Annotated in this window: 97 protein-coding genes and 1 riboswitch (1 of these 98 running past the window's edge); of the genes, 55 read left to right on the forward strand and 42 right to left on the reverse strand. The window is 47.7% G+C overall.

The genetic code is table 11. The features are described from left to right. On the reverse strand, positions 1 to 723 hold a 723-nt coding region (locus tag CWB99_RS09480), incomplete at its 3' end, for an IS110 family transposase (RefSeq protein ID WP_138686204.1). A 295-nt stretch (positions 724 to 1018) separates the two neighbouring features. On the opposite strand from CWB99_RS09480, the gene CWB99_RS09485 reads away from it, so the two are divergent. Continuing rightward, a complete protein-coding gene (locus CWB99_RS09485) occupies positions 1019 to 1645 on the forward strand; it encodes a DUF2306 domain-containing protein (RefSeq protein WP_138552906.1) in 627 nt (208 codons plus the stop codon). 77 nt (positions 1646 to 1722) lie between these two features. On the opposite strand, the gene CWB99_RS09490 is transcribed toward CWB99_RS09485, so the two are convergent. The 8 genes from CWB99_RS09490 to CWB99_RS09525 form a co-directional block, all read right to left on the reverse strand. After that, the gene (locus CWB99_RS09490; protein ID WP_138552905.1) at positions 1723 to 4086 is read right to left on the reverse strand and encodes a TonB-dependent receptor plug domain-containing protein; all 2364 of its coding nucleotides are present in this window, start codon (positions 4084 to 4086) and stop codon (positions 1723 to 1725) included. 173 nt (positions 4087 to 4259) lie between these two features. Next, on the reverse strand, positions 4260 to 6089 hold the full coding sequence (locus CWB99_RS09495) for a Rossmann-like domain-containing protein (protein ID WP_138552904.1): 1830 nt from the start codon (positions 6087 to 6089) through the stop codon (positions 4260 to 4262). Continuing rightward, a complete protein-coding gene (locus tag CWB99_RS09500) occupies positions 6079 to 7263 on the reverse strand; it encodes a radical SAM protein (RefSeq protein ID WP_138552903.1) in 1185 nt (394 codons plus the stop codon). Before CWB99_RS09500 ends, CWB99_RS09495 begins: the two co-directional genes overlap by 11 nt. An 11-nt stretch (positions 7264 to 7274) precedes the next feature. Continuing rightward, positions 7275 to 7961: a hypothetical protein gene (locus tag CWB99_RS09505; protein WP_138552902.1), complete on the reverse strand. Its 687-nt coding sequence runs from the start codon at positions 7959 to 7961 to the stop codon at positions 7275 to 7277. Between the two features lie 61 nt (positions 7962 to 8022). Then, positions 8023 to 8307 (reverse strand): hypothetical protein, encoded by a 285-nt coding sequence (locus tag CWB99_RS09510; protein ID WP_138552901.1) that lies wholly within the window; start codon positions 8305 to 8307, stop codon positions 8023 to 8025. Between the two features lie 20 nt (positions 8308 to 8327). Next, complete coding sequence (locus tag CWB99_RS09515) at positions 8328 to 11225, reverse strand: SAM-dependent methyltransferase (RefSeq protein ID WP_138552900.1); 2898 nt, start codon at positions 11223 to 11225, stop codon at positions 8328 to 8330. 229 nt (positions 11226 to 11454) lie between these two features. Then, positions 11455 to 11655 carry a hypothetical protein gene (locus CWB99_RS09520; protein ID WP_138552899.1) on the reverse strand — a complete coding sequence of 67 codons (201 nt, stop codon included), beginning with the start codon at positions 11653 to 11655 and terminating at the stop codon, positions 11455 to 11457. A 207-nt stretch (positions 11656 to 11862) separates the two neighbouring features. Further along, on the reverse strand, positions 11863 to 12387 hold the full coding sequence (locus tag CWB99_RS09525) for an acyloxyacyl hydrolase (protein WP_138552898.1): 525 nt from the start codon (positions 12385 to 12387) through the stop codon (positions 11863 to 11865). Between the two features lie 247 nt (positions 12388 to 12634). Here CWB99_RS09525 and CWB99_RS09530 point away from each other — a divergent pair, with 247 nt between their 5' ends. The 3 genes from CWB99_RS09530 (at position 12635) to htpG (ending at position 16197) form a co-directional block, all read left to right on the forward strand. Beyond that, positions 12635 to 13234: an MlaC/ttg2D family ABC transporter substrate-binding protein gene (locus tag CWB99_RS09530; RefSeq protein ID WP_432760829.1), complete on the forward strand. Its 600-nt coding sequence runs from the start codon at positions 12635 to 12637 to the stop codon at positions 13232 to 13234. A gap of 272 nt (positions 13235 to 13506) precedes the next feature. Then, positions 13507 to 14106 carry a recombination mediator RecR gene (gene recR / locus CWB99_RS09535; RefSeq protein ID WP_138552896.1) on the forward strand — a complete coding sequence of 200 codons (600 nt, stop codon included), beginning with the start codon at positions 13507 to 13509 and terminating at the stop codon, positions 14104 to 14106. Between the two features lie 174 nt (positions 14107 to 14280). After that, positions 14281 to 16197 (forward strand): molecular chaperone HtpG, encoded by a 1917-nt coding sequence (gene htpG, locus CWB99_RS09540; RefSeq protein ID WP_138552895.1) that lies wholly within the window; start codon positions 14281 to 14283, stop codon positions 16195 to 16197. Positions 16198 to 16265: 68 nt separating this feature from the next. Here the strand turns inward: htpG and CWB99_RS09545 are convergent, their stop codons facing one another. After that, positions 16266 to 16745 carry a hypothetical protein gene (locus CWB99_RS09545; protein ID WP_138552894.1) on the reverse strand — a complete coding sequence of 160 codons (480 nt, stop codon included), beginning with the start codon at positions 16743 to 16745 and terminating at the stop codon, positions 16266 to 16268. A gap of 663 nt (positions 16746 to 17408) precedes the next feature. On the opposite strand from CWB99_RS09545, the gene CWB99_RS09550 reads away from it, so the two are divergent. The 3 genes from CWB99_RS09550 to CWB99_RS09560 all read left to right on the forward strand — a co-directional run bounded on the left by CWB99_RS09550 (position 17409) and on the right by CWB99_RS09560 (position 23275). Beyond that, a complete protein-coding gene (locus CWB99_RS09550; protein WP_138552893.1) occupies positions 17409 to 20138 on the forward strand; it encodes a TonB-dependent receptor in 2730 nt (909 codons plus the stop codon). A 67-nt stretch (positions 20139 to 20205) separates the two neighbouring features. Next, complete coding sequence (locus tag CWB99_RS09555) at positions 20206 to 21729, forward strand: tryptophan halogenase family protein (RefSeq protein ID WP_138552892.1); 1524 nt, start codon at positions 20206 to 20208, stop codon at positions 21727 to 21729. Between the two features lie 13 nt (positions 21730 to 21742). Further along, positions 21743 to 23275 (forward strand): tryptophan halogenase family protein, encoded by a 1533-nt coding sequence (locus CWB99_RS09560; RefSeq protein WP_138552891.1) that lies wholly within the window; start codon positions 21743 to 21745, stop codon positions 23273 to 23275. Here the strand turns inward: CWB99_RS09560 and CWB99_RS09565 are convergent. Continuing rightward, positions 23272 to 23964 carry a DUF6445 family protein gene (locus CWB99_RS09565; protein ID WP_138552890.1) on the reverse strand — a complete coding sequence of 231 codons (693 nt, stop codon included), beginning with the start codon at positions 23962 to 23964 and terminating at the stop codon, positions 23272 to 23274. The genes CWB99_RS09560 and CWB99_RS09565 overlap by 4 nt on opposite strands. Positions 23965 to 24324: 360 nt before the next feature. Here CWB99_RS09565 and CWB99_RS09570 point away from each other — a divergent pair, with 360 nt between their 5' ends. From CWB99_RS09570 to CWB99_RS09615, 10 genes are all read left to right on the forward strand, one after another. Beyond that, positions 24325 to 25035 carry a SapC family protein gene (locus CWB99_RS09570; protein WP_138552889.1) on the forward strand — a complete coding sequence of 237 codons (711 nt, stop codon included), beginning with the start codon at positions 24325 to 24327 and terminating at the stop codon, positions 25033 to 25035. A 123-nt stretch (positions 25036 to 25158) separates the two neighbouring features. Next, on the forward strand, positions 25159 to 26199 hold the full coding sequence (locus tag CWB99_RS09575; RefSeq protein ID WP_138552888.1) for an isoaspartyl peptidase/L-asparaginase family protein: 1041 nt from the start codon (positions 25159 to 25161) through the stop codon (positions 26197 to 26199). Between the two features lie 97 nt (positions 26200 to 26296). Beyond that, the gene (locus CWB99_RS09580; RefSeq protein WP_054016805.1) at positions 26297 to 26725 is read left to right on the forward strand and encodes a CBS domain-containing protein; all 429 of its coding nucleotides are present in this window, start codon (positions 26297 to 26299) and stop codon (positions 26723 to 26725) included. Between the two features lie 192 nt (positions 26726 to 26917). Beyond that, positions 26918 to 30802: an ATP-dependent RNA helicase HrpA gene (hrpA, locus tag CWB99_RS09585; protein WP_138552887.1), complete on the forward strand. Its 3885-nt coding sequence runs from the start codon at positions 26918 to 26920 to the stop codon at positions 30800 to 30802. 87 nt (positions 30803 to 30889) lie between these two features. Next, the gene (locus CWB99_RS09590) at positions 30890 to 31288 is read left to right on the forward strand and encodes a response regulator (protein ID WP_010381687.1); all 399 of its coding nucleotides are present in this window, start codon (positions 30890 to 30892) and stop codon (positions 31286 to 31288) included. A gap of 42 nt (positions 31289 to 31330) precedes the next feature. Next, positions 31331 to 31624: a PilZ domain-containing protein gene (locus tag CWB99_RS09595; RefSeq protein WP_138552886.1), complete on the forward strand. Its 294-nt coding sequence runs from the start codon at positions 31331 to 31333 to the stop codon at positions 31622 to 31624. A 190-nt stretch (positions 31625 to 31814) separates the two neighbouring features. Then, positions 31815 to 33425, forward strand: a complete 1611-nt coding sequence (locus CWB99_RS09600) for an ATP-binding protein (RefSeq protein WP_138552885.1) — start codon at positions 31815 to 31817, stop codon at positions 33423 to 33425. A 73-nt stretch (positions 33426 to 33498) separates the two neighbouring features. Next, the gene (locus CWB99_RS09605) at positions 33499 to 34167 is read left to right on the forward strand and encodes a response regulator (RefSeq protein WP_138552884.1); all 669 of its coding nucleotides are present in this window, start codon (positions 33499 to 33501) and stop codon (positions 34165 to 34167) included. A 10-nt stretch (positions 34168 to 34177) separates the two neighbouring features. Continuing rightward, positions 34178 to 35047, forward strand: coding sequence for a kinase (locus CWB99_RS09610; RefSeq protein WP_212748508.1), 870 nt, complete (start codon positions 34178 to 34180; stop codon positions 35045 to 35047). Between the two features lie 211 nt (positions 35048 to 35258). Beyond that, positions 35259 to 35690, forward strand: coding sequence for a cupin domain-containing protein (locus tag CWB99_RS09615; RefSeq protein ID WP_138551358.1), 432 nt, complete (start codon positions 35259 to 35261; stop codon positions 35688 to 35690). Positions 35691 to 35734: 44 nt separating this feature from the next. Here the strand turns inward: CWB99_RS09615 and CWB99_RS09620 are convergent, their stop codons facing one another. Then, the gene (locus CWB99_RS09620; protein WP_138551357.1) at positions 35735 to 36796 is read right to left on the reverse strand and encodes a DUF6765 family protein; all 1062 of its coding nucleotides are present in this window, start codon (positions 36794 to 36796) and stop codon (positions 35735 to 35737) included. A 146-nt stretch (positions 36797 to 36942) separates the two neighbouring features. Between CWB99_RS09620 and tmk the strand changes: the two genes are divergently transcribed. The 8 genes from tmk to CWB99_RS09660 all read left to right on the forward strand — a co-directional run bounded on the left by tmk (position 36943) and on the right by CWB99_RS09660 (position 47558). Beyond that, the gene (gene tmk / locus CWB99_RS09625; RefSeq protein ID WP_138551356.1) at positions 36943 to 37596 is read left to right on the forward strand and encodes a dTMP kinase; all 654 of its coding nucleotides are present in this window, start codon (positions 36943 to 36945) and stop codon (positions 37594 to 37596) included. Positions 37597 to 37609: 13 nt separating this feature from the next. Next, complete coding sequence (holB, locus tag CWB99_RS09630; protein WP_138551355.1) at positions 37610 to 38515, forward strand: DNA polymerase III subunit delta'; 906 nt, start codon at positions 37610 to 37612, stop codon at positions 38513 to 38515. 8 nt (positions 38516 to 38523) lie between these two features. Beyond that, the gene (locus CWB99_RS09635) at positions 38524 to 38850 is read left to right on the forward strand and encodes a PilZ domain-containing protein (RefSeq protein ID WP_138551354.1); all 327 of its coding nucleotides are present in this window, start codon (positions 38524 to 38526) and stop codon (positions 38848 to 38850) included. Between the two features lie 8 nt (positions 38851 to 38858). Next, positions 38859 to 39647, forward strand: a complete 789-nt coding sequence (locus tag CWB99_RS09640; protein WP_138551353.1) for a TatD family hydrolase — start codon at positions 38859 to 38861, stop codon at positions 39645 to 39647. After that, positions 39637 to 41505: an alkaline phosphatase D family protein gene (locus CWB99_RS09645; RefSeq protein WP_138551352.1), complete on the forward strand. Its 1869-nt coding sequence runs from the start codon at positions 39637 to 39639 to the stop codon at positions 41503 to 41505. The genes CWB99_RS09640 and CWB99_RS09645 overlap by 11 nt, the downstream gene beginning before the upstream one ends. Before the next feature lie 78 nt (positions 41506 to 41583). After that, positions 41584 to 45270 carry a two-component regulator propeller domain-containing protein gene (locus CWB99_RS09650; protein WP_138551351.1) on the forward strand — a complete coding sequence of 1229 codons (3687 nt, stop codon included), beginning with the start codon at positions 41584 to 41586 and terminating at the stop codon, positions 45268 to 45270. A 372-nt stretch (positions 45271 to 45642) separates the two neighbouring features. Continuing rightward, positions 45643 to 45936, forward strand: coding sequence for a hypothetical protein (locus tag CWB99_RS09655; protein WP_138551350.1), 294 nt, complete (start codon positions 45643 to 45645; stop codon positions 45934 to 45936). Continuing rightward, positions 45933 to 47558 carry a PepSY-associated TM helix domain-containing protein gene (locus CWB99_RS09660; protein ID WP_138551349.1) on the forward strand — a complete coding sequence of 542 codons (1626 nt, stop codon included), beginning with the start codon at positions 45933 to 45935 and terminating at the stop codon, positions 47556 to 47558. Before CWB99_RS09655 ends, CWB99_RS09660 begins: the two co-directional genes overlap by 4 nt. On the opposite strand, the gene CWB99_RS09665 is transcribed toward CWB99_RS09660, so the two are convergent. Further along, positions 47536 to 47808 carry a hypothetical protein gene (locus tag CWB99_RS09665; protein ID WP_138551348.1) on the reverse strand — a complete coding sequence of 91 codons (273 nt, stop codon included), beginning with the start codon at positions 47806 to 47808 and terminating at the stop codon, positions 47536 to 47538. The genes CWB99_RS09660 and CWB99_RS09665 overlap by 23 nt on opposite strands. A gap of 162 nt (positions 47809 to 47970) precedes the next feature. Here CWB99_RS09665 and CWB99_RS09670 point away from each other — a divergent pair, with 162 nt between their 5' ends. Together CWB99_RS09670 and CWB99_RS09675 are read left to right on the forward strand one after the other, a co-directional pair. Then, on the forward strand, positions 47971 to 50223 hold the full coding sequence (locus CWB99_RS09670; RefSeq protein ID WP_171045301.1) for a TonB-dependent receptor: 2253 nt from the start codon (positions 47971 to 47973) through the stop codon (positions 50221 to 50223). Between the two features lie 472 nt (positions 50224 to 50695). Then, complete coding sequence (locus tag CWB99_RS09675; RefSeq protein ID WP_138551346.1) at positions 50696 to 51250, forward strand: NADAR family protein; 555 nt, start codon at positions 50696 to 50698, stop codon at positions 51248 to 51250. A gap of 68 nt (positions 51251 to 51318) precedes the next feature. Here CWB99_RS09675 and metG read toward each other — a convergent pair whose 3' ends face one another. Continuing rightward, a complete protein-coding gene (gene metG, locus CWB99_RS09680; protein WP_138551345.1) occupies positions 51319 to 53355 on the reverse strand; it encodes a methionine--tRNA ligase in 2037 nt (678 codons plus the stop codon). A gap of 240 nt (positions 53356 to 53595) precedes the next feature. On the opposite strand from metG, the gene CWB99_RS09685 reads away from it, so the two are divergent. The 3 genes from CWB99_RS09685 to CWB99_RS09695 all read left to right on the forward strand — a co-directional run bounded on the left by CWB99_RS09685 (position 53596) and on the right by CWB99_RS09695 (position 58066). Further along, on the forward strand, positions 53596 to 54678 hold the full coding sequence (locus tag CWB99_RS09685) for an Mrp/NBP35 family ATP-binding protein (protein ID WP_138551344.1): 1083 nt from the start codon (positions 53596 to 53598) through the stop codon (positions 54676 to 54678). 3 nt (positions 54679 to 54681) lie between these two features. Further along, positions 54682 to 55269, forward strand: a complete 588-nt coding sequence (gene dcd, locus CWB99_RS09690) for a dCTP deaminase (protein WP_138551343.1) — start codon at positions 54682 to 54684, stop codon at positions 55267 to 55269. A gap of 286 nt (positions 55270 to 55555) precedes the next feature. Continuing rightward, entirely contained in the window at positions 55556 to 58066 is a 2511-nt protein-coding gene (locus tag CWB99_RS09695) for a putative bifunctional diguanylate cyclase/phosphodiesterase (protein WP_138551342.1), read from the forward strand. On the opposite strand, the gene CWB99_RS09700 is transcribed toward CWB99_RS09695, so the two are convergent. Both CWB99_RS09700 and CWB99_RS09705 read right to left on the reverse strand, forming a co-directional pair. Then, positions 58017 to 58832, reverse strand: coding sequence for a CLCA_X family protein (locus CWB99_RS09700; protein WP_249331809.1), 816 nt, complete (start codon positions 58830 to 58832; stop codon positions 58017 to 58019). The genes CWB99_RS09695 and CWB99_RS09700 overlap by 50 nt on opposite strands. After that, positions 58822 to 59430 carry a tRNA-uridine aminocarboxypropyltransferase gene (locus CWB99_RS09705; RefSeq protein ID WP_138551340.1) on the reverse strand — a complete coding sequence of 203 codons (609 nt, stop codon included), beginning with the start codon at positions 59428 to 59430 and terminating at the stop codon, positions 58822 to 58824. Before CWB99_RS09705 ends, CWB99_RS09700 begins: the two co-directional genes overlap by 11 nt. A 127-nt stretch (positions 59431 to 59557) precedes the next feature. Here CWB99_RS09705 and CWB99_RS09710 point away from each other — a divergent pair, with 127 nt between their 5' ends. Continuing rightward, a complete protein-coding gene (locus CWB99_RS09710; RefSeq protein ID WP_138551339.1) occupies positions 59558 to 59902 on the forward strand; it encodes an Hpt domain-containing protein in 345 nt (114 codons plus the stop codon). Positions 59903 to 60099: 197 nt separating this feature from the next. Next, positions 60100 to 61317, forward strand: a complete 1218-nt coding sequence (locus CWB99_RS09715; protein ID WP_138551338.1) for a pyridoxal phosphate-dependent aminotransferase — start codon at positions 60100 to 60102, stop codon at positions 61315 to 61317. Positions 61318 to 61335: 18 nt separating this feature from the next. Here the strand turns inward: CWB99_RS09715 and CWB99_RS09720 are convergent, their stop codons facing one another. From CWB99_RS09720 to CWB99_RS09750, 7 genes are all read right to left on the reverse strand, one after another. Continuing rightward, positions 61336 to 62016: a M15 family metallopeptidase gene (locus tag CWB99_RS09720; protein WP_138551337.1), complete on the reverse strand. Its 681-nt coding sequence runs from the start codon at positions 62014 to 62016 to the stop codon at positions 61336 to 61338. Next, a complete protein-coding gene (gene dapE, locus CWB99_RS09725) occupies positions 62013 to 63152 on the reverse strand; it encodes a succinyl-diaminopimelate desuccinylase (protein WP_138551336.1) in 1140 nt (379 codons plus the stop codon). Before dapE ends, CWB99_RS09720 begins: the two co-directional genes overlap by 4 nt. After that, a complete protein-coding gene (locus CWB99_RS09730; RefSeq protein ID WP_138551335.1) occupies positions 63149 to 63499 on the reverse strand; it encodes an ArsC family reductase in 351 nt (116 codons plus the stop codon). Before CWB99_RS09730 ends, dapE begins: the two co-directional genes overlap by 4 nt. After that, positions 63496 to 64002: a PTS glucose transporter subunit IIA gene (locus CWB99_RS09735; RefSeq protein WP_138551334.1), complete on the reverse strand. Its 507-nt coding sequence runs from the start codon at positions 64000 to 64002 to the stop codon at positions 63496 to 63498. Before CWB99_RS09735 ends, CWB99_RS09730 begins: the two co-directional genes overlap by 4 nt. Further along, positions 64002 to 64382 carry an ACT domain-containing protein gene (locus tag CWB99_RS09740; protein WP_138546801.1) on the reverse strand — a complete coding sequence of 127 codons (381 nt, stop codon included), beginning with the start codon at positions 64380 to 64382 and terminating at the stop codon, positions 64002 to 64004. The genes CWB99_RS09735 and CWB99_RS09740 overlap by 1 nt, the downstream gene beginning before the upstream one ends. A 146-nt stretch (positions 64383 to 64528) precedes the next feature. Further along, positions 64529 to 66676 (reverse strand): phosphate acetyltransferase, encoded by a 2148-nt coding sequence (pta, locus tag CWB99_RS09745; RefSeq protein ID WP_138551333.1) that lies wholly within the window; start codon positions 66674 to 66676, stop codon positions 64529 to 64531. A 3-nt stretch (positions 66677 to 66679) separates the two neighbouring features. After that, positions 66680 to 67879, reverse strand: a complete 1200-nt coding sequence (locus tag CWB99_RS09750; protein WP_138551332.1) for an acetate kinase — start codon at positions 67877 to 67879, stop codon at positions 66680 to 66682. Between the two features lie 325 nt (positions 67880 to 68204). Here CWB99_RS09750 and yfbV point away from each other — a divergent pair, with 325 nt between their 5' ends. Then, positions 68205 to 68648, forward strand: a complete 444-nt coding sequence (yfbV, locus tag CWB99_RS09755) for a terminus macrodomain insulation protein YfbV (protein ID WP_138551364.1) — start codon at positions 68205 to 68207, stop codon at positions 68646 to 68648. Positions 68649 to 68697: 49 nt separating this feature from the next. Here the strand turns inward: yfbV and rlmA are convergent, their stop codons facing one another. From rlmA to xthA, 3 genes are read right to left on the reverse strand one after another with little or no spacing between them, the layout of a single operon-like run. Then, positions 68698 to 69501 carry a 23S rRNA (guanine(745)-N(1))-methyltransferase gene (gene rlmA / locus CWB99_RS09760; protein WP_138551331.1) on the reverse strand — a complete coding sequence of 268 codons (804 nt, stop codon included), beginning with the start codon at positions 69499 to 69501 and terminating at the stop codon, positions 68698 to 68700. Further along, positions 69498 to 70124: an energy-coupling factor ABC transporter permease gene (locus tag CWB99_RS09765; protein ID WP_138551330.1), complete on the reverse strand. Its 627-nt coding sequence runs from the start codon at positions 70122 to 70124 to the stop codon at positions 69498 to 69500. The genes rlmA and CWB99_RS09765 overlap by 4 nt, the downstream gene beginning before the upstream one ends. 5 nt (positions 70125 to 70129) lie before the next feature. Next, positions 70130 to 70939, reverse strand: coding sequence for an exodeoxyribonuclease III (gene xthA / locus CWB99_RS09770; protein WP_138551329.1), 810 nt, complete (start codon positions 70937 to 70939; stop codon positions 70130 to 70132). Between the two features lie 295 nt (positions 70940 to 71234). Here xthA and CWB99_RS09775 point away from each other — a divergent pair, with 295 nt between their 5' ends. Beyond that, on the forward strand, positions 71235 to 71666 hold the full coding sequence (locus CWB99_RS09775; RefSeq protein ID WP_138551328.1) for an exonuclease III: 432 nt from the start codon (positions 71235 to 71237) through the stop codon (positions 71664 to 71666). Between the two features lie 232 nt (positions 71667 to 71898). Next, positions 71899 to 74565, forward strand: a complete 2667-nt coding sequence (locus CWB99_RS09780; protein WP_138551327.1) for a TonB-dependent receptor plug domain-containing protein — start codon at positions 71899 to 71901, stop codon at positions 74563 to 74565. Positions 74566 to 74703: 138 nt separating this feature from the next. On the opposite strand, the gene CWB99_RS09785 is transcribed toward CWB99_RS09780, so the two are convergent. Genes CWB99_RS09785 through CWB99_RS09805 form a run of 5 tightly spaced genes read right to left on the reverse strand, consistent with a single transcriptional unit; the run spans position 74704 to position 82216 of the window. Continuing rightward, the gene (locus CWB99_RS09785) at positions 74704 to 75483 is read right to left on the reverse strand and encodes a peptidylprolyl isomerase (RefSeq protein ID WP_138551326.1); all 780 of its coding nucleotides are present in this window, start codon (positions 75481 to 75483) and stop codon (positions 74704 to 74706) included. A 47-nt stretch (positions 75484 to 75530) separates the two neighbouring features. Then, positions 75531 to 76211, reverse strand: coding sequence for a respiratory nitrate reductase subunit gamma (narI, locus tag CWB99_RS09790; RefSeq protein WP_138551325.1), 681 nt, complete (start codon positions 76209 to 76211; stop codon positions 75531 to 75533). A 10-nt stretch (positions 76212 to 76221) separates the two neighbouring features. After that, complete coding sequence (narJ, locus tag CWB99_RS09795) at positions 76222 to 76935, reverse strand: nitrate reductase molybdenum cofactor assembly chaperone (RefSeq protein ID WP_138551324.1); 714 nt, start codon at positions 76933 to 76935, stop codon at positions 76222 to 76224. A 5-nt stretch (positions 76936 to 76940) separates the two neighbouring features. Continuing rightward, positions 76941 to 78476: a nitrate reductase subunit beta gene (gene narH / locus CWB99_RS09800; protein WP_138551323.1), complete on the reverse strand. Its 1536-nt coding sequence runs from the start codon at positions 78474 to 78476 to the stop codon at positions 76941 to 76943. A gap of 14 nt (positions 78477 to 78490) precedes the next feature. Further along, a complete protein-coding gene (locus CWB99_RS09805; protein ID WP_138551322.1) occupies positions 78491 to 82216 on the reverse strand; it encodes a nitrate reductase subunit alpha in 3726 nt (1241 codons plus the stop codon). Between the two features lie 209 nt (positions 82217 to 82425). Here CWB99_RS09805 and CWB99_RS09810 point away from each other — a divergent pair, with 209 nt between their 5' ends. The 11 genes from CWB99_RS09810 (at position 82426) to CWB99_RS09860 (ending at position 92300) form a co-directional block, all read left to right on the forward strand. Further along, positions 82426 to 84306: a histidine kinase gene (locus CWB99_RS09810; protein WP_138551321.1), complete on the forward strand. Its 1881-nt coding sequence runs from the start codon at positions 82426 to 82428 to the stop codon at positions 84304 to 84306. A 210-nt stretch (positions 84307 to 84516) separates the two neighbouring features. Beyond that, complete coding sequence (gene ipdC, locus CWB99_RS09815) at positions 84517 to 86163, forward strand: indolepyruvate/phenylpyruvate decarboxylase (protein ID WP_138551320.1); 1647 nt, start codon at positions 84517 to 84519, stop codon at positions 86161 to 86163. Positions 86164 to 86234: 71 nt separating this feature from the next. Next, a riboswitch (molybdenum cofactor riboswitch) is annotated at positions 86235 to 86365 on the forward strand. Beyond that, positions 86353 to 87324 (forward strand): GTP 3',8-cyclase MoaA, encoded by a 972-nt coding sequence (moaA, locus tag CWB99_RS09820; protein WP_138551319.1) that lies wholly within the window; start codon positions 86353 to 86355, stop codon positions 87322 to 87324. Its footprint overlaps the riboswitch before it by 13 nt. 1 nt (position 87325) lies before the next feature. Beyond that, positions 87326 to 87892, forward strand: coding sequence for a molybdenum cofactor guanylyltransferase (gene mobA / locus CWB99_RS09825; protein WP_138551318.1), 567 nt, complete (start codon positions 87326 to 87328; stop codon positions 87890 to 87892). Further along, on the forward strand, positions 87880 to 88431 hold the full coding sequence (gene moaB / locus CWB99_RS09830; protein WP_138551317.1) for a molybdenum cofactor biosynthesis protein B: 552 nt from the start codon (positions 87880 to 87882) through the stop codon (positions 88429 to 88431). The genes mobA and moaB overlap by 13 nt, the downstream gene beginning before the upstream one ends. Further along, positions 88431 to 88925, forward strand: coding sequence for a cyclic pyranopterin monophosphate synthase MoaC (gene moaC, locus CWB99_RS09835; RefSeq protein ID WP_138551316.1), 495 nt, complete (start codon positions 88431 to 88433; stop codon positions 88923 to 88925). Before moaB ends, moaC begins: the two co-directional genes overlap by 1 nt. Then, positions 88918 to 89163: a molybdopterin converting factor subunit 1 gene (gene moaD, locus CWB99_RS09840; RefSeq protein WP_138551315.1), complete on the forward strand. Its 246-nt coding sequence runs from the start codon at positions 88918 to 88920 to the stop codon at positions 89161 to 89163. The genes moaC and moaD overlap by 8 nt, the downstream gene beginning before the upstream one ends. Beyond that, the gene (locus tag CWB99_RS09845) at positions 89163 to 89615 is read left to right on the forward strand and encodes a molybdenum cofactor biosynthesis protein MoaE (RefSeq protein ID WP_349304472.1); all 453 of its coding nucleotides are present in this window, start codon (positions 89163 to 89165) and stop codon (positions 89613 to 89615) included. Before moaD ends, CWB99_RS09845 begins: the two co-directional genes overlap by 1 nt. 15 nt (positions 89616 to 89630) lie before the next feature. Further along, positions 89631 to 90374 (forward strand): molybdate ABC transporter substrate-binding protein, encoded by a 744-nt coding sequence (modA, locus tag CWB99_RS09850; RefSeq protein ID WP_138551314.1) that lies wholly within the window; start codon positions 89631 to 89633, stop codon positions 90372 to 90374. Between the two features lie 4 nt (positions 90375 to 90378). After that, positions 90379 to 91080 carry a molybdate ABC transporter permease subunit gene (modB, locus tag CWB99_RS09855; protein WP_138551313.1) on the forward strand — a complete coding sequence of 234 codons (702 nt, stop codon included), beginning with the start codon at positions 90379 to 90381 and terminating at the stop codon, positions 91078 to 91080. A gap of 2 nt (positions 91081 to 91082) precedes the next feature. Beyond that, entirely contained in the window at positions 91083 to 92300 is a 1218-nt protein-coding gene (locus CWB99_RS09860) for an ATP-binding cassette domain-containing protein (protein WP_138551312.1), read from the forward strand. On the opposite strand, the gene CWB99_RS09865 is transcribed toward CWB99_RS09860, so the two are convergent. Genes CWB99_RS09865 through narL form a run of 3 tightly spaced genes read right to left on the reverse strand, consistent with a single transcriptional unit; the run spans position 92292 to position 94497 of the window. After that, positions 92292 to 92537 carry a hypothetical protein gene (locus tag CWB99_RS09865; RefSeq protein WP_249364788.1) on the reverse strand — a complete coding sequence of 82 codons (246 nt, stop codon included), beginning with the start codon at positions 92535 to 92537 and terminating at the stop codon, positions 92292 to 92294. The two genes, CWB99_RS09860 and CWB99_RS09865, sit on opposite strands and share 9 nt — an antisense overlap. Before the next feature lie 44 nt (positions 92538 to 92581). Continuing rightward, positions 92582 to 93841, reverse strand: a complete 1260-nt coding sequence (gene moeA / locus CWB99_RS09870) for a molybdopterin molybdotransferase MoeA (protein ID WP_171045302.1) — start codon at positions 93839 to 93841, stop codon at positions 92582 to 92584. A 2-nt stretch (positions 93842 to 93843) separates the two neighbouring features. Continuing rightward, entirely contained in the window at positions 93844 to 94497 is a 654-nt protein-coding gene (gene narL, locus CWB99_RS09875) for a two-component system response regulator NarL (protein ID WP_138551309.1), read from the reverse strand. A gap of 274 nt (positions 94498 to 94771) precedes the next feature. On the opposite strand from narL, the gene CWB99_RS09880 reads away from it, so the two are divergent. Next, on the forward strand, positions 94772 to 96385 hold the full coding sequence (locus CWB99_RS09880) for an MFS transporter (RefSeq protein WP_138551308.1): 1614 nt from the start codon (positions 94772 to 94774) through the stop codon (positions 96383 to 96385). Positions 96386 to 96456: 71 nt separating this feature from the next. Then, positions 96457 to 96828, forward strand: coding sequence for a ribonucleotide reductase subunit alpha (locus tag CWB99_RS09885; RefSeq protein WP_138551307.1), 372 nt, complete (start codon positions 96457 to 96459; stop codon positions 96826 to 96828). A 118-nt stretch (positions 96829 to 96946) separates the two neighbouring features. On the opposite strand, the gene CWB99_RS09890 is transcribed toward CWB99_RS09885, so the two are convergent. Beyond that, a complete protein-coding gene (locus CWB99_RS09890) occupies positions 96947 to 98671 on the reverse strand; it encodes a bifunctional protein-serine/threonine kinase/phosphatase (RefSeq protein WP_138551306.1) in 1725 nt (574 codons plus the stop codon). Positions 98672 to 98987: 316 nt separating this feature from the next. On the opposite strand from CWB99_RS09890, the gene CWB99_RS09895 reads away from it, so the two are divergent. The 3 genes from CWB99_RS09895 (at position 98988) to CWB99_RS09905 (ending at position 102046) form a co-directional block, all read left to right on the forward strand. Next, positions 98988 to 100256, forward strand: a complete 1269-nt coding sequence (locus CWB99_RS09895; protein ID WP_138551305.1) for an MFS transporter — start codon at positions 98988 to 98990, stop codon at positions 100254 to 100256. Beyond that, complete coding sequence (locus CWB99_RS09900) at positions 100253 to 101455, forward strand: NnrS family protein (RefSeq protein ID WP_212748509.1); 1203 nt, start codon at positions 100253 to 100255, stop codon at positions 101453 to 101455. Before CWB99_RS09895 ends, CWB99_RS09900 begins: the two co-directional genes overlap by 4 nt. Positions 101456 to 101605: 150 nt before the next feature. Continuing rightward, on the forward strand, positions 101606 to 102046 hold the full coding sequence (locus CWB99_RS09905) for a putative zinc-binding protein (protein WP_171045303.1): 441 nt from the start codon (positions 101606 to 101608) through the stop codon (positions 102044 to 102046). Here the strand turns inward: CWB99_RS09905 and CWB99_RS09910 are convergent. Beyond that, positions 102043 to 102789 (reverse strand): HesA/MoeB/ThiF family protein, encoded by a 747-nt coding sequence (locus CWB99_RS09910; protein ID WP_138551303.1) that lies wholly within the window; start codon positions 102787 to 102789, stop codon positions 102043 to 102045. The genes CWB99_RS09905 and CWB99_RS09910 overlap by 4 nt on opposite strands. 199 nt (positions 102790 to 102988) lie before the next feature. Here CWB99_RS09910 and CWB99_RS09915 point away from each other — a divergent pair, with 199 nt between their 5' ends. Both CWB99_RS09915 and CWB99_RS09920 read left to right on the forward strand, forming a co-directional pair. Further along, positions 102989 to 104179 (forward strand): alginate export family protein, encoded by a 1191-nt coding sequence (locus CWB99_RS09915; RefSeq protein WP_138551302.1) that lies wholly within the window; start codon positions 102989 to 102991, stop codon positions 104177 to 104179. A 314-nt stretch (positions 104180 to 104493) separates the two neighbouring features. Next, entirely contained in the window at positions 104494 to 105972 is a 1479-nt protein-coding gene (locus tag CWB99_RS09920) for a NarK family nitrate/nitrite MFS transporter (RefSeq protein ID WP_171045304.1), read from the forward strand. A 65-nt stretch (positions 105973 to 106037) separates the two neighbouring features. Here CWB99_RS09920 and mog read toward each other — a convergent pair whose 3' ends face one another. Further along, positions 106038 to 106565 (reverse strand): molybdopterin adenylyltransferase, encoded by a 528-nt coding sequence (gene mog, locus CWB99_RS09925; RefSeq protein ID WP_138551301.1) that lies wholly within the window; start codon positions 106563 to 106565, stop codon positions 106038 to 106040. Positions 106566 to 106808: 243 nt separating this feature from the next. On the opposite strand from mog, the gene nrdG reads away from it, so the two are divergent. Both nrdG and nrdD read left to right on the forward strand, forming a co-directional pair. Beyond that, a complete protein-coding gene (gene nrdG / locus CWB99_RS09930; protein ID WP_249331812.1) occupies positions 106809 to 107258 on the forward strand; it encodes an anaerobic ribonucleoside-triphosphate reductase activating protein in 450 nt (149 codons plus the stop codon). Positions 107259 to 107261: 3 nt separating this feature from the next. Next, positions 107262 to 109073, forward strand: coding sequence for an anaerobic ribonucleoside-triphosphate reductase (gene nrdD / locus CWB99_RS09935; protein WP_138551300.1), 1812 nt, complete (start codon positions 107262 to 107264; stop codon positions 109071 to 109073). A gap of 69 nt (positions 109074 to 109142) precedes the next feature. Here nrdD and CWB99_RS09940 read toward each other — a convergent pair whose 3' ends face one another. The 5 genes from CWB99_RS09940 to CWB99_RS09960 form a co-directional block, all read right to left on the reverse strand. After that, complete coding sequence (locus CWB99_RS09940; protein WP_138551299.1) at positions 109143 to 109802, reverse strand: hemerythrin domain-containing protein; 660 nt, start codon at positions 109800 to 109802, stop codon at positions 109143 to 109145. A gap of 308 nt (positions 109803 to 110110) precedes the next feature. Beyond that, a complete protein-coding gene (locus CWB99_RS09945) occupies positions 110111 to 110692 on the reverse strand; it encodes a DUF4136 domain-containing protein (protein ID WP_138551298.1) in 582 nt (193 codons plus the stop codon). A gap of 107 nt (positions 110693 to 110799) precedes the next feature. Then, positions 110800 to 113577, reverse strand: a complete 2778-nt coding sequence (locus CWB99_RS09950) for an ATPase (protein WP_138551297.1) — start codon at positions 113575 to 113577, stop codon at positions 110800 to 110802. Continuing rightward, the gene (locus CWB99_RS09955) at positions 113574 to 114125 is read right to left on the reverse strand and encodes a condensin complex protein MksE (RefSeq protein ID WP_138551296.1); all 552 of its coding nucleotides are present in this window, start codon (positions 114123 to 114125) and stop codon (positions 113574 to 113576) included. Before CWB99_RS09955 ends, CWB99_RS09950 begins: the two co-directional genes overlap by 4 nt. A gap of 8 nt (positions 114126 to 114133) precedes the next feature. Beyond that, positions 114134 to 115343 carry the 3' portion of a hypothetical protein gene (locus tag CWB99_RS09960; protein WP_138551295.1) on the reverse strand. The gene runs 47 nt beyond the window's last position, so only the last 1210 of its 1257 coding nucleotides appear in the window; its start codon lies beyond the right edge, outside the window; the stop codon is at positions 114134 to 114136.

Here is a 115343-nt window from a genome sequence, read left to right on the forward strand (position 1 = left end):
CTCTTTGGCACTGTTAAATGCTTGGCCTTTATCTATGCTGGCACTAAAAGCAGACGCGATGATAGGGCCAACACCTGGCAGGGATTGCATGATTTCAGCAGCCGGACTGCGCTGGTTTGTATCTCGAAACAGAGAATCGAGTTGTCTTAACTGACGTTCAAAGACTCTCAGCTCGGCGCAAGTTTCATGTATAAGCAACAGAATAACCGGTTGCTGTTGTTGGTCGAGCAAAGTCTGAATGTGGCTGTAAAAAGCGCGATAACTTTTAGGTGTTTCAATGCCAAATTCAAGCAAAAAACTCCGGGTCTGGTTCAGGCATGCGGTACGCGCCTTAATTAACCTTTCTCTCATCCGGTGCAGTAATAAGACGGCTTGCTGCGATTCTGATTTCACAGGCACAAAGCGAATGTAAGGCCGCTGACTGGCTTCATAAATGGCCAGACAATCATTTTTATCGTTTTTATTCCCTCTGACAAAAGGGGTAACATGCTGCGCAGGTACCAAATGTGCTTTATGACCTGCTTTGATACACACTCTTCCCCAGTAGTGTGCGCAGCTACAGGCCTCCATAACCACTTTACAAGGCGGCATATTTTGAATGGTTTCTTTCAACTTCTGACGATTAACCCGGCGTGAGAAACAAGGCTTGCCGTGTTTATCCACACCGAGTAATTGAAAAACGTTTTTAGCCAGATCAATGGATAATGTGCTAACTTGATTCATGATGGATGCTCCTGTTAACTGTATATATCACTCTCAGTTTGGCGCATTGACGCCGATTTAGGAGCGTCCATCTCATCACCCACCCAAAAATGGTGCACTTCAATTTAGAACATAGGCCGAGTAGGGCTGTGAATTTACAGGTCGATGTTTCCTGTCTCCTGAAAATTTATATCTGTTGTGACAATATTTGAACATTTGCTTATAGTATAGTTTCGCTGAGGTTAAATTTGACTGTTTCTTGTTGCGACCTCATTCATGTCGCACCATTTTTTTGAGACCAGGTTAAGGAAGACGTATGAGTAAAAAAATCCTGTGGGGTCTAATGACGCTTTCTGCAACACTTGTCGCTTTTTATGCTCTAGGGTTGCTAACAGTACCGAGTATTAGGCCGCCTTTTGTACAAAATCTGTTTTCGAAATTTCCTAATATTACATCAATTCATTTTGCAGGTGGTGCAGTTGCTATAGTCACTGGCGCGTTGCAATTTAGTACTTCTCTCAGGCGCAAGTATTTATCTCTACATAAAACCATCGGTCGTTTCTATGTAGGCTCAATCATTTTTAGCGGTATTGCTAGTCTTGTGTTAGCTATCAACTCTGTTGGAGGAGGGTATGTGCAGTGGGGGTTTGGACTCATGGCGGTATTTTGGTTGGTGACAACCATAAAGGCTTACCACCTAATTCGCCAGGGCGATGTGAAATCGCATGAAAGATGGATGATGCGAAGTTACTCAGTAACCTTGGCCGGAGTAACTTTAAGGCTTTATTTAGGACTAAGTGTTGTCTTAGGTGTAAAATTTTTAGATGCATACCCTGTTTTGGCCTGGCTTTGCTGGGTTCCAAATTTATTGATAACAGAATGGTATCTTAGACATAAAGCGAAGGCCGAAACTTTCCCTGAGAAGTTAGGTGTTGGTTCCTAGCACAACTTAGTCTGAACGCTAAATATGCCGTGACCTTGTTACCCGTTTTTGCTGCTAACTAATTTGGTAGCTCATAACTAAAACTGCATACTCACCGATAGCATAAAACTGCGCTTTGGCTGAGGGATGAGTGAGTTGGCCCAGCCCTGTGAGCGCTGCTCAAAATCATCACCACTGGCTGCGGCTTCTGCCCCCGAGTGGTAATAGATTTCATCAAAGATATTTTTTACTTTCAGTGCGACTTCGAACGATTCGAACCGGTAAATGATATTGGCGTCTACCGTTAAATAGGCGTCATTTTCTCTGTCTTTAGCACGCAAAGTGTTTCTCAAATACAAAGGTTTACTTGAGACCCAGTTGGCCCTGACGTTCACATTGAGTGCCTCATTGACAGGCACATTGAGCCCGGCGCTGATCTTGTGTGGCGCGATATCTCCAAGATCGACATCCATATCCTGACAGGGGTTGTAGGTGAGTGTGTTATTGATTGCGATATCCCGGCAATTTTCGATCCCTTCACCGACCCACAGGCCCAGAGCGTGGTCGTAGCTGACGCTGCTTTTGGTTTTCGTGTGGGTGTAATACAGATAACCAGAGATATTGGCTGCACCCGTTATAAAATTACTGAATTCAAACTTACCGCGATATTCCAGTCCGTAGGTGCTGCGCTTTCCTGCATTTTCCGCTTCTTCTTTTACTACATCGTCGTATCTGGCTGTAAACAAAGACAAGTCATGCAGCCAGTTGTCTTGCTGATACATATAAATGAGTTCAACGTTTTCCGCCTTTTCAGGTTTCAGATCCGGATTGGCAGAGCGACCGCTCCAGCCACCCCAAAGTTGTATGGGGGCAGGTTCCTGAAAAGCCGTGCCATAGAGCATTTTGATGGTTGATTTGTCTGACAAAAAATAAATAGCAGAGGCCCTGGGATTGGTGGTACTGCCATATAAGCTGTTTTTGTCGTACCTTATGCCAGCATTGACTCGCCAGTCATTGATATTCCAGATGGCCTGAATGTAGGCGCCCCGATCAGTCAGGCTAGCCAGGTTTTCGTCTGGCATGCGGCTGAGAGTGTCTGGCTGGATATTAATGGTGTCGTCTGTATTAAGTGCAACGCCATCTCCCGCGGTTTCGGGTGTATCTGAGGAGCAAAAAGTTTCGGCAAAGTAACCGCAGGCATCGTACGCCTTAGTCAACTCTTTGTCCTCAAATTTAATGCCACCGCTGATCTTTAGCTGCTCAGAGTAATCGAATTCATAATCTTGTTTAAACAGCCAGCTTTTATTGCTGGTTCGCCAGTGTGAAATGGTTAAGGTTGAGACCACATCCGGACCCGTCAGGGCAGTGGAGCCAGGGAAGGATTCAACCCAATAACCCCCATTGCCACTTTTTCTGCTCAGCAGCAGGGTATTTACCTGTACTTTATCTTTTAAAGTGCCTGCATGGCGCAGGTAATATTGCTCGGAGTTGCGATACCACTGCGCTGCAGGCTGTGCTCTGTCGTGAGGGTATTGCGGCCCCCAACCATGGCGCATGTCCCATTCTATGACCCCTAACGTCAGGTTTTTGAACCCGATATCGGCCAAAATACCCCATTCTCGTTGTGGGTCGTGGTAGGCACCAAAATCATTGTATTTAGAACTATGAGGACAGCCATCGGCTTCACAATTGGCAGACAACGCGGTGTCATAAATAACAGGTCCCCAGATATCCCGGTTGCTCAATAATTCGTTGCTGACAAAGCCCCAGGGGGCCAAATCGTCTATGTCGGCTTCATCACTTGAGTAGTATTTAGCTGACAGGTTATAGGTCAGCTCGTTGTGGCTGCCACCCGCGGCGATATCAATGCTCTGCGTATCATAGCTGCCCGACTGAACATTCACGTTAAAAAAGTCATCACCCTGGTGAGATTCTTTGGCGTCGGACGTAACCAGGTTAATGATCCCTAAGAATGCATTGGGGCCATATACCGCGCCAACGGGGCCATATAATACTTCGATCCGCGCTATATTCGATAGCGGATAATTTTTTGACAAAGTAGCCTCATGATACCACAGGTGATTGTCGACTATGCCATTGACCAGCATCAGTGTACGTTGGGTGAGGGGAGTACGATAGCCGCGCTGATAGGTGATTACACCACCATTGCCATTGGTGACTGTGCTATCAAACCCAGGCAGATCCAGGATCACTTCATCAATACTTGTATATCCGCGCTGCCTTATATCGGCTGCGGTAATGATCACCATAGCAGCAGGGGCGTCACGTAATGTTTCTTCGATGCCGGAGGCCGATGATACAGTCAGGTCGAGCAAGTCTTCCAGACTAAGTTCCATCAAGGTGTCGAGTTCATCTCCTAGTGCAACCCCAGATGAACCGAATAGAAGCACGGAAGAAAACAAGAGGACTGCTGAAGTGTGGCCAGGTTTTTTCTTAGTCATAAGTTTGCCTTAGCCCTACAAGCTGTAGCGCTCCGATGACTTGTTACCCGAGCAAAATGCTGAATTACCATAGCCAATGCAAAACTTATTCTAGTCTTTGGAGATTAGAATAAACTCCTTGTTTGTCAAGGTTTCAGGAGTTCATGGCTTCTCTTCTCGGCGGACCAACACACTTATTCTGCCTGCATATAAAGCTTAGGCAGGTTGCCTTCTAAGCATTTCACGAATGCACTGTAATCAGTCAGTGCAAGTTGATGCAGGCCTCTGGGTTTAGCTGATGTGCTAACCAGTCTGACGCCTAGATCGAACAGTTCAGCGGGGTGAATGGTCGCACTCTGTCCCTGAACAATAATGTGATCACATCCTTCAGCTGCACTAAGCAAGTGCCCCATAGTCCCATTTGACAGAGCTGATCCAGTGATGGATACCAGATCTGCACGGCGTAATTCAGAGACATCACAGCCATCAGAAAAGGAGACGCGGGTATGAGGGAAGTGAGCTCTATAATAGGCTTGTCTGGCTTCAACTCTTTTTTTGAACTTAACGATTGCGCTATCGATAACGAGAATATTTGGTGTCTGGGTATGGTGGATCAAATAATCCATATAACCACCAAACCCGACGACAACGGCCTTATTGACCGAGGGCAAAAAAGAGGCTTCGAATCTATCTGAAACTGAAAAACCATTTGCCTGCTCTATAAAAGGCTGCGAAAGGGCACTAACCAGGCACGCTTTTAAGCACATCTGTAACAAGCTCTTGTGCTCGGTCGCGGTTAAAAAATCCAAAAGGAGCGGGTCGTACTTAAGCCGCTCAGTGAGCTTGGCTGTTGTGTTTGCTATTGCCTCTTGCGACTTAAACCGGAAATAGTTCATACAACAACCGGTGTTGTCGTTATTGAGCGTAATCACACAAAATGTGTTGCTCAGGAAAATTGATTTTATATGGACAGCTAGTCCTGGCAAGACTCGTTCAAGTGTGTCATCCAGTATTTTTGAGTCCGGGTAGGGCAAGGGTTTAAGGCCTGTATCGTTTGCCGGGCTCGCGGTTTCTTTCACGTCGGTCACATCCAGACTGGGGATGACATTATCCATGCCCCTTTGGAAGCTCTTTGACTGGGTTATGGCACTTTTACAGTTATTTTTAAACGGAAAACCTAAACCTGTTGCGGCTCCTTCAATGTCTGTCTCACTCAGATAGTTAACCGTGAATTTGTCTCTGGTGGCATCTGTGTTGGTAGAAATTTTGAGTAAAGGTGTTTTTATCTCCGCAATGCCATGCATGGCGGTCCATGCGCATGGCGCGCCAAACAATGTCAGCATGTCATTTAATAAAGATGTGTACCCCATATCACCAGCAAGTGCCATCCAGTTTTCGGCCTGAACCAAAGCATGCTGGCAGTTGGGGGAACACGGGGCATAACTTAGTGTACTAACCCCCAGCTTTTTAAAAGTTTGGTTGAGCAGTGGGGCGTTTTCAAATGTGATGTTGAGCAGTTGTTCGTTGCTATTGAGGGCATGTGCTGCACTCAGATAGGTAGGGTCCTGACACTGATACAGATATTCTAAATCATGGTTGAAATTGGTACAGCATTGTGGGGCGTTGATAAGCGAGTATATCGATTTTAAATCAGCTTGTTGCCAAGCCGTAAGAAATTGTTCGGCATCGTTTTCTAAACAGCATAGCCAGTAGGGTCTGTTGCTGAATAAGTTTAGGGTAGAAGGAGGCAGCCTGATAATTGTAAGCTGCCTGTGACGCTGAGTGGCCAAACGCAGATTGTCGGCTTGTTTTTGGGTCAGCTCCAGTAGTGCACAAGGATAGTGGCCAGATAAGACCGCTTCAGCAAAAACGTGTGGCACCAAATCCCGAATTGCGTTTATCTTGGGGGCCCAGAGAGTGCGAGCCTGATCGCTCACCCAGGCCCACCTAAAGAAGGCCGGCAGCTTAAAATTAAGCCGTTGCTGTTCTAGTGTGTCATGTATGCGGCTAAATTCAGGTTGCATTGTTGACTCCTTCTTTTTGCTGCATTAGGTACAATATGTATTCAATACTCGGATTCTGACGATTTGCCCAGGCCTCTAAGTAAAACGCTTCAATCTCTGAGCGCTTGCTACTTAGGCTGAGGGGGTCTTTTCCAGCATCAAGGAGCTGCTGTTCAAGCTTTTCGAAAATCTTGAACCACACTGCACAGTATTCTGTTCTATTGCGCCAATCCCCATTGATTGATGTGCCCGGGCATTGTCCTTTACACATGGAAAAAAAGCGGCAGCCCTGACAGCCACCGTTGGCTTGGGGGGTGTGGAATAAAGCGATATATCGCTCATAACCTGGTTGTTCTGATTTTACAAAATCGATTCCATCTTTATTGGTTCTGCCGCAATTGCTACTTTGACCAAACCCTTCAACGCCTCTTACGGCGTTGGTTGTGTAGGGATCGCATGCTCTCCAAACACAGCTCGTTTTGCTGTCCTGGCCTGTCAGTAACTTAGTGACTTCTGAAAAAATATCTAGGCTAATGGCACTAAGCTCTTGCTCCAGGTCCAAGAAAAAATTAAGTGCAGTCAGATTCTCTCGCTCGTTAAGCACGTATTTCTGTCTTACTAACTCATTGTCAGATTCCAATAAGTGCAGGCGAACCTTTCTGATCCCCATATTATCCAGACGGAAAAACCATTCCCGCATGGTCGCCAGTTTGTCTTGTGTAGCGTTATTTCTGTGTAGTGTCACTATGATACTTGGAGCCAGCCCCTCCTGACACAGCCGGTAAATGGCACTTTCTGTCTTCTGTGTAAGAGCTCGGGTCTTTTTCAAAGAGCCAGCCCATCGAACATCATTCAATATGCCGGGCCCGTCGATGGAGATACCAACATGGACGTTGAACTTTTTAAATAAGCGAATGTGATTAGCGTTAATTAATGTGCCATTCGTTTGTACCGCATTGTGGCCAAACTGCTCAAAACCCCACTGCCATAGAGAAGCAAGATCTGCTTCAGGTACCATCAGGGCCTCGCCACCAAATAAAGTAAAAGAATCGGCCCCTTCTTCGAGAATAGCCTGTTTCATGGCATTCAGATCATAGTCTTTAGTCAGATTTCCAGCATCTCGTTGAGGGTTTTGATAACAATATTGACACGCAATATTACATTTTACGCCCAGGGGTCTTAGCTCGACGTCCATAGTGGTTTCCTCTAGTTCGAACTCGGGAGTTTTAAACGCATTCGGTAGTTCTCAGGTCTGGCTTGCAAAATGCCGAGATCTGGTTGCTCGACGCCTTGTTTACGGGGCACTATTCTAAAGTCCATACTCATGCGCGTTGTTTCGGATGTGTTAGTCACGCTGCCATGAGACAAATAACCGCTATCAAACAGCAGTGCCTGGCCATATTTCACGGATATTGGCTGGTAATCCCCACGGCCGTACTGCGTTTCGCACCAGATGGTGTTTTGTAGCTGAGTATCGACAAAAGGCACCCACACGGTGACATCATTATGTTGCCCGGTCACCTCAGTATCTCTGTGCCAGGCACTGACACTGCTAGACCCAGCCATTTGCACTCTAAAAACGGGTTCAGCGGGAAAGTTGATGTTGTTATGAAACAGCGGCGCGATAACAAATTCGACAAACCGATAATACAAATCGAGTAGCCCGCTGGGTTTTGCCTGATCGGCAAGGTATTTTCGCTCAGTGATGTTTTGTTTATAACTGATCAACTCATCCGGATTATGGTCCGGAGTTTTCAGAAGGTAGGCGCGATGAAATAATGCCAGATCTTGTGTATTGAAGATCTTGTCAGCAATAATTGTTGCAAAGTCGTATTCCTGAGTGTCGTATTCGACAATTTTGAATACGGCATTGGCCTGATTGTTTTCTTTCATAGTCAATACGTTATAAATTGAACTGGCCAATCAAAATGATTGGCCAGGAAGTTACTTGTCGTTAGTCTTTATCTGTGTGAGTTGTTACATCGACAACAACATCCACATCGATATCAATATCGACGTCCACTACCGCAATAGCATCTACGTCAATATCAATGTCTATATCGACGTCAACATCGACATCGCTGTGGGTTTCTTTGTCGGTGTGAGCAACTACTTCGTCAACCGTCAGCTTACGCGCCACTACATTCGGAAGATCCGAAAGAATAGATGTCGCCTCCAAAGCTGCCGTTTGCTCGATCTCATACTCGATTTCTATCGACTTAGGTTTCATTACAGTCATTGTTAATCTCCTAATTCAGATCAAGATTCATGAGGCTGTTGGGCCTCACACATTTTTCTTACTAAGCCGTTCAGTAAACGGAAAGTAAAGCGCACCCGCTGCCAACGTGACCATATCAAGTGACTATTTGGACTCGTACTTTGCAGTCCTAAAATAGTGAGTACTTTCCTTACTTCGATAGGGAGTTGTTGTTCTGTTTGTAGGCCTGGTTCTTTTGAAGCTAATCCATACCCCAACCAGTTGTGTGCTCCGGATGCTCGAGTGTCACTTTTGTTTATTCCTTTAAACCTTGCTAATCCCGTACTGCTATCAACTTCGAAATTCAGTTTTACCTGTCTGAAGTTGCACAACTGCCCAGTGACGTTGGGTATGTCGTTCCATATTAAGTCGACAGTGCCAGGGCTGGAGTCTATTGATTGCAACTGCACAACTGCGTTTTCATCCCCTAGTGCGACAATGAGTTCGTTTGGTTGTTTTGCATCGAACAGCAGGTCCGGACCATCGGGAAAAAGCGTGCCGTCAGCTCGATGTACTGCGCTGATATAATGACCATTGAAGTCTGCAATTGATGATGGTTGTTGAGGTGGGGCGACCATTCCCGCGACGAAATTGGCCTGAGCTGGCTTTTCACCCGTTTTCCATAAAAAGCCAACGCATTTGGGCACCTGAGTAATTGGATCTATTAGAAACTGAATGATGCCGTTGTTTAGGTTGCCGCCGGCGTTTTGCCATTCAATTTTGTTGTCGTCAAAATGGACTTCGTCAACTTTATGCCCGCCCAGTAAGAGTTCTTTGCCATTGAATTTAAGTTCAACTTCTCCCTGCCACTGTCCTTTTAAATATAAGTAGCCACTGTAATATCCAATAAGAGGTTGGCTGTAAGATCTGGACTTAAGACCTCTTAATTGAACTTGCTCCCCATTTGGTAGCGTTGTCTGGCTGCTGTGGAGTACTGTATTTCGGGTATCTTCATCATACGAGAAATCAATACGGCTGTTGTTCCAGTATACGCTCTGGTCTTCATATTTAGTCACGTCAATGGCCTGTCCATCAATGGCTAATAGAGCCTGTGAGGTCGCAAACGGTGGCTGTGCATGTAAGCGAATGCTGGGACCTTTTTGCCAATTATTCCCGTCTTGACTTATTTCGGTTTCATACTGTCCGATCAGGGTTGTAATGGTACTGGAATCGGGAGTGAGTTCGGTGGCAGATAATGTATGCTCCGAGGGTTCATCGCAGTCTTTTGGCCAAACCTTACCTGAAACCGAGCGGATCAACTGGCCTTGCGAATTAGTGTTTACGATAAACTTAAGTTCGCCGTTGACCTCATTTCCTTCATCTGCGTACCAAGTAAGCACCTGGTTGTTAAAAGAAAAGCTAACAACTGGGGTCAGATTGATATAAACCAGACTGGCACTATTATGGTTGGGGTCTCCGACGACAGTGACAACATCCCCAGTGTCAGCGTTGTGATAGACACCGGTCCAGGGAAGTAACATACTGGCATTCACTCTGTCACAGGCTGAAGGCAAGTGCAGCAGTGCTGCCTGAAAGCCGTTTTGTTTTATCCAGCCATTTGCTTTATAGAGGAAATCATCGCCATCTTTATTGTCAATCAGTTGCTGTCTGAATAAGCCAGAGAGTTCTGCATTACTGAGCAATTCAAGCACCAATTTCTCATTGGGGGAGGTATCAACCAGACCACCCTTGGCTGCAAGTTGAGCGTAGCTTTCACTGCGCATAGCAAGCAGGTTTTTCTCTATGTTATTCAAGCCGGGGAAAACGTCATCGGATACCGCGGCAACAGGATCGTTGAGGTAGAGATCCTGTAGCTCTGTATCGCGAGCTAGTTCCAATAAAAACTCTGCGGCACGGGTGTTTGGTTGGAATTGATATTCTTTAGGCACTCGAAAGTGGTCGAATTCGTCGATTGCCGCCATTTCCCGTGGTGAGTATGCATCAATCACCCTGAAGCGGGTCGTTTTCGCTGGCTTATCGCCTTCTTTAGCGAACCCTAAGCGGATCGCCATTTCCATATCTGTGGTTGCAGCTTCTTTTGGTGGGATGTAGAAAGTTGAAATGCCGGTAAAGGTTTTCCGTACTCTTGGGTCAAGCATGTCACTTAACTTATACACAGCTATGGTAGGTTCAAACGTAGCGTGTCTGGCTGCAATATAGTGTGTGATCTCGTAATCCTCACCATAGTAGCTCTGCAAGTATTCTATCAATATTGGAAATTTATCGTTGATAAACCCTTTTCGGCGATAGCCCATTTCACCGATCAGGCCAACTTGCCACAAAACAAGGTGGGTTTGGATATCAAGATAGCGTTTTCTTAGTAAAACCTCCGATGCCTCGAATGTTTGCATGCCCGGATATGAAGGATCGACGCCTAAATCGGCACACAAACAATCCAGAGCTGAAATACCGGGTTTCATGACCGCATAATGTCCCTCTCTTTTCGCAATCGCGATGGCTCTGTGCGTTGAAAGTACAAAAATCCCTGGGTGACCATAAAAAATACACACTACTTTTTGTCCTTTTCGGACGTAGTGCAGCATGGCCTCTGTCATTTGCATATAGGTGTGGTATCTGGGTTTTGTATCATCGTATAAAACGTACAGGTCGTAGGCGTCAGGTCTTACCTCCCTGAGCCAGAGCTGGGTAGGTGGGCTGGAAACACAATAGAATACTTTGTCGGCCATTCGAATGAGCGCTTCGCTGTCCATAGTGAAACCCAGACCCTGTAATCCCGAACCAATAACTATTAAGGAGCCCTGCTGCTCTTTACTTACGGGTGTCGGAGATTGTGTGATGCTGGTTTTACAAGCTGCCATTTCAGCGGTCAATTCATGCCAACGCTGGTTATGGGCTTCCCGTTGTTCATCAATTTCATTCACGTTATTCTGCGTTTCCATAATCTTCTCTTTTGTGTCCAGTTATTGTTAGGGCATCCACTTATCTGAAAACCACATCCCCGAAAATACGTATGCGATTTCTGAAAGCGAATCACCAAAGTCGATTACGACGTTTTGAGCTACCGAGTGTTGTCTATGGGCTTGTACTAACCTCAGACCACCGCTTCGATTGCATATACACAATCGTTCGCTCAAAAGCCTTCTGCTTGGTTTGTGTTTAAGTTGGGATTTATATGCAGTATTTGCCGGGCGTATCTATCAGGCGCAATGATTTATCTGACAAAAACTGATGACGGTATAAGAAACCCGATAAGTTGATGAGATATTCTGTGACTTCTGTAAAGAGGCCGTCACAAAGTGGGTTGACATAGCTCGGTGATGAATGGGCATGGCTTACAGGAGGCGCTGTTTGTTCCATTGTTGTGATCATAATGACGCTCCTTTTCCATCTGTCCGTTGAGTTATAGGTTGACTCTGACGATTATCTAAAGCTAGGACAGAATGTTTGAAAAAAATATTACAGCGTATTACACCACTGAACTGAGCGTGTACATTGGAAGTGTTTGTGTGCTGGATAGTCGACTATTTCAGCCTGTTGATAGCAGCCTGAACAGCAATTGGGTTCAGGCTGATATGATTAAAAATAAGCCGAATAGGATAGGGATAAAAAGTCCAGGCCGGGGTTCGGGCTCTTAAATCCCGCATTGGAGTAATGCATGTAGCGAATGGCAATATTGGCATCGTCCATCTGATAAACCAGCCCAATACGATCCTCAAACTGATAGTGTGTACTGACATTTTTACCCGCGAATTGTGTGTCATCCAGCAAGGCAAGTCCAATTCCGAACTCCACAGCAAGCGGACGACCCTGATAGGTGGTGAATGGATATCTGACCACCGGCGAAACAGCGAGCACAAAATTACCATCGTGATGATTTTCTTCTCCATAACGCCAGACATTAATGCTGCTTTCAAAGTGAATATCAAAGTGACGCCAGGCTCGGGGCAAGTCCAGCTCAGGGTGATATTGATAGGCCAGTTTAATGCCATCGACGCTGCCTTCGCCGTGAATATAGTGAATGGCGTAACCATGTTGTTGTGTCTGTGCCGGGGCTGCCAGGGAAATAAGAAATCCCAGTACGAATAGGGTTGCTCTGATCATAATTAAAACCAATCCAGTATAAGAGAATACACGTATTGTCGGGATATGAATTGCCAATAAAAAGGCATCGAATGGAACAGCATTGGTGTTGATTTGGCATCAAAAAGTTAGGTGTTTGATTTTTATTAGAAAATCAATTGGTGCCGTATCGGCACTAATATGGTGCTAATTCGTGTGTTTTTCATCTGCAAAGTTAGCGCTAAACTTGCCTCATTGACACATAACGGAGCGGATCATGAAAAGACTAATGCAACTTATGCTGGTGGTGATACTGGCGTTTGGTAGTTTACACAGCTTGGCTGCGACTGACACACAAAGTAACCCTTATGGCCTTATCAAATCGGTGGGCGATCAGTTGTTTGTGGATATCAGTAAGCTGAATACGCTGGAAGAGGCTCAGAAGAAAGCTGAACTCAAAAAGCTGGTACGTGCACAACTGATGCCGCATATCGACATTAAATACGTCTCTTTTAAGTTGCTTGGCAAACATGTTCGTGAAATTAAGCGTGAACAGGCCGTGACCTTTATTGATGCGGTAGAGCAGTATCTGGCAAACACTTATGCAAATGCTCTGATGAGCTACAAAGGCCAGCAGGTCAATTTTATCGAACCCGTGGTAAGCAATGACAGCAAATTTGCATCGGTCAAATCTGAAATCGTTGAACCCAACGCACCAACTATCGACATCGTATTCAAGTTCCGCAAAAACAATTCAGGTGAGTGGCAGGTGTATGATCTGGTTGCCGAAAGTATTTCATTACTCAGTGCAAAGCAAAAAGAGATCACAGCGCGGATCAGCGAAGTAGGGATAGATCAGGTAAGCAAAGAGCTGGTTGCTAAGAGCTAACCGACACCTATTTAATTTAAGACACAATTTGCGTCCTTCAGGCGGGTATTCACTCTTACCCATGAGATCCAATCTTCTCCGATTGCCCGCCTTTTTTTTCTCTCAGCGGTATCTGGTTTATCTAGTATCTTTGGCTTGTCGCTGTTATATCAGCCATAGTAAGATGGCGACCATTAATCGAATTAGAACAGTGTAATATGCGGCAACCGGTTCACCACCAAGGTTTAAGCTTGCTTTATCGATACACTGTCAAAAATTAAGAACGCTATATTATGCAATTATCACCTTCACTTTCAGCTTTGGTTGAGTCTCTGCGTTGTTTACCAGGCATTGGACCTAAGTCCGCTCAGCGAATTGCCTTTCATTTACTCGAAAGAGACCGCAGTGGTGGCACTGCACTTGGGCAGAGTTTGCTGCAGGCGATGGATAAAATTGGCCATTGCGAATCCTGCCGTACGTTTTCAGAAACGCCGGTGTGTGATATCTGTAGCAACGTAAAACGTCAGGATAGCGGGCTATTGTGTGTGGTTGAGTCACCGAGTGATGTGCTGGCTATCGAGCAAACCGGTCAGTATCAGGGGGTATATTTTGTATTGATGGGCCACTTGTCACCCCTTGACGGCATAGGCCCGAACGAAATCGGTATGGATGTGCTGGAAAAAACGCTGGCAAATGGCAACATTAATGAGGTGATCCTGGCAACGAATCCAACGGTGGAAGGGGAGGCAACTGCACACTTTATTGGCGAGATGTGCCATCAACATAACGTGACCGCTTCGCGGATAGCACATGGTATGCCGGTTGGCGGTGAGCTGGAGCTGGTCGATGGTATGACCCTGATGCATGCCTTTAGTGGCCGAAAAGCGATTTAATGAAAGCCCGGCAGGGCTTTTTAGGTTTTTTGACCGAGAAATATACTATCTATCACTTTTTTCACTTTTTCCCCTTGAAAAATTCCTACCCAGCACAATATACCTGAGCATAACGCAAGTTAACTGATTAACTATGTACTACTATTGTGTACCAAATAAGTTAGGGTGTACCAAATGACTACAGAAAATACTAAAGAAAATCATTCATTTAGTGCCAATACGAAGCAGTTGCTTCAGCTGATGATCCACAGCTTGTACTCAAACAAAGAGATCTTTTTACGTGAGCTGGTATCCAATGCGTCGGATGCCGCTGACAAATTACGCTTCTTAGCGCTGCAAAACGGCGACCTGTACGAAGGTGACGCTGAGCTGCGCGTACGCATCAGCGCCGACAAAGACGCGAAGACGGTAACCATTTCTGACAATGGTATCGGTATGACCCGCGACGAAGTGATCAGCTCTCTAGGCACTATCGCTAAGTCAGGTACGGCTGAGTTCTTTAAAAACCTGACAGGTGATGAAGCAAAAGACTCTCAGTTGATCGGCCAGTTTGGTGTTGGTTTTTATTCTGCCTTTATCGTTGCTGATGAAGTGACTGTACGTACGCGTAAAGCGGGCGAGACTCAGGCGGTTGAGTGGCAGTCAAAAGGCGAGGGTGAATATACCCTGGCTGATATTGAAAAAGCAGAGCGCGGAACCGAAATCGTTCTTCACCTGCGTGAAGAAGAGCTGGAATTTGCCGATGACTTCCGTCTTCGTTCAATCGTGACTAAGTACTCAGATCATATCTCTATCCCGGTAGAAATGTTTAAAGCTCCGGTGCCAGAATCAGAAGGTCCGGATGGCGAGAAAATTGAAGCTCAGCCTGGCGAGTGGGAAGGTATTAACCGTGCCACAGCGCTGTGGACGCGCGACAAATCTGAGATCAGCGACGAAGAATATAAAGAGTTCTATAAGCACGTGGGCCACGACTGGGAAGAGCCACTAACCTGGGCACACAACAAAGTCGAGGGCAAAACGGAATACACCAGCTTACTGTATATTCCAAAGAAAGCGCCATTCGACATGTGGAACCGTGACCGTCAGACAGGTCTGAAGTTGTACGTGCAGCGCGTATTTATTATGGATGACGCAGAACAGTTTATGCCAAGCTACCTGCGTTTTGTAAAAGGTCTGTTAGATTCAAACGATCTGCCACTGAACGTATCGCGTGAAATTTTACAAGACAACAAAGTAACTCAGGCTATCCGCAAAGGGTGTACGTCTCGTATCCTAAAAATGCTTGATCGCATGGGCAAGAACAAACCGGAAGACTATCAGACTTTCTGGAACGAGTTTGGCCAGGTGGTCAAAGAAGGTCCGGCTGAAGACGCTGCCAATAAAGAAGCGATTGCTAAGTTACTGCGTTTCAGCTCTACCCACACTGACGAGAGTGTCCAAAATGTATCACTTGAGCAGTATATCGAGCGTATGGCTGAAGGTCAGGACAAGATTTACTACGTGGTTGCTGACAGCTTTGAAGCGGCTAAGAGTTCTCCACACCTGGAGATCTTCCGTAAGAAAGGCATCGAAGTACTGCTATTGTCAGACCGTGTTGATGAGTGGATGATGAGCCATCTGACTGAGTTTGCTGAGAAGCAGTTCCAGTCTATTACTCGCGGTGACCTTGACCTGGGCGATATGGAAGATGAAGAAAGCAAAAAAGCGCAGGAAGAGAGCGAAAAGCAAGTCGAAGGTCTGGTAGAGCGTATTAAAGATGCGCTGGGCGATAAAGTGAAAGAAGTGCGCTTTACGCACCGACTGACTGATTCTCCGGCTTGTGTAGTGGTAGATGACCATGATATGAGTTCACAGATGCAAAAACTGATGGAATCGATTGGTCAGTCTGCCCCAGAGTCTAAGCCAATTTTTGAGCTGAATCCTGAGCACCAACTGGTTAAACACCTGAATGTTGAACAGGACGAAGACAAATTTGCACAGTGGTCAGAAGTCTTACTGGATCAGGCTCTGCTTGCTGAACGTGGCAGCCTGAAAGATCCTGCTGGTTTTGTCGCTCGTCTGAATAAGCTAATGCTTGATCTGAGCAAATAAGTGCAGCGCAAATTGTAATGTCTCAGAAAAGCCCGGCGAGTTATTCGGCCGGGCTTTTTTGTGCCTGGTTATTGTTGAGGCGCGATAGGGCAATAACGGCCGCTATCTGGAACCCAGACAGAACGGGTTTCCCAGCGACAATTATAAGCGACACGCTGTTCTTCCTGTTGGGTGAAGTAGGTATTATGCTGGTGCACATACACACCACCTGGAGCGTAGTAATCTGGTCCTGGAATGGTCCAGTTTGCCGGGCAGCTTTTATTAGACAGAACAGTCCGTGTGTCCCAGGCCGGTGCAGAGACGGCACTGTGTTTAGCCGTTAGCTTATAATGACATGTTTTATAAGACACATTGACCAGCTGAGTACGGTAGTCGCATACCCAAACGCGGCGCTCATCCCAGTATCCACCACAATTGGCGTTGTTAACCTGAGTGTCGTAGAAGGTGTTATAGTCTGTGACCTGCATACTGTCGGCAGGCTGAGCCTGAGCTGTAGCCGCAGCACATACCAGCGTAGCTCCAATGATTGTTTTGATATTACGTATCATAAGTTAGTCCTTTTTAGGTTGTTAGCAGATACCTGATAAGACTGCTCCTTCAACTAAACAAAAATGTTTAGTGCTTTACTAATCAGGCTGCCATAGTGAAACACAGGCAAGATCTCAATGTAAGACAGGGGCGTGTGATAAATTTTCATCCCTGAAAAAGGCTATTATCTGCTTGTTTTACCTTGGACTAATGGTGTTTTGTCATATAACTAAAGGGCTGCTCATGAATTTGTCATATAAATACACTAGACAAACCAAACATGAAAAAGATAAAATGACAGCGTTGTCATTGAGATCTATTATCACCTTGAATACGCTTCTGCCCGAACGTTTAATGGAATAATCAGATAGCACAGCTCGCCTACATTAGATTAGTTTATTAATTAGGTCCAAATCTTCTACATAACTCATCGCAATCACTGTAAAAAAGTGCATAGCTTGTGATATATTCACCTCGTTTGTAACAAACTATAACCAAGTAATTATTTATTCTTTCTATATCAGTGGGTTAGATTTTTGTTGAAAAAATCTTATGTTAGCCACACAAAAAGATGTAGCGAATCTGTAATTTTGGGTGTATGGTTTGTTATTAGATGACAGCGTTGTCATCATCACTGGGCAGAAGTGATTTAAAAACCAACAAAATGATTCAAGGGGAATCCTGTGTTAGCTAATAATTTTAAGAAAAGCTTACTTGCAGCAAAGGTTGGCCTAATCCTGGGTACGGGTGTGACAGGCGTGGCGTTTGCTGAAGAAAACCAGACTGGCGTGAAAGAAGATGTTGAAGTTATTGAAGTACGCGGTATTCGCCGCTCACTGGAAGCTTCACTGAATACCAAACGATTTGCGACTTCTGTCGTTGATGCAGTTTCTGCAGAAGATGTAGGTAAATTCCCTGACAGTGATGTCGGTGAAGCACTAGGTCGAATCTCTGGTGTATCTGTTGGCAGACAATTTGGTCAGGGCCAGCAAGTGTCTATTCGTGGTGCTTCAGCTCAACTGACGCGTACCTTGTTGAATGGGCACACAGTTTCTTCAACAAACTGGTACGATCAACAATCTATCGACCGCAGCTTTAACTATTCACTTATGCCTGCGGAAATGGTCGGTGGAATCGATGTTTATAAGTCATCTCAGGCCGATCTACCAGAAGGTGGTGTTGGTGGTGTTATCATTGTTAAGACCCGTAAGCCGCTTGACCTTGACGCTAACACGGTATTCGGCAGCGTAAAATTTGATTATGGTTCAATTGCTGAACAGTGGGACCCTGAAGTTTCTGGCTTATACAGCTGGAAGAATGATGACGAAACCTTCGGTGCATTGGTGGCGCTAGCGCGTAAAGAAACTGAATATCAACGTCGCGGTACAGAAACGATTCTGGCCTGGGGTGGCGCTGTTGCACCAACAGTATTCAAACAAGAGCGTGAGCGTACAGCTTATAATATTGCACTGCAATATGCGCCAACCGACGAGATGGAGTTTGGTCTGAATTATACGGCGCTTGACCTGCAGGCTGACAATATCAACTCTTCTCTGTTCTTGTTTTCACAGGGCGCAGATGCCGCACGTTGGATCCCATTTGGTGACAAATACAGCAACGGTGGTGCCGATGAGAATCCGGTAGATGGCCCACTGGGTAATATGCCTGCGTGTCAGCAGGTGAATGCATCAAATGACTGTGTTAAAACCACGTTAGATGCACTGGCTGGTGGTAGCTGGGGTCAGACCTGGGTACGTGATGCAGAAATGGATTCTCAAACCATTGAAATTAATGGTAAATACACTACAGATAACTTTGTGATCGATGGTCGTATCGGTACAACAAAGTCAGACGGGGGTACTAACTTTACCGCAGCGCAGCGTGAAGGTATTGGCCAGGCGTCTGATTTTGCCGGTGTCTATGATGCAACTGGCAAAATTTATCATGTCGACACAGCTGTGAAGTCTTGGACGCGTGATGATTTTGTAGGTGACGGTAAATTAGATATCCCAGGCTGGTCTATTCGCAGTCAGCCAAATACCGACGAGGAAGACTTTGTACAGGGTAATATTAAGTTTTTTGTAGACTTTGGCGCTATTACGTCGATTAAAACGGGTTTCTCGTATGCAGAGCACTTTGTTGAAGAACGTACCTTCTGGCCAAATCCGCGCGTTGCGTTAAATGATGTAGATGGCACTGCGACTAAACTGTATAAGGAAAGCCAGCTTGAACTTTCTCAGGGCATGCTATTCCCAGAAGCAGACTATGATGCGATGTTGTCGCGTGCACAAAATACATTAGGCGAGTGGGAATTACTGCGCTCTGGTTATGGTACAGTTGAAGAAGAGAACTTCGCAGCGTATGTCATGGCTGAGTTTTCTGCGGAAGGTATTCGCGGTAACTTCGGTCTGAGATATATCAGTACTGACGCCGAGTCTGATTTCTTTGCGGTCGACTTTGCTGGTCTGGCAGCTGGTAAGTATAAAGAAGGTGGTGTACTTGAGGGTTATCAGGCATACGAAAGAACACTGACGACGGAAAAGGGCAGTTACAATGATGTGCTGCCAAGCGTTAACGTGGTATTCGACCTGGCAGACGATTTAATTTTACGTACTTCAGCCTCTCAGGTAATTGCACGTCCAAACTACGCGGATATGTTCTCTCGCCAGGAGCAAACAGGCTTTAACGACGATCTGGAGCTAAACGAAGTGTTGTCAAAAGGCTCGCCAGCGCTCAAACCGTTTAAAGCAACCCAGGCAGACCTGAGTATTGAGTGGTACTATAGTGACAGTGCGTTGCTATCAGCAACTTATTTCATCAAAGACATTTCTAACTTCACCACAGCAACACTTGTCCAGGATCAGTCGTTGGGTATCGTCGATAACTTTGGCAACGATAACTGGACCCTGAGTACTAAGCGTAATGCGGTCGGTGGTCAAATTCGCGGTGTTGAATTGCAATGGCAAAACTCGTTCGATAACGGTTTTGGTTACGTTACTAACTACACCTTTGTTGACGCAGATGCAGAAGGCGAAAACTACGCTGACCTGATCCCTGAGTTTTCTGATTCAAGTAAGCACACGGTTAACCTGGTGGGCTTCTATGAAACGGATGATTACACGATTCGTGCAGCATACAACTGGCGCTCAGAATACATGATCCGTGAAGGCGCGAAGTTCTACGGCAACCGTATGCATGACGACTATGGTACGTTAGATATTACGGCAACTTACACACTGAACGACTACATTGGTTTCTCTTTTGAAGTCGTGAACCTGCTTGAAGAAGACAGCGTTCAGTATGGTGCAGCCAGTGATGGTGCCTCAGTGAAGAATGAGCTGAAGAATAACTACCCGGCTTGGTCTTTCGAAGGTGAAAGACGAATTAAAGCAGGTGTTAACTTCCGCTTCTAATTTGTGTTAATTAAAAAACCCAGCTTGTGCTGGGTTTTTTTTTCTAAAAATTAAACTGTTGATATTTATGCAATCAATCATAATTGTTGGCGGTGGTACGGCTGGCTGGCTGACCGCGGTCATGTTAAACCACAGCTATAACAAACTCGGGCAACAAGTAGAGATACATGTCATAGAAAGCCCGGAAGTGGATATCGTCGGCGTTGGTGAAGCGACCGTACCAGCTATCAAGGATTTTCTTCAGGCGGTGGGGATCAGTGAGTACGAATTTCTTCGTCATACCAATGCAACAATAAAAAATGGCATTCTATTTAGAAACTGGCGCACCGCAAAAAACGGCCGTACCCACGAATATTTACACCCGTTTGAGCAGCAAAGAATAGAAAAGCGACTGGATATTTCGACTTCCTGGTTGCTGAGCGAACGTGAGTTACCCTACGACCAATCGGTATCACTGGTTTCAGCTTTGGTATCACAAGAGCTTGCGCCAAAAACGCTATCAGGTAAGGAGTATGAGGGCCTGTTTCGTTACAGCTATCATCTGGACGCGCGATTATTTGGACATTATCTCAGGAATTTTGCTCAGGCACGTGGCGTAAAAAGAACGGAAGCTCATGTCAGTAAGGTTGTTACTGAGCAGGGTAAAATCGTTCGGCTGGAGACTGAGCATGGTTCATTCCAAGCTGACTTGTTTGTTGATTGCAGCGGTTTCAAAGGACTGTTAATCAATAAGGTTGAGCCCCAGGGTAACTGGATGTCGTATCAAGACTCGTTGCTGTGCGATAAAGCGGTCACGGTACAACAGCCCCATGAGCCACGGTATAAGCCCAAACCTTATACGGTCTCAGAAGCGCTAAGCAGTGGCTGGGCCTGGCGCATAGATCTACAGAACAGGCAAGGTGCTGGGTACGTCTATAGTAGCCGTCACCTCAATAAAGCTGAGGCCGAAAAAGAGTTCAGGGCATACCTGGGATTGCCCCCTGAGGTCACCGTCAGACACCTCGATATGCAAATAGGCCGACGTAAACAACAATGGGTCGGAAACTGTGTCGCGGTTGGCCTGTCCAGTGGCTTCATTGAGCCGCTTGAATCAACCGGGATCCACCTGATTTATCTTGCCGCCCGGGCGATTGCTTTGCATCATAACTTTAACCATACAAACCAGGTGATCAGAGACAGTTTCAATCGTCAGATGGGCCAGACTTATGATGAGCTGAGAGACTTTATTGTGATGCATTATGTGCTTTCTGACAGAGAAGATAGCCCGTTCTGGCGAGATGTTAAAGGGACTTTAGCGCATACACCGTCACTTGAAGCGCAGCTTGAACTGTGGCGCCATAAAGTGTGTGAGTACTTTGATGTCTGCAATAGCGCGTCTCATATGTTCAGTGACGCCAGCTATCGTTACATTCTTTATGGCATGGAATACTATCCCAAGTTAAATTTACCCAGTCGTGCGGGAGAGTTTACGGATGTGTTTGCGCAAATTGCGAAGTGGCAAAAAGAAGTCACCAGAGTGGCAATACGTCATACTGATTTTTTAGACGCTTTACAATCAAATGGCAATTTGGTTACTGTAAAAATGAAGTAAATATGGGTTACCTGTGAAAGAAATCAAGAAATATGTGGTAGTGGGTGGCGGAACCGCAGGCTGGCTTTCGGCCAATCTACTTGCTGCACAGCTTAAAGACATGCCGACTCATTCGGTCACTTTGATTGAGTCTCCGACTATCCCCATTATCGGTGTGGGGGAGGGAACCGTCCCGTCAATTCGCAAGACATTACAAAAAATTGGCTTACCGGAAACCACACTATTTCAGGAATGCGATGCAACGTTTAAACAGTCAATCAAGTTTGTAAATTGGCTGGATAAGCATCGCCATGGGAAAAATAATGCCTATCATCATTTGTTTGACTATCCTTTTCCATTCGGTGAAAACCTGGCCGATTTTTGGCTGGCTGAGGGTAAGGGTGAGCACTTTGCGGATATGGTTTCATTTCAGGGCAAGTGCTGTGATGAGCATAAAGCACCCAAGCTCATTACACATCCAGAATATCAGGGGGTATCTGATTACGCTTATCATTTCGATGCACATAAGTTTGCCGGCGTGCTTGCCAAACACGCTATGGAGAACTTTGGCGTGGAACATATCCGGGCGAATGTAATCAACCTTAAGCAATCTGTGTGTGGCAATATAGAACAGCTGGTGCTGGATAACGGCGCTGTGGTTGACCTTGACATGGTTATAGATTGTAGCGGGTTTTCATCATACATACTGGGACAGCAGCTTGCAGTGCCATTTATTTCTAAGTCTGATCAGCTATTTATTAATCGCGCACTGACAGTTCAGGTGCCGTACACTTCAGAGGTATCACTACCCCCTTATACAATATCGACAGCCCATCAGTTCGGCTGGATTTGGGATATCGGACTGACGACCCGAAGAGGCGTGGGCCTGGTATACGATGATTCTTTGACCAATAAAGAGACTGCATACGCAAAACTCGCCCGTTATTTAGGCCGTGACCCCGAACAATACACGGTCAGAGATATTCCCATGCCGGTGGGTGTCAGAGAAAAGGTGTGGGTCAATAATTGCGTGGCCATTGGCTTGTCACAGGGATTTGTTGAGCCGCTAGAGGCAACGGCAATCTTGCTGGCTGATTTTTCAGCCAACTTGCTGTGTAATAAGTTGCCCCGGTTTGCTGATGAACTGCCCGCTATCGCCACACAGTTTAACGAGCGTGTGGCGCATGCCTGGCTAAGAGTACTCGATTTTGTGAAGTTACATTATTGTATTTCGGATCGACAGGACAGCGAGTTTTGGCGTAAAAACCGATCTGCTGACAGTATTCCAGACTCCCTTAAGCAGCGTCTTGAATTATGGCGCTATGCACCACCTGGCGGCGACGACTTTATGACCAAGTTCGAGGTGTTTGATGTGGAGAACTACCTTTATGTATTATACGGCATGAAATATGGTACGCGTAGCAAGGCACTGTCTGGGGCTGAGATTAAGCGGCTCTCTCAACAAGTAGCGCAGGTACGTGAAGTTGCGTTGCAGCAATGTCAGTCTCTTCCGTCACACAATCAGCTGCTGGCGCTGATACAGCGCCATGGTATGCACAAAGTTTAGCTATTGGGCGTTAACCTGAAAAAAGAAGCCACGGTAAGACGGCCATTACTCGGGTTAGCGCTGATACTGTGAGGGTGCACATTGGCGCTGTGCAAAATATTACTTGGATAAAGCACCAGGCGATTAAACTTGGCTTCTATATTCAGCACTTGCTCAAAGAGCTGGTTGGAGCCATTGAGGTAGCCATCGGGATCCTGTTGTTGAGACTCCACCATATTAACCATAGCCATGATCTCGTCCTGACTGTCCTGGTCGAAACGGACTCTATTTGCAGGTTTAAACCGGTAGATGGAGGTGCCGCCCATATGTGGACCACATAGATAATGAACGCTGGCATATTCCTGGTTGTCTGTAGAGTCGATGTGCGGCATCTTTTGAACACTCAGAAGTTGTTCAGGCTGCTGAGTGATCAGTGACAGCATACAACGATGGATCTGAGGCTCAACACCCTCAAACAGTGTTGTGAGCAAAGCGCTTAGTACTCTGTGATAGGGCAGAGGTAATGCATCTCGGATCCCGGGGTAGAGGGTGCCATCTTTACCTATCGGATTAAAGTAGGCTGATTTTTGTGCAAATGCTTGCACCTCTTCCGGGTTTTCCAAAAAATCATCAACGACATAAACGTCACAATGACATTCATCGAGGGTGATTTTTTCAATCTTAAGATGCGCATTGAGTACGGGTTTCATTTACTTTAACCTTTGCGGACGGAATGATTATTGACTGCTTGCATACAACAAACGCAGTAGTACCGCAATAGCCTACATGGTCGTACGGTGAGAGTAAATTAGCTTATCTAAGATTTTGAAATACAACCGTTCAGAGCCCATGGCAGCGTAACTTTTGTGTGCTTTTTTAAAGTCACTTATTTAAGTCGAAAAGTACTTATTTTAACCGGCAAAGCGATGTGCCAAATTAAGGTATGAAAAAAACAAATTGTAGGAACGAAAGAAACAAAATTGTTATCAACTAGTGCTTTCCTTTTGCCGTCAAAACCATTAGCCTATGGCTATATTTGATTATAATTACATTTAAAACGGAGCAGTATTATGGCGGAGCAACAAGTGCAGCCTTTACACAACGAAAAACATGCCAACATTAAAGTAAAAAATGGCATTAACGTAGAATTCTTGAAATCTCAGCACTTGATCCCGGTCGTTGCACACGAGTTTGCACGTGTTGCAACTGAATTCCCGATGGCATTTGTTAAGAACACTGAAAGTGGCCAGTTCCAGGCTGTTGCCCTGTTTGGCCTTGAGCCAGGTGAAAACCTGTTTGTACAAGATGGCGAATGGACTGCGGGTATTGCGCCACTGGCAGCATCTCGTTACCCATTTGGTCTGGTTAAGCACCCAGAGCAAGACCAGTACGGCATCGTAATCGACGAAGCAAGCTCACTGGTTGGTGAAGAAGAAGGTAGCGCTTTGTTCGAAGATGGCAAAGAAACAGAATACCTGGAGCGTCGCAAAGAAGCACTGGTTAACTACATTGAGTTTTCTCGTGTAACTGAAGCATTCACACAATACCTGGCTGAAAAAGAGCTGCTTGTTCAACAAACTCTGACAGTTGAAATCGCTGGTGAGAAGAAAGACATCAACGGTATTTATCTGGTAGACGAGCGTAAGCTAAACGAACTGAATGATGAAGAGTTCCTGGAACTGCGTAAGCGTGGTTACCTGGCGCCAATCTTCTCTTTCCTGACTTCAACGCATCAGGTTGGCCGTTTGGCACGTCTGAAAGCAAAGCGTCAGGCAAGCTAAGTCACTCGTGACTTTATTGTAAGAAAGCGCCTTAATGGCGCTTTTTTTTTATCGCTTTTTTTTGTATCCGAAATTTAAATCCGGCAACTTAGTTCCACAATAAAAGAACAACAGGAACCGGACATGCGCCATATACTATTCACCTCATCCTTTATTGCTGCACTGAGTGCTGCACACCCCGCTTTTGCATCTAAACCTGAGGCGCCCATCGCCATTGCTATTCATGGTGGTGCTGGCACGATTGAAAAATCACGCTTCACACCTGAACAGGAAAAAGCCTATAGACAGACGCTTAAAGTGGCTGTTGAGCAGGGCTATGCGGTCTTAGAGCAAGGTGGTGAGAGCCTGGATGCTATTACTGCAGCAATTAAAGTACTGGAAAATTCTCCGTTTTTTAATGCCGGAAAAGGAGCCGTGTATACTTATGATGGCGCTCATGAACTGGACGCATCGATTATGGATGGACGGGATCGTCAGGCAGGTGCGGTTGCCGGGGTGAAGCATGTGAAAAACCCTATCATTCTGGCCAGAGCGGTCATGGAAAAGTCGGTGCATGTCATGCTCAGCGGTACCGGGGCGGAAGAATTTGCTAAGCGAGAGGGCATGTCATTCGTGGACAACGACTATTTTGATACGCCTCACCGTTATGAAGCCTGGCAAAAAGCACGTAAGAAACTGGAGCAAGCTGAGCAGGGCAGCAAAGACTATCAGGCACAGCATCAGCAGTTGCCGCAGCAATATAAAATGGGCACTGTGGGGGCCGTTGCCCTGGACAAAAATGGCAATCTTGCAGCAGGTACGTCGACAGGAGGTATGACAGCAAAACGATTTGGTCGTGTTGGTGACTCTCCGATTATCGGCGCAGGCACCTTTGCAGACAATGATTCTTGTGCGGTGTCAGCCACGGGGCATGGTGAGTATTTTATTCGCTATAACGTTGCCGCTGATATCTGTGCAAGGGTGCAGTATCAGGATAAGTCCGTGGCGCAAGCCGGACAGGAAGTGATTTTTGGTCCTATGTTTGAAGCTGGCGGGACAGGTGGGGTAATCATTTTAGACGCTCAGGGCAACTTTAGCATGCCATTTAATACCAAAGGCATGTATCGTGCCAGCAAATCCAACACTCAGCCTACCTACGTGGGTATTTTCAAAGAGACAGACTAACCCTATTCAGCCTGCTTAACGTCTGCAAACTTAGGCAATTTTTGTAACGCCAGCTACTATTTAATATGAAGCTGGTGTTTTCTTAGGGGAATGAAATATGCAATCTGTCAAAGTAGCAGACTATCTTAATCATCGTCCGGTGACTTTTAAAGCGGACATGCGCATCGAGTCGGCCGTGGAAAAACTACTGCAAAGTGGTCAGGCCGGAGGTCCCGTGATCGACGACATGCAACGCGTAGTGGGCTTTTTATCAGAGCAGGACTGTATCCGAACTATGCTTGAAGCTACTTATCAGAACGAATCTCATAGCATAGTGGCCGATGTGATGAATGCTGAACCTTTGTGTGTCAGCCCGGACGATAGCATTCTAAAGCTGGCTGACAGAATGACCGCCGATAAACCAAAAATCTATCCGGTGTGTGACAGTGACTGTCGGCTGGTTGGGGTGATCAGTCGCACGCATGTACTGTATGCTATCGATAAACATCTGCATGATACCTATGAGTCGGGACATCGTTTTGTCTGAGGTCTGAAGCCGATTTTCGAACGGGGAAGCTCAACTCCTCATCAACGTGGTGTCAGTGATATTTCGCACCGCTCGTAAGGATAGCTATTCTACGGTATCTTTAACGTACCAGTCCTTGTCAAAGGGACTGGGCTGGCTGCGTGCTTTTTGTTAGACTACGCGACGATTTTCTCAGTAACAAGGTGTCGTGTAGTGGATTTGCAGTCGTTGTATTCGAACATAGCGGATTGCCTCAAAAAGGATCAGTTTCTCTTTAAAAAACGTCTTCAGGGCGTTAAAAAAATAAAAGATGAAGCGAAACAACAAAAGGTACTTACTCAGATAACGCGTGATATAGAGCACAGCAAAGTGCTCAGAGTGAAGCGTCAGGCTGGCCTGCCGAGTGTGCAATACCCCGAAGCGTTACCTGTTAGTCAGAAAAAAGACGACATTAAAAAAGCCATTGCCGAAAACCAGGTCGTGATAGTGGCGGGTGAAACCGGCTCAGGTAAAACCACTCAGCTGCCCAAAATCTGCCTGGAACTGGGCCGCGGTGTTGATGGTTATATTGGTCACACTCAGCCACGACGTCTGGCAGCGCGAAGCGTGTCAAACCGCATTGCCGAAGAGCTCAATTGTGAGCTAGGTCAGGAGGTCGGATTTAAGATCCGCTTTAGCGATCAGGTGTCTGATAAGAGCTATATCAAATTAATGACCGACGGTATCTTGCTGGCAGAAATACAGCAAGACAGGTATCTGAACCAGTACGATACCATCATTATTGATGAAGCCCACGAGCGCAGTCTGAATATCGACTTTATCCTTGGCTATCTGAAAAACCTGCTCCCGAAGCGCCCAGATCTCAAAGTGATCATTACCTCAGCAACAATCGATCCGGAACGTTTTTCCAGGCACTTCAATAACGCCCCAATCATTGAAGTATCTGGGCGTACCTATCCGGTAGAAGTGCGCTATCGGCCCGTGATTGATGCCAGCGGGGATGAAAGTGAAGCCGAAAACGACCAGCTACAAGGGATTTTCGATGCCGTAGACGAGCTGTGTGCAGAAGGCCCCGGAGACATCCTGATTTTTATGAATGGTGAGCGGGAAATTCGCGATACGGCCGATGCACTGAGTAAACGCAACCTCAAAGGAGTCGAAATTCTGCCTTTGTATGCCCGTTTGTCTAATGCAGAGCAGAACCGCATTTTTGCCGCACACAGCCATCGTCGCATCGTACTGTCCACCAACGTAGCCGAAACCTCTCTGACCGTACCTGGGATCCGTTATGTTATCGACCCCGGCACCGCACGGATCAGCCGTTACAGCTATCGTACTAAGGTGCAGCGATTACCTATTGAAGCTGTCTCTCAGGCCAGTGCCAATCAGCGTATGGGACGTTGTGGCCGGGTCGCTGCGGGTGTCTGTATCCGTTTGTACTCAGAAGAAGATTTCCTGGGTCGTCCGGAATTTACCGATCCGGAAATTCTGCGCACCAATCTGGCATCGGTTATTTTGCAAATGCTGGCACTGGGCCTGGGAGATATCAAGCGTTTTCCGTTTGTGCAAGCACCCGACAACCGCAATATAACAGACGGTGTCACCTTACTTGAGGAGTTGGGTGCTGTTAAACCTGCCGCCAGGCGTGAGCAAACCACGCTGACTCAGACCGGACGCAAGCTCAGCCGCTTACCCATAGATCCACGCCTTGCCCGTATGGTACTGGCATCAGCACCTTTGGGGGCATTACGTGAAGTGATCATTATCGCAGCGGCTTTGTCAATTCAGGATCCCAGAGAGCGGCCGCAGGAAAAGCGTGGCGCAGCGGACGAAAAGCATGGCCGGTTCGAAGATGCAGACTCCGATTTTATGGCGTTTCTGAATCTCTGGCAGTATCTTGAAGAGCAGCAGGAAGCACTCAGTCGCAGTCAGTTCAGAAAGCAATGCCAGAAAGACTTTTTAGCTTATATGCGCGTCAGAGAATGGCAGGATATTGTTTATCAGCTGACAACGGTGTGCACAGAAATGGGCCTCAAAGGCTCGGGTAATGATGCCAGCTTTGAAGCCATTCATCAGGCGTTGTTGAGCGGTATGCTGAGCCATATTGGTCAAAAAGACGAGAAAAAATTCTATAAAGGTGCGCGCAACAGCCAATTCCATATATTCCCAGGGTCTGGCTTGTTTAAGAAAAGTCCGAAATGGGTGATGGCAGCCGAGTTGGTCGAAACCAGCAAGCTGTATGCCCGCATCAATGCCAAGATTGATGTTAACTGGGTTGCGCCCCTGGCGGAGCATCTGGTTAAACGTAGTTACAGTGAACCACACTGGGAAAAGAAACAGGGGTGTGTCATCGCGTTTGAACAGCAAACCCTGTATGGTCTGATCATTGTTGGCAAAAAGCGAACGGTTTACAGTCAGATTGAACCGGTGCTGTGTCGTGAACTCTTTATTAAAGAAGCACTGATTGCTCAACAGTTAGGACAAAACGAGGCCTTTTTAAAGCACAACCAGGCGCTGATTGAGGACATCCAGGAGCTGGAAAACAAAGCTCGTCGTCGTGATATTCTGGTCGATGAACATCTGATGCAGGCGTTTTATGAGGAGCGGATCCCGGCCGATGTAAATAATCGTGCCGCTTTCAACCACTGGTGGAAAGACAAGAAAAAAACTGACAAACGTTTTTTGCATATGGATCGGGATGCCCTGATGCAGCACGAGGCGTCACACATTACGGCGCTGGATTATCCTGACGTGTGGCAGCAGGGTAATCTGATGCTGCCTTTAAGCTATCATTTTGAACCCGGTCAGCCCGTTGACGGCGTGACGGTGAACATCCCCTTACCACTGCTTAACCAGGTGGCTAATGAAGGGTTTGACTGGCATATACCAGCACTGCGTCATGAACTGATTTGTTCCTTGATTAAGAGTTTACCAAAGAGCCTGAGACGCAACTTTGTACCAGCACCAAACTACGCCGATGCGGTGCTTGCTGCTATAGAGCCGATGCAGGGGGGCTTCCTGGAAGCGCTGGCCAATCGTTTATTGCGTATGACGGGCGTTAAAGTTGATGCTGAGGCGTTCGATCTCGGAGCACTGGAGTCGCACTTAAAAATGCAGTTTCAGGTGCTGGACGAACACAACAAGGTGATTGCACATGGCTATGACCTGGATGCACTCAAAGCCAAATTACAAGGCAAGGTCACGCAAACCTTGTCAAAAGTGGCAGAAGAAGGCATTGAGCAGGAAGGGCTGACGCAGTGGTCATTTGGTAACTTGCCAGAGGAATACACCAAAAAGCAGGGCGGCTATGAGATCAAAGCTTTCCCGGCGCTGGTAGATAACAAGCAAAGCACTTCAATCAGTTTATTTGACCATCCGCTCAAGGCACAACAGGCACACCGCCTTGGTTTACGTCGGCTGGTGATGCTGAACGTGCCCTCACCGGTGAAATATTTACAACAGCACTTACCGAATAAAGCAAAGCTGGGGCTGTATTTTAATCCGTTTGGTAAAATTAACGACCTGATTGACGATTGCACTGCAGCGGGAATAGATGCCTTATTGGGAGATTACATCGCGATCCGCTCTGAGCAGGACTTTGAAAAAGCCAAAGAACATGTTCGGGCTGAACTTGGAGACAAAGTGGTAGAAATCGCGTCCGCGGTTGAGCAGGTGCTGAGTATTGCACATAGCGTGAATAAACGTATGAAAGGTCGCGTTGACCTGACTATGATCACTGCCCATGGAGATATCAAGTCTCAGCTGGAAAGCCTGATCTTCAAAGGGTTTGTCAGCCAGCATGGCGCGCACAAATTGCCGGACTTACTGCGCTATATGAAAGCCATTGAAAAACGTCTTGAGAAGTTGCCGGTCGATCCAAATCGTGACCGTTTGTGTGTATTGGAGCTTGAAAAAGTGGCCGCTGCATACGCAGATAAGTGTAATAAGCAGCCAAAAGGGTTGCCAATGCCAGAGGCCCTGGATGAAGTTTTTTGGATGCAGCAGGAACTTCGGGTGTCTTTATTTGCTCAAACACTAGGTACACCTTATCCAATTTCAGCAAAGCGGATCACCAATGCGCTAAATGAGATCGAATAGTGTGTTTTGACTTGCAATTTGCATTGGGGCAATTACCTTATTAAGAGGAAACTATTTTTGGATTGTGAAAAGGAAGCGGCATTGACTATGTCCACACAGGGGAGCAGGATGAAAACGCCGCATGTTTTAGTGGTTGATGATGAGTATTTCAATTTTGAGATGCTCTCTATGGCTTTGTCGGACGCATTTAAATTTAGCTACGCTGAGTCAGGTAAGAGCTGCCTGTCTAATGCAATTGCAGATCCACCGGATGTGATCTTGCTCGACGTTTGCATGCCTGGACTCGATGGCTACGATACATGCCGAATGCTGAAAAACACGCCTGAAACGCGAGATATTCCCGTATTGATGGTGTCGGGTCTGGAGTCGGAGCAGGAGAAACAGGCTGGTTTTGACGCGGGCTGTGATGCATACGTGGTTAAACCCTTTTCAATGCAATCCTTGTCGGAAAAAATAAAAAATATGGTGCAAATTATTCCCAGGTAATTTTTTGCAGGCAAGCAATGATAATAATGAGTGGAGCACGCCATGATACATGAGGATAAACGGCGCTTTATGCGCATGATGGTCAATACCCAGGCACAATTAACGGTCTTGTCCACGGGTCATAAACTGCAAGGCACTTGCCATGATTTAAGTGCTACGGGTTTGTCGATCATCGTTGAGGAGCCGATTGAAATCAACGAAATGTTAGACGTATTTATCGATAGTCACGGTGGGTCCATTCCTCCTCTCAATGCTCATGTCAAAGTTATCCGCTGCGGCAACAACACCGAAGGTGAAGGCTATATGCTGGGCCTCGAGATTGTGCAGTTTAATTAGTTCCCCTGATTTAGTTCAACTATCGGTTCGTGTGCATGTGACGGACCGCCCATACAAAGCAGGAACGCAGGTGTGTCCCTGCTTTGGTAAATTTCGACATCACTTCCACACTATTTGCACATTGACCTTACATACTGATTAGCATCTGGTCTTACAAGTTTAGAATTCTGCTCACAGGGGTAACGACACCATGAAACTGACAATACGGCACAAGCTGCTGGCTATTTTGCTGTTGGTCAACACCGTATTGATCATGGCGATTTACTTTGCAAATCAGGCGGCTTTTGAAAAGAGTTTTCGTGATTATATTCAGCAAAATAGCCGCGCACGACTGGTTGCGCTGATGCCGACTATTCGTGAAAATTACGATCGTTACGGTGAGGAATGGGTGTATCATCGTCATCCGGCCTGGCATCAGCTGGTACAAGAAGTGCGAGGTAATACTGTCACCTCGACATCAGCCGGTACCAGTCCTTCTTATGACAGCTACGACAGCCCTTCTATGCAGCGGCCTCGCAGGCGACCGGAACATGCAGATGGGAGCCCTGGCGGTGAACGTCGAGGACGGGGAGAAGCTAACGAGCAGGGCGCTCAGGCACAGTATCAATCTGACAAACGTCCGCAGCCCGGTGCTGAGCGTCCACCCAGAGGAGAGCGAGGTGAATACCCACCGAAAAAGCGCAGACCTCCGAGAGGGCGCGGAGATAATGGTAGTGGTCGTTTGGTCTATAAGAATGCAGCTGGAGAGCAGGTGATAGGTTCACTGACGACAACCAGAACGACCTTGTGGGAGCCTGTTCACCAGTCCGATTCTCCAGCGTCGCCTCTACTGGGGTATGTTGGCCTTGAAGATGGCCTGGTTATGAGTAACCGTTTTGACAGCTTGTTTGCCGAACGACAAAAAAATTGGTTCATGTATATCGCCATTGTAGCCCTGATCGCGTCGAGCTTACTGGCGATACCATTCAGTCACTTCCTGGTTGCGCCTGTACTGGCGCTGCGTCGGGCGGCGCAGAATCTGGCAAGAGGGGACTATCAGAGTAACCTGAGCACTGATAGCAACGACGAGTTGGGTATGCTGGCCCGAGATTTGAACACTTTGTCAGAAACCCTGCGGGAAAACCAGCAGGCAAGACAGCAGTGGATCGCCGACATTTCTCACGAACTGCGCACACCTATCGCTGTGTTTAAAGCTGAGCTGGAAGGGATGATTGATGGGGTTATAGAAACTAACCCTGAGCAGCTTCATTCTTTGCACGAAGAGATCAGTCGTTTGACTCAGCTGGTTGATGATTTACATCAGTTATCTATGTCGGACAGAGGGTCTCTGAGCTATCAAATGTCACCACATTGTTTGGGCGATATCGTTGAACAGACATTCGGTAATCATCAGGCTCAGTTGACGAATCAACACTTTAAGTGGCAGCTGGACGGAGATAAGTCGTTGCAGATGGCGTGTGATGACAGGCGGATGACTCAGTTATTTAGCAATCTGATGCAAAACACATTGCGTTACACCGATTCAACGGAGCACAGTCCCGGCCAAATCCGGGTGACGATTAAAAAACAGGGAGAGCAAACCGAGATCGTCTGGCAAGACAGCTCACCCGGAGTAGAGCCCGAGTTGTTAGATAAACTCTTTGACCGCTTGTATCGAGTCAAACAGGCAAGAGATCGTGTGTCAGGTGGCTCGGGCCTTGGGCTGGCGATTTGTACCAGCATAGTTCAGGCGCATAACGGTACAATCTCGGCCCAACAAAGTGAGCTTGGCGGTCTGGCTGTGGTGATGCGCTTTTCCTAAAAGGGTTGTAAATTCAAGCCATTTCACTTAGTTTTGGGAAGTAGAAGACCCAAGGTGAAAGTGAACGCTGAAAATGCATAAAGTACTAATCATTGAAGACGAAAAAAAGCTTGCAACCATTTTAGGTAAGTATGTCACTCAGGCTGGCTATGAGTTGCATATGGTTCATGATGGCGCCGAGGCTCTGAATGCCGTTGACACCTTTAAACCAGATATTATTCTGCTTGATCTTATGCTACCTAATGTTGATGGTATCGTGATTTGTCGTGAGGTGAGGCGCCATTCTATGGTTCCCATTATTATGACTACCGCTAAGGTGGAAGAAATCGATCGGTTACTTGGACTTGAAGTGGGCGCGGACGATTATGTTTGCAAACCTTATAGCCCACGTGAGGTGGTTGCCCGCGTTAAAGCAATTTTGCGCCGGGTAGGGGCAAATCCCGTCCAGACAGAGCAACTGGCACTGGATGAAAACACGCTATTTGTCACCTATCAGAACAGCTCTGTAGAGCTCACTCAGGTGGAGTTTGTTTTATTGCAAACCTTAGTCGCGCATCCCGGGCGCATTTACAATCGCTCAAGACTGATGGACTGTATCTATGACGATGATAGGATTGTCAGCGATCGAACAATAGACAGCCACATTAAAAAAATTCGTAAGAAGCTTTCTCAACTCTCACCGGATAGCGAATTCATTCACTCCATATATGGTGCTGGCTATAAGTATGAGCTGAACACCTAGCCCGGCAGGTATGAGAGAGTCTTTCGTAATGGCGCCCTGGCAACGCCTATTTTGTGAGGCGCACAAGCTTGATGCGCAATATGTTCAGTTACTTGGCCCCGTTTCAAAGTGGCTGGCGGAGCAGATCAGGCAAGGCTCACCTTTGTGCCTGGGGATCAGCGGCTCGCAGGGAAGTGGCAAATCGACATTGGCCGGCTACTTAAAAGCTGCGCTTGTCCAGCAGGGGTTGCGCGTTGATTGTGTGTCACTGGACGATTTCTATTTGAGCCAGGCCGAGCGGGCAAAACGCGCCGATGATATACACCCGTTGTTTCAGACCCGGGGTGTACCGGGGACTCACGACACCGTCCTGGCAGCTGAGGTACTAGCGCGGTTTCGGGCGCAACAGCCTTTGACATTGCCCCGGTTTGATAAATCTATGGACGAGCCATTTTCGTCCGCGCACTGGCACCACTGCGATAGCCTGGACGTGCTGATTTTTGAAGGCTGGTGTTTGGGCATAAAAGAGCAGCCGGAACAAAGCCTGACTTGCCCGATTAATCAGCTGGAGCAGGAACAGGATCCTGATGGCAGGTATCGCCATTCTGTGAACCACTTTCTCAAAGCAGATTACCAGCCCTTGTTTTCACAGCTTGATAAACTCCTGTTTCTCAATGCCGGGGACTTTTCGCATGTTGCCCGCTGGCGCCTTGAGCAAGAACAAAAACTGCGCTTGTCAGGCTCGCAGTCACGCCGTATGTCAAAGCATGAGATCACACACTTTGTGCAGTTTTTTCAGCGTCTGACTCAATGGGGGATCAAGACTTTACCTGGTCAGTGCGACGTTGAACTAAGCTTGTCTGCGCAGCGTGATATTTTGACGATGACAGGGCTCCACTAATACCAATTTCATTTAATACCTGTTCAATTTGAAGGAGCAAATATGCCGCTAACTGTGTTAGAAATTTATCATTTAGAGCAACTAAATAGCAAAATTTCTGCCTTGTTATCGACGATATTTTCTTGCCTCAAAATAGAACACTTAATTAAGCAAATTGGTATAATTCACATTGTCGTATTAGGATACAATAAACTTATAAGGATAAACCAACATGCACAGCACTCTTTTTACTTTACCTGCTTTTTTACTGTTGAGTTTTGCGAGTATCAGTGCAGAAAAAGCGCATAGCACTGAGCAGATAAAAGTAGAAACTCTGACAAAGCAGCAACAAAGCTGGAACGGAGCAACCCTGCCTGCCTATCCAAAAGGTCAACCAGAAGTGCGCATTATGCGCTTTACCATTCCTGCCGGACAGACCTTGCCTATCCACAAGCACCCTTATATTAATGCTGGTTTGATGATACAAGGTGAGCTAATGGTTGAGACAGAAACCGGTGAGACCTTACATATCAAGGCCGGCGATACCATAGTCGAAGTACTCAATACCTGGCACTGGGGCAAAAATGTTGGTAAAGAGGCTGCACAGATAGTGGTTTTTTACGCGGGTGTTAAAGATCAGGCCGTCACGCTTAAGCCTGAATAAAATGGTATTTTACCGCGATCAACCTGGATCGCGGTAATCCTTATCTAGCTGACACAAATGCCATATCTTGGCAGAATATCCACTATGATGCTCTGGCGGTGTTTCTTTGCCGCATCATGAAAATGTTTCCAGTCAGAATCAAGAAAGCCCGGATGATACTGATAACAGCGCTCGTCTCCCGTTTCCAATGTCGTTCCGAGTGCCTGATGCTTCCATGAGCCATGGCCCTTTGCGATATAGCTGAGCTGATGAGCACCCAGACCAAAACGGTCGTTCGCAATGGCATCCAGCCACTGGTGATGGCGTGTTTCGCCGTTATCACTGATAAACTGATTAAAACACTGAGCAATTTCGTTTCGTACATGTGGCGATAGCCCGGTGATAGGCTTTACCAGATAAGTTTGAAAAACCTTACACAGCTCGTCTGCCGCCTGCAAAAAGTCGCTGGGGTTGTTGCGTTCAATGTACTCACCCAGACCGTTTGTATAAGACCAGTGCTGATGAGGCAGGTCGGGGTGTGAGAGCGCCTGACCATGGCCAAGGCTGGGAATATTGTCTTGCAGAATATTGGCGAAATAATCAGTGACCTTATCTATCAGGCTGTGGTGCTCCTGACCATTGTTATCTGTGATATTGCGTACATGGTTTACCGGATGGTCGACGCCTGCAAAGCCCCGGTGTCCCCAGGTATCAATAAACACATGGGCAGTGATCCCCAGTCGGTGTAATGAATAAGGGTGGTCTTTATCTGCCAGTACCTCTGCAACCATGTCCTTTGCTACATGAGAGTGTGGGCGGCACACCAGTTTTTGAATAAAGCTGCCACTTGGGTTTTCGCCTGCCGGTAAGCCGCCATTACCCGGCAAAAAATGAAATGGTACCCAGACTTTCATATTTTTAAGGCTGTCCAGATTACGATACTCAAGCATTTTGTGTGCAGTTGCTATCCGTTCATAAGCGGCGCCATTGTCAAACTCAATATGACCATAGTTAGTGGCGTCGTCTACATACTGCGCGGCGTGCGCTATGGTGGTGGCCTGAGCCGGGGAGAAGCCAGCATCTCGTGCCACAACCCAGGTCATGGCGTGATGAAGATCAATTTGCATCATTTTTCCTTGCGAAAATCGATTAATGCAGTAAACGGTACACTATTCAACGAATTAATCCTACTGATGATGACGTGAAACGGATATAATAGCGCTCATTTTCAGATAATTGTATTCGGTATTCAGTGGTGCCGCAGAGAGTGTGTATGAATAAAGGTTTTATGTTGGTTTGTGATGGCAGCAATGGAGCAGGCAAAACAACCGTGATTCAGGGCATTGCCGATTATCTTGAGCAACAGGGTTTTGACGTCGTACTGACTCGTGAGCCGGGCGGAACGCCGATAGGTGAGAAGATCCGTACTGTTATTTTAGACCCCACTACACCCGAAATGGGGTCAGTCACTGAGCTTATGCTGTTTGGTGCGGCACGGGCACAGCATGTCCAAGAAAAGATCCTGCCGGCACTTGAAGCGGGGAAGGTTGTGATCTCCGATCGTTTTGACGCCGCGACATTCAGCTTTCAACATTATGCGCGAGGCATAGACCTGGAGACAATCACGACGATTAACGAATTGGCGCTGGGCGGCTTTAAACCCGATATGAACATCATTCTGGATTTAGACCCTGAACTTGGTTTAACACGCGTAAATCAACGTGGTGAAGGGCTAGATCGGATGGAAGATGAAAAAATGGAATTTTTACACCGGGCACGGCAAGGTTATCTGGCCCAGGCACAGGCTGAACCAGCGCGATTTAGTGTGATTGATGCATCGCAAGATAAACAGGCTGTGCTGAGTGCCTGTTTAAAAGTCGTAGATTCGTTAGTAGCGGCTAGCCGTCAGCAAGACGATAACAGTTAACTGGTGCGATGATATGTACCCCTGGCTAGAACCGGTTTTATCTCAATTACAGACGAGCTACCAACAACAGCGCTTTCATCATGCTCAGTTGCTTTATGGTATGGTTGGTGTTGGAAAGCTCGAGCTGGCCCAGTCACTTGCGGCAGCGTTGCTGTGCAAACAGGCTGGCACATCACTGTATGCTTGTGGGCAATGTAAAAGCTGCCTGCTTTTGGAAGCAGACAACCACCCGGACAAACTACTGATAACGGCCGAAACACAAAGTATCAGTGTTGATGCTATTCGGGGCCTGAATGAGTTTATATTTCACTCAGCTCAGCAAGGAGGAAACAAAGTTGTTGTGATAGATGGCATTGAGAAGCTCACCGAGTCGGCTGCCAATGCGCTTTTGAAAACGCTTGAAGAGCCCGCCAAAGGGCGATACCTGCTGCTGTTATGCAACGACAGTGCACGCGTGGCCGCAACGGTTTTGAGCCGCTGCAACAAGTTGAATGTAGGTGTGTTTGATGGTAATGCGGTAGAAAGCTGGCTTGCCCAGCAGGGGATCCACACCAGTCAATTTCCCTGGATCAGCAATTTTATGTCGCAGCCGCTATTATTACAAAAGTGGTCACAGATGCAGCAACTCAATGACATAGACTACTTGTGGCAATCCGCACAGCGCCTTGGCGAAGGCGTCGATAGCGATGCTCTGACAAAAGCCCTGCAAGCTGATACCAGCCTGATACAGGTCTTTTGCGGTTTTGCACTGGCTGCCATCAACAATCGGATTGTGACGAGGCAGTTGGATTTTAGCAAAGCACAGGCTGCTATTGGGATAGTGAGGCGGTTTTCAGTAGACCAGCATACTGTGTTAGGCTTAAACTTGTCCCTGAGTCTGTCACGATTATGCTATCAGTTGCAGCAAACCTTAAGATAGGAGTCAAGGTGCAAGAATTACTAGTCGATTTTGAAGACAATGACGAGCTATATCGCAGCTACATGCCATACCAAAAAAGCGGCGGTCTGTTCGTGCAAACCAATAGTCGTTATGAAATGGGCCAGGCGATAACGCTACGTATTACTTTGCCCGATGCGCTCGAAGAAGATGTAGTGACCGGAAAGGTTGTCTGGATCACGCCACAAGGTGCGCAAAACTCAAACCCACCTGGAATAGGCGTTGGGTTTGAAGCAGAAGACGAATTACTGAACGATAAAATAGTAAAAATGCTGGGCACTATGCTGAACACAGGTAAGCCCACCTACACCATGTAAGAGTAGTTATGATTGTAGATTCTCATTGTCACCTTGACAGACTGGACTTTGATAAGCTGGGTAAAGCATTACCCGAGATCCTCACGGATGCCAGAGCAAAGCAGGTTGAACACTTTTTATGTGTGAGCGTTACCCTGGCTCAGTTTCCGGCCATGCTGGAAAAAATTCTCCCCTTTGACGATGTGTCAGCTTCTTGCGGTGTGCATCCATTAAACCAGGACGATGCACTAGACCCGGCGCTATTAAAAGAGCTGGCTCAGCACCCAAAAGTCGTGGCAATTGGTGAGACTGGGTTGGATTACTACTATTCAAAAGACACACACCAGGTGCAAAGGGACAGCTTTGCACAGCATATTGATATTGCTAATGAACTCAACAAGCCACTGATAATTCATACTCGTGATGCCAGACAGGATACACTGGACATTATGCGTGCGCATCAGGCGCAGCAGTGCGGCGGTGTATTGCATTGCTTTACGGAGAACTGGGAGATGGCAAAGCAGGCCATTGATATGGGGTTCTATATTTCTATCTCTGGGATTGTTACTTTTAAAAATGCCACAGAGCTGCAAGATGTTGTTAAGCGTTTGCCTCTGGACAGGCTGTTAATTGAAACAGACTCTCCTTATCTGGCGCCTGTGCCACATCGTGGTAAAACCAACCAACCAGCCTATGTGCAGGATGTTGCGTACTTTATCGCAGATTTAAAAGGTATAAGTTACAAGGAGTTAGCCAGCGCAACAACGGAGAATTTCTACCGTTTGTTTGGTCTGGCTCAACGTGGTAATGTCTGCTAACGATTCTGACTTACCTTATGTATTGCTCGGCCCTATGGTGCGCCGGGCAGAGCCAACACAAATTTGCCTGCAGTTTGTTACTACGGCAGCGCCAGCGTTCGAGCTTGAAATCGACGGGATTGAGGTAGCGGTTGAGCAAAGTGAAATCAGGCTGGGTACGTATTTATATCTGTGTTTTTTACTGATCACTCCAAGCCAAGGCCATTTTAAATGCGATACCAACCTGAGCTATCGTATTAAGGCGCAGGGATGTTGGCTGGATCTAAGTGCGCTGAGCTACACTGGCTCACCACAGCTTATGGTGCCCGAATCCATTCACAGCGTGCTTCACGGCTCGTGCCGCAATCCGCATCACCACAGCCGAGACAGCCTGGCAACTGCGGATGACTATCTGCGTCAGACTTTGCATGACAAGACAAAACGCCCCTCACTGTTATTAATGTCCGGAGATCAGATTTACGCGGATGATGTGGCGGGCCCGATGCTTATGGCCGCACACAGACTGATCTCACTACTCGACATTTACCCTGAGGACAATGTTGCTCTGACTTTGCCAGAGTCTTTGGACCAGCAGCTCTATCAACGTCATCATTGGTTACCAAAAACGCCCTGGCAGGAGCGTAGTAAGTGGACGATGGGTCACTGGCTTAAAAAAGATGAGGTACATTTCTCTAGTGTTAAGGCTGGCAATCACCTGATCACGCTTGAAGAATTTATTGCCTGCTACCTGCTTAACTTTAGTTACCAGGCCTGGCAGTTGGTCGATTTGGCGCAGTTGCATGGCGACGCTCTGAGCCATGCCCAGTCACTTGAATTTGCTGCGGACAAGCGCGCTTTGCTGGGGTTTATTGAAACCTTACCGGCGGCCCAGCGATTGTTTGCTAACGTCTCTACATTAATGATGTTTGACGATCATGACGTGACAGACGACTGGAACCTGACCGCGAGGTGGGAGCAAAATATTGCCAATTCTCCGGCGAGTCGACGGATCATAGCCAATGGCCTGATAGCATACTGGTTGTTCCAGGGATTGGGTAATGATGCCTTGTGCGCGACAGGTAAGTTGATCGATGGGTTTACCCGATGTCTTACAGCCCATAACAAATGGGCGCTGGCCAGCTTCGACAAGGCCCTGCACCGTTTTACACAGTGGCATTATTGCCTCGACACACAGCCAAAAGTTGTGGTGTTGGATACGCGTACCCATCGCTGGCGCAATGAGCAGGATTTCAATGAACCCAGTGGCCTCATGGACTGGGAAACCCTGATGGAATTGCAGGAGCAAATGCTGAACCAGGACGCTGTCTTGCTGGTGAGCCCGGCACCGGTATTTGGCGTCAAAGCGATAGAAACAATACAGGCAGTGTTCAACGCATGTGGTCATCCTCTGGTGGTGGATGTAGAGAACTGGATGGCGCATGAGGGCGCTGCGAAAAAACTGATCGACATTTTTAAGCGCGAAGATACACCTCGTGAGACCATTATTCTATCTGGTGATGTGCATTACTCATTCTGCTTCTCTGTCGCGGCTCGTTTTGGCCGGCACGATAATCGGATCTGGCAGCTTACTTCTTCAGGCATAAAAAACGAATTTCCAAAGCGCCTGCTGCATATCCTGGAAAAACTGGATACCTGGCTTTTTGCTCCCTGGAGTCCGTTCAACCTGTTTACTAAGCGTTGGCAGTTGTCGGTGCGAAAACACCACAGTGACAGTGTTGGTAAACGCTACTTAGTGAGTGCATCTGCCATCAGTCTGGTTGAGTTACAAAAAGGAAGACTGAGCCGCTATCGTTTACTGCGCTCAGATGGGGAGGTTACTGAATTTGCCTTATCTGAACATGATGATACTCGCTGTTAACTCAATAACCGACATCTCAGCTGGATTGTAAAGTTTTGCTATAGTTACAACAAAGAGCCTGCGCAAAAGGTGATAGGGTTGTATCAGCAACAACATATAAAACACACAAAATTAAGCGTGAGCTTCCTGATCCTAGTGATGGTCTGGTTGTATTCAGCTCCTTTAATGGCTGTTCCCGTCTTTTCTGATACGGCGCAGGTGATGCGTCACTATGATTATGAATCAGGTCTTAGTCAGGTCAGTATTACCGCGATTGAAGAGGATCAACTTGGTTATATCTGGATTGGTACACAAGCGGGCCTCAACCGCTTTGATGGCCACTCATTTAAGCAGTTTAGTAGCCGCCAGCAGGATCCGTTTTCTTTAGCCGGGGCCTTCATTACCGCGCTGTGCCATAGTGGCGAGTCGTTATGGATTGGTACCAGCACTGGGCTCAGCGTTTATCATACCGTTACGGGTCGGTTTCAGAGCTTTTTAAGTGATTTTAGTCCTTTGATCCCCTCTGATCGGGTCCAGTCTATTGGTTGCCAGGGCAGTGCCATTTCAGTTACCACAGAAGACGGTTTTTATTATGTAATAGACAAAGCAACACTGCTACCGCAAGAGTTGGCGCTGAAAGGCGACTTTATTCGATATGTAACGGTATACAAAAACTTGGTTTATTACCTGTCTGACGAGGGGCTGGTGGTCAATAATCGCCAGACAGATATGACAACATTATTGCTATCGGGGGATTTTAAGTCACTGATGATCAGTGGTGAGCGGGCATTTTTGATAGGCAAGGATGACAAACTAACGGCATATGACACTTTATTTGAGCGCGCTTTATGGGAAAGTGCCATTGCTCCGGATTCTAAGCTGGTATTGCACTCTGTTTTCGCTTCAGCGGGCGAGTTGTTTGTAGCTACCAGCCATGGCGTATATCTGCTTAACATGAAAGGTGAGATTAAAAAACGCTGGTATAAAAGGGGCAACAATAAGTCAGGGTTGCAAGACAGCAGCATTCTCTCAGTTTTCAGAGACAGTAATAGTGACTTGTGGATTGGGACAGAAACCCGAGGCCTGCACTTCATCAGCCAACTCAGTGAAACTTTTGGCCATGTTGGGGAATACAACTACCCCAGCGCACCTTTGGCAAACTCGGATGTCCGCAGCTTTGCTTTGGATGCATCAGACCGCTTGTGGGTTGCAACGTCAAGTGGTGTCTATATCTTCCAACAGCAGCAGTTTATTAAGGCAGAGCAGATTTACCCTAAGCTAATCACTTTCTCAAATAGCTTTATTACTAAAGTGCAGGTTGTCAATGAGCACGTGTGGCTGACCTCTCGTGGTGCTGGTGTGGCCAGGCTCAATCTCTCAAATGGTGAGGTGATGCACTTTATGCCCGATTTCGGTAATGGTCCGGAACTGAGTTTTAACGACATCACAGTGTTTAAGCAGCAGGTCTTGTTGAGTTCTCGCACATTGGGTTTGCTTTATTATGATAAGAATCAGAAAAAGCTCCTGCCATTTTTTGCGCCATCGGTTTCAGCACCTAATCATGTGTCGTCTGTTTTGGTCGATGGCGACGGCTTTTATTTCGGCAGTGTGGGTGATGGCCTGTTCCATTATGATGGCCTGACAATTAGATCGCTGACCACAAATAATGGTTTGGCATCGGATATTGTCTTTATGCTGGCGCGCGATACACTCGGCGCAATTTGGGTCGCCAGTGAATCAGGGATAAGCATCCTGAACAAGCAATTTGAAGTTGAAAAGGTGTTAAAGATAGCCGACGGGCTCGCCAATGAAGCCATCTGGGCCATGGTGTTTGATCAGCAACAACATGTCTGGCTGGGCACAAGTGGTGGCCTGAGTCGGATCAATATACATGATCACAATATAGATAACTTTTTGGTTGTCGATGGCGTGCAGGATAATGAATTCAATTATAATGCCGCCTGGCTGGCACCCGATGGCCGAGTTTTTATTGGCGGGGCCAAAGGGTTCAATCAATTTTACCCGGAGCAAATCCGTATCGCGTTTGGGATCCGCCCCCTGTTAATCTCAAGTATCGAGTTGCTGGGAGAGGTATTACACCCCGAAGCCAGTAGTGAGCTCTCGCTGGCACCCGAACTCACAGAGAAACTGTCTCTGAATTATGATCAGGATATTATCTCTTTACACTATTCCAGCCTGGACTATGGCTCAGAGCGCTTAAACTTCTTTTATCGTATCGTCGGGTTGAGCGATCAGTGGTTGAAACTGGCTGATGGGGTCAGGCAAATCAATCTGCTGAAACTGGAGCCTGGGAACTATCAGGTACAAACATACACAGTCAATCGTTTTAATCAAAAATCGCCTGTACATCGCTTCACCATAAGTATTAAAGCGCCCTGGTGGTGGGACTGGTATTCCAAGACGTTTTACGTTGTTGCACTGACGTTGAGTTTTGCCTTATGGCTGAGGCAGCGGCAGGCGCGCTTTCGTCAGGTGGTGGATGACAACCGGGTGATGAATGAGCTGCAACAACGCCTTGAACTGAGTTTGTGGGCAAGCGGTGATGAGTTATGGGACTGGCACCTTGAGAACAAAAAAGTTTACCGCTACTGCGTTAAGCCACGTATTGACTATGGCAGGGATCAGACGACTATGTCGGTCGAAGACATAGACCAGTTTGTCCATCCAAAAGACTGCATTGCCTGGGAGGAGAAAATCGAAGCATGCCTTGAGGGTGAGCAGGACACCTATGAAATTGCGATGCGGGTAAAAACGCTCAAGGACCAGTGGAGCTGGGTATTGGAGCGGGGTAAAGTGGTGAGTCGCGACCATCATGGTAGACCACAACGCATTGTAGGCGCGTTGAAAGACATAGCAGAGCTGAAGGCGCACCAGAATGCATTGCAGACGCTCAATGAACAACTGGAAATTAAAGTGGCAATGCGAACAGACGAACTCTACAAAAAGAACCAAAAGCTTGAACAGGCAATGATGGAGCTTAAGCGCACTCAGCAGGAACTGATTGAAAGTGAAAAAATGGCGTCACTGGGCAATGTGGTGGCAGGGATTGCACATGAGATTAATACGCCGCTTGGCGTGGCAATTACCGCGTTGACTTACAATCAGGAATGCTTACACAACATCAATGAAAAGCTTCAGAAAAAGCAATTGCGTCAGGCTGATCTGGAGCGCTCCAATTCAGAGCAGGAGGAAGGATACAGGTTGATCCTACGGAATCTGGACAGAGCCCAAATGTTGATCAGCAACTTTAAGCAGGTCGCTGTTGATCAGTCTAGCGAAGTGGAACGGGATATTAATGTCAAAGATTATATCGAAGATGTGTTTAGCTCACTCTTACCACTGAGTAAAGGTAAAGAAATTACATTATCTATCACAGGAGACGCCGACATATTGGTCAATACTTACCCAGGCGCCATCTATCAGATCATGACAAATTTATTCAATAACTCCATGATCCATGGTTTTGAAAAGCAACAAAAGGGTAAGGTTGGAGTGTCGGTCAGTATGCTTGATGAGCAATGGCTGCTTATATACCAAGATGATGGGATCGGGATGTCAAAAGAGGGATTAAAAACGCTGTTCGATCCGTTTGTAACAACAAAAAGAAGCCAGGGCGGCTGCGGTCTGGGCATGCATATAGTGTATAACCTGGTAACACAGCTGCTCAAAGGTGAAATCAACGCAAGCTCAACGCCAGGACAAGGCATTGAAGTCAGCATTAAAGTTCCATACACCCCCGCTAAAGACGAAGAAGTGGCTGTGTGAGGCAAGATCAAAGAGACGCATTATCGTGCAAAGTCGATCTTTAGCTCGGTCTTTGCGCAAGTGAAATGAGCTATTCTAGTTGAATAGAAATTGGATTACTTTTATCTATAATAACAGCGTTCACACTGTGACTGCTTAGCTAACTATGTTGATAACTTTCAAATTTCCCTGATCTCCCTCCTGTTTTTTCAAGCGGTATTCATATCAGGTTTTCATTAGATCAAGACCTTACTGCACTAGACCACTGAACTATTAGTCGCTCATCCATAATTGGTTAATTCAAATTATTTTGCTAATGTAAATAATTTTCAATTATAATCGTGCGATTAAACGAGTAATCATGCATGTTAATTTACATTGTAGAACTAGGTTATGGGTAATAAAAAACAAACATTTAGCGCAGCTAAGCGGCGCAACTTCATGGCGGCGGTTTTGGCGCTACTGACAGCAACGGTAATGATCCCAGGTATGACTACCTATCTGCCTTTTGAACTTGAGCAAAAAATTTTGGTGCCCATACTGCTTTTTCCACTCATTTGGGTTGGCTTATTCATTTATTGTTATATGGCTAATAAAGCTTGGCAGCCTTTGGTCGTCATGTTGATACTACTCATTAGCCATATTTTTTTCAGTTACAATGCACTCACTAGTGGGGCTCTATCATGAAAAGCTTAACAATAAAAAAGCTCTTTCAGCTTCATAGTTGGGTCGGCATTATCACAGGCATCTTGCTGTTTATTGTTGCATTTACCGGCGCACTTGCTGTTTTTTCAAAACCCTACTTAAGTATCTGGGCTGCGTCTTCTGAGCAGCATGTAGCAAGTCATGTACCAGCTGCTAAAGTCGAACAATTGATCAATCAATATGCAGAGAAGGTTCCACAGGAGTTTCGGGAGAATATCCATGTTTATATGCCTGAGGGATATGGTTATACGCGACTCGTTTTGCTTTATGAGTCACATGAGGGAGACGTAAATTACGACAAGGAAACTGCATATGTATATGAATTTAATAGTCAAACTTTAGCGTTGGTGAACCAATATTATGGACTTGCAAGTGAGTATTATCAAAACCGACAATCAGATATTGGTCAGTTCATTGCGCATTTTCATGCCGATTTACATCTAGGAAGACCCATAGGGCTTATTTTAACAGGCTTTTTGGGCCTGACCCTGATGGTGTCTGTGATTACCGGGCTATACATACATCGTGACATGTTTAAGCAGTTATTTACTTTTCGTCGCAATAAGAGTATCGATATTGTTGCGGGTGACAGCCATAAGTTGTTTGGTATTTGGGGGAGCATTTTTCACTTTGTTATTGGTTTTACCGGTGCATTTTTGGGTTTAGCAACCGTTATTTTGTTACCAGCGGCCGCTTACGTTAGTTTTAATGGTGATCAGGAAAAGTTAATAGAAACTTTTACAGCAATGCCTGAGCCCGTTATCTCTGAGCAGCATCAACCGACCAGAATCGCTGATGTGATCAACCATACTACACAGCTTGACGCTAAGGCTGAATTGCTAGATTTAACGATTATGGCATTTAATGACCAAAACGCGGTTGTATACGCACGTATGCTGGGCGGAGAGAATTTTGCCCCACAAATTTTGGAGTATAAAGGTGATGGTACGCTGGCAAAGAGTATGAGCAGCTTTGGGGATATCCCCGGCCCGGCCATAAAAGTGTTGGAATGGGTTTTCCCTTTGCACTTTGGTAGCTTCGGTGGCATCTTTGTTAAGACAATTTGGGCATTGCTGGGTCTGACCACTGCTTTAATCCCGCTGTCGGGTGTGATGATGTGGTTAGCAAAGCGCAGTCGGGGACAAAATCCAAGTTTATCCGCAACCAGCTACCAGCGCTGGAACCGGTTCGTAATCGGAACTTGCGGTGGTATTGTGTTAGCCTGCTTTGCATTGTTTCCTGCTCAGATTGTATTAAATCAACTGGTTATTGATGCGACACAGAATTCATTTTTCGGCCCGATATTCTTTGGCGGTTGGTTGTTCTGGCTTGTTGTATGCGTATTCCCGGTTTCATATCAGCGACTATTGAAAGCCAATATTTTACTCGTAGCACTATGTTTGTCTTCGGTTATTCCGTTAAAAGCAGTCTTGCAACCTGGTTATTTAGCACAGCTTCTGAACGCAAACTACCTCATTGTTTCGGTCGTTGATATCGTGTGTTTTATATTGGCTTGCCTGGCGCTCTACTGGTTTAAAAAGCTGAGTCTTCCTGTTACATCTGACACCTCTGCCTATACAGTTACTCAAGGGGGGAGCCTATGAACTTTTTAGCATTTTTAATTGTCATGGCTGCCATGTTTACTTTTAAAGCTGGCTTATTTACAAAACCGGTCAGGGTTAGTTTGTTAACGCTTTCTGCAGTGATTGCTATTGTTTTGATGTGCCATACGATGGGTTTTGCAACGGCTGTAGTTATGGCTGCAGCTTTGCTGATGTGTTGTGGTATAGCGGTTGCGTTGATTAAAACTGATAGATAAAGCGCCGCAGGCGCTTTTTTTTGAGATTTTAACATTTCTGTTCTTTTGTTCTTTTGTTCATTTTCAATGGATAATTATCTCTTCTAAATCGTGTTCAGCCCGTACCCACCGACAAAAATTCACGCAAAAGCCATTGCTAATGATAATAACTATCATTAGAATAATCGCAATAATAAAAGTTGCATTAGGGTATGAAAATGAAACATTCTAAAATGGCGAAAGCAGTCTCGCTGGCTCTTGGCGCCGCCATGTTCTCTGGATATTCCATCGCAGATGATAAAGTGCGTGATGATCTGGAAAGTATTGTTGTCTACGGTCAGAAGATTGAAAGATCTTTGCAACAAACAAAAGAAAGCGTGTCAGTTATCACTTTGGATGACATTGAACGCATGCCAATTACAGACATCAATAACGTGTTTGAAATTACACCCAATGCTTATGATCTTGGTGTCGGTGAGTTATTCGGACTTCGTGGTGTGAGCCAAAACTCATTGTCTACCGGAGGCGGAGATGGGTCGCTAGCCACGCTGTATATTGATAATATCGCGTATACTGGCTTTTCATCCCGCTTTAATTCCAAAGATCTGTGGGATGTTGCACAAGTTGAAATCCTGCGTGGCCCACAATCTACCAATGTAGGTCGTAATGCACTGATTGGTGCGGTATTTTTGCAGACGAATCGACCGGAACTCAATGAAACATCGGGCAGAATTAAAGTCGAAGCAGGAAACTATGGACAGCGCGCCATCAGCGCAATGTTTAATACCGGTGTGACAGATAACTCTGCATTGCGCATAGCTGGCCAATTCAACGAAAAAGACGGACATGTCAAAAACATCACATTGGGCGATGATAAATTCGACGCGCGCGATAACACCAATGTCCGTGCTCAATATTATTTGGAACTATCAGATAAATTGTCAGCAAACATCTTAGTTGGTTACGTCGATACTCATCGGGGTCAAGATATATATCGTGTTGATTTACAGCCAATTGACAGCTTTACCGCATCGGATAATTTAGTAGGCTTTGAAGACTATGAAGGGGTCAATGCTGCAATTACGATAGACTACCAGGTCAATGATACACTAGATTTTACCGCTATCACGTCCTATTTCGATGGTGAGTATGAGCGCTTTGATGATGATGGTGGCGCGCCTGATGGTGGCAATGCCTATCGTGGTCGAGATGGGAAAGACACCAATTGGGCTCAGGAACTCCGACTTTCATACCAAAGCGAAAAATTACGCGGCGTTGCCGGTGTTTACTATACGGAAGTGGAAGTGGTCAACAATACAAAGGGACTGGTAAACATCTATCCTGCTGAAGTTGGGGTACCTGAGGTATTACTGCCTTTCTACTCTGAATTTCTGGAAGTAAATGTTTCAATCCCTTTCAACCAAGATACGACCAACTACGCGTTTTATACAGAGTGGGATTATAGTCTGAGTGACAAGCTAACTGTTTCTGCTGGGTTCAGATATGATTTTGAAGAGCAAGATGCTAAGAATGCTAGTTATAACACGCTCGCGTCAGGGTTCTCTTTGCCGGATCCTGTTGTAGCAGGTCAGACTGCCGAAATGCTGTTCCCTGGTGCAGAACTAGGCCCGGTTGTTCAGGGCGGAGTTGCTCAAGTAAATGCTAGGTTAGACCAGTTATTAAGCCCTAAGGTTAGCCCGGCTACCAGTGTAGATTATCAGGCGTTTTTACCTCAGTTTGGAGTGTCATACGATGTGAGTGAGACGTTACTGGTCAGCGCATTTTACAAAGAAGGCTATCGAGCGGGTGGGGCAGAAGTAAGTCTGGGCGGACGTCAGAATGATTACGATCCAGAATACTTGTCGAACTATGAGCTTGCATTGCGCTCAGTCATGTTAGATGGGGATCTGGTTGTGAATGCCAACGCCTATTTTGGTGATTGGACTGAACAACAGGTTACTATTTGCGCCGAGGATAACGCACTGGATTGCTTGACAGAAAATGCTGGTGAATCAGAAATATACGGTCTTGAGCTTTCAACTCAGTATACTGTGACAGAAGATCTAAACATGTTTGCAAGTGTTGGTTATGCACATACTGAATTCAAAAAGTTCAATAGCAGCACATTAGGTAACCTTGCAGGCAATGATTTTGCCTACTCTCCAAATGTAACCGCTGCAATTGGGTCTACTTACTATATCACTGACTCTTTCTTTGTTAGTGGTAACGTGAATTATCAGGATGAAGTATATGCCGATGTTAAGAATACGAGTAAGCTCGATGCACGCACGTTAGTTAATTTGAAAGCCGGTTATGAAACTGAAGATTATAGCATTGACTTTTATGTGAATAACTTAACTGATAAATTCTACATTACGTCAGATTTCACGGCCGCAGATGGCATTGCCAGAACCGTGCGCGGTGGTTTACCACGCATGTATGGTGTCTCGTTCACTTATAATTTTAACTAATAAAATTAGTTAAAATTCTCAGCCCGCTAAATGCAGCGGGCTTACTTTTTCCTATCACTAAATTCTCTCTATATAGTACTTCTTATACACTTACACGACCAAATAAACCAAGGAAAAGAGCCAGAAAACGAACTACTCATACCGAAAATACTTGAGAAAAAATAAGTTCTGGCCTAATAACATAAAAGTGGTAAATAAGTAAAAGTTTTAGACTTAACGAGCGACCATTCAGCCATTTAGGTCATCGCCAATTTGCGATTGCCAAGGCAACCAAGCTCAAGTTGCCTGCACTGCATCTTCGCTGTGAGGCTCATCTGGTGAAATTATATGAATCTCATGGGTTTAGTGTCGTTGCTATGGACGGTCAGAAGTTCATTATGGCACATACATTAACTTAGTGAGCAATCAAGTGCACAGAGGTGGTGAACAGCCACCGGACATGAGTGACACACATTATACATAGGAAGTCTTTGTGGTAATAAGTAGTAACGCGCAATTAATCGAATACATTGCGAAATCAACAAAAACAAACTTTATCTTTTTCTGGGGTCATCAAAAACCTAAGTCAGGCGTCTCTAAGTCCTGTTTCAGTCAATGGTATCCGGCACGTTTTGAGCAGCAAGGGTTAGTATTCAAAACCGCTGAGCATTACATGATGTATCACAAAGCAATGCTGTTTGAGAATGCTGACATAGCTTCACGCATTTTGCACTGTGACCACCCCAGTGAGGTCAAAAAACTAGGTCGTGAAGTAAGCGGTTTTGATGAAGCCACTTGGAATGCAAAGCGGTTCAACATTGTTATCAGTGCAAACCTGCTGAAGTTTGGTCAAAACCCAGAACTGAAGACGTTCTTGCTCTCAACAAACAAGAGCGTTTTGGTTGAGGCGAGTCCGGTTGATAAGATTTGGGGGATAGGTCTGGCGGAGGACCATGAATTTGCAAGTGTGCCTCAAAAGTGGCAGGGGCTTAATCTGCTGGGCTATGCTCTGATGGCAGCACGAGACCAGTTGTTACAGGAGCTGTAAACAGCCGAACCAATACAAAAACGGGCCTGATGGCCCGTTTGTTCAATCTAGTTTTATAGTCGCACAGATTACATTACACGCATGCCAGGCTGTGAGCCTTCGTCTGGGTTGAGAATGTAAATCTCTTTACCGCCAGGGCCTGCAGCCAGTACCATGCCTTCTGACATACCGAAGCGCATTTTACGAGGTTTCAGGTTGGCAACCATGACAGTGAGTTTGCCAATCAGATCTTCCGGTGCATAAGCCGACTTGATACCAGCAAAGACCTGGCGGGTCTCTCCACCTAAGTCCAGTGTCAATTTCAGGAGCTTGTCTGCGCCTTCAACGTGCTCCGCATTGGCAATTTTAGCCACACGCAGGTCAACTTTAGCAAAATCATCGAACTCGATTTCGTCAGCAATCGGCTCTTTAGCCAACGGGCTGTCAGCCGCGGGTTTTGCGCTTTGGCCGCCGACTTTTTTCTCCAGGCTTTCTTTTGACGCGTCTACCATTGCGTTGACTTTGTCCAGCTCAACACGTTGCATCAGGGCCTTAAACTTATTGATTTCATGGTCGACAAGCGCCGCTTCCAGGCCTTCCCAGCTCAATTCAGTGTTCAGGAAGGTTTCTACATTCTTAGCCATACCAGGCAGGATAGGCTTAAGGTAAGTCAACAACACACGGAACAGGTTCAGACCCATTGAACAGACCTGGTGTGCACGTTCCAGCGTGTCTTCATTCTTAGCAAGCACCCAGGGGGCTTCCGCGTCGATGAACTGGTTAGCCTTGTCGGCAAGTGTCATGATCTCACGTACAGCGCGGCTGTATTCGCGGTTTTCATAGTGACTGGAAATGCTGTCTTTGGCTGCCACAAAGCTGCTTAACAGTGCTTCATCCATCACCGTATTGCTTAGCTTACCGCCGAACTTTTTAGTAATGAAGCCCGCACAGCGGCTGGCGATATTGACAACCTTACCGACCAGATCTGAGTTCACGCGCTGCGCGAAATCTTCCAGATTCAGATCCAGGTCTGTTACACCGCTGTTCAGTTTAGCGGCATAGTAGTAACGCAGATATTCAGGGTCCAAATGTTCCAGGTAGGTACGTGCTTTAACGAAAGTTCCCTTAGACTTAGACATTTTCGCGCCGTTTACGGTGACAAAGCCGTGCGCAAATACATTATTTGGCTTTCTGAAATTAGCGCCGTCGAGCATTGCTGGCCAGAACAGACTGTGGAAGTAGATGATGTCTTTACCAATGAAATGATATAGCTCGGCATCTGACCCCTCAGCCCAGAACTCGTCAAAGTTCAGACCCTGTTTGTCACAGAGGTTTTTGAAGCTGGCCATGTAACCAATAGGTGCATCCAGCCATACGTAAAAGTATTTTCCTGGTGCGCCAGGGATTTCAAAGCCAAAGTAAGGCGCATCACGGCTGATATCCCACTGTTGCAGACCATCTGCAAACCATTCATCCAGTTTATTGGCCATCTCAGCTTGCAAACTGCCAGAGCGAAGCCAGGTTTTCAGCATGTCTTCAAAAGCAGGCAAGTCAAAGAAAAAGTGTTCAGAATCTTTCAGAACAGGTGTTGCCCCTGACATTGCTGACTTTGGTTCAATCAGCTCGGTTGGGCTGTACGTTGCGCCACAGGCATCACAGCTGTCTCCGTTTTGCTCTTCGGCCTTACAGTTTGGGCAAGTACCAGTCACAAATCGATCTGGCAGGAAAATACTTTTCTCAGGGTCAAACAGCTGAGAGATAGTCCGCTTTTTAATGTGCCCTTTGTCATTCAGACGAGTATAAATTAACTCACTCAGCTCACGGTTTTCGTCACTGTGGGTGCTGTGATAGTTGTCGAATTCAATATTAAAGTCGGCAAAGTCACGCTGTCTCTCAATGCTGACTTGCTGAACCATTTCTTCTGGCGTGATGCCCTGTTTTTGGGCGTTCAGCATAATAGGCGTGCCGTGAGCGTCATCTGCACAGACATAATAGGCCTCATGGCCTTGCTGCTTCTGGAAACGAGCCCAGATGTCTGTTTGAATGTACTCCAACAGGTGACCCAGGTGAGTCGGTCCGTTGGCATAAGGCAGTGCGCTTGTTATGAGAATTTTTCTCTTTGTCATAGTTATTCCGTGAAAATAGAGCGGCTCAGTTTGGCTCTGTAGATCTGGCGCCTGGCATCATGCACGGTGCTTATCGATACAGTGAGCAAAAACTTCGGCCCGGTCAGTCAGTCTGTTGTGATAAAAGACTAACCAGAACGGCTGGGAAAATCCCAGCAGACGCGAATTTGACTGGTTTTAATGAAGTGAATGTTACATAATTCCTGCGCCCATTTCATCACCTCAAGGCGTTTTATTTGTATGTTTGGTATTGAAAAACTATTTACCAGGAAGGACCCCATAAAAGAACAGATTAAAACTCATCTGCAACACTATCGTAGTGCGATTTTTCCTATGGGCATTGATACGCAGTGGATTGTGGATATTTCACCCGATAAAGCGGAAAAAATATCATGGCAAGCTACACTCACCTTGCCTTTTGCGGCGTCAGGGCAGGGAGCTTTGCTCTCTACTCACCTGAGTGAGTCTTTGAATGTGGATGTCCGCGTGATATGCCAAAGTGAAGTCGTCGGTGTGGCTCAGTTCAAACAAATTAAACACATTGTTTTAGTCGCATCAGGAAAAGGAGGGGTTGGCAAATCGACCACAGCCGTAAATTTGGCTGCCGGACTGGCCTCACAAGGGGCTCAGGTGGGCATTTTGGATGCTGATATTTATGGTCCTTCGATACCTTCTTTATTGGGGCTGAATGGGCAGCAGCCAGAGGCTCTGGACGAAAATACACTAAAGCCGTTTGAAAAAGATGGCATAAAAGCCATGTCCATTGGCTTTTTAGTGGCTGAGGACGATGCGACGGTCTGGCGTGGTCCGATGGCATCACAGGCACTCACTCAATTGTTAAATGAAACGGCCTGGGGAGAGTTGGATTATCTGGTTGTCGATATGCCACCGGGCACGGGGGATATCCAACTGACGATGACCCAAAAAGTCCCCGCCAGTGGCGCAATTGTGGTGACAACGCCGCAGGACCTGGCACTGGCAGATGCGCAAAAGGGCATTGCAATGTTCAATAAAGTCAACCTGCCCATTATTGGCCTGATAGAAAACATGAGTTATTTTTCGTGCCAGCATTGTGATGGCAAAAACGCCATTTTTGGTAGTGAAGGGGGCGCTAAACTGGCTGCACGTCATGGTGTTCCGCTGCTTACTGAAATCCCACTGGATACCGGGATCCGAGAGAACTCGGAGCTGGGTGCCAATATCACAGCTCAATCACTGCCGATCAAAGACCATTATATTTATTGTGCGCAGCTGGTAAGCAGCATGTTGTATTTACAATCACAATCGACTCAAGGGGTCGAAATTCTAATAACGGATGACTAACTAATGAGACTCTCTGACAGAGATATAAAAGAAGCTATCAAAAACCAACACATTCAAATTGAGCCAACGCCGGCCGATGAGATGATCTCAGGAGTGACCGTTGATTTGCGTCTGGGCAATAAATTTCGTGTGTTTCAGGATCACGCTGCACCTTATGTTGATCTGAGCGGACCCAAAGAGCAGATCAACGCAGCGATGGAATCCATTATGAGTGATGAAATTGTACTCGAAGATGGCCAGGCTTTTTTCCTGCATCCAGGTGAACTGGCTTTGGCTATGACTTACGAATCTGTGACTTTACCTGCTGATCTTGTCGGTTGGCTTGATGGTCGCTCATCTTTAGCTAGATTAGGCCTTATGGTGCACGTAACGGCACATCGTATCGATCCGGGCTGGTCTGGCAACATTGTTCTGGAGTTTTATAACTCTGGTAAGTTGCCCCTGGCGTTGCGACCTAAGATGAAGATTGGCGCACTGAGTTTTGAAACCCTGAGTAGCCCTGCAGAGGCACCTTACAACATGCGTAAAGATGCCAAATACAAAGGTCAAAATAGTGCGATCGCAAGTCGGATAAGTGATGACAACCGTTGATAATTAGATAAATATTTTTCATACCGGGTAGTGTGTGGCTGACTAAAACGCGAGCCGCACAGTACCTAATCCAGTCTCCATTTGCCGTTTAGTTGTGGAATTTTTATATTCGCACTGGCAATTCAAACTTCAGCCTCCATACTTAACATTAATGCTACAAGGTAATGTGAAAAAGCAGCACGTGTCTGCCGTGATGAGTGCTATTACCTGAAGCCAGCTAAACCGGGCTTAGCCTTAACTGGCCTGTTAATTGAACGAACTCTGCCACTTGCTCAAGGAGGTTGGGATGTGGTTAAGCGTGATACGCGTAATAGCCGTTTTGTTGACTGTCATGGCTGTTCTGATGCTGGGTAGCGCAGCGCAATCCAGTGAGCCTTCAGAAGGCCCTCAGGCGCCGATGTCACTTAGAGTATACAGTGATGCGACCAATCAACTTGGTCTTGCAGAAATTCGTCAGATGACTGAGAGTATGACCTCGGTCGAGCAGAGCATTCGACTGCAGCGAGGTATAGCGACCTGGGTGCGAGTCGATATACCTGCAAATCCACATCATGAACAGGTCATCTACACCCAGCCTGTCCAGGGTGTACTCAAGTTTTATCTGGAGCGCTCAGGCAAACTGATTCAGTATACGCTAATTGCCCCAACAAAAGAGCTGGCATCGTCTGCCCAGGCGGTGTTACCCCATGTAAAGATACCCAGAGACATGCAACCCGCCCAGCTCTATATTCAGGCTCAGGGTGCTTACCCGCAATGGTTATCAGTGGTGGCTGTGCACGAAGCTGAATTTGTACAGTTGCTTAGTCACAAGGTGTTTTTGTTTGGTGTTGAAACGGGTGGCATCTATTTTGTTGCCTTTTTTCTGATGCTCATGGCTGTGTCTCAATTCCGACCCGGACTATTGGCTCTGGCTGCTTATGTACTGCTGGTTGCGGTTATCAGCGGCGCGGTGAGTGGCGTGAATGTGCTGTTCTTTCCCAGCGCGCTCAGTGGTGCCATGGCAACCTATAGCAGCCAGTTATTTTTACTCTCTCTTGCCTGCGTACTGTGCTTTTTTCACTATTTTGCAGTGGAGAAGCGATTAAATGAACAACACGGATACTACCTGTGGCGACTATTATGGGGTTTGCTGTTGGTCGTCTGTATCAGTGCGCCATTACACACTGGTTATCAACTGTTGTTCCAGGTGATGGCTGGGTTGGTTGTTACAGCTTATGTGACTTATTTACTCTGTTTGCAACCCGCTCAGTATCAATATGAAGCGCGCTTATTGGTGCTCGCTTTTCTACCAGCCTTGGTATTGGTTGTGATCTTAATGCTGGGGCAACTGGGCGTGATAGCACTTTCTCACTACTTTTTATTAAGTCATGCTTTACTGACGGGGCATGTATTGTTGCTGGCCTACTACGTATATTGGCATGAACGGCAAAAGAAGCTGCTGCTACTTCAGTATGCAAACCATGACAAAGAAACCGGGCTGCCCAACCGTCACATGCTGCAAAAGGCGCTGGACGGGTTGCAAAGTACACATCAGCATCACACATTAGTGATGTTTCGGCCTAAAGTGTTGAGCGTAATTCGGTTAAATATGGGGTGGGATTACGCAGCGATACAGTTGAAGTCGTTGCTAAAAAAAGTTCAGACTCAACTCGATACCTATGGCAGAGTGACGGTTGCCGCAGAGCCAAATAGTCGCACTGAGATTTATCGGCTGGATGATACGCTGTTTGCCATTGTTTTGCGTGGTAAGTTGGAGTTGAGTCAGGTTGAGCAGTATGCATGCTTGTTGGCGTCAATTTTTGAAGAAGGGGTTAGTTTTAAGGGAGAACTGTTGGTTGATCAGTTGGAAATTGGTGTTGCCAGCAACCCCGTTCATGCTCAAACGACAGAGGCTTTGATGCAACGCGCATTACAGGCGATATCGACACGTCCCCTGGGAACGCAAAAGTGGCAATTATTCGATCATAACGACTCTTTGTATCTGGAGCGGCGAATAAAAGTCGCTTCTTCTTTAAAATATGCCGTAGCACAGAACCAGTTTTCTCTCTATTTTCAGCCTCAGGTTAAGCTGCAACAGGGTGAAGTGTTTGGCGCAGAAGTCTTGCTGCGTTGGCACCACCCTGAGTTGGGGGTGATCCCGCCAGATGAGTTTATTCCTATCGCTGAATCGTCAGGCATGATCCCCGAAATCACAGACTGGGTTGTAGAGCAGGCATTGATCGCACAAGCGGAACTGTGTCGTGTTTATCCGCAGCATGTCCTGTCACTGAATGTCTCCGGGAAAGACATTGGCAGAAAGGACCTTGCTGTGCAACTGATCACTCTGATCAGTCAGCTGAACCTGGCTCCCTCGCAGCTGATGCTAGAAATCACCGAATCTGTCACTTTGGCAAATGAGGTTGATCTTAACGAAATCATTGATGGCTTCAAAAGGCTGGGTGTCAAAATGGCCATTGACGACTTTGGCACGGGTTATTCATCACTTGCATACTTGAGTCAGTTGGGGGTTGATGAAATCAAAATTGATAAGAGTTTTGTCATGAACATTGCCAGCTCAGCAACCAACCAGACGATTTGTAAGGCCACCTGTGATATGGCGCATAACCTGGGCTCTCAAGTTGTTGCCGAGGGGGTTGAAAACGTCCAATGCTACCAGATGTTACAAGCTTTTGGCTGTGATATTGGCCAAGGGTTTTACATTTCCAGACCGCTACCGTTTGCAGAGTACCGCAGCTGGCTGACTGAATTTATTGCATTTGACGATATAACGCAGCACCTAGCATCTGAAAGTAACTAGAGGTGGCAAGGCATGTTTCAGCCGCAATGGTTTCGTCTGGAAAGCCGCCAAGACGTTCCAGCTCAGAGCCAAGCACATCGTCTACCAAAAAGGCATTACGGATATGAATATCATTGGCTATAACCCATTCAAACGCCCGGGCTGTTAACTCTTGTGGTCGCGCGTAGTACTGGGCTGCGCGTGCTTTGTCTAACAACGCAGCATGCTTAAAGTAGTCGCTGGGTTCAAGGCCTTGGCTATCCAGTAGCAGAAGGCGAAACAGCGCATCAAGCTGCTGATTAAGCGGGTGTGTCAGGTTCGGTGTATGAGTAAGCCAAAGTGCTGATGCAAAGTCATGTGCGCGTACTTTGTTGAACATATGCTTAGCAATATAGTGATCAAACGCGTGCCACCATTCATGCGCCAGCGCGCCGCCACCGGCGTTTTTCGCCAGCGCCAGCGTCCGCTGATTGCTGTCATAATGTGCCTGAACGCCAGCCTGCCCACCGCTACCAAATGCGAGATTCAGTGTGCCTCGCAGACCGATTGCGACGGGGGGAATTGACAAAATCTGGGTCAGATCGGCCAGTGCATCGTAAACTAGGTTAGCGGCTATATGTTGTTCTTGTTTGTCGACCCAGGCACCTAATGTTATGGTTTTAAAGCCAAAGGTTGTCTTAATTTCGTCAAAACTGGCTTGATCGCCGAAGCGATAATCTGGCCCCTGACGGTAAAACCGACGCTTCAATCGATTACGAGAAGGGCTATTGGGCCGCTTATTCGTCACGTAAATACCTTTGTTTGACATGTTCAGGCATGAGCCGGGTCTGCTGCTCTATCATGCCTGCCAAAGCGCGATATAAAGGTTCAGGTGAAGCTGCTTCATACAGGTGTAAAAAATGGGCTGTTGCTTCAAGCGTCGACAGACTAAATGCTTGTTCGGCTTTGCGAATGTGGTACTGATTTTTGGGCAAGTTTGTAAATGAGACATGGGGAAGGCCCATCAACCAAGGGTTGAGCATGAGCATTTTGTGGACTTTTTTCCAGGTTCCATCCAACACGACTAAGGTTTCAATGACTGGCCGATTTACTTTTTCTGTGGGCGCTGAAAGTGCTGCGGCGCTCTCTGAAGGGTACAGTAGTGCGCACCGACTTGTGTGAAGTTGTTCACGCACTTGTGCAAAATCTGTTTCCGACTCACCAACGACGACTTCAATGTTGCTAAGTTGCAATGATAATAAGCGAACCGTATTCTTAGCCACTTTGACTTCACTGGGGTGTTGCAATACCACTATCTTACAGTGATTTTTGAGTGGCTCGCCAAGGAAATTGCAGACGCAAGTCTGTTCAGGGAAGTGGCAGTGATTGCAAAGTGTTCGTTTCATCGCATTATTTTACTGTTTTTTCTGCTGTAGATCATATCATAGTTTGCAGTTTGGGGCCCTCTTAGCTAGCATTAACCTAAAGAGAGGCTGTTGGTGGGTTTGTTAGCCAGATAGTGAAAGGACTAATATGAACGTAATAATAGATGAAGCTTGCCTGGATACGATGCAGTCCCTGTTAGGTGAGCAATTTTCAGATACTTTAGTGTTTTGCATCAGTGAATTCGAGCGCTTAGAGCGTGAAGTCAGAGAGTCTTTACCTGTAGATCTTGAAGCTGCCACACGCAATGCACATAGCTTAAAATCCAATGCTGCGCAGTTTGGGGCAATGAGCTTGTCAGACAGTGCCCGTGAGGTCGAAATGCTGCTTTTGCAGGGGGATGTGAATTCGGCCAAAGAGGCACTTGGCAGTTTGTCACAACAAGTGATTGGTTCTACCACTAAGCTGCAACAGTGGTTGATGGCAAACGCATAAGTATAGTCGCTATCGGCATCACATAATCTGACAGCTCAGGGGCTTATTTGAGCTGTTTTCTCTTTGTTATCTCCCATCAATAGTGTCTGCGAGCCGAGTCTGCTCGTCGTCTTACTTCCCTTTTAAAACTCTGTATTGAATATGCTTTTCTTCCTGTCAGCAGGGCGCTATTCTAGTAGTCTGAATGGGGAGAAATAATGATAAAAATTACTAAAAGCAGCAAACTCAATGGGGTATGTTACGACATTCGTGGGCCCGTATTGTCACAGGCAAAGAAAATGGAAGACGAGGGCACTAAAGTCCTCAAACTGAACATCGGCAATCCGGCGGCATTTGGTTTCGATATGCCCGAAGATATGCACCGTGACATCATTCGCAATTTGTCAGATGCTCAGGGCTATTGTGATTCCAAAGGGCTGTATTCCGCCCGGGTTGCCGTATATCAGCACTATCAGCAGAAAAGCCTGCCAAACATAAGTGTAGATAACATATTTATCGGCAACGGGGTGAGTGAGCTCATCCAGATGGTGACGCAGGCATTGTTAAACGAGGGCGATGAGGTATTGATACCAGCACCTGATTACCCTTTGTGGACTGCGTCTGTTAAGTTATCAGGCGGCAAACCTGTGCACTATTTATGTGATGAAGCCGCTGACTGGTTTCCTGATCTGGCTGATATTCGGGCCAAAATTACACCTAAAACACGCGCTCTGGTATTAATCAATCCAAACAATCCAACTGGTGCTGTTTACAGCAAAGCGCTCCTTGAGGGGCTTATTGATATTGCCAGAGAGCACAACCTGTTGCTGCTCAGTGATGAAATCTATGAAAGGATCCTCTACGACGGTGCCGTGCACTGGTCTATTGCATCTTTGTGTGATGATTTGCCTGTGATCACCTTTAATGGTCTGGCGAAGACATATCGGGCAGCCGGTTTGCGGATGGGGTGGATGGTACTGAGTGGAAAAGTGTCAGCGATGAAGGACTTGATAGATGGTCTCAATATACTGGCATCGATGCGCTTGTGTGCCAACGTGCCTGCGCAATTTGCGATCCAGCAGGCATTGGGTGGAGTACAGTCGATAGACGCATTGATCCAACCCGGCGGGCGCTTGTACGAGCAGCGTCAGATTGCTTGGCAAGGGTTAAATGATATTCAGGGCGTGTCCTGTGTTAAGCCTATGGGAGCACTATATGCTTTCGCTAAAATAGATACGCAACATTTTAATGTGAAAAATGATGAACGAATGATGCTGGATCTGTTGCGCGAAGAGAAAATATTGCTTGTGCATGGCAGGGCATTTAACTGGCCACAGCCGGATCATTTCCGGTTGGTATTCTTACCGCATATGGATGAGCTGGAGCCTGCCATGGCCAGGATGCAGCGATTTTTCGCACATTATCGCCAGCAATAGGAATTTCCTGTCGCTACGTTACTCACAAATGTTGCCGATGTACTGAGAGTATAGTGTCGGCAACATCTCCAAAATAGTGTGTTTGGCTGCAACGTCGTGACTGCCGATCACCTCCGCCAGTATCTCTACATTAACTGCTTTCATCATACCCGCAGCGCTCAGCCTGTGACTGATATGCCAGGGCTCGGCAGCTACGCCCCCCTGATAACGCTGATAGGGTCTAAAGAAGCCAAATTCAGCTAGATGCAGGCTCAGCCAGTCATTCAATTCGGCAAAAGGCCCCCCCTGCTCATACTCCCAGGGTTCCAGCTGCAACTTTTGCCCTGCGGGCAGACAATTGCTGGCGTACACATCCAGATCGGTACCAAAGTGGTGACGGCTGGCACCGGGGAGAGCGGAGTAGAGCATAATGGCGTGTACACGGGCTTGTGGTGTCAGCAGAGACAGGTCGACCGGCTCATTTTGACTGTTTAACACCGGGCGCAACCCCTGAGCCTTGTTATTCCAGATCAGGCACTGTCGATGAAAGTCGCGATGGGCTGACGCAATACAAAACGTAAATCCGGCTTGCTTTGCTGCTTCACTCAGTGCCAACAGATCACGTTGGATGGCGCTGTGGATGAACACATTGGCATACGAGGCCAGGTGGCTGGTGGACAGGCCACATGCCTGAGACGCAAGTGTGCTGAGGTGGTTCATGTGAGCAGCTTTTCCAGGATCAGCTCATAGATTTCAGCAAGCTGGTCGAGAGACTTTACACTTACGCACTCGTTGACCTGATGAATGGTTGCATTGACAGGACCCAGTTCAATAACCTTGCAGCCGGATTGCGCGATAAAGCGCCCATCGGAAGTCCCCCCCGTTGTTTCCGGGTTTGCATCAATACCAGTCACAACTTTGATGGCATCCAGTGTGACATTCAACAGTGGCCCAGGTTCGGTTAAAAAGGGCAGGCCATTCAGTGTCCAGTGAAGTTCATAGTCCAGACCATGTTTGTTGAGTATCTCACACACACGACCCTTGAGTTGCTCGGCAGTCACTTCGGTACTGAAGCGAAAATTAAACTGTACATCAAGGCTACCGGGGATCACATTACCAGCGCCGGTGCCACCATGGATGTTTGAGATTTGGAAGCTGGTGGCCGGGAAAAATGCGTTTCCCTGGTCCCACTGTATCGTGCTGAGCTCAGTCAGTGCCGGTGTGGCCAGGTGAATAGGGTTTTTGGCAAGATGGGGGTAGGCAACATGCCCTTGCACGCCCTTGATGGTGAGGTGTCCGGTCAGTGAACCTCGGCGTCCGTTTTTAACCACGTCACCCAGTTGATCCCTGGATGAGGGCTCGCCAACCAGGCACATATCTATTTTTTCATTTCTGGCTTCGAGTAAATCAACCACTTTAGTCGTGCCATTAATAAATGGTCCTTCTTCATCCGAGGTGATCAAAAAACTGATTGACCCGTTATGATCAGGAAAACGCGCGACAAAACGCTCTGTGGCCACCACCATAGCCGCCAGTGAGCCCTTCATATCCGCGGCACCACGGCCATGTAACATACCGTCGTGTATTTCTCCTGAAAACGGTGGAAAACGCCAGTCCCGCTCATTACCGACAGGTACAACATCGGTGTGCCCTGCAAAGCAAAAATGCGGCCCCTGTGTGCCTTTGCGTGCCCAGGTGTTGAGCGTATCAACAAAAAAGTGCTCTTCGACTTTAAATCCCAGTGCACTGAGACGCTCGTTGATCATGGCCTGACACCCAGCGTCCTCCGGGGTCACAGATGGACGCTGGATAAGTGCCTTGGCCAGCGCAACTACCTCACTGTGTGTCTCACTCATAGCGAGAAAATGTCCTGGTATTGTGGTGCTTTAAAGCCAAGGTGGTACTGGCCTGCGTGGCGCAGAATGGGGCGCTTGATCATCGCAGGCGCTGCCAGCATATGTTTTTGTGCACTATCTGCATCGAGGTTTTGCTTGTCCTCATCACTGAGGGCACGGTAAGTGGTGCCACGTTTATTGAGTACATTTTCCCAACCCAGTGCGTCAACAAACTCAGCCAGCATCTGCGCGTCCAGCCCGTCTTTGCGATAATCGTGAAAGGTATAGCTGATGTCGTTTTGTTCGAGGAATTTTTTGGCTTTTTTAATGGTATCGCAGTTGCTGATACCGTACATAATGGTGGTCATAAATTGCATGCCCTGGCTAATGTGATTAGCGGATCTTTGCCCGCAGTGACTTGATTTAAAGGATAATAACACGGTCCCAGCTTGTCTGCATTGAGCAGTATTAAGGTGCCCAGAATATCGACGTCGCTCGGTACATCGAAATAACACAAAATATCGCCCTTCGCGACCTGCTTTTTGCCATAGCTGTGTTGAATAAGGTGCTCTGTTTTTCGATATTCTGTCGGCAGCAACAGGTGCAGGAGTATCAGCAAACCAGTCTTGGTTCTGAGTACAAACTCGCAGCCCTGTTGACTGATTTTTTCAACTTTTGCCGGACAGGGGGCTAACACCATCGCTGCATTGAGCTTGACACAGACGCCCGGGCCTAGCATGCCGCTGGCAAATAAAGGCTCTGGGTGATGACTGAGTGGATGTACTTTGCCTGTAAAGGGACTGGCAATGTGCATGATCGGATTGGCAATTTGCGCAATAGGTGCGTAATTAATCTGCTGTGATAAATGCATCAGACAAACAGGTATCCGTCTTTTTTGAGTGCTTTAATGGCGTCAGGAAGTTGTGCTTCTTTGACTAAAATATAGTCTGTGTCGTAGGTCGAAATCGAAAAAATTGAGACATTGGCGCTGGCCAAAACGCCGGAAATATTGGCCATGATACCGGTCAGAGAAAAACCCAGCGGACCAATGACTTCCAGTGCACGCCAATTTGGTTCAGTTGCAAAGCTGTCAAATTGGAGTGTGCTTGGACAAACAATGGAAAGCTCTTCGGAGGTTTTTGCAATGAAAAATATCTCGGCGGACATCACCTCTGCGGGCACAGCCTGCTCACTATCCAGACTATGGATGGTAAAATTGTGTGGCAATACCTGCAATGTTTGCTTCGACATATCCGAGTCCTGACACCTGTGACTCTTTCATAGTATAGTCAAGCATGGCCAAAAGAAACCTTTTTCCGTTGACTACACACCTTGTTAAGTTGTAATTCGGAAAGCATGTATGCTTCCCGAATTAGGTGACGAACCAGGTTGAGGTGTTACTGATCGTTTTGTCCCGCCTGAATAGCGGTCAGAGCAATCGTGTAAACAATATCATCAACCAGTGCACCGCGGCTAAGGTCGTTAACGGGCTTGCGCATACCTTGCAGCATGGGCCCTATGCTGATCAGATCGGCACTTCGCTGTACGGCTTTGTAAGTGGTGTTTCCAGTATTGAGGTCCGGGAATACAAATACCGTCGCTTTACCAGCTACTTTACTGTTTGGCGCTTTCTTACGTGCGACATTTTCCATAATGGCTGCGTCGTACTGTAGTGGCCCGTCGATATCCAAATCCGGTCGTTTTTCTTGCGCAATACGCGTTGCTTCACGCACCTTGTCGACATCGGCTCCCTGGCCAGATGTGCCGGTACTATAGCTGATCATCGCCACTTTAGGCTCAATGCCGAATGCGGCGGCAGACTCCGCAGACTGAATTGCAATGTCTGCCAGTTGCTCAGCAGTGGGATCCGGGTTAATGGCACAATCACCATAAACCAGAACCTGATCAGGCAGCAGCATAAAGAATACAGAGCTGACCAGTGACGAGTCCGGGGCTGTTTTGATTAGCTGAAGTGGTGGACGAATGGTGTTCGCGGTAGTGTTGACTGCACCCGATACCAAACCGTCTACTTTGTCTTCGGCCAGCATCATGGTGCCCAGCACCACATTGTCTTGCAGTTGCTCTGCTGCCACAACTTCTGTCAGGCCTTTGTTTTTGCGCAGCTCAACCATAGGCGCTATGTACTTTTCAACCTCATCATTGGGGTCAAGAATGGTGACATTGTCATTAAGCTCCACCCCTTGCTGTGCGGCGATACGTTCGATTTCTTCTCTCTCACCCAGCAGCACTGTTTTGGCAATGCCTCGCTCACCACAGATAGCTGCGGCTTTAATGGTCCGAGGCTCGTTGCCCTCTGGCAGTACTATGGTCTTATTCGCTTTACGTGCTGAATCTGTCAGCAAGAAACGAAACGCCGGAGGCGATAACTTTCGGGTTCGGGCTACGCCCTGAGCCAGCGAGTCCAGCCAGTCGGCGTCAATATGATCGGCATTGTGTTGCTTCACTTTGTCGATGCGCTGTTCATCATCAGCAGGGACTTCCATGTTGAAGTTGTGCAATAACAATGAGGTACGCCAGGTATCTGCGGTGGTAGCCAGGATCGGTAGGCCCGTTGCCATGGCTTGTTCGCACAGCTCCATGATTTTGGCTTCTGGTTTGAATCCGCCAGTGAGCAAAATGGCACCCAGCTTTGTGCCGTTCATGGCACTCAAACAGCCCGCAACCAGAATATCGGAGCGGTCACCTGGCGTGACCAACAGGGCGCCTGGTGTAAAGTGATTGAGGATATTTGAGACGGTTCTGGCACAAAAGGTGACCCGTCTTAAACGGCGATGCGCCATGTCTCCGGCGTTGATCACTTCCGCGCCCAGATAGTTGCTCAGGTCAACCACACGTGGCGCAACCAGATCAAAATCCCACGGAATAGCACCAAGCAACATAAACGGATGCTTACGGAAGATGGGCAAAGAAGCCAGCCTGTTTAGCTCATTCTCCAGTTGCTCCGGCTCATGTTGGTCAACCAGATCGGCACGTGCCCGGCCATCTTCATCAAGTGGTGCATTGACTTTGTTAAAGATACAGCCTAATACCCGAGCGTGGTCGACGCCACCATAGTTGCCGGCGGCAATTTCCAGGCGGTCTTCGAGTTGGTCATTGCTGTCGTTGCCCGGGGTGAGTACAAACACAATATCTGCACCGAGTGTCTGGGCGATCTCCCGGTTGACACGACCTGCGTAAGGCTGGCGACGTGTTGGCACCATGCCTTCGATAATTGCCACTTCACCCGGGTTAATGGCACTTTCAAAGCGCTCGACAATTTCTTCGAGCAAATCGTCGCCCTTGCCGTCGCCAATCATTTGTTCGGCATAGCTCAGCTCAAATGGTTTAGGCGGGGAAATAGAAGAACCCTGTTGTACAATCAAGGTTGATTTTTCCGGGCCTGTGTCTTCTTTTCGGGGCTGTGCTATGGGCTTAAAAAAATTAACCGCAACAGCTTTTTGTTCCAACGCGCGCACCAGACCAACCGACACGGACGTTAGGCCAACGCCGGTTGAAATAGGGATCAGCATAATACGACGGCTCATGATTTAGTGCTCCTGTGCCAGTTGCGCGGCATCATGGGCAATGACCCATTCTTCATTCGTTGGGATCACCCATGCTTTGGTCGTATTGCCTGAGCGGGTAATTTCCCCCTGTTTGCCAAAGCGGGCATCGAGGTTTGCCTGCGCATCAATCTCCATCCCTAAAAAGCCGAGTTGTTCAACCACTTTTGCGCGGATCACATCTGAGTTTTCGCCAATACCACCGGTAAATACCAGCGCATCTACGCCACCCAGGGGCACTGCAAAGCTGGCAATTTGCTTAGCCAGGCGATAACAGAACATGTCCAGTGCTAAGGTAGCCTGGGGGTGTCCATCTGCGGCGGCTTCTTCAATGGTGCGGCAGTCATTCGACAATTCACTGATCCCCAACAAGCCACTTTGTTTGTTCAGCAAAGTATCGACCTGTTCAACACTGTAATCTAGCTGGTTAACCAGGTAGGAAAACAGGCCCGGATCGATATCACCGCTACGAGTACCCATGATCAGGCCCTCCAGTGGTGTCAGTCCCATGCTGGTATCGACCGATTTACCATCTTTTATTGCACAAACAGAGCAGCCGTTACCCAGGTGTGCGGTGATAATGCGAGAACTTTTTTGCTCAAGGCCTAATGCTTTGATGGCCTGAGTCGATACAAAATAGTGGCTGGTGCCATGGAAGCCATAGCGGCGGATCCCATGGGATTTGTAAAGCTCATAGGGGAGTGCGTAGAGGTACGCAGTAGGTGCCATGCTCTGGTGGAAGGCTGTGTCGAATACTGCGATCTGAGGTAAGTGACTGAATGCCTGAGTAGCAGCATCTATGCCCAGCAGGTTGGCTGGGTTGTGTAACGGAGCCAGATCGGCTGTTTTGACAATAGCCTGGCGCACAGTATCATCTATTAGTGCGGAATGTGTAAAGTGCTCACCGCCATGCACTACGCGATGACCGACTGCAACCAGTTCTTTATCCAACCCAAGGGACTTGACCAGTTCAACCAGTTTGTCGATAGCAACCTGGTGGGCGTCGCCAGCATTGAGTGTGACAACGTGTTTTTGGCCCTCATGCTTATATTTTATTTGCGGATCGCTTTCGCCGAGGCGTTCCGCGAGTCCAGAGAGGTGTTCCTGGGCGGTATTTGGGTCTATGATTGCGAACTTGAGGCTGGAGCTGCCACAATTGAGTACCAGAACATGGGAAGATGACATAATGACTATCCGTTTTGACAATAACTGTTATTGCGTATTAAGCTAAATGAAAAGGCGCATTTAGCTACATATTAGACTAAGGTATAATTGACGAGTATGAAGTTAATTTTACCCGATTTTTTTAAGAAACGTTAGGCCATCGGTATTGGTTTATCGTGATTTGTTGCTCGTTTTATTGATTGGAAACTAGGCAACGGTCGAGCGCAAGTAAGCAACAGGTTAATGATGTTGCTCCGCTTGACGAAATTGACCAAATGTAAGTTGTCAGTTGCCGTGTTAAGTTGATATAACGAGTAAAAATTTGCCCTTGCACCCGGGAGTTATGATGCAGAAAAGTCTTATTTCACAAGTGCAACTTGGACGTCAGTACGCCAAAGAATGGCCAATGCGCAAGGAATTGACGCTGTTATTTCCCGAATTCAGAGTGATTAAAGCGACTGAATTTGCCTTGCAGGTGATGCCTGTGTTGGCAGTTATTTCGGTTTTTATTCAGACTTCGTACCTGGGAATGGCGTATCTTCCTCAGGCCATCACCATTGCTCTGTTCTTTTTGTCTTTGCCTGTACAGGGGTTGTTGTGGCTTGGTAAGCGGGCAGATACACGCCTGAATCCGGCGTTGAATAGTTGGTACAAAGAGCTTTATCACAAAATGGTAGCCAATGGTTATCAGGCTGACGCGTCACGGGATCCCAAATACCGTGAGCTGGCAAAACTGCTCAAAGATATGTTTGAGAAAATGGATAAAGCATTTGCAAAAGAAAACCTCTGACAGCTCAGAGGTTTTCTTTTATCTGGTATGAGTGTTGATGACAGCCCGGTCAGGACTTTTGATAGCGGGTTACCAAGAAAGAAAAGGTGACCTGGTGGGTTGGCGTTTGTTCCAGCGTTTGGTAGTGGCTCTCTTTGAACTTCCACGCGAATGGGGTCATCTTGATCAGGTGCTTAACCACCTCTGTGGCCACTTGTTGTGTTTGCTCCAGATGACGCTGTTCCACTTCAACAAATCCTGATGGACAATCTGGCACGTCGTGCAGGCGAACGTCATCATAGATATGTTGTTTTAACTCATACAGGTGCTTAGGTCCCGGACTGACAACCAACAATTGTCCTTCGGGCTTTAGCAGACGAGCCATTTCCTCAGCAAACACGGGGGCAAACACACTCAACAGCACATCGGCCTGTTCTGCTGAAAATGGCGCATCTTTAATCGAAGCGACACTGAAGCGGACCTGAGGGTAGCGTTTTGCGGCGTATCTGATAGCTGGTTTAGAAATGTCCACACCAAACACCTGGCTGCACTCAGGTAGCGCGCTGGCAATGGCCTGAGTATAAAAGCCCTCTCCACATCCCATGTCTATGACAGACTCGCATGGCATCGCTGAAATAGTGTGTGCAAGATGAGTCTGTAAAAACTGATAGTGCTCGGTGGCAAAAAATGCACGCCGGGCTTGCACCATATCCAGATTATCACCAGGCTGGCGGGAGTTTTTAAACTGGACCGGAAGCAGGTTAACATACCCTTCTTTTGCCACATCAAACTGATGGTTGTGCTCACAACGAAGCGTCTTGTTTTGCTCAGCCAAAGGTGCCGAGCAAATGGGGCAGCGATAATGCAGCGTCATTTATCTAAGTAATCCCTATCATAAAAGGTTTTGACCCAGTGTGGTCGGTAGGTGATCAGTAAGGTGATGGCCATTCCGTTAAGCATGGCTTCCGGAAACCACATGATGATCGCGTAAAAAATATAGTTGTCGACCAGCACAGGCCAGTCATAAAGTCCGATACTGAGGTAATACAGTGCACTTATCGCTATTTTACTGGCTGCTACCAGACCTCCACACAAAAATGCACAGACGAAGATATAGACGAAAAAGTGGCGGCTGAGAAAATGATAACAGAGTAAAAATAGACCATAGCTCAGATAGACAGGTAGCAGGGCTGTAAACAGCCAGAATGTCCAAAAGTTATCGATGGGCATAGGGCCAAAGAAATAACTGAGCAAAGTAGCCAGCGTTGTGCACAGCAGGCCCATATGCCAGCCAAGTGTGAGTGTCGCCGCAGTGATCCCCAAAATATGGATAGAAAGCTGCGGTAAAATACCAGCCTGGATCTGCCACAGCAGTGCCAGTACCAGCGCACAAGCCAGCACACCGGTTTGTCGTGCCGGCGTTTGCAGCAGTGCCTGATACTGGTGCTTATTGATACTCAGGGCAAACAAGCCCATGGCTACAAGAGCGGTAAACATATCGACTATAGAGCAAACGTTGCCCATACTGGCGCATGATCAGAGGGCTTTTCGATACCACGCAGTTCATAATCAATGTCGCTTTCGACACATTTGGCCATCAAAGGGGCTGTGGCCAGAACAACGTCGATGCGCAGGCCGCGATTGTCGTCGAATCCTTTAGAGCGATAGTCAAACCAGGAATATTTATCACAGGCATCCGGGGTTAGTTCACGGAAGGTATCCTTGAGACCCCAGTCCAGTAAAGTCTGCAGCCATTCACGCTCTATTGGTTGGAATGAGCACTTACCAGTTTTCAGCCAGCGCTTACGGTTAGGCTCGCCAATGCCGATATCCAAATCAACAGGGGAAATATTGATATCACCCATGACTATCAGATTTTCGCCGTTATCTGCTGTTGTGTTCAGGTGGGTCATTAAATCAGCATAGAACTGACGTTTGTACGGAAACTTGGTTTCGTGATTAATGTTATCACCCTGGGGGAAGTAACCGTTCATCACCGTGACGTCTTCACCATTGTCACTTTCAAAGGTGCCGATGATCATCCGCTTCTGCGACTCTTCTGTATCTGTTGCAAACCCTTTTTGGATTAGCTTGGCTGGTTTTTTTGAGAGCAGTGCGACACCATAATGTGCTTTTTGACCGTGAAAATAGACATGGTAGCCCATTGCTTCAACATCCGCGACGGGAAAGGCTTCGTCATGTACTTTGATCTCCTGCAATCCAATCACATCAGGTTGATGTTTGTCGATCAGGGCTTGTAGCTGGTGCAGGCGAGCGCGCAGGCCATTTATATTGAATGAGATAACTTTCATCGTTGTTGTTCTTAATTTGCATATAGTCAGTGACACTAAGTCTATCATTTTTGTCTGCATGAATGGAGGGGGAGGTGTGAATTTAGCTGGGTATGTTCGGCCCTCTAAGTGTTCTAAAAATTGGGAATTGTGACATCTAAAATTGTTAATGAATGCGAAAATTGTAACGGCTTTAAAGCGCCTGATTAGGGAGTTGTGAATAGGCTATTAAATGATCAAGAAAGTTCATTTTTACCATTTACACACTAAAACTTGTATATATAATGCGCATCAATTCGTTCATTTGGGGTAAATTATGTTTAAGTCTCTCTCTCTTGTTACACTGATCTCGATTGCATCTTTTTCTGCTATTGCTGCACCAGTTGTGAGCGGTAACGCATCACCAGAATCTAAAGTATGCGCTATCGCGGCGGAACAAGGCCTGAGTGCTGCACGTGCATATGGAGCGAAGCACGGTGTATTCGTATCACGTTTTTCTAAGACGCTTGAGTGTAACGGTGAAGACATCCGTTCATTTGCCAAACAGGCACAGGCTGAGTCTGCGAATACCGAAGCGAAAGTGAAACTTGTCGCTAAAAACAGCACTGTTGCAACTGAGCTTTGCCTAAAAGCAGCCAAAGAGGGGCTTTCCAGTCTGAGCAAACTTCGCCACCAGACACGTAACCTGAAGTGCAATGATTTACCAGTTAAGCAGTTTATTAAAAACATCAATAATACTGCTATCTAAATACCCGCGATAAATGCAATAAAAAGCCCGCACAGCGGGCTTTTTTGATCTTGCCATAAATACACTTTAAGGGGAGCACAGGACGGTTCCCATGTAGTCCATATGCTTAAATGTAACCTCTGTATTAATTTGTTTCTCTTTTGTATTACATAAATGTTCTTAATATGTTTTTCATATGTTATAAAATGTTTGGTTATTACAAATATAATTAACACTATGGAGAAGAGGAAGAATGAAAAAGGGGATTACACTTACTGCACTTGCAGTCTCAACAGTACTTTCAGGTAGTTTACAGGTCGCTATGGCGGAAGAGGGTGAAGTTGAACGCATTGAGGTGACGGGGTCGCATATTAAACGTTCAGACATGGAAGGGCCCTCACCGGTTCAAACTATATCAGCATCTGACTTGGCAGCGACGGGATCAACTGATCTGATAGGCGCTTTACAAAAGCTACCGGTTGCTGGCACGGGTACTTTTAGTACTCAGGGCAACTCCAGTGATGACACCGCCAATGGGGGGTCTAGCGTCGCGTTACGTGGCCTTGGTGCATCATCGACTCTGGTATTGATCAATGGACGCCGGGTGGCTGTTAGCCCGTTTGCAAAAGACATTGAAACGTCCTTCGTTGACTTAAACACCATTCCTGTTTCTGCGGTTAAGCGCATTGATGTACTTAAAGATGGTGCATCGGCTACCTATGGTTCGGATGCGGTGGCTGGTGTTATTAACATTATTTTACGAAATGACATCGATGGCTTTGAAGTCGCGGCTAAAGTCTCTGATACCGCCGATGGTGGTGGTGAAGAGCAAAACTTTACTTTACTGTGGGGTAACTCTACCAGCAAAGGACATCACAACTTTACGCTTGATTACTTCAAACGTGGCGATGTGTTCTACGCGGATCGGGATTATACCGCAACGGCTGATCAACGTTTTCGTGGCGGCAATAATTCGCTGAGTTCATCTGGTTTTCCAGGCAGTGTTGAAGTAGAGCGTGCGTCACTGAGTGACGAACAATGGGCCCGCTTACCTGTTGTCCGTGTAGAGGATGACGGCACTCAGGTTCGTCAAACCCTGTTCGCTGACGTTTGGGGTAATGATGTCTGCCCGGCGGAGATGATAATCGGGGATGTATGTCGTTATGACTATGCGCCACATATGAGCCTGGTGCCTTCAACCGAGCGAGTGACTTTTAACTACAATGGTGTCCAGGAGATCATGGACGGTGTTGAAGGCTTTGCAGAGTTTTCGGCGCAGCATGCCTCGACCTTCATTCAGGGTGCTGCCAGTCCAAGCTTTACTGAATTAACCATGGCGGGTGATAACCCGAACCATCCTTTGGCCAATCAGCCTGATCACTTCCTGCATGGTGTAGATATCTCAATGCGCCGTCGTACCGTTGATATCGGTAACCGTAAAAAAGACGTTGATTCAGAATACTATCGCGCCGTGATGGGGATGCGTGGTCAGTGGCAGGATTGGGAGTGGGAGTTTGCATACTCTGCCATTCGCTCCAGTGCTGTTGAAAAAGGCTTTGATGGCTTCCCGAATAAACGCCTTGCTCAACAAGCCATTGATGAAGGTCGCTGGAACCCATTTGAGCCCAGCACTAATACACAGGAAGGGTTGGATTTCTTTGAAACGACGACCACCCGATATGGTTCTTCGACCATGCAATCACTGGATGGCACCATTTCCGGTGAACTATTTGAATTTGGGGATGGTTATGTCTCTGCGGCGTTTGGTTTTGAGCACCGCTATGAAAAAATTGAAGATAATCCGGATAGCCAGTACCTTCGGGGTGAAATTTTTGGTACCGAAGCGACACAAGCCAATGGTGATCGGGACAATACCGCGGTCTTTGCGGAATTCAGTGCTCCATTACTGGATAACCTTGAACTTCAGTTAGCACTGCGCCATGAGGATTACAGTGATTTTGGTAATACCACAGATCCTAAAATCGCCTTTCGCTGGACTCCTTTAGAGTCTGTTGTGGTGCGTGGTTCCTGGGGGACAGCATTCCGCGCGCCTTCGCTCGTTCAGTTACACCTGGGGCGCACCGACGAATCGCCCAGCGTAATTGACAAAGAGCGTTGTAAACAAACTGGCGCTGATGTGGATTGTTCGCCTACCGAATATACCGCCATCGTTGCAGGTAATAAGCAATTGCAACCGGAAGAGTCGGAGAACTTCAACCTGGGCGTGATCTGGCAGGCGACGGATACCTTTAGCATTGGGGTAGACTACTGGAACTATGATCAGGAAGACTTGATCAAGAAAATTGGTGCGCAAAAGCTGGTCGACTGTTGCGGTACCGATCCCAATCTGGTTGTGCGGGCTCCCAGCCAGGGCAGTACCTTAGGCCGTATTCTGACAATCAATGATACCTTCGTGAACATTGGTGGTCGTGAAACGGACGGTCTGGACTTAGACATCGAATACTTGCTCAACACCTCTGATATGGGTGAGTTCCGCTTTAACTATAATCTCACTTATACACTGAACTTCGAAGAGCAGTCGTTTGAAAGTGATGATGACGGAAATACCAGTACTGTAGTTGAAGACCTGAATGGTGAGTACCAGCATCCGAAATACCGCTGGACAGCCGGGGTTGACTGGTCAATGGATGATTTTGTTGCCAACCTGAGCTTTAACTATGTCGACAAGAACCTGGACCTGGCCGACAGCAACGGGGATAAATATGAAATTGATTCCTGGACGACGGTTGATACCAGCGTAAGCTATGTCGGCTACGACAAACTAACCGTGACTTTAGGTGCATCAAACCTGTTGAATGAAGAGGCGCCACTGGCTCCGTCTGAATCTATGGGTATTGATAATAAGACCCACAGCGCCTTGGGTCGTCAGATGTATCTGAAGTTTGGCTATCAGTTTTAACGACCCGATATCTAAGCGCAGAAATAATATGTACGAATATCGTACGGTTATTTAAGCAATGAATAATACATGTAAAGGCGAGGGACCTGCCTTTACATGTGATAATTGAATTTACCTCCAACCCGGGGATTGCAAGCGTCACTGCACCAGCGGGCTGGCACTTACGTTAAAATCAAACCCTTCTATTTTTGCCTTGGAAATTAAACACTCTATATATTGTGCAATGGCTTTGCGCTCTACTTTTTTATCCAGGTAGTTTTTGATACGTGTTTTGACTGCTTCAAAGGGCAACTGTTTGCCTGCTTGTTTAAAGTCGACAAACACAATGTGAAAGCCAAAGCGACTTTCCACTGGGTGGTCTATCAACCCTTCATCGGCACTGAACACCTGACGTTCAAATTCACTGACGGTCTGGCCTTTCGAGAGCTGTCCGAGTTGACCGCCAAGCTTGGCTGACTCGCACTTAGAATATTGCTCGGCCAGTACACTAAACGATTCTCCTTTGGTCAGTGCTTCCAGAATGGACTCTGCGGTTTCTAAAGCGTTGGCTCTGGCATTTTCATCTTCCACAGGTGCCGGTATTAAAATATGGCGTGCAGCAATTAAAGGGGAAGAACAAAACTTAGCCAGGTTCTGTTGGTAATAGTGCGCACATTCTTGCTCTGTTGCACAGGGAATGGCCACCTCAGTTTCAATTAGTAAGTTCAGCAGGGCATTTTGCTTTTGTTCCTCACTGTCAAGCTGCTCGCCTGTTTGCAGATGCAGTCCCAGCTCATCCAGGCGCTGATTGAACAGCTCGCCTATGATCAAGCTTTCTGCTGCGTCTATCATGGCTGCGCGGTGGTCCTTTGCCGGGTGATACTGCATCTCCTGAAGTATCTGTGCTTCGCTGATTGTTGTTTGGTTGACGGTAATCATAATTGACCTCAGCTAAAGCCCTGGCTGGCAGGGCTTATATTTAGGGGTTATTTGCTACGTACGACCTGGTAGTTCCGGGTCAGGTACTGAAGTGGCACACTGGCAATGTGGACCAACCGGCTGAACGGGAAGACAACAAACAATGTCATGCCCAAGAATACGTGCAATTTGTAGATCCAATGTACATCAGAGATAGCAGCAGCAGCGGCGGTGCCGTTAAAGGTCACCATGTTTTGCGCCCAGCTCATCAGCTTCAGCATCTCAGCGCCATCCATATGGCCTGCTGAAACAAAAATCGATAACAGGCCCAGAATGAGCTGAACATAAAGTAGCAGCAGGATGGCAATGTCCATGGTACTGCTGGTGGCGCGAATACGCGGATTAAACAGGCGGCGTCTGAGCAATATGGTCAGGCCATAAAAGCAAATTAACCCAAAAAAGCCACCTAAGCCCATTGCTATCAGCTGTTTTTGACTGGCTTCAATGCCTAACAGGTGCCAGATCTCTGATGGTGTCAGCAGGCCAACAAAATGACCGAGTAACACCATAATGACGCCAATGTGAAAGGCTCTGCTACCTTGCTTTAATTGTTTGCTTTCCAGCAGCTGACTGGAGCCTGTTTTCCATGTGAACTGCTCACGGTCATACCGAACTACCGAGCCTATGATAAAAATAGACAGGGCTATGTAGGGATATATCCCAAATAGTAGTGTATTTAAATAAGTCATAATGTACTCCTTAACTGGCCTGCTTGTTAAAGTCAGTCCAGGTCACTGGAACATGTTGATCTTTGCGTTGAGATTCACTGGGACGATTGACCGCGCTCGGGCAGCTGTCGGCATCCGGCGCACCAAAGGTGACGGCTTCTTCTTCCCATTCTTTGTCTATGGCCTGCTTAGTATCATCGCGTTTTTCACCATTGACCTGGTCGCGCAGTGTGCTCAGGTCAAAGGTGCTTTGTGCGATATCAAGTAACGACACAAACACAATGGCGTATTCGCTGTCGCGTTTTTCCAGTCGACATTGCAGCAGGGCCAATATGTGTTCTACTTCGCTCAGCCATTGCCGGGCATTGTCCTCGCCTTGGGTTGCCAGAAACTCAAGAAACAAAGGGATGTAGTCGGGTAGTTCGTTTTGTGCCAGTTCCAGACCGGCTTGCTTGTACTGCCCAATTAAGTCGATCATTGCCTGACCACGGTCACGGCTTTCACCGTGAACGTGTTCAAACAGCCAAAGCCCCAATGCACGACCGCGCTCAAACAGGCCATCGTACTCTGCTTGCCATTCCATGACGTCTTTTGCGCATTGTGTTTCGATAAAAGCACAGAGCGCCTGACGTGTGTCGGGGCTGATCGAGCTCTCGTTGACAATCGCCAGCAGATCTTCTTTCGCTGCAACAAACTCGGCTGATGGATAGTCGAGCAAATGGGATAGTACACTTAATACTTGCATGGTCTTTACTCCGTTATCTCGACAGGGATGATTTGTTTACCGGTTTGTTTTTTACCGCCAAACAGGTTCACTCCGTTGTTGCCATCACTACAGCCGTTACCAAAGCTGAACCCACAACCACTCTTCATGTCGTACGCATTTTCTGCATAGGATTTGTGGCTGGTTGGGATCACAAAGCGATCTTCATAGTTGGCAATCGCCATGTAGCGGTACATGTCTTCAACCTGTTCTGGGGTAAGGCCAACCTGTTTCAGTACAGCCAGATCTTCCTGTCCCTCAACTTGTTGTGCGCGTTTAAATGCCCGCATAGCAATCATGCGCTCCAGTGCTGTCACAACTGGCTTTTCATCGCCCGCAGTCAGTAAGTTGGCGAGATAGCGCAGTGGGATCCTCAGTGACTTCAGGTCCGGTATGACGCCCGCCATACCCACATGACCCGCTTCTACCGCTGTCTGAATAGGTGACAGGGGCGGGATGTACCACACCATCGGCAAGGTTCTGTATTCCGGGTGCAGGGGCAGGGCAACTTTCCAGTCCATCGCCATTTTGTACACCGGTGACTGGCATGCCGCTTCCAGCCAGCTGTCAGGAATGCCTTCTTCTTTGGCTGCTGCAATAACTTCTGGATCATGTGGGTCTAAGAACATACCCAGTTGAGCGGGGTACAAGTCTTGCTCGTTGGGCGTATTAGCCACTTCTTCTACTTTATCTGCATCGTAAAGCAGCACGCCCAGATAGCGGATCCGGCCTACACAGGTTTCGGAGCACACTGTAGGTTGGCCAGCTTCAATACGCGGGAAGCAGAAAATACACTTTTCGGATTTACCGGTTTTCCAGTTGTAGTAGATTTTTTTGTAGGGGCACCCTGATACGCACATGCGCCAGCCACGACATTTGTCCTGATCAATCAGTACAATGCCATCTTCTTCGCGCTTGTAAATTGCACCAGACGGGCAACTCGCTACACAGGCTGGGTTGATACAGTGTTCACACAGGCGTGGTAAGTACATCATAAAGGTCTTTTCAAACTGACCGTAAATGTCTTTTTGCACCACGTCGTCGAAGTTTTTGTCTTTCTTACGTTCAGAAAACTCAGTACCCAGGATTTCTTCCCAGTTCGGGCCCCAGTTGATTTTTTCCATACGCTGCCCACTGATCAGTGAGCGTGGGCGCGCAACGGGCTGATGTTTGCTGTCCGGCGCGTTGTGCAGGTGTTGGTAGTCAAAATCAAACGGTTCGTAATAATCGTCGATCTCGGGCAAGTCCGGGTTGGCAAAAATATTGGCCAGTAATCGACGTTTGTTACCCTGGCGAGGCTCAAGTGTGCCATTGCTGTTGCGTTTCCAGCCACCGTTCCACTTGCTCTGGTTTTCCCACTCTTTGGGGTAACCAATACCAGGTTTAGTTTCAACATTGTTAAACCAGGCGTACTCAACGCCTTCGCGGCTGGTCCAGACATTCTTACAGGTGATAGAACAGGTATGGCAGCCGATACATTTGTCCAGGTTTAAGACCATGCCTATTTGTGCACGTACTTTCATAATATTATCCTCGGCTACTCGTTATCTAACCAATCAACTTTGTCCATTTTACGGACAATGACGAACTCATCGCGGTTACAGCCCACAGTGCCGTAATAGTTAAACCCATAGGCTTGCTGCGCATAGCCACCTATCATGTGGGTTGGTTTCATGACCGCGCGGGTCACCGAGTTATGGATACCGCCACGGGTACCTGTCACCTCGGAGCCAGGGGTGTTCACAATGCGCTCCTGTGCGTGATACATCATACTCATCCCTTCAGGGACACGTTGAGAGACCACCGCACGCGCGGCAATCGCACCGTTGACGTTAAAAACTTCAATCCAGTCGTTGTCTTTAATACCGCCTTCTTTGGCATCGGTTTCACTGAGCCAGACAATGGGGCCACCACGGCTGAGTGTCAGCATCAACAGGTTGTCAGAGTAGGTTGAGTGAATGCCCCATTTCTGGTGTGGGGTGATCCAGTTAAGCGTTAACTCTTTATGTCCATTTGGCTTTTTGCCCAGCAAGGGCTGCGTTGTTTTCAAGTTAATAGGGGGCTTGTACGACACCATGGTTTCACCAAAATCACGCATCCATTGGTGGTCCTGATAAAACTGCTGTCTGCCCGTAACGGTACGCCAGGGTATCAGCTCATGTACGTTGGTGTAGCCGGCGTTATAAGACACATGCTCATCTTCAAGACCTGACCAGGTCGGCGAGCTGATGATCTTACGCGGTTGCGCCTGAATATCCCTGAAACGGATTTTTTCCTCTTCTTTGGGGCGTGCCAGGTGCGTGTGGTCTCTGCCCGTAAACTCACCCAGTGCTTCCCAGGCTTTTACTGCGACCTGACCATTGGTCTCGGGTGCCAGGCTCAGGATCACTTCAGCGGCATCAATGGCAGTGTCAATTTTAGGGCGTCCTTTGTGTGGCCCTTCCTCTGTGTGTTTGTAGTTTAGTTCTCCCAGGAACTCGACTTCTTTTTCGGTGTTCCAGTTGATCCCTTTGCCGCCGTTACCCAGCTTGTCCATTAATGGACCTAACGAGGTGAAGCGGTTGTAGGTATTCGGGTAGTCCCGCTCGACCGGGATCATGTTAGGCGCTGTTTCGCCCGGAATGAGGTCGCACTCGCCTTTCCACCACATTTTCACGCCATCAGGCTGAGCCAATTCCCCTGGGGTGTCGTGCATCAGTGGCATGGTTACCAGGTCGTTTTCAACACCCAGGTGTCCGTCACACAGCTCAGAAAACTTCTTCGCAATGCCTTTGAAAATATCCCAGTCTGAACGTGACTCCCATACCGGATCGACCGCTTTAGATAGAGGGTGAATAAACGGGTGCATGTCCGAAGTATTCATATCATCTTTTTCGTACCAGGTTGCCGTTGGCAGTACGATGTCGGAATACAGGCAGGTCGTTGACATACGGAAATCCAGCGTAACCCAAAGGTCTACTTTGCCTTCCGGTGCATCGTCGCGCCATACCACGTCTTCTGGCTTTTTATCACCACTCTCTCCCAGATCTTTACCTTGCAGGCCGTGTTTAGTGCCCAAGAAGTGACGCAGCATGTATTCATGGCCTTTGCCCGAGGAACCAAGCAGGTTTGAGCGCCAGATAAACATGTTGTGTGGGAAGTTTTGCGGATTGTCCGGATCTTCACAGGCAAATTTCAAATCACCCGATTTGAGCTGTTGCACTGCGTAGTCTTTTGCAGACATCCCGGCTTTTTCGGCGTCTTTGCACAGTTGTAGCGGATTCATACCAAGCTGTGGTGCTGAAGGTAACCATCCCATGCGTTCTGCGCGGGTGTTGTAGTCAAGAATGGAGCCGGTCCAGTTGCTTTTGTCTGCCAAAGGCGAGAGGACTTCCGTCATTTCCAGTTTTTCGTAACGCCATTGGTCAGAGTGGTTATAGAAGAACGAGGTGCCGTTCATCTGACGTGGCGGACGCTGCCAGTCCAGACCGAATGCCAGGGGCAACCAGCCGCATTGTGGACGCAGTTTTTCCTGCCCTACATAGTGTGCCCAGCCACCACCGGATTGACCTACACAACCACACATCATCAACATATTGATAAGACCACGGTAGTTCATGTCCATGTTGTACCAGTGGTTGAGGGCAGCCCCAACGATGACCATACTGCGACCGCGCGTTTTGTCTGCGTTGTCTGCAAATTCGCGGGCGACTTGGATCACGTGGTCGGCGTTTACACCGGTGATTTTTTCCTGCCATGCTGGTGTATAGGGCACGTCATCGTGTAGTGTCTTCGCAACTGCTGGATCGTCCAGGCCATTGTCTACCCCATAGTGCGCAATCATCAAGTCGAATACGGTGGCAACCAGTGCTTCGCTACCGTCTTTCAATGTAATGGTTTTAACCGGTACTTTGCGCACTTGTATTTCATCGTGCTCCGTGTGCTGGAAGTAGCCCAGCTCATGCGCCTGACCACCGAAATAAGGGAACAGCACGGATTCAACTTTGTCTGAGTGCTGTTTCAGGCTCAATGCCAGTTTGACTTCGTTTCCGGTTTTACCATCTCGTTGTTCAATGTTCCACTTGCCTTTTTCGCCCCAGCGGTATCCGATTGCACCTGTTGGAGAGACCATGGAACCAGACGTTTCATCTATCCCGATGGTTTTCCATTTCGGGTTATTGTCCTGTCCCAGGTTGTCTGCCAGATCTGACGCTCTTAAAAATGCCCCCTGAGTGTAGCCTTTGTCGGTTTGATCCAGTACTACAAGCATCGGCATATCCGTGTAACGACGAACATAATCCGTGAAATATTCACTGGGTTTATCTATGTGGAATTCTTTTAAGATGACATGGCCGAACGCCATAGCCAGTGCTGCGTCAGTACCTTGTTTTGGTGCCAGCCACATGTCTGATAATTTTGAACATTCTGAATAGTCAGACGTGATGACAACGGTTTTTGTACCTTTGTAACGAACTTCCGTAAAGAAGTGGGCATCAGGTGTTCTTGTTTGAGGCACGTTTGAGCCCCAGGCAATAATATAGTTGGAGTTGTACCAATCGGCGGATTCAGGCACATCGGTCTGCTCACCCCAGATCTGTGGCGATGCGGGTGGCAAATCACAATACCAGTCATAGAAGCTGAGACAGTGACCACCGATCAGCGACAGGTACCGGGCCCCTGCGGCATAGCTCACCATACTCATCGCCGGAATGGGTGAAAAACCGATGATGCGATCTGGTCCGTATGTTTTTGCCGTGTATACGTTGGATGCGGCAATAATTTCGTTTACTTCATCCCATTTAGCACGAACAAAGCCACCTAATCCTCGCTTAGATTTATAGCTTTTGGCTTTTTCGGGGTCAGTAACAATGGAGGCCCATGCTTCAACGGGATCAGAGAAGTTCTGTTTCGCGTCTCGCCAAAGCTTTAGCAGAGCTTGACGGACTTTGGGGTATTTTAATCGGTTGGCGCTATAAATATACCAGGAGTAGCTCGCGCCACGCGGACAGCCCCGAGGTTCGTGATTGGGTAAGTCCGGGCGGGTACGTGGGTAGTCTGTTTGCTGTGTTTCCCAGGTAACCAGACCGTCTTTAACGTAAATTTTCCAGCTGCACGACCCTGTACAGTTTACCCCGTGCGTTGAACGTACAATTTTATCGTGTTGCCAGCGGCGGCGGTATCCGTCTTCCCAATCGCGATTTTCGTCGGTGGTAACACCGTGACCGCCAGCAAAGCTTTGCTCGTTGGTCTTGAAAAAGCGCATTTTATTTAAGAAATGGCTCATATCTTTACTCTCCTATCCTGCTCAATTTATGTGTGCTGCCAGGTGACACATTAATTAGGCAGGCAGCTACATTGCTCATCAAATATAGTGGCGTAGCAGTAAAGTAACTTGACGATGATCAAATTCTCAAGCCCTGTAAACTACTGAAAAATATTGGAATACCTACAAAGTGGTAGAGCATTTTACGGCGCTTTATGGCGAAATAACTGGTGTTGATAACATTCAAGCGTTATCGTCTGTTGGTAGAAAATAAGTGGGTAATTATTGTGGGTATGCGGTTCAATGAACTAAAAAGTCGCTTCAAAGGCTCGGTGATGGTTTACATCAAGGGCTCTATTATTGGCGTGATTAGTCTGGCGATTTGTACTTTGTTTGCATCGTACTGGATAGCAGAGCTGGCCGACCTGGATGCCAGAGCGATTAACCTGAGTGGCTCGCTGCGAATGGACGCGTATCAACTGGGCATGTTTGGCTTAGAGGGTCGCTCAGAGCAAGTGGGCGAGCGGATTGCACTGCTTGAGGAAAAACTCAGAAACCCCATCTTTCAAAAGTTGCAAAGCGACGCTGAGATAAATCAACTGTGGTCTGCCCTGGTTGAACACTGGCACAGCGCATTAAAACCTGAGTTGATGAATTTACCCATCGAAAATCACTCCCAGTTCAATGAGCTGGTGGCGATGCATGCAACATACGCCGATAATTTCGTCCTGGCGGTACAAATGCACGCAGAAAGTAAGATCCGCTTACTGCGCACAATACAGGTTGCCGCCTTGTTTATCACCTTGCTGTTCGGGGCATTTATTCTGCATCTGATCAGCCTGCGAGTAGAAAAGCCACTGATCGAATTAACCCATGCAGCTTATGCTATCGGCAAAGGCAACTTTACCCACCAAATGAACCTCAAGGGCGATGATGAACTGGCGCTGTTGGCAGCCACGTTTAATCATACCAGCAGTGCTATCGCGTCTATGTATGGTCAGCTTGAAAGTCGCGTTAAAGAGCAAACCCAGGAGCTTGAAGTAAACAACCAGGCACTCACCTTTTTGTTTAAAACGGCAAGGCTGTTATTAGAGTCCCAGGAAAACAAAATAGATTTACAGCACGTACTGGACGATCTTGCCCAGCTGATAGAGGTCGATGATATCGAGCTGTGTTTAATGACTGCAAGTGGCGACATACCCTATGCACAATTAAAGCCTCATACTGACAGCAATGCTCTCTGTGGGGCGAAAAACTGTGATAACTGTGATGGCAGTGGGGCATTTATTGCACTAGCGCAACCCACTGTGATGAAGTTTCCTCTGGTTTACGGTAGCAACAATTACGGCGTGATTGTCGTTCGAGGTCAAAAGCGTTTTGAGTCAGACTCATGGCAAATGCAACTGGTACAATCGGTTGCTGATCAGGTGGCCTTGTCATTGAATTTAGAAGTGCAGCACGACCAGGAACGGCGTATTGCATTGTTAAATGAACGTACCGTGATCGCACGTGAATTGCACGACTCTCTGGCTCAGGCACTGTCGTACTTAAAGATTCAGGTCACACGGTTGTCCAAAACCCAAGAAAAGCAGAAGTTTGACCTCCAACCGCCCATCATTGATGAGCTTAAAATGGGGCTGGATTCTGCCTATCGTCAGTTGCGTGAGCTACTTACTACATTTCGGCTTAAAATGGTCAGTGAGGGGCTCGAAGCAGCTCTGGAGAAAACCATCGAGCAGTTGTCAGAGCAATCAAAAATGCAATTCCACTTAAATTTTGCCATCCAACAAATTCCGCTGTCGCCAATGGAAGAGATCCATCTACTGCAAATTACCCGTGAGGCGTGTCAAAACACGGTGCATCACAGTAAGGGGAACAATGTCTGGGTCGATTTACGGGTCACTGAGGACAAGCGACTTCAGCTGGTTGTTGCCGACGATGGTGTGGGCATCGCGAGTGGATCGGAAAAACTCAATCACTATGGGATGGCCATTATGCAGGAGAGAGCCAAGCACCTGCACGGTGAGCTGTTTATTGTCCCCAGGGCTGAGAAAGGAACAGAAGTAAAGCTGCTGTTTCAACCCGCAGGTGGCAGTCAAAACTATCATTGAGCACTAAAAGAGCAACCGAGTTGAGGTGTGGTTACTTCTTTCTGAAGACTCACTACAGCTATGATTTTTCCTCTGTAGGTATAAAAAAGTGAGCTATCAGCGCATTGGGGGTAGTGTGGTTTACAGACAATTCTGAATTGAGCTAAATCAATATCCGATCAATTTGGTTCTGGCAAGGTGTCCCGAAATTGTTGTCTATCGGAGGTGATTATGACGCTCGCTCGTACTCTATTAACCATGCTCAAAAGCGTTGGAGCAAAACAAGTCTGGGGGATCCCTGGCGACTTTATACTGCCTTTTTTCCGAGAAATGGAACAGAGTCAAATCCTGCCCGTGTACTCCCTGAGTCATGAACCCAGTGTAGCGTTCGCGGCAGATGCCAGTGGGCGGCTGCACGATGGCATTGGGGTACTTGCGGTAACATACGGCGCCGGTGCGCTGAACAGTGTTAATGCCGTTGCACAGGCATACGCCGAACGCTCCCCTTTAGTAATAGTGGCGGGGGTCCCTTCGCAAAGCGAAATGGAAATGGGCTTACAGTTACACCATCAGGTTAAGTCAATCGACAGCCAGGCCCATATTTTTAAAGAGATCACGTGCGCGCAGATCCGCCTGGAAGATATCAGTCAGGCACCCAAACAAATCGCTAAGGTACTGAGCACCTGTAAAGAGCAATCGCAGCCGGTGCTGATTGAAATACCGCGTAATCTGTCAGCGGCGCCGTGTGATGCGGATAACGCAGGTTTGCTGAACATGTTACAGGCAGATTCCGAAGTGGCTTCGATAGAAAAATGTGTTCAGGATTTACAACAAGTTATTGCCAGCGCACAGCGGCCCGTTGTGTTAGTGGGAGTAGAGGTAAAACGCTATGATCTGGAAGATGTATTGTGTCAGTGGCTCAATAAACTGGCAGTCCCTTGTTTTACCACTTTAATGGGCAAAGGTATCGCGGCTGAGCAGAAAAACTCACCGGTTAAAGGTACTTATCTGGGAGACGCTGGCGACCCCCATATTGCAGCCATTGTCGAACAGTCTGATCTGGTGATTATGGTCGGAGCGATACTGTCTGACAGCAATTTTGCGATCAGCGCAGAAACCTTGTCCGGTCGCCAGGCCGTATTTATTCAACATCGCGAAGTCAATCTTGGACACTACAGTTATCATGGGATCGGGTTAACCGCCGTATTATCAAAGTTGGCGGACCTGGCTGAGTGCAAAAATTGGGACATGCACCAGCCACACCACGTCGTTGAACAACAAAGCCCAGATGTGCCCGATGGGACTATTGCCCCTATGATGATTGCCCAGACGCTCAATCGTTGCTTTGAACATTATGAACAACTGCCTGTTGCCAGCGACGTGGGCGACTGTTTGTTTGTCAGTCAGGGCATAGAGAACAGCGCGGTGGTGGCACCGGGTTACTATGCTTCAATGGGGTTTGGGGTGCCAGCCGGTTTTGGCATTCAGGCAACCACTGGCAGGCGGCCCGTTGTGTTGGTGGGAGATGGTGCGTTTCAGATGACGGGGATGGAGCTTGGACATTGTCGTCGTTATGGCTTTACGCCCATTGTTGTGGTGCTGAACAACCAGGGCTGGGAAATGATCCGCGCGTTTGCCCCTGACAGCCAGGCCGCTGATTTAGGGCTATGGCCGTTTGCAGAAATGGCGACGCTATGGGGAGGCAAAGGAATTCGGGTCTCTACACCCGATGAACTCGCAAGCGCCATGGACAATGCATTTGAAGATCCTTCGCAGTTTTATCTGATCGATGTACAAATTCCAAAAGGGTGTATGACACCCAGTCTTTCACACTTCGCTAAGGTTTTGACCAGTAAACAAAATATGGCGAGATCTTAAGCATCTACCCATTCTGGGGTAGGTCAACTGCCCCTTCTTTTGTATGGTGTGCCCGGGTGATAGCCACTATTCTGGGCATCATACGCCGAAGTATACTCACCTAAACCCAAACGGGCATGGCGAGTATACCGTGGTTTACCACCGGGTTTGTCAAGAAATTGCCAGGCCTCCCGATTTGGAAAGGCTAACATGCTGCAAGATTCGTTTAACCGAAAGTTCAACTATTTGCGTTTGTCGGTCACGGAAGTCTGTAATTTCAAATGTAATTACTGTCTGCCGGATGGCTATAAATGCGAGACTCGTCCGACTACACTGGCATTGGCGCAAACGCACACGCTACTGCGGGCATTTGCGATGGTCGGCACCAAAAAAGTGCGCTTAACCGGTGGTGAGCCAACCTTGCGCAAAGAGCTACCTGACATCGTGGCCCTGTGTAACGACACGCCGGGTATTGAGTCTGTGGCACTCACTTCAAACGGCTATCGCCTGGCTCAAAAACTGCCCAGACTGGTTGATGCGGGCCTCACCGCGCTTAACTTGAGTGCAGACAGCCTCAGCCCTTACACGTTTTCTCAAATAACGGGCAACAACAGCCTGGATGAAGTATTGCGTTGCATTGATTTGGCATTTGAGCTGGGGCTGAAAAAAGTAAAGCTAAATGCGGTGTTACTGAAGCAGTACAACGGCACTCAGTTAACGCAATTCCTTAATTTTATTAAAGACAAACCGGTCACTTTTCGCTTCATTGAGCTAATGCGAACGCTTGATAACGCCGCGTATTTTAACGCGCAGCATGTGTCCGGGCAGAGTATCCGTACCACGCTGGAAAAAAGCGGGTGGCAAATGCAACCCAAGGGGCCGGATGCCGGGCCAGCGGTGGAGTTTTGTCATCCAGACTATGCCGGTCAGGTTGGCTTAATTATGCCTTACAGTAAAGATTTCTGTGCGAGCTGTAACCGCTTGCGGGTGTCTGCTGACGGCAAACTGCACTTATGTTTGTTTGGTGACGCCAATGATGATTTAACCCCCTGGCTTGACGATGGCGATGTCACAGGTCTGGCAACCTATTTGTCCAATCGCGTTTTAACCAAATGGCAAGGGCATCAATTGCACCTTGGCAAGTCCGGCCTGACCAGGCATCTGGCGATGTTGGGAGGTTAATATGCTACTGGGTATTATTCTGGCAGGCGGTAAGTCACGCCGTATGGGGACAGATAAGGCCACGTTATGCTGGCAAGGAGATACCTTGCTATCTCATGCACAGCAACTGCTGTTGGCAGTGGGATGCGATCAGGTGCTGATCAGTCGAAATGGCCCCGGTTATGTTCAGGATGTTTATACCGGGAAAGGGCCTCTGGCCGGTATTCACGCGTGTCTTGAGCAACATGTATGCGATGAAGCAGTGGTTATTCCAATCGATATGCCGCTGTTGTCCAGTGCTTGTCTTAGCGCGCTGATCAAACAAGGTCGCACGGAGCAACATAGTTGCCATTTCGCTGACTCAGTACTGCCTTGTTATCTTTCAAATTATTCTCAGGCGCTGGCGCAGTGCCGCAACCAGCTTAGTCAGCAGCGCTTATCTGTGCGAGGGTTTCTCGGTGCCATCACTGCATCAGCTATAGAGGGTGAGCAGCCCAATAGCGAACTGACCTTAATGAACACCAATACACCCGAGCAGTGGGCGTGTGCACAACAAATCATGCAACAGGAGACAGTATGGGCCGTGTAAAATCAGAACACTTTATACCGCTGAACATTGCTATCTTAACGGTGAGCAATCGCCGCACATTAATTGATGACACGGCGGGTGACCTGTTACAGGAGCGAATTGGCAGTGCAGGACATAGTGTGGCTGACAGGCTTGTCGTGCGTGCCAACAAGTACCACATCCGCGCCGCCATCAGCAACTGGATTGTCAGTGCCGACATACAAGTGATTGTGGTCTCGGGCGGAACGGGGTTGACCGACGATGATGTGACACCCGAGGCCATCGAGGTGTTATTTGATAAAAAAGTAGAAGGATTTGGTGAGCTATTCCGTCAGTGCTCTTTGCGACAGATTGGCTATTCAACCTTGCAATCGCGTGCGACAGCGGGCCTGGCCAACAAGACCTTGATCGTTGCGCTGCCCGGCAGTCCCCGGGCCTGCGAGCTGGCTTGGGATGAAATGCTCAGCTCACAGCTGGATGCACGTCAGGGTCCGTGCAATTTTGCACCCCATCTGAAAGCAACAGATGCGGATGCGTGTACATCAAGGGAGCGCAACTAATGGGATTAACGCATATAGATCAGTACGGTCATGCCGCGATGGTGGATGTCGCCGATAAACCTGTCACCGCCAGGGAAGCCAGCGCGCAAGCCTGCGTTGAGATGAAGCCAGAGACGCTGCAATTAGTCAGTCAAAATCAGTTAAAAAAAGGCGATGTACTGGGTGTTGCACGGATTGCCGGAATACAGGCTGCAAAGAAAACGGCTGATCTGATCCCGCTGTGCCACCCGCTGGCACTCAGTAAAGTGTCTGTTGAGTTTAAGCTGGACGAAGAAAAATCACAGATATGGGTGTTTAGTTACTGCAAACTGGCAGGCCAAACCGGTGTTGAGATGGAGGCGTTGGCCGCAGCTTCCGTTGCATCGCTGACCATCATCGATATGTGTAAAGCGGTGGATCAGGATATGGTGATCTCCGGGTTGTGTGTGACACACAAGTCAGGGGGGCGACGCGGGGTATATCAACGAGTAAGTGAGGTCAGTGATCATGAATAAAATTCTGTTTTTTGCCCAGTTGCGCGAGCGACTGGAATGCGACGAACTTGACCTGGATGTCGCCGGGCTTAGCGTCGGCGAGCTGCGTCAGCAGCTGGCACAAAAAAATGAACGCTGGCAAAAGTGGTTGCTCGGCAAAGACGTGCTGGTGGCGGTTAATCAGACGCTAGTCGCCGCAGACAGTCGTATTGGCGCGGGTGATGAAGTGGCGATGTTTCCGCCGGTGACCGGAGGATAATGATGATCCGTGTACAACAAGCCGATTTTGATATGAACCAGGAGTATCAGGCACTGATCAGCGACGATTGCAGCTCTGGTGCTGTGGTGATGTTTGTTGGCCGGGTGCGGGACGTGAATCAGGGTCATCAGATAGATGAGTTGTATCTGGAGCACTACCCCGAAATGACGAACAAGTACTTATCACAGCTGGAGCAGCAAGCTCGGGCGCTCTGGCCACTTGAAAACGTGTCGATTATTCATCGCGTTGGTCCTTTGCAGTTAGAAGACAAAATTGTGCTGGTTGGCGTGTCGAGTGTTCACCGGGAAGCGGCATTCGAAGCCGCTCAATATCTGATGGATTTATTGAAAACCAATGCGCCATTTTGGAAAAAAGAAGTGATCGAAGGTGGACACAACCGCTGGGTTGAGGCGAATCACAAAGATACCATTGCCGCAGCGCAGTGGGCCTGAAGTTGAGAGGGTAGCGTGAGCAGATCTGGAGTCGGACACAGTTACACAGCGATATGCTTGGTTGTATTACTGCTGCTTTTTGTGCCTTTGACAGAGGCCAAGCCGACGCGCCTGACCCTGGCTTGCGCGGCTAATTTCAGTGCTACCATGAACAAGCTGGTCACGCTGTTTGAGCTGCAAACCAAAGAGGCCATGGATATTCGCGTATCCGTTGGGTCGTCTGGCTCACTGGCTACCCAGATCCAACACGGTGCGCCCTATGACGTGTTTTTATCTGCCGATAAGCACTATGTCGAGTTACTTACGCAAGCTGGGTTTGGTCATGACAGGGCCCCCTATGCCTTAGGGGAGCTGGTGTTGTATTCACTCGATAAATCACCCCAAGGGCTGGATCTGGCGTTGATGAATACCGCAAAAGCAACGGTTGTCATTGCCAATCCAAAGCACGCGCCGTATGGTCGCGCGGCAGAGCAAATCCTGCAACGCCACCGTTCAAAACCAAAGCGACTGGTTAAAGGCAATTCTGTGTTACAGGCTTTTCAGTATGTCGAAAGTGGCCATGCTCAGTACGGCTTAATTGCCAAAAGTTTATTAAAACCGGGGTTTAAAGGGCAATGGTTCGACATTCCCGCACATTGGTATGACCCTATTGAACAGCACGCATTGCTGTTGGCCGAGCACTCGGCAGCCCGGGCTTTCTTTGAGTTTATTCAAAGCGATGATGCGCAGCAGCTGATTAAGGCATCAGGGTACAGGTGAACGTATGTCCGACACAGATTTGCAAGCAACGATCCTGACGCTACAGCTGGCAAGTGTGACCACCCTTTGTCTGCTGCTGATCTGTGTGCCGGGCGCCTATTATCTGGCGCGCAGCCGCAGTGTGGTAAAACCTTTTATAGAGACCCTGGTCACCTTGCCACTGGTGCTGCCACCAACGGTGATGGGGTATTATTTCTTAGTGCTGTTTTCTCCCAATGACGGGCTTGGGTTATGGTTACGTGACACCCTGGGCATAGAGCTGGTGTTTAGTTTTTCAGGCATCTGGCTTGCGTCGATGATTTACAGCCTCCCTTTTACGTTCAGACCACTGCAAAGTGCTTTTGAACAATTGCCGAAAGACCTGTACAACGCCGCAGCACTGTTGGGATTTTCCCCCTGCCAACAATTCAGAAAAGTGATATTGCCAGCCATTAAACCGGCTCTGTTTACGGCTGCAACGCTGAGCTTTGCTCATACCATAGGTGAGTTTGGTGCCATTCTCATGATTGGCGGTAACATTCCGGGAGAAACTCAGGTGTTGTCTTTGGCGCTGTTTGATCACGTAGAAAGTTTAGATTTTCAGGCGGCAGAACAACTGGCATTGCTGATGCTGGCGTTTTCATTTAGCGTTGTGTTTGCCTGTCAGTGGTGGCAAAAGCAAAGTGCCTATGTGGGCTACATCTCAGACGATCAGGTCAGGGGGTAACCATGCTGAACGCGATCCTAAACACGTTCAACATTACAGAGTCTGCATCAGAGCAGAGACAAGATTGCCGAAGCGCTGGCACGGTCATGATTGACGTACAGGTCAGCTCACCTGTGTCACAGCATTTCAGCTGCACGTTGCGCTGCGCTCAGGTTGGTGTCTTGTTAGCACCGAGCGGGGCGGGGAAAACCTCTCTGCTAAACGCACTGGCGGGTTTGAGCCCCGCAACGGGCTCTATTCAGGTCGATAGCAAGGGGGCTGAACAAATAGACTTACCTGCTCATCAACGGCGTATCGCCTATGTAACCCAGTCCCCGACTTTGTTTGGCCACCTCTCGATACAAGCTTTATTGAATTTGGTGTCTGCTGAGCAGACGAACGCATTCGACGTGACCTGGGCGGTTGGGTTATTGAACCTCAGCGGCGTGTTGCATTTACGCGCTCAGCAGCTGAGTGGAGGCCAGCAGCAGCGGGTGGCGCTGTTACTGGCGATGATCAAAGGCGCGCCGTTATTGCTCTTGGATGAAGTGTTGACCGGGCAGGATCACACCATGAAGCACGCTTGTATTGCCGTCATAAAAGAGTACCTGAAGCAAACAAATGCCGCTGCGCTGATGGTGTGTCATCAGATGGAAGACGCACTGGCGTTGGCCGATATGGCATGGGTGCTTAAAGACGATGGAAGTTGCAAGCACTGGCAGGCGATGCCTATTGGTGCTGGTCTGCACCTGTATCAACACCAGTTGTTGGCATCGTTTCAGGATGGTTCAAATGGAGGTGAGGGCCATGCCAGCGAGTTCTTATCTGTTGTGCAGGCGACCACATTGGCGCATCGCACATCACTTGGGCTGACCGAGTATCGGCTGAACGGGCAGGCCTGTTTCAGTGTTCATACGCCCCACACCAAGCCGGGGCAAGCTGTGTCATTGGTTCTCAAGGCAAACCGGGTTGGTCTGTCCAGGAAGGCTATGCCAGATAGCAGTTTTGTCAATCAATGGCTGGCAACCATCACCAGTACACGTGAAATCGTATGGCAGGGCGAGCAGGGTATGCTTATCGATGTTAAATTGGTGAGCAAAGACGACAGCGATGCAGCACAGTGTAATGACCTGTCCGTCTGGATAACCCGTCTGTCTTTCAATCAGCTTAAGCCCGCCGTCAACGAGCCCTGGTATCTCATCAGTAAAGCCGACGCACTGAGTGTTAACAGCCTACATTAAGTGGTTGCGTACCAAACCACGTTTAACGTTTTTACAGAGCTTAGCGAAGCGCCTGATGTCATCAAACTGGGGAACCACACCACAGTTGAGCTGGTGTTCCCAGTAGGTTAAATCAGTATCCACTAATTCCATGAGTTTTTTCGGGCAGCCGACACAGGAGGTGTTGGTACCGCAGAAGAAGGTATCCGGCTCGTAGAGCGGCAACTCTTTTTTGACTTGCTCGATGAGTAACCGCATTGCGGTTACTCTGTCGGGCTTACGGGGGCGCATTGTTACTGTACTCAGCTCAGTGCCCAGTCGAAAGGCACGTAAGTGACCAGCTCATTCTCTTGCCAGTTGGCACCGTCAGCGTCGAGGAGCAGGTATCCGCTGCTTGCAGCAAACGTACTCAGAATACCTGAGCCTTGTCCCTGTAAGGGCTTAACTCGAGTACCTGACGGGCTGTGTTCAAGGGATGCTCGGATAAACTCCAGTCGCCCGGGTCTTTTTGAGATAGGAGAGGCGAGCGGCAGTCGCTGCGATAGTGCGGGGGTCACTTGTTCTCCTGCTAACTTCCGCAGCGCCGGGAGCGCCAGTTGATGCAGTGTGACCACACTTGAGACCGGGTTTCCAGGTAAGCCAAAAAAGCGTTTGTGGTGGCCTTGTTGGTTACAGGTGTGAAAATGCCCATACGCAAACGGTTTACCCGGTTTGATGGCCACTTTCCAAAACTGCATATTACCCAACTCATCCAGCACTGTTTTGGTGTGATCGGCGTCACCAACAGACACACCGCCTGAAGATACCACTACATCTGCCTGTGCAAGTGCCTGATTAAAGGTACTGGACAGTGCGTCAGGGCAATCAGGGACAATACCAAAGTCCAGCACTTCAAAAGCCAGGTTCTCAAGCATAGCGCGGGTGGTGTAGCGGTTGGTATCGTAGATTTCACTGGCTTGTTTATCGTTACCAGGCTCACACAGCTCGTCTCCCGTTGATAAAACGGCCACTTTTAAGGGCTGGAAAACAGATACAGATCCTACGCCGATAGACGCGAGCAAGCCAATATCCGTGGCCGTTAACCTGTGCCCATGGGCAAAGAGCGCAGTATTGGCGGCAATATCCTCGCCGCGTTTACGTAAGTTCTGCTGAGGTTTCGGTGCAGTTGTGAAGTGGATATGTGTTTTATCTTCAATTTGCTCTGCGACTGCCTGTTCCTGCATGACGATGGTGTCAAAACCCTCTGGCACGGGGGCGCCGGTCATAATGCGAATACAGCTGCCCGGTTGCCAGGTGCCGGTAAACGGGTGACCCGCCAACGCCGTGCCGATAAGTTCAAACTCGCTAAACTGCCCCAGGTCCTGATATTGAATAGCGTATCCGTCCATGGCCGAGTTGTCATAACCCGGCACATCAAACGGCGCGATAATATCTGCAGCCAGGATCCGCTGCCTTGCACTGTGTAACGGGCGTGTCTCGCTACCAACAAAGGTTGAGGCATCCTCTTCTAGTGCCGCTAGTGCCGCTTCAAAAGAGAGGAAAGTGGGTTTGGGATCAGTCATGGCTAGGCTCCTTTTTGTTGGTTTATCATCCATACTGCGGCTTCTACACGCGAACGCAGGCTTAGCTTTTTCAGCAAATGCTTGACGTGTACCTTCACCGTACCGTCTGAAATATCCAGTTCTCTGGCGATGAGTTTATTCGACAGCCCCTTGGCAATCAGCTTGAGTATTTCAAATTCCCGACTGGTTAAAGAGTTCAGAATGTTGGCTTTCTGAGAGACATCTGGCTTGCGAATAGCCTGCGCCAGTACACCGGTCAGCTTTTCACTGAGTACCATTTTACCCAGTGCGGCTTGTTTGATTTTTTCGAGAATGTCTTCCGGGTCCATGTCTTTGAGCAAGTAGCCGTCTGCGCCGTAACTGATCGCAGTCAGGACATCTTCATCGTTGTCTGACACCGTTAACATAATGATCCTCGATGTCACGTCATTGGCACGCATGGCCTTGAGTGTTTCCAGACCATCCATGCCCTGCATGTTCAGATCCAGGATGATCAAATCCGGGTCGCTATCAATGGCGATTTCTAAGCCTTCTTTGCCATTGGCTGCTTCGCCAATCACCGTTAGCTCATCTTCTAACTCGATTAACTGCTGTAAACCTTTGCGCAGTAAGGGGTGGTCATCCACAAGTAGTATTGTGCTAACTAGCTCACTCATAAGTTACTCTTACTCTATAAAGACGGTCAAAATCACGTGTTTATAATAGTAACTTGGATTAACAAGGCATTCATTACAAACATCGGGTGCTACTCCAAAAGACCTTTTAACCACTCTTTAAAAGTCATAAAAATTAGATGGTTACATGTTTTTATACCTAAAAGTGGGTATGTCCTGCTATTCCCTCATTGTTGCTTATTACCCATCAATGTGAATTGTCTGTCCTCTTTTTTATGCACATAGTGAGGGTAATTCGATTGTAAGGAGCGGCACTATGGCTGATCTACAAAAATGGGAACCCGAAAACGAGGCCTTTTGGGAATCTCAGGGTAAAAAAATTGCACAGCGCAACTTGTGGATATCCATCCCAAGTCTGTTGTGTGGCTTTGCTGTATGGCTCTACTGGGGCATTTTAACGGTACAAATGATGAACGCGGGATTTAACTTTTCCGCACAAGAGCTATTTACACTAACGGCGATTGCGGGCTTGTCCGGTGCGACTTTACGGATCCCCAGTAGCTTCTTTATTCGTTTCTGTGGTGGCAGAAATACCATCTTCTTCACAACCTCTTTGTTGATTATTCCGGCCTTCTTTACTGGTATGGCACTGCAAGACCCCACCACGCCGTTGTGGCAATATCAGTTGTTGGCGTTGCTCTCTGGATTTGGTGGCGGTAATTTCGCATCGTCGATGTCCAATATCAGCTTCTTCTTTCCCAAGAAGCAGCAAGGTCTGGCACTGGGACTCAATGCGGGGTTAGGTAACTTTGGCGTGACGACCATGCAGATACTGATCCCACTGTTTATGACCTACGGTGTGTTTGGCGCACTCGGGGGCGATCCGGTGACGCTGGTCAGCCCTTCAGGTAGTTTGATCGGGAAAATTCCAGCGGGTTCAGAAACCTGGATCCAAAATGGCGGATTCCTGTGGTTACTGCTGTTGGTGCCTCTATTCTTAGCCACCTGGTTTGGCATGAATAATATCCGCACGCCAGAAGTATCGCCAAATCTCGGCAGTCCATTGGGCGCGTTTGCGATGATTTCTGTGATGCTGACCATTGGTCTGGCAACAGCTGCGGCGGGGTTATGGTTAATGCTGCCCGAATCGGCTAATGGTTCTGGGTTTGGGGTACCAAAAGAGCTGGTGTTGGTGTTGGTGGTTGCGACGACTGTGTTCTTGCTCAAGATGTTACCTGGCGCGATTGGTGAAAGCCTGTCTAAGCAGTATCAGATTTTCAACAACAAACACACCTGGGTGATGAGTGTCATCTACACCATGACATTCGGCTCTTTCATAGGGTTTGCGGCAGCATTCCCACTGGCAATTAAAGTTATTTTTGGCTTCCAGCACGTGATGGTTGATGGTGTGATGACCCACGATACGGTGAATCCGAATGGTCCAAGTGCCCTTATGTATGCCTGGATGGCCCCTTTCATCGGAGCGCTTATTCGTCCGCTTGGCGGCTGGATTGCTGACAGGTTGGGTGGCGCGTTAGTAACACAGATTTGTTCTGTGGTCATGGTAGGTTCTTCACTGGGGGCGGCCTACTATATGCAAACAGCTTATCAGTCTGCGACGCCAGAAGAGTTCTTTGTACCTTTCTTTGTACTGTTTTTAATCCTGTTTGCTGCCACTGGTATTGGCAATGGTTCAACATTCCGCACCATCGCTATGGTGTTTCCAAAAGAGCAAGCGGGTCCGGTACTGGGCTGGACATCGGCAGTGGCAGCTTACGGTGCTTTCTATATTCCTATGGTCTTTGGCCAGCAGATTAAAGCCACCACACCAGAAGTGGCCCTGATTGGGTTTGCGGTGTTCTACGGAGTATGCGTATTCATTAACTGGTGGTTTTATTTGAGAAAGGACGGTGAGTTCTACAACCCATAATCATCTCCACTATAGCAAGAGCCATTAACATCAGGTTGTGGCTCTTTTTCCAATTTTGCAGGGTAAAATAAATGAGCAAGTTTCAAGAGTTACTAACCATGTCACGTTATCAGCCAGAGCCCGTTAAGCTTCTGATGCTGTTTACCAAAGCCAATGTTGAAAGTGCATCGAACGATGTGAACAAAGGGTTTATTGAGCCAGTTATGTGCGTTGATAAACTCCCGAACGAATTAAGCGACTATGAGGCCTTGTGCAAAGAGGCGGATGTTATAAACCCTGATTGGGATTTGGTTTTTCTGACCAGTATAAATGCAGATGTTGACAGCAGTATTATCGACAAGAGTATGAAATCTATGGTCAGTGACGTCCAAACGGGTAAAAATACCTCAATGTATGTTGTACTCGACCGTCAGGACAATCTCGTTGAGCTGGTAGGTAGTTAAGCGCTCACGCAGGTTAATTCGTAATCTGAAGCGCGATTGTGTAGATAAAGTAAAGGCAGCAAATACTGCCTTTCTTGCATTGAAATTTCGATAGCCAACCGACCCAGGTTTTGCGTGGTTAAAGCTTTGACTGACTGAACAGATAAATCACTAAAATTAACGTGATAAACCAAAAGCCACTGACCAGTTTCCAGAACACCAGACTGCTGGCTTCTTTGGGCTCAGGTTCTGGCTTGAGGAATAGGGGGTTGGGTTTGGTGAGATCCTCTAATAGCGCATCTATGGTTTGATATCGCGTTGTCAGATCAAAGCTCACACCTTTTTGCAGTGCTTTATCAAACCACACGGGAATAACCGGGTTGTATTTGGTCGCGCTCTGGTAGCGCAATTTGTCATAGTCAAACATGGAAGTACAGGTTTCAACTTTGTCGCCATAAGGCAGATGCCCGGTAAATAGTTCATAGCAAATGGTTGCGAGGCTATATACATCTCCCTGAATGGCCGAATTTTTGCCAACCAGATAGTTTGGGTCGGAGTAACTGGCGGTGCCCAGCGCGCCAATGTGTTCAATAGGGCGGTACAGTTCAGCGACACCGGCCACAAACACCGAGCCAAAGTCCACCAACTTAACTGACCCATCTTTCATTATCATGATGTTGCCGGGCTTTAGGTCCTGATGAATTGCATCGTTGTCGTGAAATGCCTGGAGCCCTTTAGCAATGTCTTTAACGATTGCGATGGCGTGTTTTGGCTTCAAAGGGGTATTTTTTGCGAGCCAGTGGTCGAGGCTCAGACCCTCGAGATGCTCCATCAGGTAGTAGAGCGCGGTTCTTGGGCGGTTGTGCTGGATGATCTTAACTACGTAGGGTGAATCTATGCGGCTACCAATCCATTTCTCTTTGAGGAAACGGTCAATGTAGTGTACGTCGTCTTCAAAGTTCATGGAAGGTGTTTTCATCGCATAGTGCTGACCACTCTTTTCATCTTCTACCAGATACAACTGGCTTCTGGGAGAAGCAAAGATCTCTTCGATGACCCGATACCCATCCAATTTCATGCCCGCTTCCAGAGGCGGGGGAAACGGCAAACGGGTTAAGTCTGCGTTGAACTCATTGTCGTCTTGATGGGGCAGGGACTTCACCCTTAATACCACGCAACTGATGTTGTCATCACTGCCATTGGTCTGAGCTTGTGCACACAGCGAAGATGCGATATCGCTGGCGGGTACTGAGGAGGACAAGGCTCTTATCAGCGCTGCGGTCGGGATAAAGTCGTGCACGCCATCCGTGGTTAACAGGTAACAATCTCCCTCCTTGAGCTCGAAATTGCTGTAGTCAATGTGAATGTTGTTGTCCATACCAAGGGCGCGTGACAGGAAGGACTTACCCTGACCTAAGTGGGTTACGTGGTCAGCGGTGAGTTGCTCAAAGGAGTCTGAGCGCAGCCGGAATACCCGGCTGTCGCCAACGTGAAATAAATGGCCGTGAACACCTTTTAAGAGCAGGCAGCTTAAAGTGGTCAAGTAGCCTTTATTATCCTGCTTAAACTGATGGCTTTTACGGTATAGCCTGAGGTTTATTGCTGACAGGACTTGCTCACCACAACGGCTCACGGACCAGGTATCCGGGGTCTTAAAGTATTCTGATAAAAAGCGCGTCACAGCAGTTTCACTGGCTTCTTTGCCCGCTTCTGCTGAACTCACGCCATCGGCAATGCAAAATGCTAGCCCTTTGACTTTGCTTAGGTAACTATCTTGTGGGATCAGGAAACCCGCGGCGTCTTCGTTGATGTCTTTGATACCCGCAGTGGTTTTTACCCCAACCTGAACCCTGATGTTTTGCATTTATCTCACACTTTAACCCTGTCTTAATGTGAAAATAGTGCAAGAAAAGCACGCTGTAGTTCAACCTAAAATAGGTCTGGTTGGGGTAAAAATGACAGCCTCTATGACTAAATGGTACCAAGCATACCTATTATTGGGTATGTGGCGTGCTTTATATCTATGTGAAAATAAACGCATCTTTTGCTGATGGGGTATTAGCGCCGGGCATGTTGAGGCATTGGGGGTAGAAGTCCACTACCTCTCAACAACTTAGGTAGAATATACACCATACTATTGTTACTCAGAACCTGGCTAAATTATTGGGGTGGTTTGCTATATGTCAGAAAAAATTGCAAAACGCGCATTGCTACTCGCTACCCTCGCATTCGCAGCAAATTTTTCCGTTTGGACACTGTATGCTGCTTTGGTTATTCCTATCACCACACAATGGGAGTTGGGTGTACTTGAGGTAACGGCACTGTTGTCTGCCCCGATGCTGACGGGGGCACTCTCCCGTATTCCCGCGGGTATTGCCGCCGACCAAGGCTCCCCAAAAAAACTGTTTGTGATTCAAATGCTGATTTGCCTGCCGCCACTGGCGCTGTTGTATCTGGCAGATACCTACATGGCGTTACTCCTGATTGGCTTGTGGCTTGGTCTGAGCGGCAGTTCTTTTACGCTGGGTAATCGTTATGTCAATGACTTCTTTCCCCGAGACCAGCAGGGCACTGCGATGGGGGTATTTGGTGTGGGCAATGCCGGGGCCGCGATTACCTTGGTGTTTGTGCCCTTTTTGATGCAGTTGGTCGGCTGGCACTATGTTGGATTGGTTTATTCCGCTGGGCTGTTGCTTGTAGCATTGGCGTTTTTGTTTTTTGCACCACAGCGACCAGCCAGTGAAAATCGACCAGAACCGTGCAATGAACCCTGGTATACCCTGTTAAAGCAAGCCCGGATATGGCGACTTGGCCTGTACTATTACTTTGTATTTGGATCGTTTCTTGCTCTGCTGCTGTGGCTGCCTTATTACTATACCGAGGCCTACCAACTACCGCTCTCTCAGGCCATGGCTTTTACCTTGTTTTTTGTTGCCACTTCGTCTGTGGTTCGGGCCTTGGGAGGGTGGTTTGCAGACAAATACGGTGGTCGAAGCGTGAACTGGAGTGTGTTCTGGGTGTGTCTGGTATGCCTGTTTTTCCTGAGTTACCCACCCACCACGATGACTATTCATGGCGTTGAGCAGGATGTGTATATTCAGATTGCCATTAACGTGTGGTTTTTCTCCGTTTTGTTATTTGTGATTGGTATAGCGCAAGGTTTTGGCCGCGCAAGCGTGTTTAAAATGATCCATGAATACTATCCGAACGATATGGGCAGAGTTGGTGGAATTGTTTCCGCAATTGGCGCAATGGGTGGCTTTACGTTGCCCGTTCTGTTTGGTGCTGCGGTAGAAGTGTTAGGTTTCTACAGTGCCAGCTTTATGTTGCTGTACGGGGTACTGGCTGTCTGCATGATGGCAATGTACTTTGCAATCCGGGCAGAGCGTTACAGTCGCAGGCTGAAAGAAGCTGCGAGCTATAATTTTTTGGAAGATGATGACTTATGATGCAGATACTCGATACCCAAAAAGAGGAGCAGATCCCGCCAGTGCTCCGCTTGGCCTTTAGACCTTTTTTCCTGTTAGGCGGTTTTTTCAGTTGTTTGGCGTTAATTGTATGGGGTAGTGTTTTAAGCGGTACCTTACAATTTACGCCGTATGGTCATGTCCTTTTCTGGCACAGCCACGAGATGCTATTTGGTTTTGTTAGTGCGATCGTTGTGGGGTTTTTATTAACGGCTGTGCAAAACTGGACGGGTATACCCAGCATCAGAGGCAGCAGGTTGGCCGTTCTTACGGGATTGTGGCTGGCAGCCAGGATCCTGATGTTGTTTTCTTCGGTACCCCCATGGCTTGTTATTTCTGTGGACTTACTGTTTTTACCCTTAGCAGGGTACTGGCTAGCTAAACCCATTATTGCAATCGGACAGATGCGCAATTTGTTTTTTGTGCCGATACTGGTTTTTCTGAGTGCAACTAATCTGCTCATGCATATGGGAGTTGTACTTAATTTGCCCAGCTTATATCAACATGGTTATATTTCAGCTATCTGGCTTATTACGCTGTTGATGAGTATTTTGGGTGGCCGCGTGATCCCGTTTTTCACGGCCAACGGAACCAAAACTAAAAAAGTCACGCCAATCCGCTGGCTGGAGTATCTGGCTTTGGGCACAACATGGGGCATATTCGCCTTGTATATCACGGGACTAAATCATTATTTGCCCGAGCAATTTCTGGTCGGGTTCATGCTGCTATGTGCGCTAGCCCATGTGATTCGTGTGCTGAGGTGGAAATTCAGGCTAACGCTGAAAGTCCCATTGTTGTGGAGCCTGCACGTGGCATACTGGTTTATCCCCATTGGGATTGCTTTGATAGGTATTTCCTATCTATCCGACATGTTGACGTTGTCGACGGCTTTTCATGCGTTAACGGTTGGTGCAATGGGGAGTATGATCCTGAGCATGATGTCGCGAGTAAGCCTCGGTCACACCGGACGAAAACTGGTGGTCAGGCATTTGGTGGTGGTGGCATTTGGTGCCGTGTTTGTGTCGGCCCTGATCCGGGTGTTTGGGAGCTTGTTCTTTGCCAGTTTTAGTTTTTCATCGATTCTTGTTTCGATAGTGGCCTGGTGTATTGCCTATGGTCTGTTCACTCTGGTGTATTATCCGGTGCTGACGCAACCAAGGGCGGATGGTCGCCCAGGCTAATCCTCATTGCTACTTCCTGTGGTAACCCGAAAGGGTTACCAACTACCTCTTTTGCGCGCATAAATCACTTAAGGCTGTTGATGTGGATCAAGCTCCAATTCCATGTGGTGCCTATGCTTTAAAACACAGTTCAACTTGGAATGTGTTGCAATGAAAAATACTCCCTTACCTTGCATTATGAGCTGCTCTGGTTGTTGTCACGGCGGAGCGCTGTCTGACGATATCGCGATTATCCTGCAGCAACAAGGCAAAGTTGAGCGGGTAGCGGTGGCGGCCATTGCGGCTGGGTCGCCTCAGCATCTGAAAAAGATTAAACAAAGCGGCCAGCTCATCGCCATAGATGGCTGCGCATTACAGTGTATCAAGCGCTGTTTAACCGCTTGCGGTATTGACGGGGTAATCCATTTCGACATTGCCAAAATTGTCAGAGAACTACCGGACAAAGCAAAAAGAAGCACCTTACAAACTGAGCTTCAGGTTGCATCATACGTCTGTCGAGAGCTGGCGCTGCGATTACCGGGTGGTCAACCGCCTCAACCAGAGTCGGCGGACTCCAACATTATTGCACTGTTCCCGTGTGCGAAGGGTTAGTGAGTGCCTGAGCAGGTTGGACAGTCTGCGCGCTTGGGGATGTCAAACGCCCTGAATTGCATAGACTGGGCATCATATAAGGTTAGTTTGACCGTGTCTGGGGCTAATTTTAACAAGCTCTTGAGGGCTTCGGTTGCCTGCAAAGTACCTATGGTACCGACGACCGGTGACAGGACACCCGCTTCCATACAGCTCAGAGACTGCTCGCCAAATAAACTGGCGACACACGCATAGCAGGGGTCTTTGGTACGCATGGGAAAGTGGATCACCTGACCTTCCAGGCGTATTGCAGACCCAGAAATCAACGGTGTGTGATAACGCCAGCACAGGTCATTTAACAACAAGCGTGTTTGCAGGTTGTCGCTGCAATCTACGACCACATCGGCCTGTTTTATCGTTTCACTGTGGACTTCACTCAGGGCTGTTTCAAAGATATTGACCCGGATGGACGAATTGATTCTGTTGAGCGATTCAGCGGCCGATTGTGCTTTGTTTTTCCCTACATTGTGCTCGCAATGCAGGATCTGGCGTTGCAGGTTGGTGATGTCGACCTGATCATGGTCAAACACGGTGAGTGTACCGACGCCTGACGCTGCAAGATAAGGTAAAACGGCGCAGCCCAAACCTCCGGCACCCACCACCACAATATGGCTTTGTAAAAATGCTTCTTGCCCGTCCTCCTGCACCAGGGGCAGTAAAATGTGCCGACAGTAGCGCATTGTATTTGTATCATCTAACTTCATGCTGCTTTCACCTTGTTGTGTTCAGGCCACGTATTAACTAAAGACTACAGCAAATTGGGAAGTGTTGTTATACCCACAAAGAGAGGGGTAAGTGCAGAGTGGGTAACGCAAATCAGGCTTTGATATAAATCAAATTAGGAGGCAGATCATGGCATTAGGCTACGTACAACATCACTACTGCGTAGCAAGGTATTAAAGTATGAAAACACAACTTTCTGTAATTGCCACATTGCTCTTATCCGGTCTGAGCATTTCGGTTCAGGCATCTGTTCACGACGGTATCGACAACATGCTATCAGAAGGCAAGGCCAGTGGCTTGCTGAGATATAGATATGAAAATGTCGATCAACAAGGCGTTGACGAAAAAGCACACGCCTCTACATTGTTAACACGACTGAATTACACCAGCGGGACATTGCGCGGTGTCCGGGCGTTGTTGGAAGTCGATAATGTCACCCGTATCGGCAGCGACAACTACAACAGCACAGTCAACGGGATTAAGGACCGCCCGGTGGTGGCTGACCCAACTGGCACAGAAGTCAATCAGGCCAATTTGCAACTCAATCAGGGCAAGTTGGCGTTTACCCTGGGCAGGCAGCGGATCAATCTGGATGACCAACGCTTTATTGGAGGTGTGGCATGGCGACAAAACGAACAAACGTTTGACGGATATCGCGCGCGCTATAAGGCCAGCGACGCTCTGACGTTTGATTATGGCTATGTGTACAACGTGAATCGTATTTTTGGCGAAAAAAGTGCCAAGAGCGATTTACCCGGCAGGCTCCATCTGGGCAATGTCGCTTATCAGGTCAGTCCCGCGTTCTCGGTATCGGGTTTTGCTTACCTGTTAGACTTTGAGCACAATACGGCCATTTCAACGCGCACACTGGGTGTGCGGGTTGCGGGCAAAGCCTTTGATAACGTGAAGTACACATTGAGTTATGCCCAGCAACAGGACTATGGTGACAATCCAACGGATTTCAGCACCGACTATTTTCTGGCTCAGGTAAAAGGTAAGTTCAAAAAACTTGGCTGGACGATTGGCTATGAGTCACTGGGATCGGACAATGGTGTTGGCTTTAGTACGCCACTGGCCACGGCACACAAGTTTCAGGGCTTTGCCGATAAGTTTCTGGGCACCCCACCCAATGGTGTGGCAGACTGGTATGTTGGCGTCAATGGCATGGTATCTGGTGTAAAGCTGGGCGTGACTTACCACAAGTTTGACAGCGTGGAAAACAGCATTGATTACGGCAGTGAAATCGATTTTACGGCGGCGTATAAGGTCACAGAGAAATGCAAGTTGTTGCTCAAATACGCCATGTACGATGCAGAGGCATTGGCCTCCGACACAGACAAGTTGTGGTTGATGTTGGCACATAAATTCTGAATGCGCTGACACCATTACTATAAGATTCCCTGCAATATGTTGAGCCTCTTCGGAGGCTTTTTTTGTTTTTCGTTAGTTCCTGATTGCACTGAGTATCACTATTGATATCAAGGTGGTGGGTTGGGGTAGTCCGTATATATCTTAATAGGTAGTCAGCTGCGTATTTCCGCATGCTGCCACTTTATGACCAAAAATCCAAATAGGTAGGGGCGTTATTACGCGCATTTTACGGCCGGGAATTACTTGATTTACGTCAATTATTTTTGTGCAGATCGAGCCAGAATGGCTTGGAATCTACCGTATTGGAGAGAATTATGGCCAGTGAAAAATTTAATGTGTTTTCCATGAAGGGGAAAATGAAAGTTCTGCACTTAAGCTGGATTGCATTTTTTATTACCTTCTTAGTGTGGTTTAACTTTGCCCCTCTGTTGCAGGCCGTAAAGACGACCCTTGGACTCACTACCGAACAAATCAAGACACTTCTGATACTCAACGTTGCGTTAACTATCCCTGCGCGCGTTATTATTGGCATGCTCACGGACAAATACGGCCCGCGCATTGTCTACTCCAGCCTGCTTGTATTATGCTCTGTACCCTGTTTTATGTTTGCCTTTGCCGATAGCTTTTTACAGGCAGCGATTGCCCGTTTCTTACTGGGCTTTATTGGTGCCGGTTTTGTGATTGGTATCCGTATGGTTTCTGAGTGGTTCCCACACAACGAACTAGGCACCGCTGAGGGCATATACGGCGGCTGGGGTAACTTTGGTTCTGCGGCAGCTGCTTTTACTCTGCCAACGGTGGCATTGCTCTTTGGTGGTGACGATGGCTGGCGTTATGCCATTGGAATAACCGGGGTGATGGGCCTGGTTTATGGTTTTATTTACTACGCCAGTGTGACCAATACACCAAAAGGCTCGACCTATTTTAGGCCTAAAAACCTGGGGGCGATGGAAGTCACGTCAAAGGGCGATTTCTTTTTACTCTTGCTAATGAAAATACCTATGTATGCAGCCCTTGCACTGTTGGCCTGGAAACTGTCTCCCAATGGCGTAAACATGCTGGATGCAACTGTCGTCAATGCGACCTATGTTGCGTTGTGTCTGCTGTATCTGTTTGAAGTGAAAAAGGTGTGGTCGGTCAACAAAGGCGTATTTGAAAAAGAAGTCCCCGAGTTACACCGTTATAGCTTTAAGCAGGTCGCGGTACTGGATATTTTGTATTTTACCAATTTTGGCTCTGAGCTTGCTGTTGTGTCTATGTTGCCGCTGTTCTTTGCTGAGACCTTCTCGCTGGACCCGGTTATGGCCGGTATGGTTGCAGGTGCCTATGCATTTATGAACTTAATGTCTCGCCCCGCAGGTGGCTGGATTTCAGATAAATTTGGCCGTAAAACAACCTTGCTGATTTTAACCGCTGGCCTGGCAATGGGATATTTCTTAATGGGCATGGTGGATGCGCAATGGCCATTATGGCTGGCAGTTGCCACAGCAATGGCGTGTTCTTTCTTTGTCCAGTCTGGCGAAGGCGCTGTGTTTGCTGTGGTACCGCTGATCAAACGTCGCCTAACTGGTCAGATCGCGGGTATGACGGGAGCTTATGGCAATGTGGGCGCGGTGACCTTTCTGACCGTTCTGTCTTTTGTTGACTATGCAACCTTCTTCTACGTTATTGCAGGTACTGCCATGATTGGATTTGTAACCTTGTTCTTTATGGATGAACCCAGAGGACAAATTGCAGAAGTGCGTGAAGACGGTACCGTTGAACTGATAGATGTATCACACAAAAAAGTTTAGCAATCTCCAGAACCAAAAAGCCAGTGCAAATGCACTGGCTTTTTTATGGGTAATGATTATACAGATTAAGATTTTGGCCTGAATACCTGGATTACAGCATCATCGCATGTCAGGTAAGGACCTTCCAGCAGGTCAATACAGTAGGGCACTGCGGGGAATACTGCATCCAGACACTGTTTGATGGCCTTTGGTTTGCCCGGCAAATTGATGATCAGTGCCTGATTGCGAATGCCGGCAGTCTGACGTGATAAAATCGCAGTAGGTACATATTTCAAGCTTTCCTGGCGCATCAGTTCGCCAAAGCCGGGCATCATCTTGTCACAGACCGCTTCCGTCGCTTCGGGTGTAACGTCGCGCTTTGCTGGGCCTGTACCGCCGGTGGTGATGATTAATGCGCAGCCTTCGTCATCGCTCAGTGTACGCAAAGCCTGCTCAATCAGTGGTTGTTCGTCTTCAACAAGCATACGCACAGCCTGCCACGGCGAAGAAAGATAGGCCGTGAGTGTGTCAATAATAGCGGGTCCGGAGAGATCCTCGTACTGACCTCTGCTCGCACGGTCGCTTACCGTTAAAATACCAATTTTAGCTGTCATAGCCGCCCTTTAATATTCGTAAAAAAGCCAGTCTAGCAAAGAATATACAGTATGAAACTCCTCCAAAGTAGGTAGAAGCACCCACACAGCACACCCTTGCGCATGCACCTTTTTTGTTACCACTAAAGTGCCTTTTTTAACCGTGAGTAAGCTTGATTCAGATCAAGCGGGAGACTGGTCGGAATACAGTGAAATGCTATATATTGTGTTTTAATTATAAAAATTAACTATATATGGTGTTTTGTGAATGTGTTTGAGCCGCAGATCTGTTTTCAGGAAGTGCCCAATGAGATAGCGTTGGGCTTTTTGTGTACCGGGTGCCAGATAGGTTGCCGGGGGTGTCACAGCCCACAGGTGTGGGATGCACAAAACGGCACGCCACTCACGGTTGCACGCTTTACCGGGCTGTTACACAAATACAGTGGGCTTATCACCTGTGTGGTGTTCTTTGGTGGTGAGTGGCAGGCACCGCTGTTGATCAAATTACTGCAACTTGCCAGACACGCTGGCCTGAAAACCTGCCTTTATACCGGGCTGCAGGCAGTGCCTGCGCCATTGCGAGCAGAGCTCACTTACCTGAAAACCGGCCCGTACATCCAGGCTTTAGGTGGCCTGGACAAGCCAAATACAAACCAACGTTTTATCGACGTGGCCTCCGGCCAGATCCTTAATGCACACTTTTCCAGGGAGTAATCTATGTCTGAGCTGACCCAGCATCAACTCGAAGAAAAACGCCGTTTTATAGGCAACTACTGTGCGGCGCACAATGCCGCCGACGGCTCCACCATGGACGCCAACGCCAATGTGACGCTCAAAAACATCGCCACCTTAGAATCTGAACTAATGAAAGACTATTTTATTCAGGTTAACCGGGCGCAGGTGGCGGCAAAAATCACAGAGCTATACGGCGATGCACTGGCACAGGAATATCTGCGTCAGATCATCGAACACGAGATATATGTGCACGATGAAACCAGCCTGAAACCCTATTGCACGTCTGTTACTATGTACCCTTTTTTACTGGACGGGCTAACCCGCCTCGGCGGTGAGTCGGAGGCGCCGCAGCACCTGGAGTCATTCTGCGGTAGCTTTGTCAATCTGGTGTTTGCCATCAGTGCGCAATTTGCCGGTGCAGTTGCGACGGTCGAATTTTTGATCTACTTCGATTATTTTGCACGTAAAGATTACGGTGACGACTACCTATCAACACATAGCAAAAAGGTTGAAAACCACCTGCAACACGTGGTGTATGCGTTAAATCAGCCCGCCGCCGCACGGGGGTATCAAAGCGTATTTTGGAATATCTCTTTGTATGATCAGCCCTATTTTGAGGCCATGTTTGGTCACTTTGTGTTTCCTGATATGACCTCGCCGGGCTGGTCGTCGGTTAAAGCACTGCAACACTTTTTTCTTGACTGGTTTAACGCCGAGCGCAACAAAGCCATTTTAACATTTCCGGTGGTAACTGCCGCCATGTTGGTAAAAGCGGGCGAGCCAGTGGATACGGGATTTGCCAGTATGTGTGCTAAAAACCTCAGCGAAGGTGGGGCATTCTTTGTGTATCAGTCTGAGCATGCCGACTCGCTGGCGTCCTGCTGCCGGCTTCGTAATGAAATCAGCGATCACAGCTTTTCTTACAGTCTGGGAGCGGGTGGGGTGGCGACAGGCTCGGTGAATGTCATCACACTGAATATGAACCGATTGGTGCAGGACGGCCGGGATCTCGCCACTGAAGTCAATAAAATACACCAATATCAGATAGCCTACCGCCAGTTGATGGAGGAGTATCAGGCCGCAGGATTGCTACCAGTGTACGATGCGGGCTTTATCTCTTTTGACAAGCAATTCCTGACCATTGGCATTAACGGACTGGTAGAAGCGGCCGAGTACCTCGGCATTGAGGTTGGTACTAATGAGCAGTACAACGCGTGGGTGCAGTCGCAACTCAAAGTGATTTATCAGTTAAACCGGACGGCGTCTGAAGAAACCGGGTATTTGTTCAATACCGAATTTGTACCCGCCGAAAACCTGGGTGTGAAGAATGCAAAATGGGATGCAAAAGATGGCTATGTTGTGCCGCGAGACTGCTACAACAGCTATTTTTACCGGGTAGAAGACGATACCCTCAATCATCTGGACAAGTTTATTTTGCACGGTAAGGCGCTGACCCAGTATCTGGATGGTGGCTCAGCATTGCATCTGAATCTACAAGAGCATTTAGACGAGCAGCAATACCTGCACCTGTTCGGGGTAGCTGCCAAAACCGGCTGCAACTATTTCTGTATTAATGTTAAAACCACCATCTGCAATGTCTGCGGACATATTGAAAAATCCACCCGAATGCACTGCACAGCCTGCGGTTCCATTGATGTTGATTTTGCTACCCGCGTGATAGGGTACTTAAAGCGTATTTCGGCTTTCAGCCAAGGCCGTAGAGTAGAGCATGAGTTCAGACATTATCATAAGCAACAGGTTAAACGGCAACACAGTACAAGCAACGCCAGATAGCCAGTGAAAATAAAAAGAGCAGGCCGTAGGTAAACTTCGGCCTTTGTGCTGGAACGACTTTATGCGCGCTTAACTGGGTGGTTGAAACAAAATATCGTTCTCGAGGTGGATATGTGCTTTCAAATCAAAATAGAGAGCCTGTAAATCAGTATACAGTTTAGCCCAGCTGTTGCTGGCATCGGCAGGTGGTGCAAATTCATTAGTTAATTCCCTGAGGTATTCCAGCGATTTGGCATGATCAACATGCTCGGCTTCCATGACTGAGATAGGCCCACTCGGATAGATCCCTTTTTCCATCATTGGAAACAGGATCACTTCTTCTTTCATCATATGTTCTTCAAGATCAAACTGCATCCGAGTTAGCTGGGCTTCTAATTCGTGCGGAAAATTGGCGTGGTGGTCATGAGCTGTCGCCACTTTTTGCGTAAGCCGGATAGCGTCTGAGAATTGAACACGGTGCTTTTCGTGATAATTCTCAATAATATGGGCTATCAGCTCGTTGGCACTGACTTGTCGCCATCGCTCATAGCCACTGTCAGGGCCGGTACGCAAAAGAAACTCCAGCCGTTCAGTGACTTCGAACAACTTCAGTTTGCCGTTTAAGACGGCATCCTGCAGAGGCTGTTTTTTTTCCGTCTTATAATTAATTTGATAAGTCTCAAATAACTCTGATGCGCCAGGTACGTTAACAGCGAGATCCTGAACTGAACGTTGTACTAGATTCATCATCTGCTCCTTTTTCAGAATTGTAGTGTGATTCTAGAGCAATCTGCGGTATTTGATATTCCCATTAAGGGGTAGGTGTAAATTGAATTGACAGAATCATTTATCCTGGTGCAACCTCCAGAATCACTGATTTTGATGTCGCTTTTGTAAAAAGTAAAAAACGTACACACTTTTATTTGGTATGTACGTTTCATCAGCAAGTTTAAAATCTTTTATATATTGAACAGCATCTCAACCGTGAAAAGACGAGCTATTTACTGCAAACACTTAAAGAGTACAGGTATTACCCGCCATTTTCATGTCACACACGTCTAATGCTGCACTTTCGGCGGGAAGTTCGCCAGGATCTCGGCAATGGTTTTATTAACAGACTCGGTTCGTTGCTCTGGTGTTTGCTTGGCGCGCAAACGGCTTTCTTTTGCACCGCGCCAGACTAACTGATTAGAGGTACGATCAATGATGTCAACCACCAGGGTGCCGACTTTATATTCCCGAGTGGTCGTGTGGTGATCAACACCCCAGCCCCAGTAGCTCCAGCGTGCGCCATAACTGACCTTAAAGGTGTCTACTTCCAGCTTTTTGTCCACTGCTACGTGGTAGTTGATGAGTATATCGGCAGCAGGTGCATCCACCAGCCTGAAGCCCTGTTTTGCCATTTGCTCGGTAATGGCGTTACGGATGCGTTTTTCCATCAGCCCGTTGATTTGGTAATTTTGCGGACGAGCTTTTAAGCTCGCTTCGGCTGACCAGGCATAGGTTTTATAGTTGGTAAATTCTACCGACTTGTCATAGTCCCAGTCTGGCGTTGTACCACAGGCACTGAGCATCAATAAACCGGCTACAATGGCGAAGGTTTTGGTGCTGGCAAGGTGCTTTTTGAGTTGGTTCAGCATGGCTTACTCCTTAAAAACATAAAATCTAACGCGTACCTTAGTATACGACAGTTAAAACGCTAAGATCATCACAAAAAAAGGGCACTAAAGTGTGCCCTGATTTTATCTTAACTGTGTTCGACTTCGATCCAGTCTTTTTCGTCAACCCAGTTCTGGCTGCCCTGGTTGACGCTGCGAATTGGTACCAGATAGTCACAGCTGATTTGAGGCTTCACCGAGGCAAAAATCGGTACAAAGCCAAAGCTGAGGGCGGTTTCGATGATCGCCTTCTGGTTTTGCGGGTCGATGTCGGCCGCTTCATCAATGTAGATCGGGATACGATACATTGCCTGCTCCTGATCGGAGAGCAGGTAACGGATAAATAACATACCACACAACAACTTAATGGTGATCCGTGTACCGTTCGAACCAGCAGAGTCAATTTTATCAAAGTGCTCGGTATCGCCTGCGCGGTTAACCACCTCAAAACGGATATCAAACAGGTCAGTCAGTGTCAGGCCGGCTTTATCACTGGCCAGTTTGATAATGTGATCTTTGGCCTCATTAACGGCATTACTGTCGGCTGGCTGCTCGCTCAGCAGGTCAAAGCTCTCGCCTTGCTCGTACAAGTCGGAGGTTGCGATAATGGTATCGATACTCTCTACCAGCATTTTTCTTGGGATCACATTGATCTTAAACGCCTTAAGGTTCGAGATACGGTGCTGACTAATGCCCTTATTAAAACTGTTCATTTCCCGGCGCAGGCGATCTAAGTCTTCACGCAGACCTTTAATGGTCGCTGCAACTTCAGTCAGGGCTACGCGGGCCTGACGCTCTACCGCATCACGCTCATTGTCTATGTTGTGATAGGCGCTGATCAGCTTGGCGTATTTTGTCGCGTCGTCCGTTTCGTTGTCGAACTTGGTAATACCGGCATTGTAAATGTGCAAATAAGTATTGCGCACATTGACATCCAGGTTACGCAGCTCCTGACAGTCCTTGTTGAACTGATGGATAACTTCCGCCAGGTTGTCAAAGTCCAGATTGATCTCGACCGGGTAGGGGTTTTGCTTACCGCTATATAAATCCAGCGTATGATCGATGCGCTCCGACTTCACTTGCTTAAGGCGATCCGCCTGGCGCAGGATCAAATCTTGTTTGCTCTTGATAATAGAGCGGCGATCGGAAATGGAACCTGCATTACGCTGTACATCTTGCAGGTAGTCGTCGACCTGTTCACGTTCGGCCTGCAGCTGATCCTGCAATGCCTGCTGTGCTTCTGCCGACTGCGCCATGGTATGGAATTGCTCAAAGCGCTTCAGGGCCGCTTCGGTGGCCATCAGCTCATCGTACAGGGCATCACGCTCTTGCTGCTTTTCGGCCACATTGGCAGACACTTCACGCTGTTGCTTCAGCTCCAGTAATGATTGCTGTAGTGCGTCTAACTTTGCCTGCAACTGGGCTTTGTTTTCGCCGCTTTGCATTTGTACCGGCGCCAGCTTTTTCAGCTTGATGGTGGCACCGGGCAGTTTAAGTTCGCCGCCTTTAACAGCCGCTGACAGCTGGGCCAGGAAATCACCGAAGGCATCGTCGTCACTGATCTCAACTTCGCCCTTACCTGTGGTGGCAAAAGACAAAATATCCGGGTTAAGAATACGAGAGATCTCTTCGACTTCTTTGAGTGACAAGTCCTCACGCATTCGGGTAAAGAGGTTGAACTCCAGATTTTTCATCTGCAGTTTCAAACTCTTAACCTGCTTTTGTGTTTCGCCAATCCGATAGTCGAGAGTGTGCAGGCTCTGGCCCTGAGCACTGTTAATCGAGAACGACAGCTGTTCGTACTCTTTTTTCAGCAGCGTCAGGTTGGTTTTCAGCGTGGCATGATTGGTCAGCTCAAATTCGGATTTGAGTGCGTGATAGTCGGTAAACCATTGCTCAATCTGAGTTTGCTTACGTTCAATATCGCGGGACTGCTGCACATACAGTTGTTGCTTTTCTTCAAAGTCGCGCTTTTCCTGCTCGATGTTTTCAAGCTGATCATTAAGCTCGCCAATTTGGCTCTGCTGATATTCATCAAATTCCACAATGGCTTTGTCGAGCTTAGGTGCATAGGCGGCAAGCTTGCCCTTGAGCGTCGCTTCGCCTTCGATCATTTGTTCCAGCGCAGCTATGGGCTCCTGCATGGACTCCAGTGCGTTCAGCTCACGGCGAGATCGGTTTACTTTATCAAACGCACGACGCCACACTTCATAGAAGTCGACTTTGGAGTTAGACATATGCCGTTCAAACACCTTGAGCATAAAGCGCTTTACATCATGAGCGCCCAGTTTGTGCAGGTTCAGGATACGGCGGAAGATCTCTTTATATACTGCGGCATCCTGAACATTATTCAGCGGGATCATCTTGAGGTTGATGTCGCCATCGTATGGGGTTGCACCACCAGTCAATAATGCATTAAGCTCGGCCGCTTTTAACTCAACCGGGCTAAAGCCTTTTTCCTGCAAGTGATTGAACAGTTTGGTGTATTTTATGATGCTTTTGCCCTGGGTAAAGTCATCCAGGTTGAGTTTGCCGTTATAGCAAAAGAACTGATGCGCGTAACCGGCAATTTTGCCCAGGCCCGCGACGCCGATGACGACGTCGCCATGGGGCAGGTTGGCTTCAAGCAGGATATAAGATTGATCACTTGAAAAGTAGAATTTGCGGGTTTCTTCCAGATCGTGACCATCCCATTCGGTCAGGCGTAAATCGTTGATCAGCGGAAATTGCAAGGCATTGATAACCGAGCTTTTACCTGTGTTGTTCGGGGCACAGATAGATGCACTTTTATCGAGTGGGATCACACACTTGGCATAACCGGCAGTGTTGAGCAGGGCCAGTTTACTGAGACCATACAGCTTGTTCATACTTCATCCTCAAGTGTCTCGTAATTGTCTTCGTTCACTTCCATCAGCGCATCGATATAACGATAAACCGGCGCCAGCAGCGAAAAGCCTTGCTCTACTTCGCGGGCCAGTCCCAGGCGTACCATACGCAGGCACACGTCTTTACGCAGATCTGAGCCTGAGAAAATCTCCAGCTGATCAAACAGGTGCTTGTTAAGCTGCACCAGAGTCTGCATCAGCTCCAGGTCTAGTACTTCGTCAAACAGGGCGCGCAAAGGATCTTTACCCTGGTTGGCGAAATGCTCGATCAGGATAAATACGGTCAGCGCGATGGCCCGGGAGATCTTGCCCATGTTGGGGGTGCTTTCGTCGCTGGCCAGATAATAAAAGCCACGGCTGTCGTGTTGCAGGTCGTGGCCAAGGGCGTTGAACAGCGCCTGGTAAGACTCAATGTGCTGGTCCAGTTCCTGCCACTGTGTGGTGTCCTGTTCGCTGATGTGGTAGCCACTGACCAATTTTTTATTGATCGCCTGTAACTGGCTGAGTTCGTCTAGATTAATCTGTGTCATGGTGATTACTAATTGTGGTTATCTGTTTGCTTGTCCGTTGCACTGAACGGATAAAGTCGAATGCGGGTGTTGGCGATTTGCATCGTTTGCTGTTGCTCCTCCTGGGCGATGTCCAGTTCAGGATCGCTGATCAGTTTTTGGTACAGGAACAGCATTTCATCGGCTTCCAGTGCCGGGTATTGTTCGCTCAGGAAGCCAAGCAAGGCGGTGCGCTTTTTGCCAGACCCTTTAAACGATTTACGTACATCCGAATAATCGGGAATATTAGGGCTCTGGTAAGCGGGCACATCCTGCTGATCGGGTAGCTGATATTCTTCGTGTTCAAACTCGCTGAGGCTGGCCATATAAGCCACCATATGGCGCTGCTGGCCGAGGCTGAAACGCTGAATGTCTGAAACAAAGTGCGGCTGCACCGGCGCGAGCATGCGATCAACGCCATTTTTACGGATCAGGCCCAGCACTTTGGCCGCCTGGCGGGTAATAAGTGTATTACGTCTGAGCTCTTCACGCAGTGGCATCAGCATATCGGCGCTTTTACCTAAACTTTCGCGGCCGATTAAGTGCATATCGAGGATCCGGGTACGCAGTTGCTCAAGCATACGTTTGTCCTGTGCACCCCGGCCAAGTTGCTCAATTTGCGCAATTTGTTCACTGATCTGATGTTCTATGGTGGTGAAACAGGCCTGAAAGGGGCCATGAATATCCACCATTTCCAGCATCGGCTCGATGTATTCATCAAATGCGTCAATGACCGCGCGATAGCGTTTTTGCAAAGACAGGTTACCCTGATCGGACTTTGCTTGTTCAACCAGATTCATGATGGCGCTTTCATTATGATGGTAGAGTTTGACGATTTTACGCACCCGTTCATCCATAATGCGGCTGAAACGGCGCAGTTCGCTGTGATCGCCCTCGTCGCCGGCCTGCGCCAGGCGCTCACCCAGGCGTTGCAGATCTTTGACTAATACAGTGATCTCTTCGGCTAAGCCAAGATGTTCTTCTTGTAATAAGAAACTGGCAAAGTCGGCCACGGCACGGTTAATTTCGAGCTGTGACGATTTAGCCAGAGGAATAATAATTTCCTGATTAAGCAAGCGGTTGGTTTCTTTATAGATGCGCTCACTCGACCAGTTAGGGTTTTTCATTTTGATGATGTTTTGTACATCTTTGAGGCTGAAATCGGCCATCTTAAAGCGTTTAAAAAGCAGCTCCAGGACG

The organism is Pseudoalteromonas rubra (assembly GCF_005887095.1).
GTDB classification, from domain to species: Bacteria; Pseudomonadota; Gammaproteobacteria; order Enterobacterales; family Alteromonadaceae; genus Pseudoalteromonas; species Pseudoalteromonas rubra_E.

What these genes read in the sequence shown, in the direction of transcription:
- moeA (WP_171045302.1), bottom strand. Translation starts at nt 93,841, where the DNA reads ATGACTGATCCCAAACCCACTTTCCTCTCTTTTGAAGCGGCACTAGCG.
- CWB99_RS09545 (WP_138552894.1), bottom strand. Translation starts at nt 16,745, where the DNA reads ATGATACGTAATATCAAAACAATCATTGGAGCTACGCTGGTATGTGCT.
- CWB99_RS09640 (WP_138551353.1), top strand. Translation starts at nt 38,859, where the DNA reads ATGATTGTAGATTCTCATTGTCACCTTGACAGACTGGACTTTGATAAG.
- CWB99_RS09500 (WP_138552903.1), bottom strand. Translation starts at nt 7,263, where the DNA reads ATGGACGTCGAGCTAAGACCCCTGGGCGTAAAATGTAATATTGCGTGT.
- CWB99_RS09655 (WP_138551350.1), top strand. Translation starts at nt 45,643, where the DNA reads ATGGGTAATAAAAAACAAACATTTAGCGCAGCTAAGCGGCGCAACTTC.
- CWB99_RS09865 (WP_249364788.1), bottom strand. Translation starts at nt 92,537, where the DNA reads ATGCGGTTACTCATCGAGCAAGTCAAAAAAGAGTTGCCGCTCTACGAG.
- mog (WP_138551301.1), bottom strand. Translation starts at nt 106,565, where the DNA reads ATGACAGCTAAAATTGGTATTTTAACGGTAAGCGACCGTGCGAGCAGA.
- CWB99_RS09895 (WP_138551305.1), top strand. Translation starts at nt 98,988, where the DNA reads ATGTCAGAAAAAATTGCAAAACGCGCATTGCTACTCGCTACCCTCGCA.
- CWB99_RS09515 (WP_138552900.1), bottom strand. Translation starts at nt 11,225, where the DNA reads ATGGAAACGCAGAATAACGTGAATGAAATTGATGAACAACGGGAAGCC.
- CWB99_RS09915 (WP_138551302.1), top strand. Translation starts at nt 102,989, where the DNA reads ATGAAAACACAACTTTCTGTAATTGCCACATTGCTCTTATCCGGTCTG.
- moaD (WP_138551315.1), top strand. Translation starts at nt 88,918, where the DNA reads ATGAATAAAATTCTGTTTTTTGCCCAGTTGCGCGAGCGACTGGAATGC.
- moaB (WP_138551317.1), top strand. Translation starts at nt 87,880, where the DNA reads ATGGGCCGTGTAAAATCAGAACACTTTATACCGCTGAACATTGCTATC.
- CWB99_RS09940 (WP_138551299.1), bottom strand. Translation starts at nt 109,802, where the DNA reads ATGATGAATCTAGTACAACGTTCAGTTCAGGATCTCGCTGTTAACGTA.
- CWB99_RS09750 (WP_138551332.1), bottom strand. Translation starts at nt 67,879, where the DNA reads ATGTCATCTTCCCATGTTCTGGTACTCAATTGTGGCAGCTCCAGCCTC.
- moaA (WP_138551319.1), top strand. Translation starts at nt 86,353, where the DNA reads ATGCTGCAAGATTCGTTTAACCGAAAGTTCAACTATTTGCGTTTGTCG.
- CWB99_RS09860 (WP_138551312.1), top strand. Translation starts at nt 91,083, where the DNA reads ATGCTGAACGCGATCCTAAACACGTTCAACATTACAGAGTCTGCATCA.
- CWB99_RS09910 (WP_138551303.1), bottom strand. Translation starts at nt 102,789, where the DNA reads ATGAAGTTAGATGATACAAATACAATGCGCTACTGTCGGCACATTTTA.
- CWB99_RS09600 (WP_138552885.1), top strand. Translation starts at nt 31,815, where the DNA reads ATGAAACTGACAATACGGCACAAGCTGCTGGCTATTTTGCTGTTGGTC.
- dapE (WP_138551336.1), bottom strand. Translation starts at nt 63,152, where the DNA reads ATGAGTGAGACACACAGTGAGGTAGTTGCGCTGGCCAAGGCACTTATC.
- CWB99_RS09670 (WP_171045301.1), top strand. Translation starts at nt 47,971, where the DNA reads ATGAAACATTCTAAAATGGCGAAAGCAGTCTCGCTGGCTCTTGGCGCC.
- CWB99_RS09580 (WP_054016805.1), top strand. Translation starts at nt 26,297, where the DNA reads ATGCAATCTGTCAAAGTAGCAGACTATCTTAATCATCGTCCGGTGACT.
- CWB99_RS09645 (WP_138551352.1), top strand. Translation starts at nt 39,637, where the DNA reads ATGTCTGCTAACGATTCTGACTTACCTTATGTATTGCTCGGCCCTATG.
- CWB99_RS09485 (WP_138552906.1), top strand. Translation starts at nt 1,019, where the DNA reads ATGAGTAAAAAAATCCTGTGGGGTCTAATGACGCTTTCTGCAACACTT.
- CWB99_RS09785 (WP_138551326.1), bottom strand. Translation starts at nt 75,483, where the DNA reads ATGATTACCGTCAACCAAACAACAATCAGCGAAGCACAGATACTTCAG.
- narJ (WP_138551324.1), bottom strand. Translation starts at nt 76,935, where the DNA reads ATGCAAGTATTAAGTGTACTATCCCATTTGCTCGACTATCCATCAGCC.
- CWB99_RS09695 (WP_138551342.1), top strand. Translation starts at nt 55,556, where the DNA reads ATGTGGTTAAGCGTGATACGCGTAATAGCCGTTTTGTTGACTGTCATG.
- CWB99_RS09610 (WP_212748508.1), top strand. Translation starts at nt 34,178, where the DNA reads ATGAGAGAGTCTTTCGTAATGGCGCCCTGGCAACGCCTATTTTGTGAG.
- CWB99_RS09490 (WP_138552905.1), bottom strand. Translation starts at nt 4,086, where the DNA reads ATGACTAAGAAAAAACCTGGCCACACTTCAGCAGTCCTCTTGTTTTCT.
- CWB99_RS09525 (WP_138552898.1), bottom strand. Translation starts at nt 12,387, where the DNA reads ATGATCAGAGCAACCCTATTCGTACTGGGATTTCTTATTTCCCTGGCA.
- CWB99_RS09920 (WP_171045304.1), top strand. Translation starts at nt 104,494, where the DNA reads ATGGCCAGTGAAAAATTTAATGTGTTTTCCATGAAGGGGAAAATGAAA.
- narI (WP_138551325.1), bottom strand. Translation starts at nt 76,211, where the DNA reads ATGACTTATTTAAATACACTACTATTTGGGATATATCCCTACATAGCC.
- CWB99_RS09570 (WP_138552889.1), top strand. Translation starts at nt 24,325, where the DNA reads ATGGCGGAGCAACAAGTGCAGCCTTTACACAACGAAAAACATGCCAAC.
- CWB99_RS09605 (WP_138552884.1), top strand. Translation starts at nt 33,499, where the DNA reads ATGCATAAAGTACTAATCATTGAAGACGAAAAAAAGCTTGCAACCATT.
- CWB99_RS09565 (WP_138552890.1), bottom strand. Translation starts at nt 23,964, where the DNA reads ATGAAACCCGTACTCAATGCGCATCTTAAGATTGAAAAAATCACCCTC.
- CWB99_RS09765 (WP_138551330.1), bottom strand. Translation starts at nt 70,124, where the DNA reads ATGTTTACCGCTCTTGTAGCCATGGGCTTGTTTGCCCTGAGTATCAAT.
- CWB99_RS09705 (WP_138551340.1), bottom strand. Translation starts at nt 59,430, where the DNA reads ATGAAACGAACACTTTGCAATCACTGCCACTTCCCTGAACAGACTTGC.
- CWB99_RS09945 (WP_138551298.1), bottom strand. Translation starts at nt 110,692, where the DNA reads ATGCTGAACCAACTCAAAAAGCACCTTGCCAGCACCAAAACCTTCGCC.
- narH (WP_138551323.1), bottom strand. Translation starts at nt 78,476, where the DNA reads ATGAAAGTACGTGCACAAATAGGCATGGTCTTAAACCTGGACAAATGT.
- CWB99_RS09740 (WP_138546801.1), bottom strand. Translation starts at nt 64,382, where the DNA reads ATGTCGAAGCAAACATTGCAGGTATTGCCACACAATTTTACCATCCAT.
- mobA (WP_138551318.1), top strand. Translation starts at nt 87,326, where the DNA reads ATGCTACTGGGTATTATTCTGGCAGGCGGTAAGTCACGCCGTATGGGG.
- CWB99_RS09710 (WP_138551339.1), top strand. Translation starts at nt 59,558, where the DNA reads ATGAACGTAATAATAGATGAAGCTTGCCTGGATACGATGCAGTCCCTG.
- nrdD (WP_138551300.1), top strand. Translation starts at nt 107,262, where the DNA reads ATGTCTGAGCTGACCCAGCATCAACTCGAAGAAAAACGCCGTTTTATA.
- moaC (WP_138551316.1), top strand. Translation starts at nt 88,431, where the DNA reads ATGGGATTAACGCATATAGATCAGTACGGTCATGCCGCGATGGTGGAT.
- CWB99_RS09775 (WP_138551328.1), top strand. Translation starts at nt 71,235, where the DNA reads ATGTTTAAGTCTCTCTCTCTTGTTACACTGATCTCGATTGCATCTTTT.
- CWB99_RS09660 (WP_138551349.1), top strand. Translation starts at nt 45,933, where the DNA reads ATGAAAAGCTTAACAATAAAAAAGCTCTTTCAGCTTCATAGTTGGGTC.
- CWB99_RS09780 (WP_138551327.1), top strand. Translation starts at nt 71,899, where the DNA reads ATGAAAAAGGGGATTACACTTACTGCACTTGCAGTCTCAACAGTACTT.
- CWB99_RS09530 (WP_432760829.1), top strand. Translation starts at nt 12,635, where the DNA reads ATGCAACTTATGCTGGTGGTGATACTGGCGTTTGGTAGTTTACACAGC.
- CWB99_RS09900 (WP_212748509.1), top strand. Translation starts at nt 100,253, where the DNA reads ATGATGCAGATACTCGATACCCAAAAAGAGGAGCAGATCCCGCCAGTG.
- CWB99_RS09950 (WP_138551297.1), bottom strand. Translation starts at nt 113,577, where the DNA reads ATGAACAAGCTGTATGGTCTCAGTAAACTGGCCCTGCTCAACACTGCC.
- CWB99_RS09735 (WP_138551334.1), bottom strand. Translation starts at nt 64,002, where the DNA reads ATGCATTTATCACAGCAGATTAATTACGCACCTATTGCGCAAATTGCC.
- CWB99_RS09620 (WP_138551357.1), bottom strand. Translation starts at nt 36,796, where the DNA reads ATGCAAATTGATCTTCATCACGCCATGACCTGGGTTGTGGCACGAGAT.
- CWB99_RS09505 (WP_138552902.1), bottom strand. Translation starts at nt 7,961, where the DNA reads ATGAAAGAAAACAATCAGGCCAATGCCGTATTCAAAATTGTCGAATAC.
- CWB99_RS09575 (WP_138552888.1), top strand. Translation starts at nt 25,159, where the DNA reads ATGCGCCATATACTATTCACCTCATCCTTTATTGCTGCACTGAGTGCT.
- recR (WP_138552896.1), top strand. Translation starts at nt 13,507, where the DNA reads ATGCAATTATCACCTTCACTTTCAGCTTTGGTTGAGTCTCTGCGTTGT.
- CWB99_RS09805 (WP_138551322.1), bottom strand. Translation starts at nt 82,216, where the DNA reads ATGAGCCATTTCTTAAATAAAATGCGCTTTTTCAAGACCAACGAGCAA.
- dcd (WP_138551343.1), top strand. Translation starts at nt 54,682, where the DNA reads ATGAGACTCTCTGACAGAGATATAAAAGAAGCTATCAAAAACCAACAC.
- CWB99_RS09890 (WP_138551306.1), bottom strand. Translation starts at nt 98,671, where the DNA reads ATGCAAAACATCAGGGTTCAGGTTGGGGTAAAAACCACTGCGGGTATC.
- metG (WP_138551345.1), bottom strand. Translation starts at nt 53,355, where the DNA reads ATGACAAAGAGAAAAATTCTCATAACAAGCGCACTGCCTTATGCCAAC.
- CWB99_RS09495 (WP_138552904.1), bottom strand. Translation starts at nt 6,089, where the DNA reads ATGCAACCTGAATTTAGCCGCATACATGACACACTAGAACAGCAACGG.
- CWB99_RS09590 (WP_010381687.1), top strand. Translation starts at nt 30,890, where the DNA reads ATGTCCACACAGGGGAGCAGGATGAAAACGCCGCATGTTTTAGTGGTT.
- holB (WP_138551355.1), top strand. Translation starts at nt 37,610, where the DNA reads ATGTACCCCTGGCTAGAACCGGTTTTATCTCAATTACAGACGAGCTAC.
- pta (WP_138551333.1), bottom strand. Translation starts at nt 66,676, where the DNA reads ATGAGCCGTCGTATTATGCTGATCCCTATTTCAACCGGCGTTGGCCTA.
- xthA (WP_138551329.1), bottom strand. Translation starts at nt 70,939, where the DNA reads ATGAAAGTTATCTCATTCAATATAAATGGCCTGCGCGCTCGCCTGCAC.
- CWB99_RS09510 (WP_138552901.1), bottom strand. Translation starts at nt 8,307, where the DNA reads ATGACTGTAATGAAACCTAAGTCGATAGAAATCGAGTATGAGATCGAG.
- tmk (WP_138551356.1), top strand. Translation starts at nt 36,943, where the DNA reads ATGAATAAAGGTTTTATGTTGGTTTGTGATGGCAGCAATGGAGCAGGC.
- CWB99_RS09880 (WP_138551308.1), top strand. Translation starts at nt 94,772, where the DNA reads ATGGCTGATCTACAAAAATGGGAACCCGAAAACGAGGCCTTTTGGGAA.
- CWB99_RS09730 (WP_138551335.1), bottom strand. Translation starts at nt 63,499, where the DNA reads ATGACCACCATTATGTACGGTATCAGCAACTGCGATACCATTAAAAAA.
- CWB99_RS09885 (WP_138551307.1), top strand. Translation starts at nt 96,457, where the DNA reads ATGAGCAAGTTTCAAGAGTTACTAACCATGTCACGTTATCAGCCAGAG.
- CWB99_RS09685 (WP_138551344.1), top strand. Translation starts at nt 53,596, where the DNA reads ATGTTTGGTATTGAAAAACTATTTACCAGGAAGGACCCCATAAAAGAA.
- CWB99_RS09615 (WP_138551358.1), top strand. Translation starts at nt 35,259, where the DNA reads ATGCACAGCACTCTTTTTACTTTACCTGCTTTTTTACTGTTGAGTTTT.
- CWB99_RS09905 (WP_171045303.1), top strand. Translation starts at nt 101,606, where the DNA reads ATGAAAAATACTCCCTTACCTTGCATTATGAGCTGCTCTGGTTGTTGT.
- narL (WP_138551309.1), bottom strand. Translation starts at nt 94,497, where the DNA reads ATGAGTGAGCTAGTTAGCACAATACTACTTGTGGATGACCACCCCTTA.
- CWB99_RS09955 (WP_138551296.1), bottom strand. Translation starts at nt 114,125, where the DNA reads ATGACACAGATTAATCTAGACGAACTCAGCCAGTTACAGGCGATCAAT.
- modB (WP_138551313.1), top strand. Translation starts at nt 90,379, where the DNA reads ATGTCCGACACAGATTTGCAAGCAACGATCCTGACGCTACAGCTGGCA.
- CWB99_RS09555 (WP_138552892.1), top strand. Translation starts at nt 20,206, where the DNA reads ATGCAATCAATCATAATTGTTGGCGGTGGTACGGCTGGCTGGCTGACC.
- CWB99_RS09520 (WP_138552899.1), bottom strand. Translation starts at nt 11,655, where the DNA reads ATGATCACAACAATGGAACAAACAGCGCCTCCTGTAAGCCATGCCCAT.
- yfbV (WP_138551364.1), top strand. Translation starts at nt 68,205, where the DNA reads ATGCAGAAAAGTCTTATTTCACAAGTGCAACTTGGACGTCAGTACGCC.
- CWB99_RS09715 (WP_138551338.1), top strand. Translation starts at nt 60,100, where the DNA reads ATGATAAAAATTACTAAAAGCAGCAAACTCAATGGGGTATGTTACGAC.
- CWB99_RS09720 (WP_138551337.1), bottom strand. Translation starts at nt 62,016, where the DNA reads ATGAACCACCTCAGCACACTTGCGTCTCAGGCATGTGGCCTGTCCACC.
- rlmA (WP_138551331.1), bottom strand. Translation starts at nt 69,501, where the DNA reads ATGACGCTGCATTATCGCTGCCCCATTTGCTCGGCACCTTTGGCTGAG.
- CWB99_RS09845 (WP_349304472.1), top strand. Translation starts at nt 89,163, where the DNA reads ATGATGATCCGTGTACAACAAGCCGATTTTGATATGAACCAGGAGTAT.
- CWB99_RS09595 (WP_138552886.1), top strand. Translation starts at nt 31,331, where the DNA reads ATGATACATGAGGATAAACGGCGCTTTATGCGCATGATGGTCAATACC.
- CWB99_RS09665 (WP_138551348.1), bottom strand. Translation starts at nt 47,808, where the DNA reads ATGTTAAAATCTCAAAAAAAAGCGCCTGCGGCGCTTTATCTATCAGTT.
- htpG (WP_138552895.1), top strand. Translation starts at nt 14,281, where the DNA reads ATGACTACAGAAAATACTAAAGAAAATCATTCATTTAGTGCCAATACG.
- ipdC (WP_138551320.1), top strand. Translation starts at nt 84,517, where the DNA reads ATGACGCTCGCTCGTACTCTATTAACCATGCTCAAAAGCGTTGGAGCA.